The sequence below is a fragment of the Corynebacterium pygosceleis genome (assembly GCF_016595275.2).
Lineage (GTDB): Bacteria > Actinomycetota > Actinomycetes > Mycobacteriales > Mycobacteriaceae > Corynebacterium > Corynebacterium pygosceleis.
In genome coordinates, this window is record NZ_JAENIQ020000004.1 from 1 (window position 1) to 115,343 (window position 115,343).

The window sequence follows — 115,343 nt, forward strand, 5'->3', positions numbered from 1 at the left end:
CATCCGTCCTTTACGGGGTGTTCACGGACTATTGACCGAGTGGTTCAGGAGGACTCCGGAACCCGACGGACATCTGCCCCGAGGGCGTTCAGCGACTCCACGAAGTTCGGGTATCCCCGATCGATGTGGAACACCTCCCGGATCTCACTCTGCCCCTCGGCGCAGAGTGCCGCGAGGACGAGTGCCGCACCCGCACGGATGTCACTGGACCAGACGGTCGTGGACGACAACCGGGGAACGCCACGGACCGCGACGTGGTGTCCGTCCACCGACGCGGTGGCACCCAGCCGGAGCATCTCACCGACGAACTTGAACCGGGATTCAAAGACGTTCTCGGTGATCATCGACATACCGTCGGCGATGGCCGCCATGCCGATGGCCATCGGCTGGAGGTCCGTCGGGAAACCCGGGAACGGCAGTGTCTGGTAGTCGACGGCGGTGGGCCGCCGGTCCATCCGGACACGGAATCCGTTCTCGTAGGTCTCGATGTCCGCGCCCGCGAGCTTGAGTTTGGCGAGCGGCAGATGCAGCAGCTGCGGAGAGATGCCTCCGACCGTGATGTCCCCCTGAGTCATTGCCGCGGCATACGCCCAGGTGCCCGCGACGATACGGTCCGCCACGACGGTGTGTTCCGTGGGATGGAGCTTCTCGACACCGGTGATGGTCAGGGTGTTGGTTCCGGCCCCCTCGATCTTCGCCCCCATGTTGTTCAGGAGGTTGCACAGATCGACGATCTCCGGCTCACGCGCCGCGTTGTCGAGGACGGTGACGCCCTCCGCGAGGACGGCCGCCGTGAGAATGTTCTCCGTCGCACCGACCGACGGGAAATCGAACTCGACAGTCGTACCGGTGAGCTTCGGGGCGCTCGTGACGAGACAACCGTGCCGGATCTCGGTCCGCGCCCCGAGCCGTTCGAGACCACTCTGGTGCATGTCGAGCGGACGGGACCCGATCGCGTCCCCGCCGGGCAGCGCGACCACGGCTTCACCGCACCGCGCGGTCAGGGGCCCCAGCACACAGACCGAGGCACGGAACTGCCGTACCGCGTCGAAGTCCGCGCTGCTGCGCAGTTCGGCGGGGGTCGTGATGCGCACATCCGGACCGTTGATCTCCACCTCGCAGCCGAGACCCCGCAGGACATCGCCCATCAGGGGCACGTCGAGGATCTCCGGACAGTTGCGGAGGACCGTCGTCCCCTCCGCGAGCAATGCCGCAGCCATGAGTTTGAGCACACTGTTCTTCGCGCCCGTCACCTTCACGGAACCCGAGAGGCGTGTACCACCTGTCACCAAGAATCTCTCTTTCACAGTGACCCAGCCTAACGGTTCACGGGAACACATGTGCACGGACCGCTGCTCCGATACCCGCGACAGGACATTTTTGTCTAGCGTGGGCTCATGGCTGTCCACCTGACGAAGATCTACACCCGCACCGGAGACGACGGGACGACCGGACTCTCGAACTTCGAGAGAGTGCCGAAGAACGATCCCCGGCTGGTCGCGTACGCCGAATGCGACGAGACGAACTGTGCGATCGGGCAGGTTCTCGCACTCGGCGCACCGGGCGACAGCGTCGCCGGGGTACTGCGGCGGATCCAGAATGAGCTTTTCGACGCCGGAGCGGATCTGGCCACCCCCGTCGAGGAGTCCCCGAAATACCCGCCGCTCCGCGTCGCACAGTCCTACATCGACGGGCTCGAGAACGACTGCGACCGGTTCAACGCCGATCTGCCCGCGCTCGATTCATTCATCCTCCCCGGTGGAACCCCCACAGCCGCACTGCTACACACCGCCCGGGTCATCGCCAGACGGGCGGAACGTGCGGCCTGGGCTGCGGTCGAAGCGTATCCGGAGACGACGTCGGCCCTGCCCGCACGCTATCTCAACCGGCTGTCCGATCTCCTGTTCATCCTCGGTCGGGTGGCGAATGACGGCGACGATGTGCCGTGGGTCCCGGGGTCGGGACGCCATCCCGTGTGAAACGGAGAACGGTGGGACGCGGATGATCCCCGGGTGGGGCCCACCCGGGGATCATCCGGACGTCACGGATCAGGGCAGTGCACCGATCCGACGTGCCGCGTTGACGGCCTCGTAGCGGGTGTGCGCGCCGAGCTTGCGCATGACGCTGCGCAGATAGGACTTCACGGTTTCCGCACCGATCCCCATCTCCTCCGCGGCCTCGACATTCGTGTGGCCGAGGGCGACGCAGGCGAGGACGTCGAGTTCACGGGCCGAGAGCTTGGTGGTCTGCTTGACTCGGACGGGCGTGACCATCTGGTCGCACAGTTCCTCGAGTTCGAGCCGGAGCGACTCGTCCTCGACCCGGTTCGCCAGCATGCGGAGCTTCGAGTGGGTCGAGCGGATCTGCTCCCACTCTGCGCCGTTCATGATGCGCCCGGACTTTGCCCCTGCACGCCCGCCCTCGCTCCTGCGGACGGCACAGTTGATGGCCAGTTCCTGTTCCAGGGTCCGGGCGGTCATCGTGACCTCCTCGATGACCTTGTCCCCGAGACGCACCGGGGAATGGACCCCCACGTAGAGGACGCCACGGATCTCGCGGTGAACGATCACGGGAACCGCCACCAGGGAGAACAACCCCTCGTCCTGGATGACGTTGTCGTACTCGTGGGAGATGACGTTCGCCCTGGTGTAGTCACTGACACCGACGGGGCGTCGCGTGGTGACGACCCTTCCCCCGACGCCACAGCCGTGGTCGATGATGAGGTTCTGGAGGGCGGGGGTCCGGAGGCCGACCCAGGCACTGATCTGGAGCCTGTTGTCCGGGAGCACCGTCGCGAACATCGTCACCGGGATTCCGGTGGCCGTTCTCAACGACGAGAGTGCGGTACGGATCGCTTCTTCGTCGTCCTTTGTACGTTGTGAGTCCACATGTACCTCCTGCGCATCCACCCGGTCAGGTGCCCCCGTCGGGTGAGCCAACATCTTTCTAAGGTGCAGTATAACCACTCCCCAGGGGGTGCTGAACCTCCCAATACCGGTTATTTTTCGCAGAATCAGGAAAACGGGCGTCCGGCTAAGGGGTGATGTGGTCTCTTCCGCAGCCCCCTCCGCATCCCCCCGGGCTCCACGCCGCTGAAGCGGGGGCCGCACACGACCCGACACCCATCCCCGATAAGGCGTTTGACACCTCAAACGGCGACACGGACAGAGGTGCGCACACACCCGTTTACACCGCTCAGCTGGGCCACACAGATGCTGACGAACAGTGTTCGAAAATACTTTCGGAGGCCTGGGAAAATACGGAAACTTCACTGCGGGAACATTCCGACTTCACCACCCCTCGAAATTGATGGCCCCCGACCAATACCCCCGACTCCGTTCATGTTCAGACATCCGGCGTAAGAAACATCACGTTTTTCCCGCCACCTTCCGCTCCACCCGCTCCCCCACCGCAGGGGTACCGGCGGGTCAGAGAAGATCCTGTGGGGCACTGATAGGCCGGCCCAGCGCCCGACTCACGAACGGTGCCCAGGGAAGGTCCAGCCGCGCCCGCTCCATCAACGCACGATCGGTCAGTATCTCCCCGACGTCGCCCGTGACCATCCCCCCACGGATCAACACCACCGCAGTGTCCGCGAAGGCGTGGGCGAGATCGACGTCGTGGGTGGACAGCACCACCGCGGTTCCCCTCTCATTCAGTGCGTCGAGGGTACGCAGAAGCTTCCGACCCCCCGCCGGATCAAGTCCGGCTGTGGGTTCGTCGAGAAGCAGCACCGACGGGTCCATGGCGAGTGCACCGGCCAGTGCGACCCTTTTCCGCTGACCGTAGGACAGCTGGTGCGGAACCCGCTCAGCGAGATCAGTGACCTCGGCCGCCTCCATCGCCGATTCGACACGGCGTGTCACCTCCTCACGCCCGAGCCCCATGTTCACGGGGCCGTAGGCGATGTCCGCGAAAACCGAGGTGGCGAAGATCTGGTCGTCGGGTTCCTGCAGTACAAGCTGAACCCGCCGACGGACCCGGTCCCGGCCCGCACGGTTGTACTGCACCGGCTCACCGTCGAGGCGCAGTTCACCCCGGTCGGGTCTCCACGCTGCGGCGAGCAGACGGAACAGCGTGGATTTCCCGGAGCCGTTCGCACCGAGCACCACTGTCCTGTCCCCCGCGCCGATCCGCAGATCCACGGAACGGAGCACCGGCAGATCCGGACCGTGGGAGAAACTGACGTCGACGAGTTCAACGAGTGGGTGTTGCGAAGGGGACACGGATCCTCCATGGGGTAGCCCGGCACCGGGCCGGGGAACTGATTCAGTGGAACACGACACCGATCACGGTGATGGCGGCGAGGAGCACGGCGGACGCTCCCGTCGACCACCACCTGACCGGCCGACCGGCGTGGAGCGTGGAGACCGCCGAGACATCCGCGCGGAGTTCCATCCCCTCCTGGAGCGCCCGGGCCCGGGAGAAGGAGAGCACGAAGAGAGTGGCGGCCTGCGACGCGACGGAGTGCAACCACCGCCGTCGACTGCTGTGCCCGAGCCGGGCCGCCTGTGCCTCCCACATCGTCCGTGCCGTGGTGATGAGGGTGCCGATCATCCGGTAGGTCAGCATCGTGATGTGCACCAACGGAGCGGGGACGCCGATGGAACGCAGCCACACCAGCTGTTCGGACATCGGGGTGGTCAACGCGAAGAGCATCGTGGCCGACATCCCGACGACGGTACGCGCGAGCACCGTCGCGGCGTTGACGAGCCCTCCGTCGACCCATCTCAGGCCGGAGGTCGTCAGCGTGAACACGAGCGGCCCGAGTCCGAGAAGCACGAAGGTCGCCGGCGCGAGCACCAGGGTCGTGTACAGACCGAGCGGAACCTTCGCGCGAAGAGCGAGCGCACACAGGACGAGCCCGATGAGGGGAAGCGCGGGCAGCGGGGGCAGTGAGATGGTCAGGACGAGAAGACCCAGCATCAGAAGAGCCTTCTCCCCGACGTTCACCCGAGCCCACGGGGAGTCTGCCGCAGCGGTCTCCAGGGCGTTCACGGCGTCAGACCCGGATCATCTCAGGCGTCATCGTCCGGGTCCGCCCCCGCGGCCGTCGTCGTTCCGACGGCCCCCGAGGTACGCGAGGCGCGTTCCTCGGCACGGGTCCGACCACGGTAGTTCCCGATGGCGAACCCGAGGATCCCGGCGCCGAGTGCCGCCTGGAGGGCGAACAGTCCTGATTCGACCTCCCCCGGCAGTTCCCCGATCAACGGGCTCGCCCAGGGCTCGTAGTCCGGGTTCTGTTCAGCGACGATCTCCTCGGCGGCACCGTCCGATCCGCCGAACTGTTCCTCGGCGTCGGGGTCACCGAAGTTGTAGAACATCGGGAACACCGCGATCGCCGCGGCGAGAACGATCAGGGCGATCGTGACGACCACCCCGTTTCCCCTGCGGCTGATGGTGGTCGTGGTCTTCTTCTCGGTCGTGTTCCTCATGGTTGTCTCCTCACTGCTTCGATTGACCGGGGTCAGGACGCGGGTACGGGTGTGGCTGCGGTGTTCCTCCGGAATCCGGAGAAGACACCGAGGAGATCGAGTTCCCTGGCTGCGATCACACGGAGACTGCGGAAGATCAGGACCGTGACGATGCCCTCGACGATCGCGAGCGGAATCTGCGTCGTCGCGAACAGACCGAGGAAGGTGAGGAGCGAATTCGCGAAGCCACCGGCGTGATGGGCGAGAGCCAGCTGCACCGAGGTGACGGTGTAGGTAGACAGATCGGCCGCGAACGCGGCGAAGAAAACCGCGACGTCGATGCCCGCACCGAGTCGGCGGAGCAGGATCCACACGCCGTAGGCGACCCAGGGGCCGAGAACGGCCATCGAGAAGATGTTGGCCCCGAGGGTGCTGATGCCCCCGTGGGCGAGGAGAAGAGCCTGGAAGAGCAGGACCACGCCCCCCATGAACGCCATCACCGGAGGTTTGAACAGGACGGCCCCGAGCCCGGTGCCCGTCGGGTGGGAACTGGAGCCCGTGACGGACGGGATCTTGATGGCGGAGAGAACAAAGGTGAACGCCCCCGCGGCAGCGAGAAGAAGCCCGGTTTCCGGGGCTTTGGCGAGCTGTTTCTTCACCGCCCACGCACCGTGGGCGACGAACGGGGCCGCTGCCGCGGTCCAGGCCAGTGCCTGCCCCGCGGGTAGAAAGCCTTCGGCGATGTGCATGACTGTACTTCTCTTTCTGGGACGGGTCCGACACCTCGCGGACCGGCTGGTCAACTCACGGTCGCAGCCGGTCTCCTGGCTCTGACAGCCGTCACGGGGGAACAGGATCGTCCGGTTCCGCCGACAAAGCTCCGACCCCGTGCCTTCCCACCCACGTCTTCCCCGGGGAAAGTGCGCGGACAGTGGCGTCATGCGGTGTGGGCGCCCCGGTGATGAAATCCCTCCGTGACGGACCACGGATGCGGTCCGGCTCATGTCGGGTTCTGTCGTTCGTCACCGGCGACAGTCATACAGTGGCGAGGGCCGCTGCCGGATTCACACCGGCATTCCCGAGCACTGCGACGTGTGGAACGGTAACACGATCCCACCGCAGGAGGGACCCTCCACGACAACAACTACCCTCATTCAGGGTTCAGATTTCCCCTGGTGAAACTGGTTGCCACTTCCCGGCCCGCACCAGCGGCCCGAGGCCCACCCTCATACACAACATAGACAATTCTGTCTATAGTGCGGTCTATCCATGGTGTAGCGTGGCGATGAAAGGCCGGGTGGAAGCGCCACGGCCGGACAGGACCGAGCACATCTTCGAGGAGCTCCACAACGATGACGAACATCCACGACAACATCACCGACACCATCGGAAACACCCCCCTGGTACGCCTCAACAGAATGACGGGGGATCTCGACGCCGAGATCCTGGTCAAACTGGAGTCCTTCAATCCCGCCAACAGTGTCAAGGACCGCATCGGGCTGGCCATCATCAACGCCGCGGAGGCCGACGGCTCCCTGAAACCGGGAGGAACGATCGTCGAGGCGACCTCCGGCAACACCGGTATCGCGCTCACCATGGTCGCCGCCGCCCGCGGATACAACGTCATCCTCACCATGCCCGAGACCATGTCGATGGAACGCCGCGTCATGCTCCGCGCCTACGGTGCGGAGATCGTCCTCACCCCGGGCGCCGCCGGCATGCAGGGAGCGGTCGACAAGGCCAACGAGATCGTCTCCGAGAACGAGGGGGCGATCCTCGCCCGCCAGTTCGCGAACCCCGCGAACCCCGCGATCCACCGTTCCACCACCGCGGAGGAGATCTGGAACGACACCGACGGGAACATCGACATCTTCGTCACCGGCGTCGGTACCGGTGGAACGGTCACCGGTGTCGGTACCGTCCTGAAGGAGCGCAGGGAGGACATCGAGATCTACGCCGTCGAACCCGCCGAATCCGCACTCCTGTCCACCGGGAAGGCCGGCCCCCACAAGATCCAGGGCCTCGGCGCAAACTTCGTACCCGAGGTCCTCGACCGCCGCGTACTCAGCGACGTCCTCACCGTCAGCAACGCCGACGCCATCGCCACAGCCCGTGAACTCGCCCGCAGCGAGGGAATCCTGGGCGGCATCTCCACCGGCGCGAACGTCCGCGCGGCACTCGATCTCGCCGCCCGCCCCGAAAACGCCGGCAAGACCATCGTGACCACGGTCTGCGACTACGGCGAGCGCTACGTCTCGACCGTCCTGTTCGACGACATCCGGAGCTGACCCCGGCCGGGCACCCCGGAATCCCCCTCCGCTCCCCGCCGTGCCCGCATCTTCCCGGTGCGGGCACGGCGGGGAGCGCCCTGTTTCCGCTGATAGGATTGGCGTCCATGTACCGGCTGCTGAGGATGATCAGAGAAGACCTTGCCAACGCCCGCGAGCACGACCCCGCCGCGCGCGGTGATGTAGAGAACGCGATCGTCTATTCCGGTCTGCACGCCGTCTGGTCGCACCGCGTCGCCCACGCGCTCTGGACCCGGGGCTTCCGTGGCCCCGCCCGCGTGCTCGCCCAGTTCACCCGTTTCCTCACCGGTGTCGAGATCCACCCCGGCGCCACCATCGGACGCCGGTTCTTCATCGACCACGGCATGGGTATCGTCATCGGCGAAACCGCCGAGATCGGGGACGGTGTCATGCTCTACCACGGGGTCACCCTCGGCGGACAGGTCCTCACCCAGACGAAACGGCACCCGACACTCGAGGACAACGTCACGGTCGGCGCCGGGGCGAAGGTTCTGGGCCCGATCACCATCGGATGCGGAAGCGCCATCGGGGCGAATGCCGTCGTCACCAAGGATGTACCGGCGAACCACATCGCGGTCGGCATCCCCGCGGTCAACCGGCCCCGCAAAACCAACGAGTGCAAGAAACTCGTCGACCCGGACCTCTACGTCGACAAGGAACCACCGTTGTTCTGATCATGCACAACTGGTGACGGTGCCCGCCCCGCATCCACCTGGACGGACACCGTCACCGTGTCCGCTGGGCCCCCTTGACGAGCCCCTCCGCGTAGTCGGGGTTCTTCGCGATGAAATGCTCCACGGCGGAGCAGGTGGCACGGTAGGCGAGACCCGCTTCACGGGTGTCCTCCAGCGCGAACCGGATCAGTGGGGCACTCAGCCCCCGCCCCCGGAAACGCGGGTCGATGACGGTGTGGTTGAGGTCCCGCACCGTCGGTGTGCCGTGATCCGATGTCTCGACGGCGTAGGCCGCGTATCCGGCCTCCACTCCATCGACGTTGATGATGTAGCGGTTGTTTCGTTCGTCATGGCTGATCTGCCGTCCGGTACCGGTCACACGTGACTCCTCACTGGTTGATCTGTCGTGGAAACTGAAATGCCCGCCACGTGGTCCTCAGAGGACGCAGAGCGGCTGACGGTCCTCACGCCCTCCCCCAACCGGTGACGTGAGGAATGTACAGGGATCGTAGCCGGCGGCGACGACGGCAGCCCGCACCCCGGACCACTCCCGGGCACTGAGGGACGGGCCCCGGGAGAGCACGAACCCCGTGGTACGGTCCGGACTCCCGACCAGCACGACACCTCCGTCGCCCGACATCCACGCCACCCGGTAGTTCGTCGGCCCATCCGGGGACTGGAACGGAACCCCGTTGAACCAGACCCGGAGTGAGGCCCCGGTTCCCGGGTCCGTGACCCGCGCCTGCCCCTCGATGCCGGACGGGTTGCCGAACCAGTCGGTGCACGAGTTCACCACACGTACCGTCTCCGGCCCCGTCAGTGTGTACCGTGCGGTCGTGTCACGCGCGCACTGGATACTGAAGATGTGCGGCAGTGCCGCAACCTGGTGCCAGGTCCCCTGGTATCCCTCCAGATCGAGCTGCGGCACCTGCGGAAGCTCAGCCCCCTCCGCCACCGGCAGGGACGAGGAGACGGGCAGCCCCGGAAAACCCCGGACGGGCGGCCCCTCCTCCGACACGGCGGGAGCTGCCCCCAGCGTGGCAGCGAGCGCCCCTGCGGCCGTCAATGCCGCCAGCGGTACCGTGATTTTTCCGCGCGTCCAATTCATGCCTCCATTGTGCAGGAAAAGGGACTTCCCGGTTGCAGACGCAAAAACACCCCCGGGTATTAACCGGGGGTGTGATTGTGGCCAGAGCCAGGATCGAACTGGCGACCTTCCACTTTTCAGGCGGACGCTCTACCGACTGAGCTATCTGGCCTCAAGAATGTCCTTGGACAATCTTGCGACCCTGACGGGACTCGAACCCGCGACCTCCGCCGTGACAGGGCGGCGCGCTAACCAACTGCGCCACAGGGCCTTACTTTTGCGCTCCGAGCGGTACCCGTTGCACGAGAGGAAACTTTACACAGCACTCTGATTTTCGACAAATCCACAGTACAGACAGTAATTCGCGGCCAGGTGACAACGCCCCGCGACCGCGCCCCGACCGTACGCGAGAGCACACACCGGTCGAGAGCACACACCGGTCGAGAGCACACACCGGTACCGAAATGAGAAGATCCCCGGAAGCTCTCAAGCTTCCGGGGACTGTTGCGACCCTGACGGGACTCGAACCCGCGACCTCCGCCGTGACAGGGCGGCGCGCTAACCAACTGCGCCACAGGGCCTCATTCTCTTCTTGCACGCACCCCGGCAAACCGGAGGAACGTGGTACTCCCAACGGGATTCGAACCCGTGTCGCCGCCGTGAAAGGGCGGTGTCCTAGGCCCCTAGACGATGGGAGCTCACAGCTGAGATCCAGTGGCGGGCACTGTCCTCAACGGCTTGTTCAGAATATACTTGGCAAAGGCCTCACACACAAAACCAGCAGTTCAAAAGGGGTAATAGAGACGAATACCGGCCCCCGAGCAGAACTCGCCCCCCGACTCGGCGAAATCATGCCCAACCGATGACCCTGTCGCCCGACCCTCCCCGCACACGAAAACTCCCTTCCCGGTTGACGGGAAGGGAGTTGAACGTGGGCCCTGTGGGGCTCGAACCCACGACCTGCGGATTAAAAGTCCGTAGCTCTACCAACTGAGCTAAAGGCCCATCCGGTTCACGACCGGCACCCGATCAGGGAGATCGGGTCATCGCTCATTGTAGCGGCCGATCCGACAAGGGAGAAATTCGCGCCCCTCAAACACGGTATCCGGAGCGCCACAGGACACTCCCGGGACTTCACGGTGTGGTTGAGACTCTTGCGGGACCACAACCGACACGACAAAACCGGACACAGGGTTCCCGGGCATCGTCACCGGCACATCACAGGCCGTGTCCCCGACACACGAAACGGCCCCCACCACCGGGCGGGGGCCGTATTCAGGCGGAACTACTTCTTCTTCGGGGTCTTCTTCATGGAACCGGTCTCCAGGAAACGCTGGTGGAAGCTGAGCGCCTCGTCGAGGAGATGCGGGGTCTGCATCATCTTCTTCTCCTTGGCCAGGTGCAGGGCCTTGTCGTAGTACTCCTGGAGGAGCGGGCGGTAGTCCGGGTGTGCCAGTGCGATCATCTTGTCGACGCGCTGGCGCGGAGCCAGACCACGCAGGTCGGCGTAACCGTACTCGGTGATGATGACCTTGACGTCCTGCTCGGTGTGGTCGATGTGGGAGGCGAAGGGGACGATGGCGGAGATGTCGCCGCCCTTGGCCTCGGACGGGGTGATGAAGGAGGAGATGTAGCCGTTGCGGGTGAAGTCCGCGGACCCGCCGACACCGTTCATCATCCGGGAACCGGTGACGTTGGTGGAGTTGACGTTGCCGTAGATGTCGGCTTCGACAAGTCCGTTGGTGCAGATCAGACCCAGTCGGCGAACGACCTCGGGGTGGTTGGAGACGGACTGCGGACGCAGGATGATGGTGTTGCGGTAACGCTTGGCCTCATCGTTCATCTTCTCCGCGTACTCGGGGGAGAGAGAGAACGACGTCGCGGATGCGACGGTCATCTTGCCTGCGTCGATCAGGTCGACCATGCCGTCCTGGATGACCTCGGTGTAGGCCTTGATGTTCTCGAACTTCGAGTCGAGGAGACCCGCCATCACGGCGTTCGGGACGTTACCGACACCGGACTGCATGATGTAGCCGTCATACGTGAGGCGGCCCGCGCGGACCTCGCCCTCGAGGAAGTCGAGGAAGTTGCCGGCGATCTTCTGGGAGATCTCGTCAGCGGGCTTGAAGGGTGCGTTGCGGTCGGGGGCGTCGGTCTCGACCACGGCGACGACCTTGTTCGGGTCGATGTCGATGTAGGTCTTGCCGATACGCTGCCCCGCCTCGGTCAGCGGGATCGGGATGCGGTTCGGCAGGGCCGGCATACGCCAGATGTCGGCCATTCCCTCGAGGTCGGGGGACTGCCAGGAGTTGACCTCGATGATGATCTTCTCGGCGGCGTCCAGGTACTCGACGTTGTTGCCGACGGAGGATGAGGGAACGATGTGTCCTTCATCGGTGATGCGGGTCGCCTCAACGATGGCGACGTTCATCTGACCGAAGAAACCCTGCTCGACGTACATGCCCGACTCGGAGAGGTGGTAGTCGGCGTAGAAGGTGGTGCCGTCGTTGATCTTGCTGCGCAGCGTCGGATCGGACTGGTAGGGGGTGCGGAACCGGAGAGCGTCGGCCTCGGCCAGGACACCGTCGCAGTCATCGGCGGTGGAGGCGCCGGTGAACAGGTCGATCATGTAGCTGTTGCCCTTGGCGTGCTCTTCCTTGGCGCGCTCGGCGATGGCCTTCGGCAGCGCCTTGGGGTAGCCGGCACCGGTGAATCCGGAGATACCGACCTTGTCTCCGTCGTTGACGAACTGGGCGGCCTCTTCGGCCGACATGATCTTACCCTTGAGCTGGGCGTTGGCGATCCGGTCAGACATATAATTTCCTCCTGAGTGCCTGTCGGCCGACGAACGGCGTCCAGGGAATCGGTCTACCGAGGGGAACCTGAGGGGCCACGGTCCCAGGGCTCCGGATTCCGGAACTCCGGAGCTCCGGACGGTGACTCTGAGTTGTGACCCAGCTGTACCTTCGGCATACAAGTTACGTGGACCACGATACATCGCCGCCCCCCGTTCTGCCCCCATACTCCACTACTTTCCCCCGGCAACCTGGACGATTACACCCGTGCGCCCCCTCCGATCGTGCTGTATGCCGCGTCACCCACGGGTGACGGACGGACGGCCTCCCGTGCCCGGGGTTCCCTGGTTTGTCCCGGACGGCCGGTACACCGGACAATGGTCCCGTGACTGACGCAACCGCTCCCGCCCTGACCATCGGCCCACTCTCCCTCGGTTCCCCGGTGGTTCTCGCCCCGATGGCGGGGGTCACCAATGTCGCGTTCCGTACGCTGTGCCGTGAACAGGAACGGTCCAAGATGGGGAGTGTCGCCGGCCTCTACGTGTGCGAGATGGTCACGGCCAGAGCTCTCGTCGAGGGAAACGAGAAGACGCTCCACATGACGACGTTCGCCCCGGACGAGGATCCGCGTTCACTCCAGCTCTTCACCACGGACCCCGAGTACACCTACCGCGCGGCGCGGATGGTCGTGGACAATGACATGGCCGATCACATCGACCTCAACTTCGGGTGCCCGGTCCCGAAGGTGACGAGGCGTGGTGGTGGCGCCGCACTCCCCTACAAGCGCCGCCTGTTCGGCAACATCGTCTCCGCCGCGGTCCGCGCCACCGAGGAAACAGACATTCCGGTGACCGTGAAGTTCCGCGTGGGGATCGACGCGGAGCATCTCACCCATCTCGATGCCGGACGGATCGCGGTCGATTCGGGCGCCCGCGCGGTGGCCCTCCACGGACGGACCGCCGCCGAGCGGTACTCCGGGCAGGCGGACTGGTCACGTATCGCCGAACTCAAGGAGCATCTCGCGGACACCGGTGTACCGGTGCTCGGCAACGGGGACATCTTCGCCGCATCCGACGCCCGCAGAATGATGGATGAGACCGGTTGCGACGGTGTCGTCATCGGACGGGGGTGCCTGGGTCGCCCCTGGTTGTTCGCGGAACTGTCCGCGGAGCTGAACGGGCGTCCGTTACCGCCGCAGCCGACCCTCGGAGAGGTCGCGGGAATCATCCGTCGCCACGCGGAACTGCTCGTCGAACACGACGGGGAGGACAAGGGCTGCCGGGACCTGCGCAAGCACATGGGCTGGTATTTCCGCGGCTATCCCGTCGGGGGTGATGTCCGTCGGGCGCTCGCCGGTGTGGCGTCCCTCGCGGAGCTGGACGAGCATCTCGCACCACTCCGGGACTCGGATGCACTGCCCGACGACGCGGACGGTCCCCGTGGGAGGCAGGGGTCACCGGGCCGGGTGATCCTGCCTGAGGGGTGGCTCGATGATCCGGAGGACGAGACCGCACCGGTCGACGCGGATGTCGAGAACTCCGGGGGTTGATTCCCCTTCCGGGGGAGTGACGCCGTGGGGGGGACAGGGGCATCCGTGTACATCTATAGTGGCAGTTATGCGTACCTCATACCGGGAACATCTCGATGCCTTCGCCCATGATCTCATCATCATGTGCGACCAGGTCCATTCTGTCATGAGCAATGCATCTGACGCGCTGCTGAGGCAGGACCTCCAGTCCGCGGAGAAGGCCCTGTCCCTCGTGGATGAGCTCGAGATCGTCCGTCTGCGTTGTGAGGAACGCGCCGTTCAGCTGCTCGCGTTGGAGGGGCCTCTGGCGCGCGATCTCCGCCAGGTCATCTCCTCCATCTACATCGTCGAGGACATGTACCGGATGGGTGTCCTCGCGAAGCATGTCGCCAGAACCGCCAGGCGCCGGCACCCGGAACCGGCCGTACCGGGGCCGTTGACCGGTTACTTCGAGGAGATGTCCCGGGTCACACTGGAGATGAGCGCGAAGGTCCGCGAGATCCTGATTGATCCCGATGTGGATGTGGCACTGGTGTTCGGCGCGGACGATGACGCGGTCGATGATCTGCACGAGCATCTCTTCACCGTGCTGACGAAACGCGCCTGGCCGTACTCCACCACGTCCGCCGTGGATGTCACTCTGTTGAGCCGTTACTACGAACGCTACGCGGATCACGCGGTGAACGTGGCGAGCCGCATCGTCTACCTGACCACCGGCCTGATGCCGAGGGACTACATGGCGAAGCGCCGGGAGGATGAGGAGGAGGCCGACATCGAGCGTCGTTTCTCCCGGGGTGGTCACTGACCGCGTCAGCGGGATAACCGGCGAAGACCCCGGGGCCGCACCATAGACGGTGCGGCCCCGGGGTCTTCGGGTCGGAGGCGGGGTGCCCCGGTTTATCCGAAACGACCGGAGATGTAGTCCTCGGTCTCCTTCTTCTGCGGATTCTCGAAGATCCGGTTGGTCGGGCCGACCTCGACCAGTCGGCCGGGCTTTCCGGTGGCTTCGAGGGAGAAGAACGCCGTCTGGTCGGAGACGCGGGCGGCCTGCTGCATGTTGTGGGTCACGATGACGATGGTGAACTCCCGCTTGAGCTCGTCGATGAGTTCCTCGACCGCGAGGGTGGAGATGGGGTCGAGGGCCGAGCAGGGCTCGTCCATGAGCAGGACCGCGGGTTCCACGGCGATGGCGCGGGCGATGCAGAGCCGCTGCTGCTGACCACCGGAGAGACCGGAGCCGGGCTTGTCGAGCCGGTCCTTGACCTCTTCCCAGAGGTTCGCGCCACGGAGGGACCGCTCGGCGACCTCCTTGAGCTTCGTCTTGTTGCGTTCACCGGCGAGCTTGAGGCCGGCGACGACGTTCTCCTCGATGCTCATCGTCGGGAACGGGTTCGGCTTCTGGAACACCATTCCGATCGTGCTGCGGACCGCGACCGGGTCCACGTTCGGTGCGTAGATGTCCTCGCCGTCCAGGAGGATCTCGCCTTTGACGGTCGCACCCGGGGTGACTTCGTGCATCCGGTTGAGGGTGCGCAGTACGGTGGACTTTCCGCAGCCGGAGGGGCCGATGAATGCGGTCACCGCGTTCGGCGGCACTTTGAGGGAGACATCCTGTACGGCGTGGAAGTCGCCGTAGTAGATGTTGACGTCCTTGAGGTCGAGGCGCTTGGCCATGTGCTGTGTGTCCTTCTGTTTCCAGGTTGGTGCGGAGCTGGTTCGGGAGGGGACCCGGGTCACTTCTTCTTTCCGGTGACCCGGAGAGAGAGGATGCGGGCGGTGATCGTGAGGACCGCGATGAGGACGACGAGGGTCAACGCGGCACCCCACATCTTGTCGACGACCGCGGGGGAGGTACCGGCCCGGTACATGTCGAGCATCATCAGCGGCAGTGAGGACTGGGAGTTTCCGGTGGGATCCCAGTTGATGCCCTGCGTCGATCCCACGAGAATCAGGACCGGGGCGGACTCCCCCATGATGCGGGCGATGGCGAGCATGATGCCGGTGACGATGCCGGACCAGGCGGTGGGGAGGACGATCTTGACGATGGTCTTCCACCTCGGGACGCCCAGTGCGTAGGACGCTTCACGCAGATCCTGGGGAACGATGCGCAGCATTTCCTCGGTGGTCCGGACGACCACGGGCACCATGAGGAGCACGAGGGCGAGGGACACGGCGAAGCCGGAGCGGTTGAACCCGAACAGGGCGATCCAGACCGAGTAGATGAACAGGGCCGCGACGATGGACGGGACACCGGTGAGGATGTCGACCATGAACGTGGTGACCTTGGACAGTCGGTTGTTTCCGCCGTATTCAACGAGGTAGACGGCGGTGAAGACGCCGACCGGGATCGACAGGAGCGAGGCGACGCCACACTGGACGAGGGTGCCGATGATGGCGTGGACCATGCCGCCGCCGGGTTCCGTGTAGAGCACCCCGAGCTGGGACTTCGTCCACCAGTCCGCGTTGAGCGTGACCCCGATGCCCTTGATGATGACATCCGCGAGGATCCACACGAGCGGGATCAGGGCGATGACCATGCAGGTCCGGATGATCCACTTGGAGGCCAGGTTGGCGTTGCGCCTGGATGAGGAGAGCTTGGGGAAGGTCGGGGCACCGCCGATGACGTCGTGCCCGCTTCCGGTTTCCTGGGAGAGGGAGGTTGCGTTCATCAGGCCTTGCTCCTGTTCTTGATGACGGCGCGGGCACCTGCGTTGACCACGAAGGTCAGGAGGAAGAGCACCAGGCCCGCCGCGATGTAGGCACCGGCCTTGAGATTGTCGTTGAATTCCGGTGCCGCGTTCGCGATGGCGGTGGCGAAGGTCGTGCCGCCGTCGAAGAGGGAGGCGCGGAAGGCGGAGGAGGGGGAGACGACCAGGTAGAGCGCCATCGTCTCGCCGAGGGCGCGACCGAGTCCGAGCATCGAACCGGAGATGTACCCGGAGAAACCGAACGGCAGGACGGTCATCTTGACGACCTCCCAGCGGGTCGCACCGAGGGCGAGCGCCGATTCCTTGTGTCCGACGGGGGTCTGGACGAACACCTCACGCGCGGTGGCCGCGATGACCGGGAGGATCATGATGGCGAGGACGACGCCACCGGTGAGAACGTTGCGGGAGGTGGAGAACGCCGGTGAGTTGGCGTAGTGGCGGAAGAGGAAGAAGGTGTCGGCGTGTTCGTTGATCCAGGCGAACACCCCTCCGAGCGCCGGGCCGAGGACCGCGGCACCCCAGAGGCCGTAGACGATGGAGGGGACCGCAGCGAGGAGATCGACGAGGAACCCGAGCGGCTTCCTCAGGCGCTGCGGTGCGTAGGAGGAGAGGTAGATGGCGACGCCGAGGGCGATGGGCATCGCCAGGGCGAGGGCGACCAGGGAGATCGTGACGGTCACGGCGAGGAGGTTCGGGATACCGAACAGCATCGCGCTGGTGTCACTGGTGTTCCAGTCGCCACCGTAGGTGAAGAACCCGGTCAGGCCCTCGGCGTTGTTCATCAGTGCGGGGGCCGCACGCCAGAGCAGGAAGAAACCGATGGCCGCGATCAGAACGGTGATGGTGGCCGCCGATGTCGTGGCGATTCCCTTGAAGATCCGGTCGTTGCGCCGGTGTGCGGTTCCGGTGGCGTGGATACCCCCGGGGCCGGTACCGACCGGGGTGTCGGCGATGGCCGGCTGGGCCAGGTCACCCTGGGTGTCCGGTTGGCTACGCCCCGATGTGGAGAGTGGCTTCGTCATGTCTGGTGTGTGTCCTCGTGAGATGCGGAGATACGGGAGACGTGCCCCGGGACCGGGGCACGTGGGGTGTTACTGGATCGCGTCGACCGCGTCCTTGAGCTTCTGGGCGTAGTCACCGGAGACCGGGATGTAGCCCTGCTTCTCGAGGCGCTCGTTCTGGGTGCCGAGGGCGACGGTGAGGAAGTCCTTGACCATCTTGGAGGTCTCCTCGTCGTAGCCTGCGGAGCAGACGATCTCGTAGGTGGTCAGGACGAGCGGGTAGGCGCCCTCCTGCTTCATCTCGAACAGCTTGGTGGAATCGACGACCATGTTGTGGCCCTCGGTCTTGTAGCTGAGGTTGTCGAGGGCCTCGCCGACGGTCTTGTCGTTGAGCTCGACGGCCCCCTCGCCGAAGTCGATCTGGGCGATGCTGAGCCCCTGCTCGGTGGCGAAACCGGCCTCGACGTAGGTGATGCCGCCGTTGGTCTTGGAGACCTCGGAGACGACGCCGTTGGAGCCGTTGGCGCCCGCACCGGTGGCGGACGGGAAGGACTTGCCGGTGGTGGTCCACTCGTTCGGGGCGGACGCCTTCAGGAACTTCTGGAAGTTGTCGGAGGTACCCGACTCCTCGGAACGGTAGATGACGTTGATGGCGGTGTCCGGGAGATCCACGCCGTCATTCAGTGCCGCGATGGCGTCGTCGTTCCAGGAGTTGATCTTGCCCGCGAAGATCTGGGCGATGACCTCGGGGGAGAGAACGATGTCGTCGCTCAGTCCCTCCAGGTTGTAGGCCACGGCCACCGGGCCGATGACGAGGGGCAGGTGCCAGACCTCGTTGCCGCCGCAACGCTTCTCGGCGTCCGGGATCTGCTCCTCGGAGAGCGGGGAGTCCGAACCACCGAAGGCGACCTGGCCGGCGATGAACTGCTTCTGGCCGGACCCGGAACCGGACGCGGTGTAGTTGAACTGCGCACCGGAAACCTGCTGCTGGTAAACGGTACCGAAGAGGTCCATCGCCTTCTGCTGAGATGACGCACCCTCGGCGGACAGCGTTCCGGTGGTGCCGGAGAGCCCGTCGATGGAGCTTCCACCTTCACCGCCACCTGCGGTGGTGTCGGCGGACTCGGAGCAGGCGGTGGCGGCGAGAGAGACGGCGGCGATACCACCGAGAAGGGCGGCGCGACGGGAACGGTTGCGGATCACTTCGGAATTCCTCCATGGGTGTGGTTGGGCTGTACGTGGCAGCTGTTTTTCCGTGGCAACGCCGCGAAACCGGAAGAGGTTCCGCGGCGGAAAAATGAACCACACCATCCAGACGGGGCCGGGGCGTGGTCCGCTTGCCTCATCCCAGAAGCTAGAGGGCGGAGGTGTCCCGGTCGGGCCCTGTCGGTGAACAACAGGTTAATTCGGACGGAAAGGTGCGCGAACCACCCCGGGGCGCCCCCATCATTCCCAGCTCACCACCATCGTGATCACCCCTCCCCCGAGGATTTCGGGGAGCCGTAGGCGACATGCCTCTCCTTCACCCCGAAGCCCAGGCGCTCATACGCGGTCACGGCTGCGGTGTTGTCTGCCTCGACGTAGAGAATGACCTCATCCGCTCCCCTCCGGTGCAGGTGCCGGAGTCCGGCGGCGATCAGCGGCCCGCCGAGCCCCCGCCCCCGGGAATCATCGGCGAGACCGACGACGTAGACCTCCCCGACCGCCGTTCCGGACCCGTCGTCCCCGTGCCACTTCGTCCAGTGGAACCCCGCGAGCTCCGGATGCCCCGCACCGTCCTCCCGCCCCTCCCCGCAGGACCAGAGCAGCAGGACCCCACCCGGATCGAACCAGTCGGTGTCCCTCCCACGGGTGAGTGCGTCCCTGTCCCAGCCGCCCTGTTCGGGGTGCCAGTCGAAGGCCTCGTTGTTGACGCGCAACCACTCGGCGTCCACCGTGTCGGCACCGTAGCGCCGGCGTGACTCCGTCAGATCCAGAATCCGGGTGCCGGTGTGCTCGGGTACCTCCGCCGCCGTGGCGAGGTCTGCACCGGTCACCGCCATGACGAGTAGTTCGCGGACGGGTGTCAGCCCCTGCGAGCGGCAGAAGGACACGGCCGCGGGGAGATCGCCGTGGGCCCAGACGGTGTCCGTCCCGTGGCGCCCGGCCAGCTCCCGGAACAGCGCGGTTCCGACGCCCCGTCGGCGCCGCTCCGGGGCCACGAACAGTTCGGCGGTGGCCCCGTCCGAGGCCGCCGCACCGATGAGTTCCCCGCTGTCCGTCAGGGCGATGACGTGCCGGTGTCCACGGGCACCTCCGTCGTCGAGGCCGAGGAGGAACTGCTCCGAGAACGGTTCGACGCCGTCGTGGTCGGCGGCGGCCGCAGCGAGGTCACGGATCTTCCGGGCGGGTGTCGGTGCTGCCGGATCGGTGGGTGTCGTCGTACGGATCTCCATGGAATCCCAGGCTAGTGAAAACCCGGCGCGCCCACGTGCGGTAAACCTTGGAGGTGTGAAACCCTCATCTCCCCGTCGGCTGCTGCTGTCAGCGGTGGTCGTGCTCACCGCCCCCTGGATCGTCGACACCGTTGCGGCGGTGCACGCCGAGAGCCGGATCTCCGGCGAGATCCGGGACGGTGAGGGAATGGACCAGAATCCGGGGGTGACGGTCGGTGGTGTGCCCTATCTCGCGGCACTGTTCACGCACACTGTTCCGACGGTCGTGGTGGAGGCGGGTGATGTGTCTGTGGAGGGGATCGGTACCGCCAACCTCCGTGCGGAGATCCGGGATCTCCGTCTCGACGGGAGGCAGGTGCTGGACGGGGACATTCTCGGGGCACCGGCGTCGATCATCGCGAGGACGGTGCGCCTCGACGGGGTGGCCCTGGGCACGCAGATAGGGGTCACCGATCTGGACATCGCACACCCCACCGACATCTCGCCGTCGGCGCGTCCCGCCACGGAAGCCCGTCTGACGGGCACTCCCCCGGGATTCGACCGCCCCGTGACGGTCTATGTCCGTCTCCGGATCAGGGGGCCGGAGATGACGATGGTCCCGTACCGGCTCGTGGGGGTTCCCGCGGATCGGGAGGACGAGGTCCGGTCCGTCTTCACCTGGCGACTGCGGACGGAGGATCTTCCCCTGCCGACGCGGATCGACAAGGTCTTCTGTTCCGGTGGTTCGATCTACCTTGAATCCAGGCAGCGCGCCGTCGTGGTCGGCGAGACACCGATTCTGCCGGTGGGGTCGGACCCCGACGCGCTACCCGGTTCGGTACATCGGCGTGGGTGAGGAGGACACCGGCGGGACATGTCCGCGCCCGGGCCGCTAGGCTTGTACCCCATGGATGACTCGACGAACCCCATTCCGGAAAGCCCCCGTTCCGACACCCCCGCTGACGCCGCGGTGGCGGGGACGCCCGCCACCGGCGGGCCCCTGAGCGGAAATGACGCGGTGAATCTCGCCGCCGAGCAGTCGCAGACGACCGCGGGGCGGAACATCCCGGGTCTCGGTGATCTTCCGGTCCCGGATGACACCGCCAATCTGCGCCAGGGCCCGAGTCTGCATGACGGTCTGCTGGCGTTGCTCCCTTTGATCGGCGTGTGGCGCGGTGAGGGTCAGGCCGACACCGCCACCGACGGTCAGTACAACTTCGGTCAGCAGCTGGTCTTCGCGCACGACGGGGAGAACTACATCTCCTATGAATCGAGGATCTGGAAGCTCGATGACGAGGGTGAGCCCGCCGGTGCCGACCACCGGGAGACCGGATTCCTGCGGATCAGCGAGAAGGACGAGATCGAACTCATCTGCTGCCACTCGACGGGCGTCGTGGAGATCCTCTACGGTGAGCCGATCACCGAGCGTGCCTGGCAGCTGGAGAGCGCCTCGACGATGGTGACCGCGACCGGTCCGTCGACGCTGGGCCCCGGCAAGCGTCTCTACGGTCTGCTCCCCAACAACGACCTCGGGTGGGTCGACGAGCGTCTCGTCGACGGCGCGCTGCACCCCCGGATGTCAGCTCAACTCAAGCGCTTCATGGGCTGAGCCTGGTTCAGCCCAGGGCGGCCGTGAGAAGCTCCCGGATCACGACCCCGTCGGTCGTGTCCGGGAGCTTCCTGTCGTTGATGCGGACCACCCGGACCGCGAGCCGCACGGAGCTGCACAGCCACACGCTGTCGGCGGCCAGGAGGTCGGTCACGTCCATGTCCTCCTCGAGGCAGGTCCAGCCGTGGGCCGTGGCGTGGCTGAAGAGGGCGGCCTGCGTGGTTCCCGGCAGAAGGTCCCGCCCCGGCGGCGGGGTACGCAGCGTCGACCCGGTGACGGTGACCACCGTCGAGGTCGCCCCCTCGAGGACACGACCGTCGTCGGTGAAGATGACGTCGTCGAAGCCCTTGGCCACCGCGTACCGGAGCGCCGCCATGTTCGCCGCGTAGTTCAGCGTCTTCGCGCCGGTCACCAGCCACGGTGGCGGTTCCTGTCCACCCGTCGCGCCCTGCACCGGGAGCGCCGGGGTGACCGAGTACCCGCGCGGCGTCGTCAGGACGGAGATCCCCTCCTCCCGTTGCCGGAGGACCTTCTCCGGGACCGGTTTCACCGTTATCCACCCGGTGGGACGTCCCGTCGACTCGCGGCCCCGGGTGTACGTCCACACGCACGACGCCTCACCGCCGCCGGCGTCCTCCCATTCGGCGACCGCCTCCGCCGTCGCCCGCGACCACTGTCCGGTGTCCGGCACCGGCAGCCCGAGCATCCGCGCGGAACCCACGAACCGGTCGAGGTGGCGTTCCAGGTTCCGGGCGGCGCCGTCCCGGACGAGAAGGGTCTCGAAGATACCGTCCCCCCTGGTCACCCCAAGGTCATCGGCGTAGATCATCGCGAGCTCGGGGTTGTGTCTCCGGTTCGAGCCACCAGAGGGCTCCACGATGAGGATGACGGGACTGCGGCGAGTGCTGCTCATGAGCCCAGCCTATAGCTGAAACGGCGTTTTCCCGCCGCGGGCACCCGACCGGGTGCAGCGACTAGCATGCGTGGTGTGGACTCCGACAACAGCACGTACCGATCCATGCTCCTCGACCGTCCGGGGGCTCAGCCCGCACTCGGCCCCGATGCCGCGGCGGACACCGCGGGGGTCGCCTGGCACTACGGCGCTCCACTGGTCGAACAACGCGCGGTGGAGGGCCCCGGTGTCGTGATAGACCGTTCCCACCGCGCCGTGGTGTCGGTCGGTGGCCCCGACGCGGCCGACTACCTCAACAAGCTGCTGTCCCAGAAACTCGATGACGTCGTGGACGGGTACAGCGCCGCGGCACTCGACCTCGACGCGCAGGGGCGGATCCTCCATCACGCGGATCTCACGGTGACCGGAGGTGTGTTCCACCTCGATCTACCCGCCACGTCAGCCGTGACCCTGGTGGACTACCTCGAGCGGATGAAGTTCTGGTCCGAGGTCGAGATCGGGATGACCGATCTCGCGGTCCTCACTGTCCTCGGAGCCGCTCCCCCCGCACCGCCGCAGGCGGTCTATGTCCGCGACGTCGACTGGCGGGGGCCCCTTCGTCGGGATGTCGCGGTACCCCGGGCCCTGATCGGGGAGGTCGTCGACGGACTCTGTGCCCCTGACGGCGGTGGACTCCGGCTCGCCGGCCTCATGGCCTGGACGGCGGAACGTGTCCGGGCACTCGAGCCGGAGGTCGCGGCGGATCTCGATCCCCGGGCGATCCCGCACGAGATCCCCCACTGGATCGGAGCGGACGGGCGTGCCGGTGCCGTCCATCTGGTGAAGGGCTGCTACCGGGGCCAGGAGACCGTCTCCCGGGTACACAACCTCGGCCGTTCCCCCCGGTCCCTGGTTCTGCTCCATCTCGACGGTTCAGCCCCCGAGCTCCCCGAGCCCGGATCGGTGGTCACCGATCGGGGACGTACCGTCGGCAGGCTCGGCACCGTGGTCCACGACTGCGACTACGGCCCCATCGCGCTCGCACTGGTCAAGCGGAGCGCACAGCGTTCGTCCGGGCTCACCGTCGGTGGGGATGTCGCGGTCTCCGTGGATCCGGACTCCATCGAGGGCGACCGGGGCATCCAGCCGGGCAGGGCCGCCATCAACCGGCTCAAGGGGCTGAAGGACTGACGCGTCGGGCGGACGGGAGGACCCGCCCGCCCGACGCCCCCGGCGTGCCCGTCTCGAGCGGGGTCGGGGAGAATCCGAGGTCACGGGGCAAAAGCGGAAAAATCACCCGGTTCCGGCTATCCTGTCTAACAGGAATACACTGAACTAGAAACACGCCCTGGGGCGACGCATGAGCGTGCGCCCCGATCACTCCAAGGGGGTCAGACCATGGGTCGCGGCCGTGCCAAGGCAAAACAAGCCAAGGTTGCTCGTCAACTGAAGTACAACATCCCGGACATGGACCTGGACTCGCTCCAGCGTGAACTGTCCGGAAGGGATGAGGGGAGCCACCACTCCGAGGAGGACCGAACCGAAGACCCGTACGACCAGTGGTCGGACTGGTCCGAGGATGACGGCGCTGACGATGACAGCGCCTCACGATGGCGCTGAGTGAATGATGCGGGACCACCACCCCCGGTGGTCCCCCTCTTTTCTTTCCCCACCGGGCGAATCTGAATCGACTCCGCCCTCCAGAGACACCGGCAGGTGACGTGGAGGGCGGTTTTCGGCGGTCCGCGCCCTTTTCGGCTGTGTGACCGTGTCCGGGCCTTCTCCCTGGTGAACACGGAAACGGGCGCACCGCGACTCCCCTGCGTCCGGGGAGAAGAGCGGGCGCCCGTTTCCGTGTTGGGGCCTACTACTGGTAGCTGCCCCTGAGGACGACCGCTTCGGTGTCGTTCTCCGTACGGGAGCGGACGGTTCCGAGTTCCCAGCAGTCGATGTGCCGCGCGGTGAGCATGGCGAGTGCCCGGTCCCGGTCCTGGGGTGCCACGACGGCAACCATGCCGACACCCATGTTGAAGGTCTTCTCCATCTCTTCCTGCGGGACCTTGCCGAGATCCGCGATGGTACGGAAGATCTGCGGCGGTGCCCACGTTCCCCGGGACAGCTCCGCGGTGAGCCCCTCGGGTATGACCCTGGCGAGGTTGCCCGCCAGCCCGCCACCCGTGACGTGGCAGAAGGTGTGCACGTCGCATTCGGCCGCGAGGGCGAGACAGTCGCGGGCGTAGATGCGGGTGGGCTCCAGCAGCTCCTCCCCGAGGGTACGGCCCAGTTCCTCGATGTGTCCGTCGAGCGGGAGTGCGGCCTTCTCCAGCAGGACGTGGCGCGCCAGGGAGTAGCCGTTGGAGTGCAGTCCGGAGGACGCCATGGCGATGACGACGTCACCCGTACGGACCCGCTCCGGGCCGAGGACGCGATCGGCCTCGACGACACCGACGGCGGTCGCGGAGACGTCGTAGTGCCCGGGTTCCATCACACCGGGATGTTCCGCGGTCTCACCCCCGAGCAGGGCGCAGCCGGCCTGGACGCACCCCTCCGCGATACCCGACACGATCTGGGCGACATGCTCGGGGACGACCTTGCCGATGGCGATGTAGTCCTGGAGGAACAGGGGCTCGGCGCCGCAGACCACGAGATCGTCGACGCACATGGCGACGAGGTCGATGCCGATGGTGTCGTGGACGTCCATGGCCTGCGCGACGGCCAGTTTCGTCCCGACACCGTCGGATCCGGCCGCGAGGAGGGGGTTCTCGTATTTACCGAGTGCGAACAGTCCGGCGAATCCGCCGATTCCGCCGCGTACCTCGGGCCGGGTGGCACGACGGGCCAGCGGGGCGATGAGCTCCACCGCCCGATCGCCGGCGGCGATGTCGACACCGGCTGCGGCATAGGAGGTGCCTTGCTCGTCATGTGGGCTCATGGTGCTTCGTCTTCTCCTGGACTCAATGGGGCTTACTGGGATTGCTGGGCGTCGCCGGGGCTGGCCGGAGGTCACCGCCGGAACTGTCCACGGTCCGGCGACGTACGTTTTTTCCGTTCCGGAGCCGATCGTAGAGCACTCGACCCCGGACGGGTGCACGCGGCTCAGTTCAGGGCGGGTTCCCCTGCGGGGTTCTGCAACTTCCGGACGAGATCCGCGTTGGGGTTCCCCTCGGGCATACCGAGCGGATAATGACCGTCGAAACAGGCGCAGCAGAGCTGCGTGTAGTCCTGGCGCGAAGCCTCCACCATGCGTTCGACGGAGACGTAGCCGAGGGAATCCGCGCCGATGGCCGTCCGCACGGAATCGATCATCTGCGCCTCGTCGTCCCCCTCCACGCAGTTCGCGAGGAGTTCCCCCGGACTGGCGAAGTCGATTCCGTAGAAGCAGGGCCACTTGACGGGAGGGGAGGCGATCCGGACGTGGACCTCCCGGGCGCCCGCCTCCCGGAGCATCCGGATCAACGCGCGCTGGGTGTTGCCGCGCACGATGGAGTCATCGACGACGACGAGGGAACGCCCCGCGATGACCTCCCGCAGTGGATTGAGCTTCAGCCGGATACCGAGCTGACGGATCGTCTGGGACGGCTGGATGAAGGTCCGCCCGACATAGGCGTTCTTCATCAACCCCTGGGCGAAGGGAATGCCGGAGGCCTCCGCGTAACCGACGGCCGCCGGCGTACCGGATTCGGGGACCGGCATCACGATGTCCGCCCCCTCGGCCGGATGGTCGGCGGCCAGCAGTCGACCGATCTCGACACGGGTGGCGTTGACGTTGCGCCCCCGGATCGTGGAGTCGGGCCGCGCGAGGTAGACGTACTCGAAGACGCAGCCCTTGTGTTCCACCGGCGCGAATCGCTCCGTACGGACACCGGAGGCGTCGATGGTGACCATCTCCCCCGGTTCTATGTCCCGGACGAACGACGCGCCGACGATGTCGAGGGCGGCGGTCTCGCTCGCCACGACCCAGCCGTTGTCCAGACGCCCGAGCGACAGGGGACGGACACCGTTACGGTCACGCGCGGCGTAGAGGGTGTTGCCGTCGGTGAACACCAGACAGAAGGCCCCCTCGATGCGCGGAAGGAGTTCACGCGCGGAGTCGAGCATGGTGCGCCCGTGGCCGATACGGTCCGCGAGCAGCGCCGTCATCACGTCGGAATCACTCGGTGCGGTCTCGGGATTGACGAGCTTCTTCTCCGCCGCCTCGTCGAGGAGCTGGAGGTAGTTGACGATGTTGCCGTTGTGACCGAGAGCGACGTCCGTGTCATCGGGCGCCATGCGGAACATGGGCTGCGCATTCTCCCAGCAGGCCCCACCGGCGGTGGAGTAACGGGTGTGACCGATCGCCAGGTCCCCCTTGAGTGCCTCGAGGGACTGCTCGTCGAACACCTGGGACACGAGCCCGAGATCCTTGAACACCACGATCTGGTCACCGTCGCCGACGGCGATGCCCGCCGCCTCCTGGCCACGGTGCTGAAGGGCGTAGAGACCGTAGTAGGTGAGTTTCGCGACGTCCTCACCGGGTGCCCACACCCCGAACACGCCGCACTCCTCGCGGGGCGGGTTCTCCCCGTGGTCATCGAGGTCGACCCGGCGGTTGGCGTTGGGCCGCTCGTCTGTCATCTCCGGCTTTTCACTGGCTGCCACATCGCATCATGGTAGCCGCCGCGACGTGCATCCCCCAACAATCGGGGGCGGTCGCCCAGCTGGTCATTCCCCCGGTCGGGACAGGTGGAGCACAGGCAACCACCGTTCCACCTCACGGGCCCGCGTCCCGGACACCTCCACACCCGGACACGCACGCAGCTCATCGAGGGTGACCAGTCCGCAGGCGAGCCGGAGCCAGGTGTGCGCGTCACACTCCACCACATTCGGCGGGGTACCCCGCGTGTGCCGGGGCCCCTCGATGCACTGGACCGCGACGAACGGCGGGACCCGCACCTCCACGCTCCTGCCCGGCGCGTCCGCGGCCAACGCCCGCGCGGTGAGCCGCACGGCGTCGGCGAGGGCACCGCGCGACGGTTGGGTGATGCCGTCCTCCACGGGATTTCCGCTGCGGATCCAGTCCGCCACTGCGGTGACGGCGGCGTGGACCGCCGCAGGTTCGGGTGTCTTGCTCATGTCTCCCGACTCTAGCGCCCCGGGGGTGCTCTCCGGGGTGTCCGCGGGCCGGCGCCCGGGACCCGGGCGGTGGTGCGACATTCCCACCGGAGCCGTCGGGGTGATTAGAGTGCAGGTGTCGTACATGCCACCCGAACCGAGGACGAGAACAACCGATGCCGCACCCCTCCCCCGCAGTCACGCTCCGTTTCCTGGCGAGCCCCACGGACATCATCACCGCCGGTGCGCACGGCGTGGACGGTGGGCGGGTCCTCGAGTGGATCGACAAGGCGGCGTACGCGTGCGCCACCGGGTGGTCCCGGACCTACTGCGTGACCGCGTACGTCGGACACATCCACTTCTCACGGCCGATCCCCTCCGGCCACATGGTCGAGGTGCGGTCCCGGATCGCGATGACGGGGCGGAGTTCGATGCACATCATCAACGAGGTGTACTCCGCGGACCCCCGCGAGGGGGTCTACACCAGGGCGTGTGACTGCCTGGTCATCTTCGTGGCCCGTGACGTGTCGACCGGGAAATCCCAGAAGGTGCCGGAGTTCGTGCCCTCCACGGAGCACGAGAAGCAGGTTCACGCGGCCGCGTTGTCGCGGATCGAACTGCGCAAGGCCATCGAGGAGGAGATGGCGAAGCAGACCTACGACGGTCCGAGTGAGGCACCCCGCCTGGTCACCCGGTTCCTGGCGAAGCCGACGGACGTGAACTGGGGTGGGAAGGTGCACGGTGGTACGGCGATGGAGTGGATCAACGAGTCCGCGACGGCCTGCACGATGGAGTGGTCGGGTGAGTCCACCGTCGCGGTGTACGCGGGTGGCATCCGGTTCTACCGGCCGATCAACATCGGTGACCTCATCGAGGTGGACACCCGACTGATGCGCACCGACGCCCGTTCCATGCAGACGTCCGTGCACCTGCGTGCGGGATCACCGCGAGGGGGCCGGGGGAGCCTGGAGACGGCCATCCACGCGACCGTGACGTACATCGGTGTGGACATCGACGGCAATCCGTTGCCCGCACGGCAGTTCACGCCGCGCACGGTGGAGGACCTCCGGTTGGCCGATCACGCCGCGAAGCTCCGCGAACTGCGCGCACGGTACCGTCCGCTGCCGCTGGTCAAACGCTGACGAGGTCCGACGGGGGCTAGAACGACGCAGTGGCCTGGGTGACGACGATCCACACGGCGACGAGGTGCGTGACGGCCGCGACGACCGTCGCCAGGTGGAACCACTCGTGGTACCCCATCCACCGGGCCTCCCGTCCCGGCCACTGGAAGGCGTAGATCAGGGCGCCGACGGTGTAGACGATGCCGCCCGCGAACAGCAGCCACACGACCGCTGCACCGGCCGAGGTCCAGAGCTGGGGTACGAGCGGGACTATCAGCCAGCCGAGAGCGAGATAGACGAGGACCCCCAGCCAGCGTGGATGGTGGATCCAGGCGAGGTTCATGATGACGGACACGGCGGCACCGCCCCACGCGACCGCGAGAATCCACCTCGCGGTTTCCGGCGGGAGGGCGATCAGGCAGAACGGCGTGTAGGTCGCGGCGATGAACACCGCGATGGTGGAGTGGTCCGCACGCCGCCACCAGAGGACGGTGGACGCCCGCTTCCAGGGGCCCAGATGATAGGCGGCGGACACACCGAAGAGAATGATGACACCGACGGCGTACACCATCACACCGAGCGCCTGCCACCAGGGCAGGCGGATCCAGGAGTAGGTGGCCAGCACGGAGCCGGAGAACACGGCGAGGATCGCCGCGAAGAAGTGGATCCAGCCACGACTCCCCGGCCGGGGCCCACGGTCGGTGCGCCAGACGGTGCGTGAGATCATCCCGTCGGCACGGACGGAGGCGGCGTTCACCTCGATGATCTCTTCTTCCGTGGTGCTGTTCTCCGCGTGCAGTGTGGAACGGCGTCCGCCCCCGTGCATGTGAGTGCTCCTCATTTTTCCGGTCTCGTCATCGTGTCCACGGAACGGCCCCCGGATACCCGGATGGACTCCGTCCACCCGACGAGCACCGATCCGGTGACAACGCTACGCTGATCCGCCGGTGGTGTGCCAGACGTGCTTCCCCGGTCCTCACAGCACCGGGGCGTCGACGAGCAGGTCCCCGATCGAGTCAGCCGGAGCGTATCCGGCGTCCAGGGCGGCGTGCACGACCGACAGCAGACTGTCCAGGACCGCGGGTTCCGCCAGCCGACAGGCCGCGGTGGAAAGCCGGACACTGTGTCCCGTGGCTATCTGACGTGCACTGACCCTGCGGACGCTGCGTCGCCACCACCGGGCGGCACCGAACCCCTCGCCGAACGCGAGGACCGGGACGGCGCAGACCGCTCCGGTCCGCAGGTCCTGCACGCCGTTGAGATCGGAGAGGACGGTGAACCCGAATTCCGGCAGGACTTCGCGCGTCCCGTCGGACAGGATCCATTTCGGCGGGGAGAAGATGTCCGTCGTCAGGTCCATCGCCGCCATCTGCCGGCACGCGGCGGTCAACCGGAGCCTGGCCTCGTGCGCGGGGAGCTCGGCGAACTCGGACCGTCGCCCCCGGACGGACTGGTCGAGCCCCGCGAGAACGATCTCGGCACCGGCGTCCCGCTGTTCCCGGATGAACCCGAGCACGTCGGGGTGTCTGCGCAGAGCCCAGTCCCGGGAGCAGTGCGGCGCGACCCGTAGTGCGGGACGGACACCGTGGCGGGCCAGCCCGGAGATCAGCGCGCGGGCGTCACCGAGGTTCTCCGACCGGAGGGATGAGAGTGACAGGGAGAGCATCGGCCGGTTCATGCGGCCCATCCTTCCACTCCCGTGTAAATGTCCGGTGAGGGCGGAATGAACAACCGGTTTCACCGCCGGTGGCCACATCCCGGGACACCGGCGGTGGGTTATAGTCACCGCGACAGGAAAGAAGAGACACACCGACGAGGAACGGGGCCGATGAACCAGTCGATCCACGCGATGAGCCTGCTGCGTGATGCCGGAGGTCTCGGATTGTCCGGCCTCGTCCTGATGCTGCTGTTCATCGCCATGCCCGTGACCGCGCTCAGGATGGAACTCCGCCGCGACTCAGACCCGCTCCGGTTGATCCTGGTCTTTTCTCTGGTCACGCTGCTTCCGGGCATCGGTTTCCTGATCTGGTACGTCGTCCACCGGCGGGAACAGCTGCGGGACCTGAGGGACGCGGCACTCACGGAGGACGACGGCACCACCACCGGCTAGTCCCCGACGACATCCGCCCCACGTGCCCGCCGCGCACAGGCCTTCCGGGCCCTGCGGTACCGCAGCCGGATGTCCTCCAGGTCCCCGGCGTTCGTCACGGTCCGCCGGGCGTCGTCCCACACCAGATCGACGTGCCGTCTCAGATGGTCCAGACGTTTCCGCGCGGTGACGATGCCCGCGACATCCCCCAGCCGCTCCAGCAGCCGGATGTACACGGCCGTGCATCCCGTGGCATTCTGCCGCAACTGGTGGAACATCGTGTCCACGAGACCTTCGAAGGTGGTCACGTCGAACTCCACGCGGAGGGTCCCGTTCCGGGAGATCACCCCACGGGGCAGTTCACGGTTCTCCAGACGGGCGAGCGACTCCGCGAAGCGGTCTATCACGCCCATGGCGGTGAACGGATCATTCGTGCCGGGGCTCAGCGCCCGGACCCCGACCTCCAGGAGCTGATTCACCGAGAACTCGAGGTCCTGTGAGTCGTCCCTGCTGGAACCGAGAAGCAGGCAGTCCGTGATCCCCTCCGGCACGTCTCCCCCGTGGACGACGCGGGCGATCTCCGAACCGGTGAGAAGATAGTTTCCCGGACGGACGAGCAGCTGAACGACGCAATCGTGTTTCTCCGCGATGTCGGCGAGGCGGGGATAGTCGACCTGCTGGACGTAACCGCCCCGTTCGGTGAACACCGACGTCGCCGCGCCGTCGAAGAACCCGTCCCCGGCACGGGGGACGTCGCCCTGTTCCTCGGCGGCCTCCGTACCCCTCTCGAGTGCCCGGGACAGATCCCCGGTGAGGAGATTGACCACACGGGTCATGTTGATGGACTGGGCCATGTGGTTGATGTAGTAGACGAGGAACCCGACGCACAGCGCGGCGTAGATCATCGCCGCGCTGACGTTGTAGTGCGGGATGAAGATCGTGTCTCCGGTGCCCGCGGACACCGCCCGCAGGCTGAACAGCGAGAACGCGAAGGTGGCGAGGAAGATTCCCAGGGTCGCCTGGATGCCCCGGTCCGCGAGGAAACTGTGCAGCAGCCTGGGCCCCATCGTGGAGATCACCGACGACAGAGCGGCGATGGTGATGGAGAACAGCGTGCCCGCCACGCCGATGGACATTCCCGTCATCGCCGACAGCAGACTCCGGGCACCTGATTCACCCCCCGCGTACACGAACGCCAGGGACCCGGGGACACCGAGGTGACGCTCCAGGACGATCAGCGCCTGGGCCAGCGCCACCGAGAACAGCACCATGACGGCGGGCAGGAACCAGAACAGACCGAACGCACGGACGAGACGGTGCCGGAGGAAACTCATGGGGTGAGTGTATCGGCGACGGACCGATCATCCGTCGGCCTGTTCCCCGGCCCTCCTTCGACCATGGAACGGGGGTGTGGGTGCCGTGGGTGCCGCGGTATTCCGGTGCGCCGGACGACTGGCGGACACCGCCCGCAGGAATGGCATGAGGTAATCCGGACACGCCCACGGTCGCTCCCGCTCCGGGGCCCCGTGCCGGGAACGCCGCGTCACGGACGCGGATGTTCACCGTGCCGGAAGACGTCGTTCCCGTACACGCCGGAGCGGGCCGGAACCCGATGTGGTTCCGGCCCGCTCTCCCGCACCTGAAATCGAATGCCGGGGCTACTCCACCACGGAGTTCGCTCCAACGGCGTGGCCGAAGATTCCGGGCAGGGTCGCCTGCCATGCCTCGCGCAGTTCGGTGACCGAGACCTCGAGGTCCACTCCACCGCTGACGCGGATGAGTGCGGCGTCGCCGAGCTCGGTGGTGGTGCCGAGCCTGGTGAACGGAACACCCCTGACGCCGGCGCGGCGCTCGAGTTCCTCGGCGTCCTCCGGGGCGCAGGCGACGAGGACGCGGGACGCGGACTCGGAGAACAGCGCCACGAAGGGGTTGTCGTGAACGCCCGAGAGGTCGATGTCGAGGCCGATGCCGGTGTCCCGGCGGGCGGTCATCGCGAGCTCGGCCAGCCCCTGTGCGAGCCCGCCCTCGGAGAGGTCGTGCGCGGCGGTGATGACGGGTGTTTCGCCGCCGTCGACGGTCTGTGCGGAGAGGAGCGCGCATAGCGCGGCCTCGTCGGCGAGATCCACGGCCGGGGGCATGCCGGCGAGCTGGTCGTGGTTGACCTGCTGCCAGATGGAGCCGCCGAACTCGTCGCGGGTCTCGCCGAGGAGGTAGAGCACCTCGCCGCCGTCGACGGTGCCGAGCTCGTGCCCGATGCGACGTTCCACGTCGTCGATGACGCCGAGGACGCCGACGACGGGGGTCGGGAGGATCGGCTCGGTGCCGGTCTGGTTGTAGAAGCTGACGTTGCCGCCGGAGACCGGGATGCCGAGTTCGACGCAGCCGTCGGCCAGGCCGTGGACGGCCTCGCGGAACTGCCACATGACGTCGGGGTTCTCGGGGGAACCGAAGTTGAGGCAGTTCGTCACGGCGACGGGGCGGGCACCGGTGACGGCGACGTTGCGGTACGCCTCGGCGAGCGCGAGGCGGGCACCGGTCTCCGGGTCGAGCTTGGTGTAGCGTCCGGAGGCGTCCGCGGAGACCGCGACACCGCGACCGGTACTCTCGTCGATGCGCAGCACGCCGGAGTCGGCGTTGCGGGCGAGCACCGTGTTGCCGCGGACGTAGCGGTCGTACTGCTCGGTGATGAACGCGCGGGAGCACAGCGCCGGGGAGGAGATCATCCGCATCCAGGCGTCGTGGATCGCGGCGGAGTCGGTGGGCCTGTCCACCTCGACGGGCCGCTGGAGGTCGTCCTGCCAGTCGGGGCGGGCGAAGGGGCGCTCGTAGACGGGGCCCTGGTGGGCGATGGTGTGCGCGGGGGCGTCGACGACGGTCTCCCCGCGGTGGGTGATCACGAGGTGGTCGTTGTCGGTGACCTCGCCGATCTCCGCGCAGGCGACGTCCCAGTGGGCGCAGATCTCGAGGAAGCGTTCGACGTTCTCGGGTGCGACGACGGCGCACATGCGTTCCTGCGACTCGGAGGCGAGGATCTCGGCTGCGGTCATGTTCTCGGCGCGCAGGGGCACGGCGTCGAGGTTGACGAGCATGCCGCCGTCACCGGCGGCGGCGAGTTCACTGGTGGCGCAGGACAGGCCCGCGCCGCCGAGGTCCTGGATGCCGACGACGACACCGGCGCGGTAGAGGTCGAGGCAGCACTCGATGAGGACCTTCTCGGCGAAGGGGTCGCCGACCTGCACGGCGGGGAGCTTGCGCTCGGCGCCCTCCTCGAAGGTGTCGGAGGCCAGCACGCTGACGCCGCCGATGCCGTCGAGGCCGGTGCGGGAGCCGAAGAGCATGACCTTGTTGCCCAGCCCGGAGGCGAAGGCGAGTTTGAGGTCCTCGGTCTTCAGGGTTCCCACGCACAGGGCGTTGACGAGGGGGTTGCCGGCGTAGGAGGCGTCGAAGACGGTCTCGCCGCCGATGTTCGGCAGGCCGAGGCAGTTGCCGTAGAAGCTGATGCCGTCGACGACACCGGGCAGGACGCGGGCGGTGTCGGGGGCGTCGGCGGGGCCGAAGCGCAGCTGGTCCATGACGGCGATGGGGCGGGCACCCATGGCCATGATGTCGCGCACGATGCCGCCGACGCCGGTGGCCGCGCCCTGGTGGGGCTCGACGTAGGAGGGGTGGTTGTGGGATTCGACGCGGAAGGTGACGGCGTGGCCGTTCCCGATGTCGACGACGCCGGCGTTCTCACCGATGCCGGCGAGAATCTTGGAGTTCATCTCGTCGGTGGTGGTCTCCCCGAAGTAGCGGAGGTGCACCTTGGAGGATTTGTAGGAGCAGTGTTCCGACCACATGACGGAGTACATGGCGAGCTCGGCGTCGGTGGGGCGGCGGCCGAGGATCTCCTTGATCCGGGCGTACTCGTCGTCCTTGAGCCCGAGACTGGCGTAGGGCTGTTCGGCGTTCGGGTCGGCGGTGGCGGCGTCGACGGTGTCGTTGAAAGTCATGGTGTTTTTCTCCGGTGTCCTTCTCGTGGTGGCGCGGTCAGGCACCGATGTGGCTGATGGCGGACAGGAACAGTTCCAGGCCGTCGGTGGATGGTCCGGTGAGCTTCTCGACGGCGTGCTCCGGGTGCGGCATCAGGCCGACGACACGGCCGTCGGCGCTGCTGACGCCGGCGATGGCGTTGACGGAGCCGTTGAAGTTGTCGGTGTAGCGGAACACCACGCGCCCCTCGTCCTCCAGCATCTTCACGGTCTCGGCGTCGGCCTGGAACCGGCCCTCGCCGTGTTTGGCGGGGATGAGGATCTTCTGGCCCTGTGCCAGCGTGTTGGTCCAGGCGGTGTCCGCGTTGGCGACCTCGAGGTGGGTGTCCACGCAGTGGAAGTGCAGGCCCTCGTTGCGGGTCAGCGCCCCGGGGAGGAGGTGGGCCTCGGTGAGGATCTGGAAGCCGTTGCAGATACCGAGGACGGGCATGCCCTTGTGCGCGGCGTCGACGACCGCACGCATGACGGGCGCCAGCGCGGAGATGGCGCCGCTGCGCAGGTAGTCGCCGTAGGAGAATCCGCCGGGGACGACGACCGCGTCGACGCCCTTCAGGTCCTCGTCGGCGTGCCAGAGTTCGTGGACCTCGGCGCCGGCGATGCGGGCCGCGCGGGCGGCGTCCACGTCGTCGAGGGTTCCGGGGAAGGTGATGACACCGATTTTCGCAGCCACCGGGCTCACGCCTCCCCGCGGACGATGGTGAACGTCTCGATGACGGTGTTCGCGAGCAGGGTCTCCGCGAGGTGGTTCAGCTGCCCGTCGGTGACGGTGTCGTCCACCTCGAGCTCGAAGCGCTTGCCCTGTCGGACGTCCGTGACGCCGTCGATTCCGATTCGGCCCAGGGCACGGTGCACGGCCTGTCCCTGGGGATCGAGGATCTCTGCCTTCGGCATCACATTCACAACTACACGGGCCACGGTGTGTCAGCTCCCTATTTCACTGGTGTCAGGGGTGGTTCCGGCCCACGCGCCGTGGGCCGGGGATAACGGCACCAAGACTACCGGCTACCGGGGCGTTCACACAGCTGTGAGGGGGTGCTTCCGGTGGTGCCGGGCGCACCGGACGTCTTCCCCGCCCGTCACCCGAACGCCGACGACGCGGCGTCGACCGGTGCACCCACCGGATACACACCGGGACGTCCCGCCGCGGTGGCGTAGCTCTGCGCCCAGTAGGACACGGCCTGCGGGTCGAGGACGGTGGTGGTGTGGTGCCAGTCGGCCTGGGTGCGTTCGGGTGTGACATCGACGCAGAGATACCCGTGGTAACGCAGGTCGATCCACTTGAACCAGGGGCAGAGGTCGCGCAGTGCCCGCTGTGCCGGTTCCATCGCGGGGCCGGTCACGGCCTCAAGTTCCCGGTTCTTCGTGACCGTGTCGAACACCGACGCTCCGGTGATCGAGGGCGCGATGAATTCCGCGGCGACGCTGTCTCCCCCGCGCATCCGGCGGTAGGTGAAGGCGTCCCGGGGGATGTCGGCGGCCCAGGAGGTGTGGATGTCGCCGGTGAGGAACACGACGTCGGTGCGCCCGGCGGCGGTGATGGCGTCGATGAGTTTCTGCCGTTCAGCCATGTAGCCGTCCCACTGGTCGGTGTTCACCGCCAGTCCGTTCGGGGGGATGCCGAGCTGGTTGACCAGCCAGTCGTGGATGGTGGGGTCGAGGGTGTCGGGGATGGTCATGGGGGCGAACATGACCTCGTTGCCGATCATCTGCCACTGCGCGGTCGATGTGGTGACGGCGGTGGTGAGCCAGTCGAACTGGGTCTGGCCGAGCATGGATCGACCGTCGCGGCCGACCGCCCGGAGGAAGTCCGGGTCGGTGATTCCCGAGAGGCTCTGCTCCACCTGGACGTCCCGGTAACTGCGCAGGTCGGGGATGATGAGCTCCATCAGTGAACCCCACCGCAGGGTGCGGTACAGGTGCCGGTGGTCCGCGGACCCCTGGGTGCGGACGGGCATCCACTCGAAGTAGGCGCGGGTCGCGGCCGACTTGAGTGCGGCGAACTCCGCACCGGACCAGGCGTTGTCCCCCGTTGCTCCGTCGCTCCAGGTGTTGTCGGCGAATTCGTGGTCGTCCCAGATGCAGACCATCGGCTTCGCGGCGTGCAGATCGGCGAGATGCGGATCGCGGTGGTAGCAGCCCTGACGGATCCGGTAGTCCGTGAGACTCACCGTACGGTGCGGTGGCTGCACGGGCCGTATGACGCTGCCGTAGGTTCCGGTGTACCCGCCGCTCTCGTACTCGTAGGTGTAGTCACCCAGGTGCAGGACGAACTCGATGTCGTCACGCGCGGCCATGTCGCGGTAACCGAGGAAGTGTCCGGCCTCGTAGTTGGCGCAGCTTGTCACACCGAAACGGACGTTGCGCGGCCGGGTGTACGCCCCGGGGGCGGTGCGGGTTCGTCCCGTCCTGGAGACCGCACCCGCAGCGGGACCGTCGAGGACGGTGAAGCGGTAGAAGTATGTCGTGGCGGGTTCCAGTCCGGTGACGTCGACCTTGACGGTGTGGTCGAAGGCGGTCCCGGTGTGCTCGCGCCCGCTGCGCACGATGCGGGTGAACACGGGGTCGAGGGCGACGTCCCACCGCACGGCGGTGGTGTCACCGAGACCGGAGCCGGGTGTCGCCTCGGGCACGGGGGTGACACGGGTCCAGATGATGACGGCGTCCGGGAGGGGGTCACCGGAGGCGACGGAATGCAGGAAGACCGGATTCCCGGGGGATTCCGGGTCCGCGTGGGCGGTTCCGCCGGTCGCGGCGAGCCGGGCGCCCGCGAGGGCCGCACCGGCGAAGGCCGTGCCCCTGAGGAAGGCACGGCGGTCGAGACCGCGTGCGGTGTCCGGGTTGTACTGAGGTCGGGTGGCGTGCTGCATTCTCGGATCCCCTGGGCTGGTCCGTCGGGTGGCTTGTCCCGGGGACCGTGTCCATCCGGGATACCGCAGCACGGTAACAATCCCGAGGGGTCGAGAATCACGCTTTTTTGCAGGTCACCAACGTTTCCCAGGGAGCTTCACCCGGGTGGTGGCGATGTTTCACCGGACATTCACCCGGGCGTTCGTCCCGGGTAACTGTACGGGGGTGGGCGGACCCGCCGGAGGAGGCGTCACACGTCTGCCCCGCATCGACGGATCAGATCGGGAGGTTCGCCTCGATCAGTTCGATGATCTCGTCGTCCTCCGGATCGGTCCGGGGGTCGAAGCGCCCGAGGACCTCCCCCGCCTCATCGACGACGAACTTCTCGAAGTTCCAGGAGATGTCCTCCCCACCGGTCTCCTTCTTGAGGAAGGTGTACAGCGGGTGCTCGTTCTCCCCGTTCACGTCCGTCTTGGCGAGCAGCGGGAAGGACACCCCGTACGTCGAGGAGCAGAACCCTGCGATCTCCCCGGCGTCGCCCGGTTCCTGCGCGCCGAACTGGTTGCAGGGGACACCGATGACGAAGAAGCCGCGCATGCGGAATTCGTCGTAGATGTCCTGCAGTCCCTCGTACTGTCCGGTCAGACCGCACTCGCTGGCGGTGTTGACGATGAGCAGGACGTGACCGGCCCAGTCGGCCATGGTGGTGTCACGGCCGTCGAGGGTGGTCACGGGAATGTCGTGGAGGGAACTCATGTCCTCCGAGTCTAGTGGTTCCGGTAGGCGTCCAGGTCCACCTGCGGGGTGGGCTGGAGCCGTTCCGTGGCTGGGTTGACCACGGTCGGGTTCTTCAGGTCGACGGTGTCGTCCACCTCGGACTCGATGTAGGGGATCTTCCCGTCGAGCACGTCATGGACGCGCTGACTGTCGATCGTTCCGGTCCAGCGTCCGACCAGCAGGGTGGCCACGGCGTTGCCGGAGAAGTTGGTCAGGGCGCGGGCCTCGGACATGAACCGGTCGATGCCGACGATGATGCCGACCCCGTCGAGGAGCTCGGGGCGGTGGGACTGCAGGCCGGCGGCGAGGGTGGCGATACCCGCACCGGAGACGCCCGCTGCCCCCTTGGACGCGATGATCATGAAGACGAGCAGGCTGATCTGCTCGCCCATGGCGAGCGGCTTGTTCATCGCGTCGGAGATGAAGATCGAGGCCATGGTGAGGTAGATCGCGGTGCCGTCGAGGTTGAAGGAGTAACCGGTGGGGACGACGATGCCGACGGTGGGCTTCTCGACACCGATGTGCTCCATCTTGCGCATGAGGTTCGGCAGGGCGGACTCGGAGGACGACGTCGCGACGATGAGCAGGTACTCGCGGGCCAGGTACTTCGCGAGCTTGAAGATGTTGAAGCCGCCGAAGACGCGGAGGACGGCGCCGAGGACACCGAAGATGAAGATCACGCAGGTGATGTAGAAGGCGATCATGAGGATCGCGAGCTGCTTGACCGCGTCGATGCCGGTCGCGCCGACGACTCCGGCGATGGCACCGAACGCGCCGATCGGGGCGAGCCACAGGATCATCGTCAGCATCTTGAAAACGAGCTTCTGCAGGTGCGCGATGCCCGCGAGGATCGGCTCCCCGGTGCGTCCGAGGGACTGGAGGGCGAACCCGACGAGGAGGGCGATGAAGAGGGTCTGGAGGACGGAGCCTGAGGTCAGCGCGGAGAAGATCGTCTCGGGGATGATCGACTGGATGAAGCCGATGGTGCCGCCGCCGTGCTCGGCCTTGGACGCGAAGCTCTGGCCGGCGTCCCGGGTGGCCTCGATGTTCAGGCCGTCACCGGGCTGGATCAGGTTTCCGACGACCAGACCGATGCCGAGGGCGAAGGTGGACATCGTGATGAAGTAGGTGAGCGCGATGCCACCGGCCCTGCCGACGGAGGCCGCCGCGCGGACGGAACCGATGCCGAGGACGATGGTGCAGAAGATCACCGGGGAGATCATCATCTTGATCAGGGACACGAACATCGTGCCGACGACCTTGAAACCGGCTGCGGCGTCAGGGGCGACCAGACCGAAGGCGATGCCTGCGACGACGGCGACGATGACCGCGATGTAGAGCCAGTGGGTGCTGTCCTTCTTCGTCTTCGGTTCCGCGATACGCGGGCCGGAGGCGGTGGGCCCCTGCGCGACGGGCAGGGAACCGGATTGCGTCATGGGAGGTCCATTCATGAGCGGGGCCGGGGACTGACCCCGGCCCGTGGTGGGTTGGTACGTGGCCGGAGCACGTCCGGCGATGTCGTGACAGTACGCCCACGACCACCCCGGGGCAAAGCCCCCGGAACCGAATCCCCTACCCCGACGAGGGGAGAGCCGATCATCACGGTCCACGACCTGCTCAGACCCGGCAGCAAAAACGCTGTACCCAGGGGGTATGACGAAAAATACCCCCTTCCCCACAGCCCCCTCACACACCCCCATGCGGGGCCGGCACCCTCACGCCAACCGGGCACGAACGGACGCCGGCACGCGCCACTCCGGACTACTCGGTGCGGCCCGTCGCCTGGTGGATCAGCCAGGCGTACTCGAACGCGGTCTGCCGCCAGCGCTCGTAGCGGCCGGAGACCCCGCCGTGCCCGGCCGACATCTCCGTGCGGAGCAGGAAATCACCCGATGTCGCGGTGACGCGGAGCTTCGCGATCCACTTCGCCGGTTCGACGTAGAGCACCCGGGTGTCGTTCAGCGAGGTCACGGCGAGGATGTTCGGGTACGGCTTGGCGCCGATGTTCTCGTAGGGGGCGTAGGAGGCCATGTACTCGTACGCGGCCTTGTCGTGCAGCGGGTCCCCCCACTCCTCCCACTCGGTGACGGTGAGCGGCAGTTCCGGCATCAGCATGCTGGTCAGGGGGTCGACGAACGGCACGACGGCCTCGATCGCCCGGAACCGGTCACCTCCCATGTTCGCGACCGCGCCCATGAGCAGACCGCCCGCGGACCCGCCGAGGGCGACGAGCCGGTCGCGGGTGGTCACGCGTCGGTCCAGGAGGTCGTCCGCGACGTCGATGAAGTCGGTGAAGGTGTTCTTCTTCGACATCGTCTTGCCGTTGTCGTACCAGAGGCGGCCCATCTCCCCGCCGCCGCGGATGTGGGCGAAGGCGGTGATCATGCCGCGGTCGAGCATCGACAGCCAGGACACCGAGAAGCCGGGGTCCATGGAGGATTCGTAGGACCCGTACCCGTAGAGCAGCGTCGGGTTCGGGCGGGTCAGGTCGAGATCGGTGCGGTGCAGGAGTGACACGGGGATGCGGGCACCGTCGCGGGCCGTGACCCACAGGCGCGTGGCCGTGTAGTCCCGCGGGTCGTAGCCGCCGCGGACCTCCTGCTCCTTCAGCAGCACCCGTTCGCCGGTGGCGACGGTGTGGTTGTACAACTGGGCCGGGGTGACGAAGGAGGTGTAGCTGAGCCGGATGACGGGGGCATCCCACTCGGGCTGCCCGCCTGCGCCGACGCTGCTCAGTTCCTCGTCGAAGCGAATCTCCTCGAAGGTGCCGTACCCGTCGACGTCATCCAGCCGCATGACCGCGACCCGGCCGATGGCCCCGGCGCGGTAGGCCAGGACGATGAAGTCACGGTAGGTGTCCACACCCTCGATCCGGACGTCGTCACGGTGCGGCACCAGCTGGCACAGCGAGCGCAGGTCCGTGAGCTCCCCGACGGCGCACTCCCCGACGGCGAAGTTCGGGCCGTCGGCGTTGTGGGTGACCAGCCAGCGGTCCTCGCCGCCGACGACCGCGTGGTCGACGTCGTACTCGATGCCGTTCTCACGCGGCAGCAGACACCGGAACTCCCCCGTCGGGTCGTCCATGTCCAGCACCCAGGTCTCGCTCGTGGTCTTGGATCCGGTGCTGATGATCACGAACCTCTCGCTGCGGGAGGTCCCGACGCCCGTCCAGAACCGTTCGTCCGGCTCGTGGAACACCCGTACGTCGTCCTCCATCGGGGTACCGACCCGGTGCCGCCAGACGGAGTCCGGCCGCCAGGCCTCGTCGACGCGCTGGTAGAAGATGTGGTCCTCCCCCACCCAGGTCGCACCGTAGGAGATACCCTCCAGCCGGTCGTCGAGGAGCTGACCGGTCTGCAGGTCCTTGATCCGGAGGGTGAAGCGCTCGTCACCCGCGGTGTCCACCGAGTAGGCGAGGTAGCGGCCGGAGCGGGTCACGCTCGACGCCCCGAGGGCGAAGAAATCGTGCCCCTCGGCGAGTTCGTTGCAGTCGAGGATGACCTCCTCCCCGTCGAGCGTGCCGCCCTCGGGGATCGCCGGTGGCACCCAGGCGTCGGCCCCGGGTTCGGCGGGCACCCGGCAGGAGATGCCGTAGCTCGATCCCTCGACGGTCCGACCGAAGTACCACCAGCCGCCGGCACGTGTGGGGACGGACATGTCCGTCTCCTTCACCCGGGACTTTATCTCGGTGAAGATGTTTTCCCGCAGTTTCTCCAGGTCGGCGGTCATCGCGTCGGTGTAGGCGTTCTCCGCACGCAGATGGTCGAGGGTCTCCTCCGAGTCCTTGTCCCGCAGCCACTCGTAGTCGTCCACGAGGCGGTGTCCGTGGTGCTCCCGGATGACCGGGTGCCGGGCCGCCAGCGGTGGCCGCAGCGGGGCGCCTCCGGTGTTCGTCTCGTTCGATCCTCTTGCTCCGGAATCAGCGTTGTCCATTCCGTCGATGCTACCCGTGTCCACCGGGCGTACGTCACCGGAGGAAGAGTCCGGACACAGGCCCGACGGATGCCCGTTTCTCAGCTCCGGAACAGTGTCGGCTCAGAAAGCCTCCACCCCCTCACGCCACCCCCTCCCTTTCCGCTGCAATTGGGACTGACCACCACTTTCGCAGCACTTTTGAGACCTGCGCCATACTGCAACATCGACTGTTAACTGTCAAACACGCGCTCACGATACATTTATTTCGAACACCGTCTAGCAAGGACGCAGACGGAATACCCGCAGCGAAGTGACAGAACCGGACAGGGGGCGACCTGCGGAATGTCCGGTTCCGTCGGTCACCGTCCCGTCGTGGACACCGACACCGCGGGTATCCCCTGTGACACCCACAGTTGAAAGAGGCGCCATGTCCAAACAGATCGACAACATCGGTGACCACGAGTCCATCGTGTCGCACCCCTATCTTTCGGCGAAGTCGCACGGTGACGTCGACCCGTTCGAGCACCACGACATCGGACCCGGCGCACCCGAGAAATCCCCGGGACAGGAGGCCGAGGCCTCCGATCCGCGGGAACTGGTCCGGCAGCGGATCGGCCTCGTCGCCGGTGTGCTGGTCGCGGCCCTGGTCTACTGGATCATGCCGCAGGATTCCACGACCCACGAGATGCGTTCCACCGCCGCGATCGCCGCGCTCATGGGCGTGTGGTGGATGACCGAGGCCATCCCGATCCCGATCACGGCCCTCCTTCCCCTGGTCCTGTTCCCGGCGTTCAACGTCGCCAAGATCAAGGAGTTCTCCGGGGCCTACACCTCCTCGGTGATCTTCCTCTTCATGGGCGGGTTCATGCTCGCGCTGGCGATGCAGCGGTGGAACCTGCACCGGAGGATCTCCCTGCACATCGTGAAGGCGATGGGAACGTCCTCCGCCACGATCATCCTGGGATTCATGATCGCCACCGGATTCCTGTCGATGTGGGTGTCCAACACCGCGACCGCCGTGATGATGCTCCCCATCGGTGTCTCCGTCCTGACGCTGATCAACAACAGCCTCGACGCGGACAAGCGCCGCGAGCTGGGCGAGGATCCCGCGGCCCTGGACGATTCCGAGGGCGGCCCCGCGGAACCGCCGAAGACCAATTTCGGCATCGCCCTGATGCTCGGCATCGCCTACGCCGCGTCCATCGGTTCACTGGGCACCATCATCGGCACTCCGCCGAACACCCTGCTCGCCGGCTACATGGCGGACCAGGGGCACCCCATCGGGTTCGGCGAGTGGATGCTGGTCGGTGTGCCGCTCGCGGTCGTCCTCATGCTCGTCTGCTGGTTCGTGCTCGTGAAGGTCCTGTTCAAGCCCGAGGTCGACCACATTCCCGGCGGCCGGGAGATGATGGACCGTGAGCTGAAGGCCATGGGGTCGATGTCCGCCGGTGAGAAACTCGTCGGCGTCATCTTCGTCCTCGCCGCCGTCTCCTGGATCGGCATCCCCCTCCTCTTCAAGGACACGACCTTCGCCGGAAACTTCAGCGCCGCGGTGATCGCCATGGTCGTGGGCATCCTGCTGTTCATCATTCCGGCGGACCTGAAGAAGGGCACTCCGCTGCTGGACTGGCACACCGCCCTCGAACTGCCCTGGGGCGTCCTCCTGCTCTTCGGTGGTGGTCTGGCGCTGTCCAAGCAGTTCTCCGGAACCGGACTGTCGGAGTGGATCGGTACCCGTGTCGGCTCCCTGGACAACCTGCCGATCTTCCTCCTGATCCTCGTCGTCGCCGGCATCGTCCTGATCCTGACGGAGTTCACCTCCAACACGGCGACGGCGGCCACCTTCCTCCCGGTCGTCGGCGGTGTCGCCGTCGGTCTCGGGATGAACCAGATGTACCTGGCGATCCCCGTCGCCCTGGCCGCCACCTCCGCCTTCATGCTTCCCGTGGCCACGCCGCCGAACGCCATCGCCTACGGTTCCGGCTACGTGTCCATGAACAACATGGTCAAGACCGGTGTCTGGTTGAACATCATCGCGCTCGTCCTCATCACGGCTCTCGTGATGACCATCGGTGTCGCGGTGTTCGACCTGAACACCCCGCTGCCCCCGGCCCCCGCACCCGCCGGCTGACGGTGACCCGAACAGACCGCAAACGGCGCCCCTCCCCCGATGACCGGGGAGGGGCGCCGTTTTCTTCCGTCCACGTTCCGGCGGTGGAACGTGGACGGAATCAGCCCGCGACGGGGGCGACGACGGGGACACCGCCGTGGTCGAGGATCTCGGCGTCGACGCCGTACACCTCAGAGAGGAGACCGGGGGTCAGGACGGTACGGGGCGCCCCCTGCGCGATGACCCGCCCGCCCCTCATGACCAGGAGTTCGTCACAGAAGCGCGCCGCGAGGTTGATGTCGTGGATCGCGGTGAGCGCGACCGCACCGGTCTCCCGGGCACGTCTCCGGATGACGTCCAGGAGGAACAGCTGCCGATGGAGATCGAGTGCGGAGGTCGGTTCATCGAGGAGCATCACGTCCGGGTCGCTGACCATCATCTGGGCCACGGCGGTCAACTGACGTTGTCCGCCGGAGAGTTCCGAGATGTAGCGTCCCGCAAGATCCCCGATGGACAGTTCCGTCATCACACGACTCGCCAGCTCCACGGCGGGTGTCCCGGTGATCTTCACCGAACACGCCCGTCGCGCCGCCACGAGAACCGTCTCGAAGGCGGTCAACGCGGCGGTGTCCGGCAGATCCTGGGGAACGTAGCCGATGACGCGACGGAGATCCCGTCCCTCGTGGACCCTACCTTCCACGGTGGCCCGGAGACGCCCACCCGTGGTCCGGTGAACGCCGGCGATCGCCTTGATGAGGGTTGATTTCCCGGATGCGTTGGGGCCGAGCAGACCGACGACGTGGCCTCCGTGGACGGGTTCCGTGGTGAAGTTCTCGATGACACGGCGACGCCGGTAGCCGACGGTCACATCGTCGAGTTCGAGCGTGACGCGGGGGGTCGAACGGGGATTTTGTCGCGTCACCACACCGACCTCCTGCGTGACATGACGATGGCGATGAACCCGGGCACACCGACCAGTGCGGTGATGATGCCGATCGGGATCGCCACCCCCGGGACGATCAGCAGACTGACGGCGTGGGCCGCGGAGAGCATGAGCGCCCCGGAGGCCAGTGACGCGGGAACGAAGTAGCGCTGGTCCTCCCCGACCAGGGTGCGCGCGATGTGGGGTCCGACCAGACCGACGAAACCGATCACCCCGGAGAACGCCACCGTGGTCGCGGCGATCAGCGAGACGATCACCAGAACCACGACGCGGAGCCGGGCGACGTTGACACCCATCGCGCTGGCGCGGGCGTCGCCGAGACGGAGCGCGGTCAACCGCCAGGAGAGAACGGCGAAGATGGGGAGGGAGATCCCCAGAACGACGGCCATGATGAGATTTCCCGCCCAGGTCGCACGGGTCAGGGAACCCATCGTCCAGAACACGATCTGCTGGAGCGCCTCGGTCGTCGCCCGGTACTGCATGAGGGCGAGCAGCGCCTGGAACAGGAACACCAGGGCGATCCCGAGGAGGATCATGCTCTCCGCGCTGGCTCCGCGCACGACACTGGCGACGACGATCAGGCCGGTGGCGGCGATGGCGGCGACCCAGGCGGTCGCCGCGAGGTTGAACTGGGGCTGGTCGATGACGACGATGCCGAGGACGATGGCGGCGGCGCCACCGAATGCGGCCGCCGCCGACACCCCGAGGGTGAAGGGTTCCGCGAGGGGGTTACCCAGAATGGTCTGCATCTGGGCACCCGCGAGGGAGAGCCCCATACCGACGAGCAGCGCCATGACGGACATCGGGAGCCGCAGGTCCCAGAGGACGGTGCGTTGGGTGGGGGTGAGGGAGTCGGGACTGATGAGTCCGGTGACGACGTCCCGGGGTCCGAGGTCGATGGGCCCGACGACGGTGGAGACGATGAACGCCGCGAGGGCGAGGAGCGTGAGTACCGCGATGGTGAACCAGCGGATCCTGGTGACTCTGCGGTGATCGGCGATGAGGCGGGGGACGGTCGGGGACGGTTGAGGGGTTCTGGAGACCGCCGCCCCGTCGGACGCGGTCTCCGACGGGGCGGCGGTGCGGCTGCGTGAGCTCACTGTTCGGTGGTTCCTCCGGCTCAGTTGACGCCGATGAAGAAGGTGCCGTCGGCCGTGAAGGGGAGGTAGCGGCTGTTCGCGTCCCTCAGATCCGCCACCGGGTCGATGTCGCTGAACTTGTCGGGGTGGATCCACTTGCCGAACTGTTCGAGCGCGATGTAGTTGAACGGTGAGTCGTAGAACTGGTGCCACACACCGTAGAACCGGCCCTCTCCGGGGGCGTTGAGCTCGTTGAGGCCGGGTGTGTCGAGCAGGCCCTTCAGGGTGTCGCGGGAGGTGTCCGGGCTGACACCGTAGCCGAGATCCACGTGGGGGACGGCCTGGGGCTTGTCGTTCTGCTTGGCCCAGGTTCCGCCGGTGGCGATGATGATCTCGGGCTGTTCGTCGATGAGCTTCTCGGCGGTGATGTCGCCGGATTCCGTGTCGATGATGTGGTCGGCGAGGTTGTCGCCGCCGGCGAGACTGATCATCTCACCGAGGTTCGCCTTGGCGACGGTGTTGCAGCAGTCCTTCAGCCCGGCCGCGCGCCAGAGGAAGGTGGAGGGTTTCCGGTCGACGTCGGCGACCCGTTCCTTCACGCGTTCGACGACACCGTTCCATTCCTCGTTGAAGGACTCCGCGGCGTCCTTCCTTCCGAACAGTTCACCGAGTGCGGTGACCGAGACGGTGGTGTTCGTCATGGGGTGCTGGCGGAAGTCGGTGACGATGTAGGTGATTCCGGCGGCGTCGAGCTTGTCCAGCATGCCGGTGGTCTTCGCGGCGTCGTAGTGGTCGGCGGTGATGACGAGGGCATCGGGGTCGTGGGAGATGAGGTTCTCGACCGTGACGTCGCCCTTGGCGATGTTGCCGATCTCCGGGACCTCGCCCGCCTTCGGGTAGGCCGCGACGAGGTTGTCGAAGTAGGCGGGGGCGGCCGCGCGGAGGTCCGACCCCATGGCGACGACCTTGTCCAGCGGATCCTCCCTGTCGAGGATGGCGGTCGCGAAGATGCCGCGCCCCTCACCGAGGATGATGCGTTCGGGCAGGCTGTCGAAGGTGACGGTACGGCCCTCGACGTCGGTGATCGTGATCTGACCGTCCGCGGCGGCGCGGGTGGCTGACGTGGCGGCGGTCGTGCCGCTTTCCGTCGCGGCGTTCTCGGTCGTTCCGGCCGCGTCACCGTCGCCTGCTCCGCTGCATGCGGTGAGGACGAGTGCGGTGGCGAACAGTGCGGTGCCTGCGGCCGTGTGTCGGGTCTTCATTTTTCTCCTGTGCTCAAGAAAGAGGGCCACGGGTGTGTCGACCGCTGATGCGGTCGACCCCGGGGCCGGGTGCACAGCCATGCTAAGTCCGTAAGCCTCGCCTACATAAGTGCAGGCGTGCCTAATTACCCCGTTTGGGGTGCTTCACCCGTGATTCCCCCGACACGGCGAAACCCCGCCGCAGCCGCGCCCCGGACGCGACCACAACGGGGAGGGGGGAGAAACCAGGGGTCAGACGCAGCAACCGATCCAGTTGCCGAATTTCTCCCCGGACACCCGCTCGTACGCCTCGATGTAACGTTCCCGGGTGGCCTCGACCACACCCCCCGGCAACGGCGGAGGCTGGGTGTTCGACGATTTGTCCCAGCCTGATTTCGGGCCGGTCAACCAGTTGCGGACGAACTGCTTGTCGAAACTGGGCTGGACCTTGCCCTCCTCGTACTCGTCGGCGGGCCAGTAGCGGGAGGAGTCCGGGGTGAGGACCTCGTCGGCGAGCACGAGGTTGCCGTCCCCGTCGACACCGAACTCGAACTTGGTGTCCGCGAGGATCAGATCGTGCTCGAGGGCGATCTCCGCCGCACGGGTGTATATCGCGAGGGTCGCGTCACGGAGCTCCTTCGCGCGCGCCTCCCCGAGACGCTCGGCAACCTCCTCGAAGGTGACGTTCTCGTCGTGGTCACCGAGCTCGGCCTTCGTCGCCGGGGTGAAGATCGGCCGGGGGAGGCGCGAGGACTCCCGCAGCCCGTCGGGAAGTTCGATCCCGCTGACGGACCCGGTCTCCTGGTACTCCGCCAGAGCCGATCCGGTGAGGTACCCGCGGGCGACACACTCGAAGGGGATCATCTCCAGCTTCCGGCACACGAGAGCCCGACCGAGAACCTCCTCCGGGATACGTTCATCGTCGATGGGGCCCGCGAGATGGTTGGGGAAATCGATGGCGTCGAAGAACCAGACGCTCATCGCCGTCAGGATGCGGCCCTTGTCGGGGATCTCGGTGTCGAGGATGTGGTCGTACGCGGAGATGCGGTCAGACACGACCATGAGCAGGTTGTCCTCGTCGATCTCGTAGATCTCGCGGACTTTTCCCGCCGAGAGGTGGTTGTACTGGGAGAGTTCGGGGCGCATGACGACACAGTCTAGCCCTGCGCCCATACCCGCGCCACGTGAACGGCCTGGCTGACCTCCATCTGTGGCACATAGCACCGCCCGACCGCCAGACCGATCGACGGCAGAGCGAGTTCATCCCGGTAGCAGAGGTACCAGGATTCGTGTCGGGGATGGAACTTCGACTTGAACGCGGCCAGGGACTTGAAGCCGTAGAGCGGTTCCAGGAACGACCCGACACGGTCCAGCACGGCGGCGACCCCACCGGACTCCGCTCCCCCCGTATGGGCGAGAGGCGCACCCGACAGGGAGATCCACTCGAGCCCGTCCGCCTGGGCCCGCAGCATGGTTTCCGCGATGAGGAACTCCACGACCGGCCGGAACCCCTCCGTGTCCCGGCGCATGAAGTCGAGCATCCGTCCGATGATCCGCCCGTCCCGGCGCACCGGAAGCCAGCTGGTCACCCCGTGCACCCTGTTCTCCCCGTCCAGAGCGAGCATCAGGGCGACGTCCGGTGCGACGATCTCGTCGATCCCGCCGAGGGTGAACCCCATCTCCGGCAGTGCCTTGTCAGCGACCCATTCCTCGGACAACTCGATGATCTGTTCCCGGATGCCGGGGTCGAGTTCGTTCCACGAGGTCCACTGCGCCCGGATCCCCTCCTTCCCGGCGCGGTTGCGCGCGGTCCGGACGTCCTGGAACCTCTTGCCCCGGAACTCCACCTCGGTGGTGTCGCAGATGGCCTCCATGGCCACCTGCACAGACCGGTGGTCCGCCTCCGCACGGGCCGCGGCGAACTCGGAGCGGACCGAGTACCAGGCGACCCTGCGGCCGTTGCCCGCGGCGAAGTCCTCGAAACGGCGGGCGATCTCCTGCGGATCGGCGCCCCCGCACACGACGGGCTCCCCGACCGTGACCGCGACATCGGCGTGCACCCGGTAGGCGACGTAGCCTCCGTCGGTCAGGAAGTACCGGTTCCCGGGCCACAGCGTCATGGCGGAGAGATGGTCTCCCCCGCCACCCCGGAGAAGTTCCGTCGCCAGCTTCCGGTTCCGGTCGTCCTCGGGATCGGCGGTGGAGATCATCGCGGCGAACAGACAGACCGCCACACCGGCCCAGAAGATCACTCCGATCCAGACGGAGAGCAGCCAGCTCAGTTCACCGACCGGGACAAGCTGGTGGTCGATGTTGTCACCGAGGACCGGCGGTATGTAGTGCAGCAGCCAGGAACGGGAGACCGCCGCAAGGTCCGCCCGGGGGAGGAAGTCGTCCCGCAGCGCCATCGCGCCCATCATCCACAGCGCCCCGGTTCCGGCGAGCAGCATCAGGACCCTGACCGCCAGCGTCCTCAGGGCCGTGTGGTGCACGCGGACCCGGAAGAAACGTCGGTACCGGATGAGCAGCCCGAGTGTCACCACCCAGGGGGCGATGACACCGGCGAGGCTCGCCCAGGCGTACACGCCGCCTCCGAGGTCCCCGAGGAGGCTCAGCATCTCGGCGGTGAGAATCACGACGGTCACGGCCTGGGTGACGACGGCCGCCCCGAACGCGAGACGACGCCCACGGGCGATCCCCAGGGCGATGACGGCCATGAGGATGACGGGCAGCTGGTTGAGCAGGAACGGACCGAGTCCGGATTCCCGCAGTTCATTCATCGCCTCGGCGCAGACAACGGAATTCGGCTCCGCACCACAGATCTCGAGGGCGTTCCGGGGGCTGAAATCCGGATCGAAGGTCAGCACAGCGACCCCGGAGAAGGGCCCGGCCGAGTCGGGGTTCAGGCCCGCGACCAGTGGCCCGACCGCCACGACCAGCATCGCGAGGGCGAGCAGCGTCCGCACCTCCCGGAAGGAGACGGCACCCGGGCGGAGGGACCGCTCCACGAGCCACTGCCCGATGAGCAGCCCGATGACCACGGCCGCCAACCGGACGAAGTCGGCGACGATCCCCGAGTAGAGGAACAGGGTCAGGGAGAAGGCAAGGACGATCGCGCGGACACGGCGACGCCAGAGCGCCTTCATCGACGCCGAGGCGAATGCCGCGGTACCGAACACCCAGGACACGGGCGTGAGAGTGTGCTGGCCGGAGAGAATCTCCCCCCAGTGACTGCCCGTCGCGACGATCACCTGTGCCACGGTCAACCCGGTGATCACCGCGAAAGCCTGGACCACGACGGCGGCGATGGCGTACCTGTGACTGCCGAGTCTGCGTTCGGCTAGGAGTCCGAGCGTCACCAGGGCGAGGGATCCGAGGAGAACGGAGGAGAGCGTCGATCCGGTGAGCCCCGCGGTGAGGACGGCCCAGGGGTGGAGATTCGGGGCGGCGGCCCCGAGGGCGTCCTCCAGGGCGTCGCCGTCACCCCGCCAGATGAGAAACAGCAGCCAGTTCACGGCCAGCGCGGCGAGCGTGACCGGCGCACCGGCGAGTGTCGCCCCGAGACGACGGAGTCCCGCGGACGCCGTCGTGACGACGCCGCGTCCCACGGCCGGTACGGTGCTCCTCCGTTGTGCCTCCCGTTTCACTCCGGTCATCGGTTGAGACCGCCCCGTTGTGCCGCGAAGTCGAGGGTCTCTCGGAAGGCGTTGCGCCATGTCTTGTAGTCGTGGCTGCCGTCGACGGTGAGGAACTCCGTCTGCATCCCGGCGTCACTGGTGATCCTCTGCATGAACTCGAGATCCCCGATCGCCTCGTGGTCCCCCTTCCCCGCGACGAACCGGCCGGCGATACCGGTGTAGGCGGTCGAGCCCTCCCTGATCGCCTCAGCGAGCTGGTCGGCGGGATTCGCCCTGATGAAGGAGAGCTCACTGCCGCCGAAATAGTCGTCGACCGTCTCCCTGTGGTCGCCGGTCCCGAGCTCGGCCTGTCCGGAGTAGTTGAGGAACGTGCCGTAGGAGTCGGGGTGGTTCACCAGGACCTGGAGTGAACACGTCCCCCCGTAGCTCAGGCCGCCGATCGTCCAGCGGGACTGGTCGGGATCGACCCTGAGTTTCTCCCTGATCCCAGCGGGCACGTCGACGGCGAGCCAGGTCTGGACCTGCCCCCGGTCACTGTCGATGCACAAGGGGTTCGCCCCGAAGCTCCCGGTTCCGTCGACGCTGATGACGATGGGGCTGACACCGTCATGCCGTGCCTGGTAGTCGGCGAGGGTGTCACCGGCACCACCCGCGTTGAACCACTGGTCCGGGGACCCGGGGTTCCCCGCGAGAAGCACGATGACGGGCAGTTCCAGGTCCGGGTCCGAGAAGTACGCCGGCGGGATCCACGCGATCGCGTCCCGGTGTGTGAACTCCGACTCGGTCGCCTCGAGCGGGAGCGTCACCAGGGAGGCGGCATCGTGGCCGTTGATCTGCGGGGCGACGGTCCTGTCACGGAATTCCGCGTAGCTCATCTCGACGGAGACGGGTGTCGGGTCCAGGGAACGCAGAGTGGGGTAGCTCTGGTAGATCTGGTTGACCACCGCTGCGGTGGCCACCAGACCGAGGACCGAGGGCACGACCAGGAGCAGGCGCCTGCCCTTCTGCAGGACCAGGCAGCCGACGACGAAGAAGGCCACCGCTCCGGCGGCGTAGATCCGGAACGGCAGCGAGTCCGGGAACGGCCGCCAGAGGTGCTCGATGACGAGCCAGGACACGGCGGCGAGTCCCACCCCGGCGCCCACCGCCCACAGGGTCCGCCGTCTGAGCCCGGTTCTCCGTGCGCCGACGGCGGCGAGAACACCGATGGAGGTGAGCACGAGAACGGTCACCGTGACGGCGACGGGACCGGTGAGCGGTATGGCGGGTAATTCGATCATGCCGATGAATCTAGCCCGTCGACCCACCACCGTGCTTGCGGGAGCCTGTCAGCCGGCTGTGCACCGGCGTGGCGGGGACCGTCAGAGAATCTCGCCGGGACGGTAGGACGCCGCGACCGGGTGCCGGTTCACCAGGTCCTGGATCCGGGTCAGCACCCTGGAGACCTGGCTCTCCGCCGCACCGATGAACGCGTGGCGGTCAGCCAGTGCCTCGGTGAGCTGCTCCCGGTCGAGGGGGAGCCGGTCATCGGCGGCGAGGCGCTCGACCAGATCCTGCTCGCCGCCGTTCTCCCGCATGTTCAGCGCGCAGGCGACGGCGTTGTCCTTGATCACCTCGTGTGCGGTCTCCCGGCCGACGCCCGCGCGGACGGCGGCCATGAGGATCCGGGTGGTCGCCAGGAACGGCAGGTAACGCTCGAGCTCGCGGTCGATCATCGCCGGGAACGCACCGAACTCGTCGAGGACGGTGAGGAAGGTCTCGAACTGTCCGTCGAGGGCGAAGAAGGCGTCGGGCAGCGCGACCCGTCGGACGACGGAACAGAACACGTCACCCTCGTTCCACTGCTGGCCGGACAGGTCCGCGAGCATGGTGAGGTAGCCGCGCAGAATGATCTGGAGACCGCCGACGCGCTCACACGAGCGGGCGTTCATCTTGTGGGGCATGGCGGAGGAACCGACCTGCCCCTCCCTGAACCCCTCCGTGACGGTCTCGTTGCCCGCCATGAGGCGGATCGTGTGCGCCAGGGACGACGGGCCGGCTCCGAGCTGGACGAGCGCGGAGACGGCGTCGAAGTCGAGGGAACGGGGATAGACCTGTCCGACGGAGTCGAAGACCCGGGAGAAACCGAGGTGATCGGCGATACGGGTCTCCAGGGACGCGAGTTTGGTCTCGTTGCCGCCCATGAGATCGAGCATGTCCTGCGCCGTCCCCATCGGCCCCTTGATCCCGCGGAGCGGGTAGCGCGCCAGGAGTTCCTCCGTGCGTTCCACGGCGACCAGCATCTCATCCGCCGCCGACGCGAAGCGCTTGCCCAGGGTGGTGGCCTGTGCGGCGACGTTGTGCGAACGCCCGGCCATCACGACCGACCGGTATCCGGCGGCGTGCTCACCGATACGTGCGATGACGGCGACGGCCTTGTCCCGGACGAGTTCCAGGGAGCGGTGGATCTGGAGCTGTTCGACGTTCTCGGTCAGATCCCGGCTCGTCATCCCCTTGTGGATCTGCTCGTGCCCGGCGAGGGCGTTGAACTCCTCGATGCGGGCCTTGACGTCGTGGCGGGTCACCCGCTCACGTTCGGCGATCGACTCCAGATCAACGCTGTCGATGACCTGCTCATAGGCGGTGATGGCATCTGCCGGGATGTCCACCCCGAGGTCCTTCTGGGCCTTCATGACCGCGATCCAGAGCTGACGCTCCATGATGATCTTGGCTTCCGGGCTCCACAGATTGGTCAGTTCGGTGGACGCGTAGCGGGTGGACAGGACGTTGGCGATCTTCTTCTTTGCGGGCACCGGACCATTATCGCACGCCGGGGAACCCCGACTCCGGGAATCGACCGGTTTCGGGTGGATCAGCCCGCCTCGACGAACGCCTCCAGCAGCTCGGGATCACCCGCCGCGATCACGAGATCACCGGAGCGGATCGTCTCGTCGGGTCCGGCCGCGACGAACCGGGCACCGGGATGCCGGACGGCGACGATGTGGATTCCCCGGGGCACGGCGCTGATCTTCTTTCCGAGCATCGACATCGGCGGGGCGAGCTTGACGACGGCGAAATCCCGGTCGAACTCCGCGTACTCCTCGACGTTGCCGGTCATGAGGTGGGCGATACGCCGACCGGTGTCCCGTTCGGGCCGGATGACGTGGTGCACCCCGATCTGGGTGAGGATCTTCGCGTGGGCGTCACCGTCCGCCTTCGCCCACACGTTGGGTACCCCCAGTTCGATGACCGCGGACGCCGTCAGCAGGGAAGCGGCCATGTCTGATCCGATACCGACGACGACCCGCTGGCACTCGTGCACCGACAACTGACGCAGCGCCTCGATGTTCGTGGTGTTCGCGATCGTCGCATGGGTGAGGACGCCGGCGGCCGCTGAGACGACGTCCTCGCGGTCGTCGACACCGAGAACCTCGACGCCGGAGGCGACGAGTTCCTCCCCCAGCGCCAGGCCGAAACGGCCGAGACCGAGGATGACGACGGGGGGCAGGGAACGGCGTTGCAGGAAGCTAACCAATGTGGGGCCTTTCAACGGGGTGCGAGTAGAGGATGCCGTTGCGGTTGCGGACCGCGAGCGCGGCGACGAGGGTGATCGGGCCGATACGGCCCGCGTACATGAGTGGAACGAGGAGAAGCTGCCCGGCGGCGGGCAGGTCAGAGGTGATACCCGTGGACAGGCCGACGGTGGCGAAGGCGCTGACCACCTCGAAGACGATGCGGTTCGTGGTGATTCCCGGGGCGATGACCAGCATGATCCCGATGGCACCGGCCACCGACACCCCGGCGAGCACGGTCACGGTGAGTGCCTGCCTGATCGTGCGCTGCGGAATCCTGCGGCTGTACGCGGAGACGTGCTCCGCACCCCGGATCTCCGCGATGACGACGGCGACCAGGACCGCGACGGTGGTCACCTTGACCCCGCCCGCCGTGCCCCCGGAGCCGCCGCCGATGAACATGAGGACATCGGTGAGCAGCAGACTCGAGGGGTGGAACTCGCCGACATCGACGGTGTTGAAACCGGCGGTTCGGGTGGTCACCGACTGGAAGAAGGAGTTCAGCAGTTTGTCCCCGACACTGAACTCGGCGAAGACACCCCGCCATTCCAGGACCGCGTAGCCGACCCAACCGGAAAGAATGAGGACCGCGCTACCGGTGAGGGCGAATCGGGCGGTCAGGGACATCTGGGGAAGCCTGCTGATCCCCTGCGTGCGACGCCGGACCCGCAGCGCGATCTCGAGCAGCACCGGGTACCCGAGGCCCCCGATGACGATCGCCGCGGCGACCGGCAGCACGATCCCGGAGTCCCGGGCGTAGGGGACGAGGTTGTCGGAGCGGAGACCGAAACCGGCGTTGTTGAATGCGGAGACCGCGTGGAACCCGCCCTCCCAGATGCTCGCCAACCAGTCGAAACCGTAGGAGTGGAAGCGGAGGGTCAGGGCGACGGCGACGATGAACTCGGCGACGAAGGTGAACGTGACCGTCGCGACGAGGAGGGTCCGGACGTCACCCAGATGGATGCCCCGCCCCTCGGCGGCGGCGTTGAGCCTGGACTTCACCCCGATCCGACCGGCGACCACCCACGAGGTGAACGTGGCCAGGGTCATGATCCCGAGACCGCCGAGCTGGATCAGGACGACGATCACCGCCTGCCCGAAATGGGACCAGTAGGTGGCGGTGTCGACGACGATCAGGCCCGTCAGGCACACCGCCGAGGTCGCGGTGAACAGGGCCGTCACGATGTCCGCGCCCCCGTCCCCGGCGCGGGCGGCGGGGAGCAGGAGCAGGAGGGTACCGGACGTGATCAGGACGGCGAATGCCCCGGCCACGAGCCGGGCCGGGCTGAGTGGCCGACGGCGGGAACCCGACCGACGGCCCTTGGGTGTTCTACTCACGCCGTAGAACTCTAGACCCCTGAGGCCCCGAACGTGTCAGATCCGGATGCTTCCCTCCACCGCGGGACCCGCGATGTCCGACCGGTAGTGGCCGCCGTCCATCGAGATTCCCCGCAGAATGCCGTAGGCCTCGTCCCGCGCGGACTCGAGATCGGTGCCGGTTCCCACGATGGAAAGTACCCGCCCACCTGCGGAGACGAGTTCCCCGTCGGCGTTCCGGGCGGTTCCGGCGTGGAGGACACCGTCGGTGTCGGCTCCGGTGATGACGTCACCGGAGCGGGGGGAGGCGGGGTAGCCCTGCGCGGCGAGAACGACCGTGAGCGCGTATCCCTCACGCCACGTCAGCGGTGGCTGTTCCGCGAGAGTGCCCTCGGCCACGGACCGCAGCAACCCGGCGAGAGGGGTCTCGAGGAGCGCGAGGACGGCCTGTGTCTCCGGATCCCCGAAACGGCAGTTGAACTCGACGACCGCCGGGCCGTCCGCGCCCCAGGCGAGGCCCGCGTACAGCAGTCCGGAGTAGGGGCAGCCACGCCGGGCCATCTCCTCGGCCACGGGGGTGACGACCTCCCGGACGATCCGGTCGACGGCCCCCTCCGGCAGCCACGGCAGCGGGGCGTACGCGCCCATGCCACCGGTGTTCGGCCCCTCATCGTTGTCCCGCACCCGCTTGTGGTCCTGGGCGGGCAGCAGGGGGACGACGGTGGTCCCGTCGACCAGACAGAACAGGGAGACCTCGGGGCCGTCGAGGAAACTCTCGAGGAGCACCGGGTTGCCGGAGGCGTGGACGGCCCGGACGTGCGCGACCGCTTCTTCGCGGTCGGGGGTCACGACGACGCCCTTCCCACCGGCGAGACCGTCATCCTTGACCACCCAGACGGGGCCGAAGCGGTCGACGGCGGCGGCGATCTCCCCGTCGGAGACACCGGGTTCGAGAGCTTCGGCGTGGGCTGTGGCGACACCGGCCGCGGCCATGACGTCCTTGGCGAAGGCCTTGGATCCCTCGATGCGGGCGGCTTCACGCCCGGGGCCGAACACCGCGATCCCCGCGTCCCGCAGGGCGTCCGCGACGCCGGCGACGAGCGGTATCTCCGGTCCGATGACCACGAGGTCGGCGCCGATGCCACGTGCGAGGGCCGTGACCTGCGCCGGATCGTCGACCTTCAGGGGGTTTCCGTCGATCTCGGTGTGTCGGGTCGCCAGGGGGGCCATGCCGGTGTTTCCCGGGGCGACGTGAAGTTCTGGTCCGATGGGGTCCTGTGCCAGGCCACGCAGCAGTGCATGCTCGCGGGCGCCGGATCCGATGACGAGGATTCGCATGCCCACCATCCTACCGCCGCAGGTCGTCCCCCTCGGGAGGAACATCGTTACCGAGGGGCGGCGCCGATGCCCCCGGGCCGCTACCCTGGACAGGTATGAGCAGCGTATTCACGAAGATCATCAACGGCGAGATCCCCGGCAGGTTCGTCTGGCGGGATGACAGGGCGGTCGCCTTCCTGACCATCGAGCCCCTGGCGTACGGACACGTCCTGGTCGTCCCCGTCGAGGAGGTGGACCGGTGGACCGATCTCGACCAGCGCACGTGGGGTCACCTGAACGAGGTCGCCCAGATGGTGGGCTCCGCGATCCCGGAGTGTTTCGACGTGCCCCGCGCCGGGTACATCATCGCCGGTTTCGAGGTTCCGCACGCCCACATCCACGTCTTCCCCACCTCCGGAATGGCCGACTACGACTTCAAACGCGTCATTCCCGCCGATCAGACCGATCCCGCGAAGATGGATGAGGCGGCGGCGAAGCTCCGCGTCGCCCTCGGCACCGACGACGACGGCCGGCCCGCTTGAGGGATATGGCCGCACGACTCCCCCGGCTGATCCCCGAGCTCGATGTCTCGGTTCCGGTCGGTGCCCGGCTGCGGGTCCGTGGCTGGGTGGAGGATGACTGGCGCGCCCGCCCCACGCCGGAACGCCCGTGGCCGGTCGTCCTGATCCACGGGACCACGGTCACCAGCGGTGATTTCGAGGATCTGACAGCGCAGCTCCGTGCCCTGGGGTGGGCGGTGTTCGTCCCCGACTACGGGAACCGGGCGACGAATCGGATCGAGGACTCGGCGGAACAGGTCGGGGCCTACATCGACCAGGTCCTCCACGCGACCGGGGCGGACCAGGTCGTCATCGTCGGGCACTCACAGGGCGGGGTCCTGGCCCGATGGTGGATGCGGATGCTGGGTGGCGCACACCGGGTCCGGCACCTCGTGTGCCTGGCGAGCCCGAACCACGGCATCCGGGAGGCGGGCCTGCTGAAGCCGCTGGTGCACACCGAGCTGCAGGCCGAACTGACGAACCGCGCGACGACGACGGTGTTCGGCCCGGCCGGCCGTCAGCAGTTCACCGGTTCCGCACTGCTCACGGCCCTCAACGCCGACGGGGACACCGATCCCGGGGTCGGGTACACCTGCATCGCCACCAGGACCGACGCCACCGTGGTCCCGGCCGACTCCTGCTTCCTCGACGGCCCGGACGTCGAGAACATCTGGCTGCAGGATCTCCATCCCCGCGCCGTCGTCTTGCACACGGAAATGCCGCGGAGCAGAATTGTGCGCACCCTCGTCGCGGAGACACTCGAAGCTCTGCGGCCCGATCACTCCGCCTGAAGGGGACACCGTGAACCTCGCCCTGCTCATCCCCCGTCGGGGCATCCTGCCTGAGCCACTTCCCGCGACGCCCGGGGACATTCCCGTGGTGCTCCTCCACGGCACGGTGAGTTCGCCGGGCAACTTCGCGCTCATCGCGGCCAGACTCAGGGACGAGGGCCGACGGGTCATCGGTGTGGAGTTCGGCCACCGGGGGACCGACCGCCTCGAACTGTGCCTCCTGGACATCGTCACCACGCTGGAACGGGAACTCGAACCGGGGCAACGGTTCGACATCGTGGGTCATTCGCTCGGTGGACTCATGGGGCTCCGGCTCGCGCACCTGCCGCAGTTCGCCGGCCGGGTCCGGACACTGGTCGGGCTCGGGGCGTGTTTCCGGGGCCAGCCGGTCGCGTGGAATCCTCTCGTCCGCGCGCTCGTCACGGCGGTCACCGGACCGTCCCTCGTCCAGCTGATGTGTGACGCCGAGATCGACGCGCCGATTCCGGAGGGGGTCCGGGTCATCTCGATCATCTCGGACAATGACCGGATCGTCGATCCGAGTTCGTCACGGATCGGGGAGGTCCGTTGGGTCGAGGGAACCTCCCACGCGCTCCTGACCCTCCACGCCGAGGAGGTCGCCCGCGCGCTGGCGGACGGTGCCGCCGATCCGCACGGGATCTCCGACCCGGACGACATCGACCAGGATCTGGGCGCGACGGGTCACGAGACGTCCCGGCGCGTGGAGAACATCTGACCGTACCGGTCCCACGACCGCGTCTCCGGACGTGCCCCGCCGGACCGTTGCACCATTGCGTACGGCACAGACGGCCCGCCCCGGTCAGTGCCCGGGTTCCGCCACCGGCGGCCCGGACACCGCCGGAAGCGTCACGGTGAACACCGCGCCTTCGCCCGGCGCGCTGCGCACCTCGACGGTCCCACCGTGGGACTCCGTCAGTGATTTCACGATGGCGAGACCGAGTCCGGAGCCACCGGACGCCCGGGACCGGGAGGCGTCCGTCCGGTAGAACCTCCCGAAGATGTGGCGGGAGTCCTCTTCGCTCATGCCGACGCCGTCGTCGGCGACCGTCACCAGAACGGACCCCTCCTTCAGGGACAGGCCGACGGTGACACGGGCGTCGGGGCCACCGTGGATCAGTGCATTGCCCACCAGGTTCACGATGATCCGGTGCAGACGCTGCCGGTCACCGGCGACGAACGGTGTTTCCGTCGTCGTGTCGACCACCCGGATCGTCCGTTGCGGGTGGGCCGCACGCAGGGAGGTGACGACATCGAGGCAGACGGGCCGCATGTCGACGGGCACCGGGTCCATCGGCGCCTGCTCCGCACGGGTGAGTGCGAGCAGGTCCTCGACGAGGACCCCCATGCGGCCCGCCTCCTGTTCTATGCGGTCGAGCACCATGTCCGCGTCCCGTGTCGCGCCCGACCTGTAGAGCTCCGCGAAACCCCGGACACCGGTCAGCGGGGTCCGGAGTTCGTGGGAGGCGTCCCCCACGAAACGCCGCATCTGCTCCTCCTTCCGCCGGGCGGAGTCGATGGACTGCTGCAACCGGGTGAGCATGGTGTTCAGGGAGAAGGCGAGCTGTCCCACCTCCGTCGAGGTGGGCCATTCCGGCACCCGACGACTCAGATCCCCACCGGCGATGGCGACGGCGGTGGTCTCCACCTCCCGGAGCGGTCGGAGTGCCCGCCGGACGATCCACTGGGCGATTCCCCCCACTGCGACGAGAACAACCATGCCGACGATGAGCTGGAAGAAGAGCAGCGAGCGGAGCATCGACGTCTCCACGGCCAGGGAGTATCCGACGACGGTGGTGACACCGTCACGGGAATCGGCGACGACCCGCCACCTGATGTCTTCGGCGGAACCGGGCGCCGACTCCACCGTGACGGGATACTGCCCGGGGACGACCCCGTCGATGAGGGGGGCACTGTCACTGTCGTTGAAGGTCAGGGTCGTGCCGTCCGGGTAGATCTTCTCCAGGTAGTAGACGCTGGGCAGACGCGGACCGTCCACGTCGAGCCGGGGAATGTCCCGCCCCGCCCAACCGTGGAGTGCCCCGCCCAACTGGTCGTCGATCTGGACGTAGATGTAGTCCCGCATGACGCCGGTGACGAACACAGCGGACAGGCCCAGGCCGGTGGCCGTCATGAGCAGGACGATGATGATGAGACGGACCCGCAGCGGCAACCTGGCCCGCCATCCACCGGGGACCGCCGCGCTCATGACCGGGGTGTGCGCAGCACGTAGCCGACACCACGAACGGTGTGGATGAGGTGGGGTGCCTCGGTGTCGATCTTCCGCCGCAGGTAGGAGATGTAGGATTCGACGACATTCCCGTCCCCGCCGAAGTCGTAGTGCCACACGTTGTCCAGTATCTTGGCCTTGCTGAGGACCACCTCCGCATTGAGCATCAGGTACCTCAGGAGATTGAACTCCGTCGGGGACAGGTCGACGATCCGTCCCGCCTTGGTCACCTCGTGGGTGTCGTCGTTGAGGGTGAGGTCGGCGTAGCCCAGGGTGGCGTCGGAGGATCCGTCATCGAGGAGTCGACCCCGGCGGAGGATGACGCGGAGCCGTGTGATGACCTCCTCCAGGGAGAACGGTTTGGTGACGTAGTCGTCCGCACCGATGGTCAGACCGTGGATGCGGTGCTCCACGGCGTCCTTCGCCGTGAGGTAGAGGACCGGGCCGTCGAACCCCTCGGAACGGAGTTTGCCCAGCAGTTCGAAACCGTCCATTCCGGGCATCATGACATCGAGAATGAACGCGTCCGGGGTGCCGGCCCGGGCCACCCGCAACGCCTCCTGCCCGGAACCTGCGGTGAGTACCGCGAAGCCCTGGAATTTCAGGCTCACCGCCAGCAACTCGACGATGTTCGGCTCATCATCGACGACGAGGACCGTCACCGGTGTGTCCTTCGTGGACTCCAACATTCTCACCGCTCCCTCATTCTCCGCGTTCTCTGCCATCCCATGATCCCCGTGATCCCGCGATCGTGCGTTCTCTCCGTGGTCTCCGCCAACCGGCGTGCATTCCCGTCCACTACACACGCACGCCGTGTGTAATCACCGTGGTGCAGCTGTGACAGTCCTGTGAATGCGGTGCCCGCACCTCAGCCACCCCATCCACATCAGGAGCCGCCGAAAAATCAGGTCCACCCCCACCCACCCCCTTTTTCACCCATGCAGCGGGGCTGCGACCCCACAAAGATAGTATCTTTTAGCGATCACCCCCACCTGGCGATACCGTCTGCAATGGTGATTGTTTGGACCAACTTGAATCACCGCACCACCCCCGCCACCCCCGTACCACTGAACATCCACCACCCCAAAAGTACGTAACGAAAAGGTTACAAAAAGATGATCCCGGCTGAGCACGGGACGAAACTCACCGATACTCACAACAACAGGAGCGGAGCGGTCCCGTGCGGGGCCGCACCACACTCGTTTCATGTTCCGGTACGGCACCGTGCCGGAACCGAGGAAAGGTACACACTCATGCGTCCATTCATCATCCGCGTCGCGGCCACCACCGTCGCCGCCGGCATGGCCCTCGCCGGTCTCTCCGCCTGCGGCAGCGGAGGCTCCTCCGGTTCAGGCGGTGCGGACGGCTCCACCGAGATCAATCTCCTCGTGCCCTCCTACTCCGATGACACGAAGGCACTGTGGGAGAACATCATCTCGGGATTCGAGGCCGATCACCCGGATGTCACGGTCGATCTCCAGGTCGAGTCCTGGGAGAACATCAACGACGTGATGCGGAACAACGTCCAGGCCAACAAGACCCCGGACATCCTCAACATCGACTCCTTCACCGACTACGCATCCGAGGACCTGCTCTACCCGGCCGAGGATGTCGTGTCCGCCGAGACGCTCGAGAACATCCAGCCCTCGTTCCGGGAGAACGCCTCCATGGACGGCACCCAGTGGGGCCTGCCGCTCATCGCGTCGGCACGCGCACTGTTCTACAACAAGGACCTCTTCGAACAGGCCGGGATCTCCGAGCCCCCGGCGAACTGGAATGAGCTCCGCGACGACGCACTGGCCATCAAGGAACTGGGACTTCCCGGTGTCGACGGCTACGGCATGCCGCTCGGCAACGAGGAGGCCCAGGGTGAGACGGCCGTGTGGTTCTTCGGGGCCGGCGGCGGCTACGCCGAGAACGGGGAGATCACCATCGACTCCGCGAAGAACCTCGAGGGTGCCACCTTCATGAAGGAACTCATCGACGCCGGTGCCACCCAGGCCAACCCCGGGTCCTCCCAGCGCACCCCCCTCGGCAAGACCTTCTTCCAGGGCAAGGTCGGCATGGTCATCGGCCTCCCCCAGTACAAGAAGCTCATCGAGGAGCAGAATCCCGACCTCAACTACGGTGTCGCCCCGATCCCCACCAAGGACGGCAATTCCATGACCCTCGGGGTCGCCGATCACCTCATGGTGTTCAGGAACGACGAGGACGCCGCCAAGCAGGAGGCCGTCCGTGAGTTCCTCGACTACTTCTACAGCGACGACGTCTACACCGACTTCGTCGGCACCCTCGGTTTCATCCCGGTCACCGTCACCGGTGGCGAGAAGATGAAGTCCGACGAGACCATCGAGGAATTCATCCCGCTGCTGCCGGACGCCCGCTTCTACCCCTTCACCAACCCCGACTGGCAGGCCGCCCAGGGCGCGATCCAGTCCAACATCGGCCGGATCGAGTCCACGGACCCCGCTGAGGTCCTCGAGACGATCCAGACGCAGGTCGAACAGGGCTAACCGCCCGACAAGCCCTCCGTGGGGGCGACGGTCGCCCGTCGCCCCCACACCCGTCCCTACAGCGATTGGATTCTCATGGCTCGTCTCCGACAGGACAAGCGGACCTTCCGGGACACACTGCGGGCCCTCCCCTGGCTGGCACCCGTCCTGCTCCTGTTCGCCGGCATCGTGGTGTACCCGATGGGTCTCATGGTCTACAACTCGACCCGGACGATCAGCCGGATCGGCGTCGACAAGGGCAGTGCCGGATTCGACAACTTCGCCCATGTCCTGAGCGACCCCGCGCTCCCCCGGGTTCTGCTGAACACCGTGATCTGGGTCGTGTCCGTGGTGGTCCTCACGATCCTCATCTCCCTCGCCCTCGCGAACTTCCTCAACAAGGTCTTCCCCGGACGGCAACTCGTCCGCCTCGCGGTGATCATCCCGTGGGCGGCGTCGGTCGTCATGACGACCACGGTCATCTACTACGCCCTGGAACCGAAACTCGGCATCGGGCAACAGTTCCTCCACGACATAGGCCTGACGGAGAGCACCGACTACGGATTCACCAAGCAACCGGTTCCCGCGTTCACCATCGCCATCCTCGTCGCGGTGTTCGTCTCCCTGCCCTTCACCACCTACACGATCCTCGCGGGCCACGCCGCCATCGGACACGACGTCATCGAGGCCGCCCGTGTCGACGGAGCCAGCCGCACCAGGATCTACTTCTCGATCATCCTGCCCCAGCTGAAGTCGGCGATCGCCGTGGCGACCACGATCAACATCATCAACGTCTTCAACAACCTGCCGATCCTCCAGGTGCTGACGGGGTCGATCCCCGGCAACGCCGCGGACACCACGACGACGCTGCTGTTCAAGTACATCCGTAACCGGGGCCACCTCGACTGGGCCTCCGCCCTGTCGGTGATCAACCTGATCATCATGGTCGTGCTCATCGGTTTCTACCTTTACTTCACCAAACCCATGAAGGGAGTGGACGACTGATGCCCGGCGCCATCCAGAAGCCAGTGCCAGACGGAGCCGTCAGCGGCTCCACCGGATCCACGAACACGCCGAAACGGAACCGTGCGTCGTGGTTCGCCCGGCACAGCGAACAGCCCGCCCCCGGTGCGCGGCCGCACACGACACTCCGTGTCATCGGCGGACTGCTGATCCTCGCGGTGTTCATCCTCCCCTACGCGGTGATGCTCCTCGGGTCCCTGAAGTCCCGGGCGGAGGTTCTCGGGATACCCCCGACGTACATCCCGGAGAACTGGCACTTCGACAACTACATCTCGATGTGGTCCACCCCGGAGACACCCGTGGGCATGAACGTGTTCTCCACGGTGCTCATCGCCGGGGTCTCCACGTTGATCGTGCTGTGCGTGGCCATGCCCGCCGCGTACTACACCGCACGGTTCCGGTTCCCGGGGCGCGGGGCCTTCCTCTTCGTCGTGCTGCTGACCCAGATGTGCCCTCCCGCGCTCGTCGTGGCGGGACTGTTCCGTGAGTTCCAGCTGTTCGGCATCGTCGACACCTACATCGCGATGATCCTGGTGAACTCGGCGTTCAACCTCGCGTTCTCGACGTGGATCATGCACTCCTTCTTCGCCTCGGTGCCGAAGGAGATCGACGAGGCCGCGCAGATCGACGGCTGCGGCCTGTGGACGGTGCTGTTCAGGATCAACCTGCCGCTGGTGTGGCCCGGGATCGTGACCGCCGTGATCTTCACCTTCGTCGCCGCGTGGAACGAGTTCGCCGCGTCCCTGGTGATCCTCTCCTCCGCGGAGAAACAGCCGCTGTCGGTCGCGCTGACCAAGTTCGTCGGCCAGTACGAGACGTCCTGGCAGTACGTCTTCGGAGTGTCGGTGATCGCGATCATCCCGGTGCTGATCCTGTTCGGGTTGATCGAGAAGCAGCTCGTCGGCGGGCTGACCGCGGGGTCGATCAAGTGATCCGCTGAAAACCCGACGAACACGGGCGGGCCCCGGGGCGGTTCATCACCCCGGGGCCCGCCTTCTCGTGCGCGGATGTCACCCCCAGGCGACGGTGTCCGGGTCGATTCCCTCCGCGCGGGCCTTCGCCTCGACGAGCTCGACCAGGTAATCGGCGGCGTCGCCGGTGTACGCGGCGAAACGACCGTCCACGGCGTACATCCGGGCGAGGAGAATCTGCTTCGCCCGGGTGCACGGGTAGAACGTGTCCACCATCGCGGCGTGGCGCTCGATGAGCGCGTCCGCCTCGGCGTCGCCCGGGGCCACCCCACGGTCCCGGGCGTCGACCAGGGCCGCCGCGAAGGCGTCGGTCTCCGCCTTCACCCTGCGGAAGCCCTCGGCGTCCATCGTCTTCATCGCGTCCCGGGCGTGCGACCAGTCCCCGGTGTCGCCCCAACGCTCCTCCGCCTCGGCCTGCCGGGCAGGGTAATCCTCGCCGAATATCGCCTTCTTGTCCTGCATTGTCACGGTGTCCCCTTCCAGGATCGAATCCACTGCCCGGACCATCCGGTGCAGGTGACCTATCCGTCGGACGAGGAGCTCCCGCTGGGTGAGCAGCCGGTCCCGCCTGTCCCCGGGTTCCGCCAGCAGAACGGCGATGTCCCGGAGCGGGACACCGGCCCGCCGGTAGATGAGGATGTCGAGGCCGCGGTCCAGGTCGGCGTCGGTGTACAGGCGGTAGTCGCCGGTCTCCGTGCGCCAACCCGGGCTGAGCAGCCCGATCTCGTCCCAGTGCCGCAGGGTCCGGGCGGTCACGCCCAGTTCCTCCGCGGCCCGTCCAATCGTGTAGTCGGTCACGGACACCACTCTCGGGGTTGCCGCGGCGTGAAGGTCAAGACCGGCCGGTGGTCAGGGGCGCGGGATGTTCCGGAGGTTGCTCATCGCGAGGTCGTACATCCGGCCCACGCCGCCGTCGAGGACCGTGCGGGCGGCCGCCTTGGAGAAGCCCATGACCTGCTCGAGGGTGATGTCCGGCGGGATGGACAGCGCGTTCGGGTCGGTGACGATGTCGATGAGCACCGGCTCGTCGAGGGCGAGGGCCGCGCCGAGTTCGCTCCGGAGCCTGCCCGGGTCGGTGATCCGCACCGAGCGGATGCCGCAGGCTTCGGCGATGGCCGCGAAGTTGACCTCCTCGTGGTCGGTGGCGAATTCGGGGATGCCCTCGACGAGCATCTCCAGTTTCACCATGCCCAGCGAGGAGTTGTTGAACACGATGGTCTTGACCGGCAGCTGGTGCAGCTTCACGGTGAGCAGCTCGCCCATGAGCATCGCCAGCCCACCGTCACCGGACATGGAGATCACCTGGCGTTCGGGGGCCGCGGCCTGGGCTCCGATGGCCTGCGGGAGGGCGTTGGCCATCGTGCCGTGACGGAAGGAGCCGAGCATCGTGCGGTTGCCGGTGGGGTTGTTGATGTAGCGGGCGGCCCACACGTTGCACATGCCGGTGTCGACGGTGAAGATCGCGTCCTCCGCGGCGAGTTCGTCGATGATGTCGGCGGCGTACTCGGGGTGGATCGGGGTGTGGTGCTCGATGTTGCTGGTGTACGCCTCGACGACGTGCTCGATCTTCTTGGCGTGCTCCTTGAGCATCTTGTCCAGGAAGGATCGGTCGTTCTTCTCCTCGATCGAGGGGAGGATGTTCTCGATGGTGGCCTTCACGTCGCCGACGACGGGGTACTTCACCTCGGTGCGCCTGCCGATGTGGGCGCCGTTGATGTCGACCTGTGCGACGTTCCCGCCGGGCAGGAAGTCGTTGTAGGGGAAATCGGTGCCCAGCAGGATCAGCAGGTCCGCCTCGTCGCAGGCGTCGAAGCAGGCCCCGTATCCGAGGAGACCGGACATGCCGACCTCGTAGGGGTTGTCGTGCTGGATGAACATCTTGCCGCCCAGCGCGTGGCCGACGGGGGCCTTGATCTTCTCGGCGAGCGCGAACACCTGCTCCCGTGCGTCGGCACAGCCGACACCGCAGAACAGGGTCACGGTTTTCGCCTCGTTGATCGCCTGAACCAGTTTCGCGGCCTGTTCGGGGTGGGGGAAGACGATCGGGCGGTGCGCGGAGATGACGCTGTTCAGCTCCGGGGTGGGCACGGCGTCCTCGGTGGTGATGTCCCCGGGGACGACGATGACGCTGACACCCCGACCCGCCATCGTGGACTGGATCGCGTTGTGCAGCACACGGGCTCCCTGGGACGGGGAGTTGATCAGCTCGCAGTAGCCGGAGCACTCCCCGAAGATCTGCGTCGGGTGGGTCTCCTGGAAGAAATCGGAGCCGATCTGGAGGGACGGGATGTGGCTCGCGATCGCCAGCACCTTGGCTCCGTTGCGGTGCGAATCGTAGAGCCCCTGGATGAGGTGCGTGTTTCCGGGCCCGCAGGAGCCGGCGCACACGGCGAGTTCACCGGTGACGAGGGAGTGCGCGCCTGCGGCGAAGGCACCCACCTCCTCGTTGCGCACGTGGACCCACTCGATGCTGCTGCGCCGGACGGCATCGACGATGGGGTTGAGACTGTCCCCGACGAGGCCGAAGATCCGGGTGACCCCCTGCCGTTCGAGGGTGGCGACGATCTGTTCGGCGAAACTCTGTGACATGTTCTGCTGTGCTCCTTGTGTGTGCACCCGATTGATTCTCTGTCTGCCCCCATGGTGAACCTCCACGGGCGTTCTCGCCAGGTATCTGGTGTACTGCCCCTCCGGCTTCCGCGCGGGGGAGGCACCGACCCGGTCCGGACCGACGGCGGATGTCGGCGGTGCGGCCGCCACGCGGCCGATCCGGACTCCGACGGCCCGAGTTCCCGACGTGTCGGCGCTCCGGCATGGCGACAAATCAGAAACTTTACCGACCGGATGGTATAGTTACGGTTGTGCCATCCACTTTCTCACTTCCACGCCGCTGGACATTCCTCGCCGTCATCAGTGCCGGACTCCTCCTGATCGGCATCGACAACTCGATCCTCTACACCGCCCTCCCGAGTCTCCGTCAGGATCTCGGCGCCACCTCACACCAGGCCCTCTGGATCATCAACGCCTACCCCCTCGTCATGGCCGGACTCCTCCCCGGAACCGGCGCACTCGGGGACCGGTACGGCCACCGCCGACTGTTCACCGGCGGTCTGGTGGTGTTCGGCGCGGCTTCACTGCTGGCGGCCCTCGCACCGACGGTGACGGTTCTCATCATCGCCCGGACGTGCCTCGCCGTCGGCGCGGCGATGATGATGCCCGCGACGCTGGCACTGATCCGGGTGACATTCACGGATCCCCGGGAGCGCAACACGGCCGTCGGTGTCTGGGGCGCCACGGCCGTTCTCGGCACCGTCGCCGGACCACTCCTCGGGGGCCTGCTCCTGGAGTGGTTCTGGTGGGGGTCGGTGTTCCTCATCAACATCCCGATCACCCTCATCGCACTGTTCGCCCTGCCGTTCACCGCGCCACCGAACCGGGTCAACCCCGACAGACGCTGGGACGCCCTGTCCTCCCTGCTGGCACTCGTCACACTGTCCGGATCCGTGCTCGCCATCAAACTCACCATCGGAGCCCACCCTGATCCTGCGATCGCCGTCGCCGCGGCACTGACCGCGGCGGTCGGTGCCGTTGCGTTCCGACGGCGACAGCTCGCACTCTCCGAACCACTGATCGATTTCCGGATCTTCCGGCAGCGGGCCTTCAGCGGCGGCGTTCTGGCCGCCGGGTCGGCGACCTTTCTCCTGGCGGGCACGGAACTGCTGATAACCCAACGTTTCCAGCTGGTGTCCGGTTACAGTCCACTCCAGGCGGGCGGCCTCGCCGCGGCAATCTCGATTTCGGCCTTTCCCACGGCGCTGGCCGGTGGAATCCTCCTCCGCCGCCTCGGGTTCCGGACCCTGATCGTCGGCGGATTCGCCACCTGCACGACAGGGTTCACAGTGTTCCTCGCGGGCCATCAACTGGGGGTTCCCGCGGTGTTCATCGCGGGTCTGATGATCGTGGGCGCCGGCGCCGGCGCGACACTCCCGGTCGCCTCCATCGCGATTCTCGGCGGTGCGGGCCCGTCCCGGGCGGGCATGGCTTCCGCGATCGAGGAGGTGTCCTACGAATTCGGTGCGCTCCTCTCCGTCGCCGTGCTCGGCAGTCTGCAGGCCGCCTTCTACGCCGCACGTGCCCCCTCCGCGGCCGGGGAAGGCGTCGAACAGGCACTTGCGACGGGATCACAGACCGTCATCGATGCCGCGCGTGTCGCCTTCGAACACGGTTTCAACCTGATCATGGTGATTGTCACCGTCTTGAGCGCACTCGGTACCGTGGGTATGGCCCGGATCTTCACCGGGCGTACCGTCGACAGTGTGAAGGAGATCCGGCACTGATGCGTCCGAGCAGACGCGACCACATCCTGACATCGGCGATCGCACTCATCGAGGAACACGGACTCAACGCGGTGTCCCTCGAATCGGTCGCCGAACGGGCCGGGATCAGCAAGGGTGGGCTGATGTACCACTTCCCCACCCGGCAGGAACTGCTCCTCGGGATCGTCGGATCCCTCGCCGACGACTGGGAGGAGCAGCTCCGGGAACTCGCCGGTGGGACGGCCGACAGCGTCGACGCGGACACCCGGCTCCGTGCGTACGTGCTGTCCATGGCGACGTCCGTCACCCGGGCGGAACTCATGCTCACCCTGGAGACCACACAGAACCCGGACCTGGGGGACGCCTGGCAACCGGTCCTCTCCCGCTGGGCCCCCGACGTCTCCGACACCGACACCGAAGCCGGTCGTCTCCGCTATCTGAAGGTGCTCGCGGCGGAGGGGCTGTGGCTCCACGACGCCCTCGACCACCGCACCATGACCGCCCGGCAACGCACCAGCATGACGGAGGCGATTCTCAACCTCGGCACCGCCGACCCGGACTGACACGGACGGTGCCGCCCGGGAGTCTCCGGAGGGACCGGGAGACGGGAGAACCGCAGTGGCTGCGGTACGGGTGCGGCCACTGCGGTTCTCCGGGTGAGCTGGAGATGGGACTCGAACCCACAACCACCGGTTTACAAGACCGGTGCGCTACCAATTGCGCCACTCCAGCAACGCCCCGGACCGTGTGTCCGGGGCACGCGAGGATGATACCGGACGATCCCCGTCCAAGTCCAAGACCTGCACCACCCGGGGTCTGTTCCGTGCGGGGATGGACAGGGGTAAGCTGCTCCCGACGCGTGCGACCGCACGTTCTCAGCAGTCGTCTCCCGGAGGATCAGTAGCCGACGTGTCCGATATCTTGACCAGCCTGCGGCTGTTCAGGTCCCGCCAGGGTCGTTTCGCGACGATCGACGAGGCCAAGGCCGCTCCACCACCCTCACCCCTGGCGCCGATCGATCTCACCGATCCCGCCCAGGTCACCGGCGTCATGGATCTCGCCGCCCGGATCGGCGGCTATCTCCTGTACTCGGGGACCGGCAACCATGACACGCGGGTCCATGTCCACACCGTGTGCTCCGCGTACGGACTGCACTACGTGCACGTCGACATCACCTTCAACACGATCCAGCTGTTCACCCAGATCGGGACGACCAGCAAGATCCCGATCACGGTGTTCCGCGTCGTGCCCAAACTGGACCTCGACTTCTCCAAGCTCGCCGAGGTCGACCGTCTGATCCGGTCGATCCAGGCGGGTGCGACACCGCCCAACGTGGCGGAGCAGATCCTGAACGATCTGACGTCGATGCCCCCGCCGTACGGGTTCCGCACCGCGATCTTCGGGTGGGCGGGACTCGCGGCCGCCGTCGCCGTGCTGCTCGGCGGCGGGTGGCTGGTCTCCGTCATCTCGTTCCTCACCGCGCTGGTGATCATGGCCGGTCACATCTGGCTGGAACGGAAGGGACTTCCGGAGTTCTACCGGAACATGTACGGCGGTTTCGTCGCGACGCTACCTGCCGCGATGACCTACAACTGGGCTCTGGAGAACGGAATCAATCTCGCGCCGGGACAGATCATCGCGTCGGGGATCATCGTGCTGCTCGCGGGTCTGACGCTGGTTCAGGCCATCCAGGACGGGATCACCGGCGCCCCGGTGACGGCATCGGCCCGGTTCTTCCAGACCATCATGCTCACCGGCGGGATCATCGCGGGTGTCGCCATCGGCATCCAGGCGTCGACGGCGCTGGGTGTCACGTTGCCGCCGCTGGAGGCGACGGCACCGGTCAACTTCGCCTCCACCTCCGCGAAGGTCCTGGCGGGCGCCGCCGCATCGGCGGCGTTCGCGGTCGCTGCGTTCGCGGAGTGGCCGTCGGTGTGGATCTCGGGGCTGACGTCCCTGGCTGGGTCCGCGTGCTACTACTTCGTGCTCATTCCCCTCGGCATGAGTCCCGTCGTCGGACTGGGCATCACCGCCACGATCATCGGTCTCGCCGGAGGTCTGCTCGCCCGGCGTTTCCTCATTCCGCCACTGATCACGGCGGTCGCGGGCATCACCCCCCTACTGCCGGGCCTGACGATCTACCGGGGCATGTACACCCTGCTCAACGAGCAGCTGGTCCAGGGGTTCGGGAACATGGCGCTGGCCCTGGCCATCGGGTCCTCCCTGGCCGCCGGAGTGGTGCTGGGCGAGTGGGTCGCGCGGAAACTGCGCCGTCCGCCGCCGCTGAACCGGTACACCAGTTTCGCCCGGCGCCGGGCCTCCTCCTTCCGGCACTCCCGCCCGGTGGCGCGGGTCGCACGGCGTACCGGATCCGCCGTCACGCGCCACCAGAACAAGGCACGGAACGCGGTGCGAAACGCGAAGAACAGGAATCCGGGTGCCTCCGCCGGGCCGGAGGCTCCGGCGACTCCGGAGCGGCAGAGCTGAGGGAACCGGTTCCCACCGGGTCCGGCATGTTCGTGGCGGTGACGTGGCGTAGGATGATCGGTGCGCAGCCCAGCCCCAGCCGACGATTCCAGGAGGATCAGTGCCGCCCAAGGTCACAGACACCCGCACCACCAACGCCGAGTCGCTGCACACCGTGGAGGAGAACACCGCGAAGGCGGCCCGCCGGATAGTCGCGACCTACTCCACCGATTTCTTCGACTGTGTCACGCTCGCGTCGATGCTCGGAGTCGCGCCCGAGGGCCTGAACTACCGCAAGATCGCCGCTGAGCACGCGGAGGCGGCGGAGGCGGAGTCCGCCAAGGGGCGTAAGGGCACCAGAAAGACGACGAAGAAGACCACGAAGAAGACCACCGCCAAGAAGACCACGGCGAAGAAGACCACCAAGAAAACCACGAAGAAGACCACCGCCAAGAAGACCGCGGCGAAGAAGACGACCAAGAAAACCACGAAGAAGGCCTGACGGTGAGCGTCGTGCCACGGTCGGCTCAGACACCGGTGACGGGCGGCAACGACTTCGTCGTCGTGGCGAACAGGTTGCCCGTCGACGTCACCGTCAATCCGGACGGAACCCGGAGTTTCACCCCGAGTCCGGGCGGGCTCGTCACCGCGCTCAGTCCGGTCCTGGAACGGAACGCCGGTTGCTGGGTCGGCTGGCCCGGAACCGTCGACGGCGGCATGGACCCCTTCCGCACGGATTCCGGGATACTCCTGCATCCCGTGACGCTGACCGCCACGGACTACGAGGAGTTCTACGAAGGTTTCTCCAACGCCACGCTCTGGCCGCTCTACCACGATCTCATCGTTCCCCCCACCTACGACCGCTCCTGGTGGGAGACCTACCGCGAGGTCAACTACACCTTCGCCCGTGAGGTCGCCTCCGTGGCCGCCGAAGGTGCGACGGTGTGGGTGCAGGACTACCAGCTCCAGCTCGTCCCCGGCATTCTCCGGCAGCTGCGCCCGGATCTGACGATCGGTTTCTTCCTGCACATCCCGTTCCCCCCTGCGGAGCTGTTCCGCCAGCTGCCCTGGCGCGAGGAGATCGTCCGTGGACTGCTGGGGGCCGACGTCATCGGTTTCCACCTGCCCGAGAACGCAGACAATTTCCTCACCCTGGCCCGCTCCGTCGCCGGCACCACCGGTTCACACACCGGCCAGCCGGACACCCTCACGGTGGAGGGCCGTGCCTCGGTGAGGCGGGTCTCCGCGCACATCACCGCACCCGACGGGCGTCGCGTGGGTGTCGCCGCGTTCCCCATCTCGATCGACACCGCCGCCGTGGTCGACACCGCCGGTCGGGTCGACGCCGCCGACATCCGGCGGCGCCTCGGGGACCCCGTGACGATGATCCTCGGTGTGGATCGACTCGACTACACGAAGGGCATCCTGCAACGGCTGACCGCCTACGAGGAACTGCTGGAGTCCGGTGCCCTCGATCCACGTACCTCGGTGCTGTTGCAGATCGCCACCCCGTCACGGGAAAGGCTGGAACACTACCGGCGCACCCGGGCGCGCGTGGAGGAGGCCGTCGGCCGGATCAACGGACGCTTCGCGGAGGTCGGACGCCCCGTCGTCCACTACCTGCACCGTTCCCTGGACAAACGGCAGCTCTTCGGCTGCTATGTCGCGGCGGATGTCATGCTCGTGACTCCGTTCAAGGACGGGATGAACCTCGTCGCCAAGGAATACGTGGCCTGCCACGGTGACGGCACCGGTGCACTGGTGCTCAGTGAGTTCGCCGGCTCCGCCACCGAACTCAACCGGGCCTTCCTCTGCAACCCGCACGACGGGGATTCGGTGAAACGCCAGCTGATGACGGCGGTCACCATGCTGAGTGACGGTCCGGACGATGCCCGGGAGCGGATGCTCTCCATGTACCGCCAGGTCGTCGACCACGATGTCGATCTGTGGGCCCGTTCCTTCCTCGACGCACTGAGGGAGCACTGATGGGCACACGTTTCCGCGCACCGGCGGCGGCCACCGCCCTCGCGGCGATCCTCCTCACCGGGTGCACCCAGGGCCAGGCTCCGGTGGTTTCCTCGAACTGGCAGGTCACCAACGTCTACACCGATGCGGAGCACCCGAGTGTCCTGCCCGACGGTCTCGCCGGGCGCACACATCTCGCGTTCGGCGACAGCACCGTCGCCGGGGACACGGGCTGCTCCCCGTTCACCGGTGCCGTGGACTTCCTGGACGGCAACGGTGAGCGGGTCGCCGCGACGGACACCACCGCCGCCACGTTCGTGTTCCGGGATCTGACGGTCCGGGGAGACGGCGGCTGCGAAGGTGCCGAGCTGTACTTCCACGATGCCCTCCTGGAGATTCTGCGCGCCGGTGAACTCCGCGTCTCCCGGCCCCAGGACGGTGAACTCCTGCTCACCGATGCCACGGACACCGGCGTCGACAAGCGGGGGCTGCGCCTGACCACCTCGAGCTGAGCGGTCCGACGTACCATCGGAAGGCATGGACGACACCAGCCTCGACAGTATCCTCGACTCACTCTCCCGAGTTCCCCGACTTCTCGTCATCTCCGACTTCGACGGCACCATCGCAGAGCTCCAGGATGATCCGGAGACCGTGCCCGTCAACAGGGACTCCGTCACCGCGCTCGAGACTCTGGGGGGCCTCCCGGACACCGGAGCCGTGATTCTCTCCGGTCGTGATCTGGCCACTCTCCGCCGCCTGGCCGGAGCCGGCGCGGCCGTCGACCTCGTCGGCAGTCACGGAGCGGAGAGCACCGGTGACACGGTCGCCCCGACCGTCGAACAACGGCGCCGCCTCGATGCGGTGACGGAGCTGCTCGAACCACTGGTCGACGGGTGCCCCGGTGCGGCCGTGGAGGTGAAGCCCCTCCACCGCGTGCTGCACACGAGAAGGGTCCCGGACCGGGAGGCGGGCGAACGGCTGCTCCGCCGCGCCGTGGAACTGTGCCCCGAGGGGCTGCACGTGTCCACGGGCAAATGCATCGTCGAGTTCTCCGCGGTCTCCGTCGACAAGGGAACCTGGATCAGCGGCGCGAGGGAACGGGGCGGGTGGGACGCGATCGTGTTCCTCGGTGACGATGTCACCGACGAGAACGGTTTCGGGGTTCTGGGCGACGGTGATCTGGGGATCAAGGTCGGCGACGGCCCGACGGCCGCCGGGCACCGGGTCGCCGACACCGACGGGGTGTGCGCCGTACTCGGGCGCCTCGCGGAGGCCCGCTCCGCGTACCTCGACCGCTGAGCGCCTCCGCGTCAGCGACCGTCGGGGGGAGCGGTGACGGTCCCGCCCGGGCGGAGTTCCGTGTCGAGGAGCTCGCGGAGGGGTTCCACCGGAGGGGCCCCCTCGTCCGAGAGACGCTCCTCGATGAGCCGGAAGAGCATTCGTCCGGCGGCCGCCCCCTTCTCCCGGTTCGGTTGGATCACGGTGGTCAGATCCCTGGCCACGGCGGTGACGATGCCGTCGAATCCCGTGACCGACAGCTGATCCGGGACGGAGATCCCGCGCGCGGCACAGTAGTCGAGGACACCGAGTGCCATGGAGTCCGTCGTGCAGAGCACCGCGGTGAGATCCGGATGCCCCTCCAGAAGTTCCCGGGCGGCGTCGACGTTGTTGGCACGGTCGTTGATGTGACGCTCGATGACAGGGACGGTGCCCGGGTCAATTCCGGCGGAGGAGAAGACGTCGAGGGCTCCGAGCACCCGGGAACGCTGCACATGCAGACCGGCGGTCCGCAGACGTCCGGGGGACACCGGCCCGTCGTTCTTGCGGCGGTCCAGCCGGATGGACAGGATCCCCACCCTGCGGTGGCCTGCGTCGATGAGGGCGCGTGCGGCGGGGGCGATCGCCGCGCGATCGTCGATCCCGACGAACGGGAGACCCAGTTCATCGGCCGGCTGGTCGCAGATGACCAGGGGGAGACGGCGGTTCCGCGCGGCCTGGAGGTAGGGGTCGTCGGCGGCGACGGAGTAGACGACGAAGCCGTCTATCACGGGTTGATTGACCAGTTGGGCGGCGGCGGTGACGTCGACGGAACTGTCCGGACCGACCGGGACCAGGGTGAGACAGGTGTTGCCGCCGTAGGAGGCCTCCGCCATCCCGGCGAGAAAATCGACCGAGGCGAGGTCCTCGAACGCGTAGGTCAGGTGCTCGGTCAGGAGCACACCGATGGCCCCGGCGCGGCGCGTCCGCAGTGACCGGGCCGTGGGGTGCGGTCCCGGGTAGCCGCGCTGTTCCGCGGTGGCGAGGATCTTCTCCCGCAGGGCTGCGGACAACTGTTCCGGGCGGTTGTAGGCGTTGGAGACGGTTGTTCTCGACACTCCGAGTTCGGCGGCCAGAGACGCGAGCGTACCGCGCTGCCGATTACGTTTTGCCATGTAGAAAACCTAGCATTCCCGGTTCCACGGTGTCCGACGTGCGCCCCGCACCGACAACTCATTCAGACAAAGATAAACTTGACAAAGGTTATCATTTGGCTGAAACTGGGTTTCATGATCAACAGTAGTCTCCGTCCCCTCCTCCGCAATCTCCGGAACCACCCCGCCCGGACCGCGGGTGCGACACTCTTCGCCACCGGCATGGTCATGGCCACCGCCGGTTGCGCTCCGGGGAACGAGAACCCCTCCCCCGAACCGGCGGCACCGGCAGAGAAGTCCGGCGAAACCACGGCCGCAGACAGCGGCGACAAGCTCAGCATCGTGACCTCGACCCAGGTGTGGTCCGACGTCGCCGGCATGGTCGTCTCGGACCAGGACGCCGACATCCGGGCCATCATCGTCGGCGACGCCGCCGACCCCCACTCCTTCGAGCCGACCGCAGCCGACATGGCGCTGGCCAAGAAAGCCGACCTGATCGTCGTCGGTGGTGGCGGATACGACTCCTGGCTGTACCGCAACATGGACGAATCAATCATCGTCCACGCACTCCCCCTCACGGTGCACGACCACGGGCACGACCATGAGCACGGTGACGAGCACGGACACGACCACGACCACGGTGACGAGCACGATCACGACCATGAGCACGGGCACGACCACGGTGACGAGCATGATCACGGGCACGGCGAACTCGTGAACGAGCACATCTGGTACGACCCGCACGCCGTCGAGGAGGTCGGCACCGAACTCGCCGAGCGGGTCTCCGCACTGCGCCCCGATGCGAAGGTCGACACCGGCAGACTCAAGGAGAAGCTCTCCGCACTCGAGAGCGAGATGGACTCCATCCCGGCGGTTCGTGTCGCCCAGACCGAACCCATCGCGGACTACATCGTGGAGCACTCCCCCCTGACCGAGGCCACCCCCGAGGGCTACCGGACCGCCACGCTCAAGGAATCCGAGCCCTCCGCCGCCGACTACGCCGCATTCACCGAATCCCTGAAGAAGGGCGAGATCGACGTCCTGGTGTTCAACCCGCAGACCGCCACCGACGCGACCGAACGCCTCCGCGACGAGGCACTCGGCCTCGGCATCCCCGTGGTCGAGGTCTTCGAGACCCCGTCCCGCACGGAGAACTTCTTCGACTTCTTCAACGGTGCGGTCGAACGTCTCAAGGCCGGTGCCCAGCAGGTCAAGAAGAACTGATCCGGTTCCGGCACCCGCCGTTCCCCCTGTAGCCTTCCGTACGGAGCCCTCTTCCGCACGGAAGGCTCAACTGTTGTCCGGGTCCCCGTCCCGGCCTCCGACCAGAAAGAACCACGATCATGGTCCTCACGTTCACCGATGCAGCCGTCGATCCCCTTTTCACGGGGTTGGACATGACGGTCGAACCCGGCGAGTTCCTGGCGGTCCTGGGTCCCAACGGTGCCGGGAAATCGACCCTCCTGCACACCGTCACCGGAACCCGCGGGCTCACCCACGGCAGGGTCACCGTGAACGCGCGCACCGGATTCATCCCCCAGCAGAGGATGTTCTCCCCGGATCTGCCGCTCCGCGCCCGGGACCTGGTGAACCTCTCGGCGGCACACGGCGTGTTCCGGAACCGGCGGGCCCGGCGCGGCGTCGTCGATGAACTGCTCGCCGAGGTGGGGGCCACCGGTATCGCGGACCGACGTGTGGGCAGCCTGTCCGGTGGCCAGCAGCAGCTGGTGCGCCAGGCGCAGGCACTGGCCGATGATCCCGAACTGCTGCTCTGCGACGAACCCCTGCTCTCCCTCGACATGGGTGTGCAGCGTCGTACCGTGGAACTCATCGACCGTCGACGTCGGGAGGCCGGGACGGCGGTCGTTTTCGTGACCCACTCCATCAACCCTGTCCTGCGGGTCGTCGACAGGGTGCTCTATCTCGGCCCGTACGGACACGTCCTCGGTGACGTGTCCGAGGTGATGCGCTCCGAGACGCTCTCCGAACTCTACGGCACCCGTGTGGAGGTCGCGGAGGTCAACGGTCGTCTCATCGTCATCTGACCGGTCCCCGCCGATCCGCCCCACCGACCCCGAGGAACAACCATGGACATGACCCAGTTCATCACCGACACCCGCTACCTGCTCGGCGTCGACTTCGTGCGCGCCTCCCTGATCGCCGCGGGACTTCTCGGGATCCTGTCGGGCGTCATGGCTCCGCTGATCGTGCTGCGCCGGATGTCCTTCGCGGTGCACGGGACGAGTGAGCTGGCCCTGATGGGTGCCTCGGCGGCGCTCCTGCTGAGCGTGAACGTCGGGGTCGGCGCCGTCGTGGGGTCCATCGTGGCCGCGATCGTCCTCGCGCTGCTGGGTATGCGTCAGCAGGATACGGCGGTCGGTGTCGTCCTGAGCTTCGGCATGGGACTGTCGGTGCTGTTCATCCATCTGTACCCGGGGCGGTCATCCAATGCCTTCGCCCTGCTCACCGGCCAGATCGTCGGTGTCCAGTCCGGTTCCGTGTGGCTTCTCGCCGGGATCACGGCCCTGGTCGTGGGATGTGTGCTCGTGTTCTGGCGACCGATCCTGTTCGCCTCCGCCGATCCGCAGATGGCGGCGGCCGCAGGCGTCAACGTCCATCTCGTCGCGGTCGGGTTCGCGGTCCTCGTCGGACTGTCGGCCGCAGAGGGTGTCCAGATCGTCGGTGCGCTGCTGGTGATCTCCCTGTTGATCACGCCGGGGGCGGCGGCCGCGCACGTGACCTCCAGCCCGGTGCGTGCGGTCGTGCTGTCGACGGTGTTCGCCGAGGTCGCCGCACTCGGTGGTTTCGTCATCTCCCTCGCCCCCGGACTACCGGTGAGCGTGTTCGTCACCACCATCTCGTTCGTCATCTACCTCGTCTGCCGGCTCATCGGGTACCTCCGGGGGAGGACCGCACAGCGGGACGAGGACGCCCACCGCCGCCGTACCCGGAACGGTCGACCGACACCCGCCGATCACGCCGTCGATGTTCCCCCGCCGACGGAGCCGACGGCGTAGCGGTGCAGGAACACACGGACGAGGGGAGCGGCCCACCGTTCGACCGGTGAAGCCGCTCCCCTCGTCCGTGCGCCGTCGGGCGGATCAGCTCAGCTGCGCACGGCGCTGACGGGCGAACTCGCTGAGCACGACGCCCGCGGCGACGGACGCGTTGAGTGATTCCACCCAGTCCGCCATCGGGACGGACAGGGTGACGTCGCAGGTCTCGCCGACGAGTCGGGAGATGCCCTTGCCCTCACTGCCGACGACGAGGACCGTGGGGCCGGTGCCGTCGTAGGTGTCGAGGGTGTGACCGCCGCCCGCGTCGAGACCGACGACCTCGTAACCGGCCTTCTGGAACTGCTTGAGTGTCCGGGTCAGGTTGGTGGCCTTCGCGACCGGGAGCCGGGCCGCGGTACCCGCGGAGGTACGCCAGGCGACGGCCGTGACCGATGCGGAGCGACGCTCGGGGATGACGACGCCGTGGCCACCGAACGCGGCGACGGAGCGGATGACCGCACCGAGGTTGCGGGGATCGGTGACGTTGTCGAGACAGACGATCAGACCGGACTCGCCGCGCTCGTTGACCTGGTCGATGAGGTCCTCGACCGCCGAATAGCGGAACGGCGGCATCTGCAGGCCGATGCCCTGGTGCATGCCGTTTCCGGTCATCCGGTCCAGATCGGTGCGCGGTACCTCGATGATGGAGATTCCACGGTGACCGGCGAGCTGCACGGCCTCCGTCAGGCGCTCGTCGCTCTCGGTACCGAGGGCGACGTAGAGGGCGTTGGCCGGGGCCTTGGCACGCAGGCACTCGACGACGGGGTTACGCCCCACGACGAGTTCGGTGGTCTCCTCCTTGACGTGACGGCCGCGCGCGCGACGCTCCGCCTCCTTCTTCCGCTTGTGCGCGGCGTGGTAGGTGCGGTCCTCTGCCTTCGGGGTGGGACCTTTTCCGCGCAGACCGCGACGGCGCTGGCCACCGGATCCTACCTGGGCGGTTTTCTTGTCGGTTTTGCGCACCGCTCCGGTGCGTTTGGAATTTCCAGCCATGGTGCTTCAGGGGCCTTACTTGTCGTCGGTGGTGGTGCGCAACGACCACTGTGGGCCGTCGGCGGTGTCGGTGATCTCGATGCCCGCCGCCGCCAGGCGGTCGCGCACCTCATCTGCTGTAGCCCAGTCCTTCGCCGCGCGGGCGGCGGTACGACGGTCCAGTTCAGCCCGGATCAGGGTGTCCAGGGCCGCGCCCGCCGTGTCGTCGGTGCCACCGGAGCTGTTCCGGGAGGCGGTCCAGGTGTCGGACTGGGGGTCGACACCGAGGACGGCCATCATCGCACGGATCTGACCCGCGAGGCGAACCGCTTCATCCCGGTCCCCCGCGGCGAGGGCGGTGTTTCCGGCGCGGACCGCGTTGTGGACCTCGGCCAGCGCCGCCGGAACCCCGAGATCGTCGTCCATCGCGGCGGCGAAGCGATCGGTCCACGTGGTGCGTTCCACGGGGCCGACGCGGTCCAGGAACGCCTCGATGCGGCGGTACCCGGTGGCGGCGTCGGCGAGGGTCTGCTCGGAGTACTCGAGCATGGACCGGTAGTGGGCGCTGCCGAGGTAGTAACGGAGCTCGACCGGCCGTACGAGGGTGAGGACGTGCGGAACGGAGAGCACGTTGCCGAGGGACTTGCTCATCTTCTCCCCCGCCATGGTCACCCAGCCGTTGTGCATCCAGTATCGGGCGAATCCGTCCCCGGCGGCGGTGGCCTGCGCGGCCTCGTTCTCGTGGTGCGGGAACTTCAGGTCCAGCCCGCCTCCGTGGATGTCGAACTCCCCGCCGAGGTACTTGGTGGCCATCGCCGAGCACTCGAGGTGCCAGCCGGGACGGCCGTCACCCCACGGGGTCGGCCAGGACGGCTCGCCGGGTTTCGCGGCCTTCCACATGGTGAAGTCGCGCGGGTCCCGTTTGCCGGTGCCCGCCGATTCACCCTGGTCGAGTTCGTCGAGGCGCTGCCCGGAGATCCTTCCGTAGCCCTCGATGGTGGTCGGTGAGCAGTAGACGTTGCCGTCCGCGGCGTAACCGTGACCGGCGTCGATGATCCGCTGCATGTACCCGATCATCTCGGTGATGTGGCCGGTGGCCCGGGGCTCGAGGGACGGGGGCCGCACTCCGAGCTGGTCGTAGGCCCAGGTGAAGGCGCGCTCGTGGGTGGCGGCCCACTCCCACCAGGGGCGCCCCGCCTCGGCGGCCTTGGTGATGATCTTGTCGTCGATGTCGGTGACGTTGCGCAGGAACGCCACGTCGAGTCCCTTCGCCTCGAGCCAGTTGCGGAGGATGTCGAACGCGACCCCGCTGCGGACGTGGCCGATGTGCGGAACCGACTGGACCGTCGCACCACACAGGTACACCGAGGCGTGCCCGGGGCGCAGGGGCACGAAGTCGCGGAGGGTACGGGTCGCTGAGTCATAGATTCGCAGAGTCACGACACCCATCCTATCCGCCGTACCCCCGGTTCCGGGCGGCGGGAGGACCGGTCAGACCGCGGGGTACACCAGCGCGGTGGCGACGGCGGCACGCCCCTCGCCGCGTCCGGTGAAGCCCATGTGGTCGGTCGTGGTCGCGGAGATGTTGACCGGGGCCCCGAGAATCCCGGCGACGGTGTCCTGCGCCTCGACCCGGCGCGGCCCCATCTTCGGGGTGTTGCCGATCAGCTGCACGGCGGCGTTTCCGATCGCCCAGCCGTTGGCATCGAGGAGTTCACGTGCCTCACGGAGCAGACGCGCACCGGAGACCCCGTCGTATTCGGCGCGCCCCACACCGACGAAGGAACCGAGGTCACCGAGTGACGCCGCGGACAGCAGCGCGTCGACGAGCGCGTGGGCGACGACGTCACCGTCGGAGTGCCCCTCGCAACCGTCCGCCCCCTCGAAGTGCAGGCAGGCGATCCAGCACTCTTTACCTGCCTCGATCTGGTGGGCGTCGGTGCCGATGCCGACGCGCGGGATGACGGGTCTCTCAGTCACCGGGTACCTCGAAGATGGTGGGTTCGGCCTCGTCGGTGATGTGCCGGGCGAGGATCATGTCCATGGGGGTGGTCACCTTCAGCGCCATCGGGTCCCCTTTCACGCAGGTGACGGTGTGCCCGGCCCATTCCATGAGCGAGGCGTCGTCGGTGGCGGTGAAACCGGGGTCCCCGGCACTGAAGTAGGCGATGTTCGCGGCGCGCAGTGCCGCGAGATCGAAGGCCTGCGGGGTCTGGACGGCGCGGAGGTCGGAGCGGGGTGGGGTGTCGACGACACGGTCTCCGTCGACGACCTTGATGGTGTCGGTCACCGGCAGCACGGGGATCACCGCGTCCTCGCCGGACCTGACACGGCGGACGACCCGGGCGATGAGCCCGGGCGGGGTGAGCGCGCGGGCGGCATCGTGGATGACGACGACCCCGTCGTCCGCGTCGATGGACCGCAGCCCGGCCCAGACGGAGTCGGCGCGCTCCCCGCCACCGTGGACCAGCCGGACGGGCAGCATCGGGTCGTCGAGGAGTCCGGCGCGGTCGAGGATGGTTCGGGCGTAGTCCGCCATGTCCGGGCTGACGAGGACGATCACTTCATCGATGACACCGGAGGTGGCCATCGCCCGGACGCTGCGCTCGACGAGGGTCATGCCGCGCAGCGGCACGAACGCCTTCGGTACCGGGGCCCCCAGCCTGGTACCCCGGCCGGCTGCGGCGAGGAGCGCCGTCACCCGCCGGTCATCGGAGGACACTGACACTGGGGTCAGTCGTCGGAGTCGAGATCGATGTCGTCGAGGTTGACGTCCGGGACGTCTCCGCCGCCCTTCTTCGTGGCGGTGGCGTCATCATCGCCGGGGCCCGCCGCCCGGTGGCGTTCGATGGTCGCGTCCATCTGCGCCTGAAGATCATCGGCCTTGGCCTCATCGACGCCGTCCGCGAGCGCGAGCTCACCGACGAGCACCTGACGGGCCTTGGCGAGCATCCGCTTCTCCCCCGCCGACAGACCACGGTCCTGGTCACGGCGCCACAGGTCACGGACGACCTCGGCGACCTTGTTCACGTCACCGGAGGCCAGACGCTCCTGGTTCGCCTTGTACCGGCGGGACCAGTTGCCCGCCTCCTCGACATCGGTTTCACGCAGCACGCCGAAGACCTTCTGGAGGCCTTCCTCGCCGACGACGTCACGGACACCGACGAGTTCGGCGTTCTTCGTGGGGACCTTGACGGTCAGGTCCGACTGGTGGATCTGCAGGACCAGATAGTCGAGCACCTCGCCACCGATCTCCCGGCTCTCGATCGCCTCGATCACGGCCGCGCCGTGATGCGGATAGACGACGGTGTCCCCGACCTTGAAATCCATGCCCACTTGGTGCACCTTCCTGCGCCCACCGGCGCCACGGTGAATCTTCACTGTTGCGGGGCTGATTCTATCACGCCCGCAACCAGCCGTTTTGCCCCACGGTCCGGAGCGGTGACGTGCACGGACCCGCCGGGGAGATCCACACGTGGCCCGCGCGGAGGCCGCGGGGATGACAGTTGACGCAATCAAATGATTGCCCCCGCCCTCCCCCTCCACCGATCGTCGGAACTGTGTGGAGAGTCTGAACAGGAGCTAGAGTAAGGGCAACAACTGCCTTACCCGAAAGCCTTCCGATGGAGGACACTGAAAGTGATGACCACCAAGACCGTGAAAGGCGCGGCAGCGGCCCTCGTCTCCGTTGCGGCAGCCCTGACCTTGAGCGCGTGCAGCTCCGGACAGATCTCCCAGACAGCGAGCCAGGTCGCCGCGGTCGACGGTGCCCGCGCCGAGACCCCGGACGGCAAGGTGGCCGTCCGGGACGTCACGGTGGAGGTCAACGGCACATCAACCGCCTCACTCCGCTTCACCCTGGTGAACCAGGACACCGACATGACCGTCCACGCACTGAAGAGCGCGACCGTCGACGGCGAGAAGGTGACGCTGCGGGGCGAGACGGAGCTCGGCCGCGACTGCTCCATCGTCGCGGGTTCCAGGGAGCACCTGGACTCACTCCCGGAGGTCGGTGACGGTATCTGCATCAGCCATCTGGTCACCGGCGTCCGGGACAAGGGCTTCCCCCCGGGCGGCAACGCCGACATCGTGTTCACCTTCGACAACGGTGAAACCATCGACGTGAGCGCGACGATCGCCGCCCCCACCCTCGCCCCCGCCGACATCGACCGCACCGAGCAGGGCGGCGACGGACACGGTGAGAGCTCCGGACACTGACGGAAAGCCCCACCCCGAACCGGCCCCTCCCCCGTGGGAGAGGGCCGGTTTTTCGTCTCTCCCCCCGGAGACCGGGCGCAGAGGTGCCGTCACACCACCCGACGGTGATGACCGTATCCGAACACCTTTTCGCATCCGCGTCGTGTCCGCGCGTTAGGGTGTTCCCATGGCGAAGAGACAGCGCAGCGTGCACACCTGTTCAGAGTGCGGCTACAGCACACCGAAGTGGCTGGGACGCTGTCCCGACTGTGGTGGATGGGGCACACTCACGGAGTCCCGCGCCGCGACGGGCGGGGGTTCGGGTGCGGCGGCTGCCGCGGTCGGGGGGAGCCCTCCGGTCGGGCTGACCCCGACGTCCCCCGCCGTGCCGATCAGCCGGATCGATCCGGCGTCCGCGACGACGGTGTCCACGGGCATCGGTGAGCTCGACCGGGTTCTCGGCGACGGCATCGTCCCCGGTTCGGTGGTGCTCCTCGCCGGGGAACCGGGCGTGGGTAAGTCGACTCTCCTGCTCGAGGTCGCCGCCCGGTGGGCGGCGCAGCCCTCCACCACCCCGACCGGCACCCGCACGGCCCTCTACATCACGGCCGAGGAATCTGCGGGGCAGGTGCGGATGCGCGCCCAGCGCACCGGGGGACTCCAACCCACGCTCTATCTCGCGGCGGAATCCGACCTCGATGTCGTGTTCGGACACGTCGAGCAGCTGAAACCGAGTCTTCTGATCGTGGATTCCGTGCAGACCATGCACATCAGCGGGGTCGAGGGGGTGTCCGGCGGTGTGGCGCAGTCCCGGGCGACCACCGCCGCGCTCACCACGCTGGCGAAGACCTCTGGGATCCCGGTCCTGCTCGTCGGGCACGTGACCAAGGACGGGTCCGTCGCGGGCCCCCGGGTACTCGAGCACCTCGTTGACGTGGTCCTCACCTTCGAGGGGGACCGTCACTCCTCACTGCGGATGTTGCGCGGAATCAAGAACCGGTTCGGCGCGACCGACGAGGTGGGGTGTTTCGAGCAGACCGGTGACGGGATCCGGGAGGTCGCGGACCCCTCCGGGTTGTTCCTCTCCCACCGGGACTCCACACCGGACGGCACTGCGGTGACCGTGGCGATGGACGGGGTGCGCCCGATTCTCGCGGAGGTGCAGTCGCTCCTGGTCCCCACCCAGTCGAAGAATCCACGGCGGGCGGTCACGGGTCTCGACGCGACCCGGGTACCGATGGTGCTGGCGGTGTTGTCCGCGCGGGCGGGCAGGCAGTCCTTCGACAGGGAGGTCTACATCGCGACGGTCGGAGGGGTGAAGGTCGGGGAGCCCGCGGCGGATCTCGCCGTCGCGTTGGCCACCGTCTCAGCGATGGACGGCCGTCCGATAGCGCCGAAGACGGTGGTCCTCGGGGAGGTGGGGTTGGCGGGCGAGATCAGGCGGGTGCCCGATCTCCGGCGGCGTCTGCAGGAGGCGGCACGCCTGGGCTACGTGTCCGCGATCGTGCCGGCCGGCGAGCCGTTGGAGGTGCCGGGGATGCGGATCAGACGCGTCTCGACCATCGGTGAGGCGATCGCGGCCCTCGGATGAGGACGCCGGGTCACATCAGGTTGAACGGGTGCGCGTCCGAGTGGTTGCCACCGACGAGAGTGTGCAGGTAGTAGCCACCGGCGGGGACCTGTGTGCGGTCGCCGCAGCTGCCCGGAGCGGAGTTCGTCCGTGACCAGATCGCCTCGTAGTAGCGTTCCTCCCCGGCCGGGAACGTCCGCTCGGTGACATCGACGGCGGGGTTGCAGTCCACGTCGGACCAGACACGCCGGTTCGTCGCGAGGTCGTAGACCTCGAAACGGAGAACGTCCTCGCCGAGGTCGATCACGCAGTCCGCGGCGGTCGGGTTCTTCACCGTCATGTAGAAACTGGGCTGGACGTCAGGTCCGTAGGCGGCCTGGTCCGAGGTCGCGCTGACGATCAGGTCACCGAGTTCGCAGGTCTTCTTCGCCTCGGGGGCGGGCTGTTCCGTCGTCGACGACGCGGAGACTCCGGAGGTCCCGGTCTCGGCGTAGGGCTTCTCGCTCCCGGTCTCGTCGGTGGGACGCTCGCCCGTGACCCCGGTCCCCCGCCCATCGTCCGGCTCCGTGGTGGACGTCGTCGAGGTCCGTGACGTGGACGGGGTCGGTTCCACCCGGGTCGTGTCCGCGGTGCCCTCGGCCGCGGTCGGTTGCGGATCATCTCCACCCCCGACGAGGGCGGAGAGCAGCCACACGACCAGAAGACAGACGAGGAGCAGCACGACGATCGCCGCCACCCGGCGACGGATGTAGATCTCTCTGGGGAGTCGACCGTTTCTGTTGTCCACGGATCCGAGTCTAGGCGGATCCGTGGACGGACATGCGTCAACCCTGCGGCGTGTCCCCACTTGTTTTGTCAGTCGTCGTTGACCCCGATGGTGACGACGGGCTCCGCCATTCCGTCGGACAGGCGGTAGCGGACCCCGACGATGCCGCAGGTCCCCTTGGACACCCGGGCCTTGATCTCCGGCGAGCGGGACAGCACCTGGTCGACGGTCTCGGCGACATGGTGCGCCTCGAATTCCTCGATCGTACGACGGCCGGCGGCGCGGGCGTCGAGGATCGAGGGACTGACCTTCTCGATGAGCACACGCTGGAATCCACCGGGGATCTCGTGGCCGTCCAGTGCCCGCATCGTGGCCCCCACCGCGCCACAGGACTCGTGCCCGAGAACCACGACGAGCGGGACATGGAGGGACTCCACCGCATACTCCAGGGACCCGAGGACGGCGAGGTCGATGATCTCCCCCGCCGTGCGGATCACGAAGACGTCCCCCAGCCCCTGATCGAAGATGAGTTCCACGGGAACCCGGGAATCGGAGCAGGCGAGAACTACCGCCAGTGGTTCCTGCCCCTGGGTCAGCTGACTGCGGCGCAGCGCATCCTGGTTCGGGCGTTCCACCGAGAAGTTCATGAAACGACGGTTCCCCTCGATCAACGCGGCCCACACGGCCTTCGGATTTCGGGGGGTCCGGTTCGCATCCGGTGAAAGGGTGTTCGTCATGACTCAATTGTGCACCGTCGACGGCCCCGGTGAGACATCACGGACGATGTGTGACCGACGTCGGAACCCGATAGACTCCTGCCCTTGTGATGACCCGGACTCTCCTGCACTGGTACGACGCCAATCGGCGCGAGCTGGTGTGGCGGACCCCGTCGACGGGGGCATGGGGGGTGCTGCTGTCCGAGGTGATGAGCCAGCAGACCCCCGTCCGCCGTGTCGAACCGGTCTGGTGCGAATGGATGGAGCGCTGGCCGACCCCGGCGGACCTCGCCGCAGCGGGAACCGATGAGGTGCTGCGCGCCTGGGGACGGCTCGGCTATCCCCGCAGGGCGCTCCGGTTGCAGGACTGCGCTGCGGCGATCACCGCGCGTCATGACGGCCGGGTGCCGGATGACGTCGACGAGTTGCTCGCGCTTCCCGGCATCGGTGACTACACGGCCCGGGCGGTGGCGGCGTTCGCGTACGGGAAACCCGTCCCGGTGGTCGACACGAATGTGCGCCGGGTGTACCGCAGACTGGTGGATGGCCGGTTCCTGGCCGGTTCCCCCCGACGCCGGGACCTGGCCGATGTCGCGTCGATCCTGCCGTCCGACCCGGACCTGGTGCCCCGGTTCTCGGTGGCGCTGATGGAACTCGGTGCGCTGGTCTGTACCGCGGCACGTCCCGACTGCGACGGCTGCCCGGTCCGGTCGCGGTGCGCGTGGCGGCGTGCCGGGTGCCCCGCACCGACCGATGCGGAACTGGGGGCGGCGAAGAAACGGGTGCAGAAGTTCGAGGGCACGGACCGGCAGGTGCGCGGGAAGATCATGGCGGTGCTGCGCGACGCGGACGGGCCGGTGGACCGCTCCCGGGTGGACGCGGTGTGGCCCGATGCGGAACAGCGGGCCCGGGCACTGCTCGGTCTTCTGACCGACGGACTCGCGGAGGAACTCGACGACGGCCGGATCACTCTCCCCCGGCGGAATCCGGGATCGGATCGGTGAGCTGTTTGCGCAGATCGATGGCACGCCCGTAGGCCCAGTCCGGGTCGGTGAGCATCCGGGCGAGGGCCAGCCCGGCCGCGATACTGACGACGACCAGCGCCGCTGAGGCGGCCGCCGAGAGGGCGAGGTCCATGTCACCGGTGTTCAGGGCGTACATCGAGGTGTACATGGCGACCCCGGGGATCATGATGACGGAGGCCGGGACCGTGACGGTGATCCGTGGGACACGGGCCGCACGGTGGATGAACGCGGCGATGACGCCGATGACGACACCCGCGATGAACGCCGCGAGGTGCTGGGGTACATCGTGGGCGACGAGGACGAGCCGGAGCATGTTCGCCACCGTGGCGAGCGAAGCCCCGAGCAGAACCATGCGGCGGGAGCAGTTGAACAGCAACGCGAAACCGGCGACCCCCACGAAGCTGGCCGCCGCGGCCGCGGCCCACCAGACCGCGGACGGTGGACCGGGGTTGGCGGGGAGTGGGTTGAGCCCGGTCACCAGACTGACCATCCCGACGGAGATCGTCGCGGTGACGATGACGCTCAGCGCGTACGTCAGCCGGGAGATACCTGCGGTGATGTCGAAACGGGTCAGGTCCAGCAGCGCGGAGAACAGCGGGAAGCCGGGTATGAGGAACAGGACGGCGGCGACGTAGCCGGCCGCGAAGGAGGTCGTGTCGGTGTGCCCCGTCATTCCCAGCGCCACCGCGACGGCCCAGTAGACGAGACAGGCGACGGACCCCGCCGCAGCGACGGTCCCGAGCTGGTTGAAGTGTCTCTTTCCGAGACTCACACGGAGGAACTGTCCGCATGCCGCCGAGACCGCGACGACGGCGGCCTCACTCACGGGGTACCGGTTGAGGACCGCGAAGGAGGCGCAGGCCAGGCCCGCGGCGACCGAGAGCAGGAGCCGGGGCCAGCGCTTCACCACGGTTCTTTCCACGGTGTCGAGCTCGGCGTTGAGTTCCTCCACGGTGAAACGCCGGTGCATGTGGTGGCTGAGATCCTCGAGCGCCTCTATCCGGGAGGCGTCGACGGCGGGTTCGTGGTGGTTGGCGACCACCGTCCGGAACATCTCACCGCGGTGGAAGGTGCAGGTGATGGTGTTGACGGAGACGATCGCGTCGAGCCTGTCGAAACCGAGGGACCGGGCCGCACGTTTCATCGCGCGCAACACCCGGTAGCCGCCGGTGCCGGCTGCCGTCATCATCAGGCCGAGCCGGAGGACGGCGTCGGCCTCCCTCCCCATCTGCTGCTGGAGATGGATCAACCGTTGCAGATCCCGGCCCGGAAGACCGTCGCCCGCCACAACCAGTCACCTTCCTCATTCCTCGTGATTCCGTCGTCGGGTGTCGTCGGACGGCCCCCGGTGATGTCAGCGCCAGCGGCCACGCCAGTTGAGTCCCCCGGGGAGCCGGAGTGACACACGGCCACGTGAGTTCACCGTCAGAGGCCCGAAACGCTTCGACACCGAGGCGCCGGACCCGGAGAGGTTGAGCCATGTGCCCTTGCCGAGTGATTTGCGTCGACGGTAGTTCAGTCCCACTGGTGCTCCCTGATCGTCCGGTTGTCGCCTGTGCACCGGGCGTGCGGCCCGGTACCTGTCCGGTCCACCGTATGCGGCGGACACCACCCTCTGATTCTACGACCGGCGGACGCTGTGGCGCAGGACCGACCCGGGTCGGGATACGGCGCCCCGGCCCGTCGGTCGACGATGAGGGCCCGGCCGGAGTGTGAAACTCCTGCCGGGCCCTCATCAACAGTCATCGACCGTGGGCGTCGGATCCGTGACTAGACGGTACCCGTGGGTGCCTGACCGCCACCGGAACGGGTGTCTCCGTCGTCGTCCGGGGCGGAGTGCCGTCCCTTGTCCTGGTCCGGGTGGTCCGGGTTCTCGACGTGCTCGGCGGACTCGATGACGTCCTCTTCCTCGATCTCCCGGGCGGTGTCCCCCTCGGGGACGTCGCCGTCGGCGGCGTCGGAGACGTCCTTGATGGCTTCAGCGGCCTCGACGCTGATCTCGCTGAACTCCTCGTCCTCCGGCAGCGGCTTCGGCCGGGGGGTGAACGTGAAGGTGGCGTCGGCCGGCTTGGACTCGCCGTCCCAGTTCTCGACGTCGACGGTGACGATCTCACCGGCACCGAGCTCACCGAACAGGATCTTCTCGGACAGGACGTCCTCGATCTCCCGCTGGATGGTGCGGCGCAGCGGCCGGGCGCCGAGCACCGGGTCGAAGCCACGCTTGGCCAGCAGTCGCCGGGCCTTGTCGGTGAGTTCGAGATCCATGTCCTTGGCGTGCAGTGCCCTGGTGACGCGGGCGGCGATGAGGTCGACCATCTCGATGATCTGCTCCTCCGTGAGCTGGTGGAACACCACGACATCGTCGATGCGGTTGAGGAACTCGGGGCGGAAGTGCTTCTTCAGCTCGTCGTTGACCTTCTGCTTCATCCGCTCGTACTGGCCCTCGGCCCCCATCGTGCCGCTGCCGGAGAAGCCCATGCCGACGGCCTTGGAGATGTCCTGGGTACCCAGGTTGGAGGTGAAGATCAGAACGGTGTTCTTGAAGTCCACGATACGACCCTGACCGTCGGTGAGACGGCCCTCCTCCAGCACCTGGAGCAGGGTGTTGTAGATCTCCTTGTGCGCCTTCTCGATCTCGTCGAAGAGCACGACGGAGAACGGCTTGCGGCGCACCTTCTCGGTAAGCTGGCCGCCCTCCTCGTAGCCGACGTAGCCGGGGGGTGCACCGAACAGGCGCGACGCGGTGAAGCGGTCGTGGAACTCGCCCATGTCGATCTGGATGAGGGCGTCGTCCTCGCCGAAGAGGAAGTTCGCCAGTGCCTTGGACAGCTCGGTCTTACCGACACCGGACGGGCCGGCGAAGATGAACGAACCACTGGGACGCTTCGGGTCCTTCAGACCCGCACGGGTGCGACGGATCGCGCGGGAGACGGACTTGACGGCGTCATCCTGGCCGATGATCCGCTTGTGCAGTTCATCCTCCATGCGCAGCAGCCGGGAGGACTCCTCCTCGGTGAGCTTGAACACGGGGATACCGGTCCAGTTGCCCAGAACCTCGGCGATCTGCTCCTCGCCGACCTCGGCGACCTCCTCGAGGTCGCCGGAGCGCCACTGCTTCTCCTTCTCCGCGCGCTCTTCGCCGAGCTTCCGCTCCTTGTCACGCAGGCCCGCGGCCTTCTCGAAGTCCTGCGCGTCGATGGCCGCCTCCTTCTCACGACGGACGTCGTTGATGCGCTCGTCGATCTCACGCAGCCCCTCGGGCGCGGTCATCCGCTTGATGCGCATCCGCGCACCGGCCTCGTCGATGAGATCGACGGCCTTGTCCGGCAGGAAACGGTCGTTGATGTAGCGGTCCGAGAGGTTCGCCGCGGCGGCGAGCGCACCATCCGTGATCGAGACACGGTGGTGTGCCTCGTACCGGTCACGCAGTCCCTTGAGGATCTCGATGGTCATCTCGACACTCGGCTCGGGAACCTGGACCGGCTGGAAACGACGTTCGAGGGCGGCGTCCTTCTCGATGTGCTTGCGGTACTCGTCGAGCGTGGTCGCACCGATGGTCTGGAGCTCGCCACGGGCCAGCTTCGGCTTGAGCAGGCTGGCGGCGTCGATCGCGCCTTCCGCGGCACCAGCGCCGACGAGGGTGTGGATCTCGTCGATGAACAGGATGATGTCACCGCGCTGGTTGATCTCCTTGAGCACCTTCTTCAGGCGCTCCTCGAAGTCGCCCCGGTAGCGGGATCCCGCGACGAGGGACCCCAGGTCGAGGGAGTAGACCTGCTTGTCCTTCAGCGTCTCCGGGACCTTGCCGTTGACGATGTCCAGTGCCAGGCCCTCGACGACCGCGGTCTTGCCGACGCCGGGCTCACCGATGAGGACCGGATTGTTCTTCGTCCGGCGGGAGAGGACCTGCATGATCCGCTCGATCTCCTTCTCGCGGCCGACGACCGGATCGAGCTTGCCCTCCTTCGCCGCGATGGTCAGGTTGCGGCCGAACTGGTCGAGGACCAGCGAATTCGAGCGTTCACCGGCGGGACCACCCGCGCGTCCGGCCGGGTTCGCACCCGCACCGACGGCCTCGGGGCCGCCGGAACCGCCCTCGGGGGAATCCCCCTGGTTACCCTCGTAACCGGAGAGCAGCTGGATGACCTGCTGACGGACACGCGGCAGGTCGGCGCCGAGCTTGACGAGCACCTGCGCGGCGACGCCCTCGCCCTCACGGATGAGGCCGAGCAGCAGGAATTCGGTGCCGATGTACTTGTGGCCCATCTGCAGACCCTCACGGAGGGAGAGCTCGAGGACCTTCTTCGCCCGCGGGGTGAAGGGGATGTGACCGGTGTGCGGCTGAGTGCCGTGCCCGATGATCTCCTCGACCTCCTGGCGGACGGCGTCCAACGAGATCCCCATGGACTCGAGCGCCTTCGCGGCGACCCCCTCGCCCTCGTGGATCAGTCCCAGGAGGATGTGCTCGGTGCCGATGTAGTTGTGGTTCAGCATCCGCGCCTCCTCCTGAGCCAGGACGATGACGCGGCGGGCGCGGTCGGTAAACCTCTCGAACATATCTCTCCCCTGGAATCGCTGGGTGTTAGTGCCACCACTGTAACCTCCCCACCGATCCCGGTAATCCGGTAGTCCGGTGACGGTGCGCACCAGACGACAACCACCACCCCGAACCACATGACGAACCCCAGGTGAGGGCACTTTTACACACCGTTCCGACCCGCTGTACGCCGGTAGCGAACACGGTCGACGGGACCCTGTCCCCGTCACGACCGGGCACGGCGGAATCCTCCGCACCTGACCGTGTTGTAAGGTAAACCAAATGAGATCCTCAGCAGTGCCGGTGATCCGATTCCTCGGAATCGTGGCGGCCGTCCTCGGCGTGAGCGCCGCGATCGTCGGTGGATACGGTGCCGCGACGACACCGTTCACCGACTTCCCCGCTTTCGGGACCCCCGGCGAGAAGCTCGTCGCCTACTACTCCTACTTCACCCTCTGGTCGAACATTCTCGGCGCCGTCGCCGGACTCTCCTACGCGTTCCTGTTCGTCCGGGGCCGTGACGGAGGATGGCTGGGGGCGGTCCTCCGGCTGGACGCCACGATCATGCTCATGGCCACCGGACTGGTGTACCACCTGTTGATCGCCGACGGGTCACCGAACACCGGTACCCAGGCGTTCACCGCACCGGTCATCCACGGCATCATGCCGGTACTGCTCCCGGTGATCTGGCTCCTCCACATGACCCGGCGGCACCGCCCGGACGTCCGTCTATCCACACTCCTCGGATCACTGGTGATCCCCCTGGTGTGGACCGCCTGGACGTTCTGGCGGGCGCACGCCACCGGTGGTTACTACCCCTACAACTTCATGGACGCCACCGAGATCGGTCTGGCCAGGTCCGCGACCACGACCGCGATGATCTACGTGATCTTCATCGTGTTCATGCTCGTTCTCGGCCTGATCGAACGCCTCGTCATCCCCAGACTGCGCCCGGCACGGTACATCGAACTGCCGGAGAACCGGGACTGATCCCGGAAACCGGCGAACGGCCCGGCACGTTCCCCGCGGGGAGTGTGCCGGGCCGTTCACCGTGACGGGGTTACTGCCTGGGCTCGGGCTTGACCATCGGGAACAGGATCGTCTCCCGGATCCCGAGACCGGTCAGCGCCATGAGCAGCCGGTCGATGCCCATGCCGCAGCCTGCGGTCGGGGGCATGCCCTGCTCCATCGCGGTGAGGAAGTCCTCGTCGAGAACCATCGCCTCATCATCGCCGTCGGCTGCGAGCCGGGCCTGGTCGACGAAACGTTCCCGCTGGATGACGGGGTCGATGAGCTCGGAGTAGCCGGTGGCGAGCTCGAATCCGCGGACGTAGAGGTCCCACTTCTCGGTGACCCCGGGCTTGTCGCGGTGCTGGCGGGTCAGCGGGGAGGTCTCGACGGGGAAGTCCCGGACGAAGACCGGGCCGTGGAGCTGGTCCTCGCAGAGCAGCTCCCAGATCTCCTCGACCAGTTTGCCGTGGCCCCAGCCGGCGTTCTGCGGGACGGACAGGCCGATCACGTCCGCGATGGCCTTGAGCTCCTCGACGGTGCTGTCCACGGTGACCTCGGGCTGCCCGGGGAACTTCCGGGCGAGCGCCTCGTTGAGGGAGGGGTACATCTCGAGGGTCTGCCAGGTCTCGCCGCCGAGGTCGTACTCGGTGCCGTCGGCGAGGGTGACCGTGGTGGAGCCGAACACCTCGGTGGCGACGGCCTGGATGAGGTTCTTGATGGTCTCGGCGCCGTCGTCGTAGGTGCCCCACGCCTGGTAGGTCTCCAGCATGGCGAATTCGGGACTGTGGGAGGAGTCGACGCCCTCGTTGCGGAAGTTGCGGTTGACCTCGAAGACCCGGTCGATGCCGCCGACCACGCAGCGCTTGAGGTACAGCTCCGGCGCGATACGCAGGTAGAGGTCGATGTCGAGGGCGTTGGAGTGCGTCTGGAAGGGACGGGCCGCGGCCCCGCCGTGGAGGGTCTGCAGCATCGGGGTCTCGACCTCGAGGAAGCCCTCCCCCTCAAGATGGTGACGCAGTGCACGCATCACCCTGATCCGGGTCATCGCGTTCTCGCGGGCGGCGGGACGCATGATGAGGTCGGTGTAGCGGTGCCGGACGCGGGTGTCCTCGCTCAGGTCCTTGTGGGCGACGGGCAGGGGGCGCAGTGACTTGGAGGCCATCTGCCACTCCGAGGCCATCACCGACAGTTCACCGCGGCGAGAGGAGATGACCCGGCCCGTGACGGAGACGAAGTCACCGAGGTCGACGTCGCTCTTCCAGCCCGCGAGCGCCTCCTCCCCGACCTCCGCGAGGGAGAGCATCGCCTGCACCTGGGTGCCGTCGCCGTCCTGGATGCTGGCGAAGCAGAGCTTGCCGGTGTTGCGCACGAAGATCACCCGGCCGGCGACGGAGACGATGTCGGTGGTCTCCTCGCCCTTCTCCAGGTAGGTCACGCCGTCCTCGCGCACGACGGCGGCGGCCTCCTCGGCGTCCTCTGGGAGAACCCGGTAGCGGTCGCGCAGATCCGCGATGGAGGTGCTGCGCCTCACCTGTACGGGATAGGCCTCGACACCACCGTCGAGCAGCCGGCTCCGCTTCTCACGGCGGATGCGGAGCTGCTCCGGGACGTCATCGGCGTCGGGCGTGGTCACAGCTGGGTTCTTCTTCGTGTCAGTCACATCTCGCCAGCGTAGTCGATACGTCGACGCCGATCATCCTCCGGGGAGGGGACTAGCTGATGAGCCAGTCGTTCGGGGCGAACAGCTCGAAGTGGACGGACTTCGGTGCGTCGGCTGCGGGCAGTGCGGCGATCTGATCCCGCATGGCCTGGAGGAATCCGGTTCCACCGCACAGGTACACCGTCGCGTCGGCCGGCAGGTGAGCGGCGATCTCGATGCGCTCGCCCGCTTCCCGGTAGCGGACCTCCATGGTGGCGTCGGGCAGATCCGCGACGTAGCCCTCCATCTGCTCACGCTGCGCGAAGTGCGCCTCATCGGTGTCCGCGTGCAGGACGGTGACCGGCCGGGTGGCCCCCGTCTTCACCAGGTGGTGGAGCATGCCGGTCATCGGGGTGGACCCAATTCCGGAGGACACGAGGACGACCGGGTTGTCGGCGTCGTCGAGCACGAGGTCACCGGCGGGCAGGGTCGCCTGGACGGTGTCGCCGACATCGACGCGGTCGCGGAGGAAGCCGGAGACCTCCCCCTCACGGCGCACGGCGATGGTCAGTTTCGTGGCGTCGCCCCCGATGATGGAGTACTGGCGCAGCTGGCGGGCACCGTCATCGAGTTTCACGCCGACAGAGGTGTACTGGCCGGGGCGCGGTTCGGAGAGATCACCGGCGAGGGTGTAGACGGTCACGTCACCGGGCAGGTCGTATTTCTCGGTGACGGTGACGTCGCGGAACACCTCTCCGGGTTCGACACCGTCGGAGGCGTACAGCTCCTCCTCGAAGTCGATGAGGACGTCGGCCATGAGCCAGTAGACCTCGTCCCACGCCTCGGCGATCTCCGGGGTGATGGCGTCGCCGAGAACGTCGACGATCGCGGCGAAGAGGTTGTCGTGGACGATCTTGTACTGGTCACGGGTGACACCGAGGGAGACGTGCTTGTGCCCGATGCGGCCGAGCATCTCCACCGGGTCCGGGGCGTCCGGGTCGACGAGCATCGTGGCGAACGTGGCGATCGACGCGGCGAGTGCCTTGGGCTGTTCACCGGCGGCCTGGTTGCCCCGGTTGAACAGGTCACTGATCAGCTCCGGGTGGGCGGTGAACATCTTGTCGTAGAAGATCGGGGTGATCTCGTTGATGTGTGCACCGATCACGGGCAGGGTCGCGCGGACGATGTCGGCGTTCTTCTCGGACAGCGTGCGGGAGGTGTCGGGCTGGGTGGTCACGAACATGGGCTGGTTTCTCCTCGGTCGATGGTCCCACCGCGACGTGCGGGCGGACACGGTCGCGGCGGATGGGGGTCAGGGGGTGTGCGGTAGACCCAGGCTCACCGGGGTGTCCCGGGGTCTGGAGGCGTCGGCGATGAGGTCGGCGACGTGGAGATCATCCAGGCTCCGGTAGAACGCCTCCGTGGCGGCGGCGAGCCGGTGCCGCAGCAGGCAGTCCCCCTCGAGATAGGGGCAGGGGGACGGTGCGGAGCAGTCGATCACCGGGGTCTTCGGTTCCATCTCCCGGAGCAGACGTCCGACGCTGAGCGACGGGGCGGATTCCGCGAGCTGGACGCCCCCGGCCCTGCCCCGGACACTCCGGACGACGCCGATCCCGGCGAGGCGGGACACGATCTTGGCGACGTGGGTCTCCGGGGCCTCGATGGCGTCCGCGAGGTCGGCGACGGTCATGCGGGGTGAGTCGGTCGCGGACGCCTCACCGAGACGCATGAGGATCCGCAGGCCGAGATCGGAGAACCGGGTCAGTTGCACACCTAGAGCCTAGACAAAAGAGGTATCTGAGATTCGGGTTTGAGGCCGGATCGGCCCCGTGTCACTTCACGCTCCCCGCCACGACACCCGGACAACCAGGCAATTGGCGTCACCAGACAGGGTGGAGCCACACAAACATGTGATGACCAGCACAGGTGCTTCCCAACCATGGAACGACCCCGGACGGGGGTGCATTCGCCTAGTTCCCGGTTTCCCTGCCCCCGTCGGAGGGCCCATCCGCCCACAGCTCGATGTCGATGTCCCCGAACGGGGTGAGTTCCGCGGTCCGCCGCGCGAGATCACGGTAACTCCGCGCGGCGGCGCCGTCCGGGATCCCCCGATCGTGCTGCCACCGGAGAGTGTCCACGGAAGCCCGGTAGACCGGTCCGGGGACAGCGTGGTCCGGGTCCGACAGCACCACCTCCAGCATCCTCCGGGATGTCCGCCGGAGCAGCGACCGCCCCGTCCCCTCCCCGGAGCCTCCGCCACGGGCACAGGCCTCGTCGATCATCGAACAGGCGTCATCGATGACACTCATCAGGTGTTCCGTCGCGTGCTGGAGGCCGGCCGCGAACGCCGGCCGTTCGACGTCCGGTACGTGCACCGGCCACCCGCCCAGCTCCGCGACGAGCACCTCCGCCACGCCTTCCGGTGGACCGGGATCGGCGCTGACGATCCACGGCGCGCCCTCCAGCGCGTCGGCGTCACGCAGCACACCCACCGCATCCGGTGACGCGACCGGATAGACCGCGGGGTGGAGGGCCATCACCAGCGCCGCGCCCTCAGCCACCGGGGCCAGGGCACCCACCCCCGCGGAGACACAGAGATGGGCGACCATCTGCCTGCTCGAGACGTACGGGACGAGCGCCGCCACCGCCTCGGAAAGTTCCTCGTCGGTGACACAGATGAGGACGAGATCACAACCCCCCAGGGCACTGATCCCCGTCCCCACCGCATCATCGACCGGAAACCGGGTGTGGAGGTCGGCTCGGTTCGGGTCGACCACCGCCGTGATCCGGTGCCCGACACCGGCCAGTCTCTCCGCCACCCCGGCAGCGATCCCGTCGGTGCCGTAGAACCCGACCCGCAGTCGCGGCGGGGTCGGTCGGGTGGGCCGGGTCACTGACCGTCGTTTCCGTTCTCGCGGAGATTCTGGAGCAGTTCAGCCACGGAGATTCCCCCGCCACCACGCTCGTCCCGGCGACGACGTCCGTGCCGGGTGTTCTCCGCGTCCTGCGGGGTAGCGGAACGGTGGTCCGGGCCCACCGCATGCGCGGCACCCCGGGACGCGGACCGTCCCGTCGCATCCCACGGGACAGCGGCCATGGCGCCGGTGTCGAACCCGCCGCCGGAGTCACCGGCGCCCGTGGTCTCCCGCTCACCGTGTGCCGCGTGCGCGCCCGCCGGGGCGTCGGCGGCCTCGCGCTCGCCGATCCGGCCGCCGCGGCCACCCGTGATCAGGTAACTGGCGTCCGCCGGTACTCCCGCACCCGGGATGTCCTCCCCCGTGATCAACGGGTTCGGCTTCAGCGCGGAGGGGGAGGTCAACCAGGAGGGTGCACTGATGGGTGTGTGGGCCCCGGTGACGTCCTCGTCGACGTCATCGACCGGGTCCGTGTCCGTGTCGCTCTCCCCGGCCCCGACCGTGGACGGGACCTCCGGGTCCGCCACCGCAGCGGACATTCCGGCCGGATCGGGGTCGACGGCGCCGGTCCGTGCCCCGTCCCCGGCACCCACCGTGTCCCCGAGGGTGCCCGCGGTCGGGGTTTCGGGGATGTCGCGGACCTCCTCGGCGTCCTGGATGTCCTGGGCGTCCTGGATGTCACGGTCATCCTCGGCTTCAACGGACCCCGTGTCCTCCTCCTCCGGACGCGGCGTTCCCGTCCGGGCCGACGCACCGTCATCCCCTGTGGCCCCCGTGCCGTGTCCGGGCCCGGCCAACAGCTCCTGTATCCGCCGGGCCTCCGCCTGGAGCGCCGCCGGTTCGTAGCTCCAGGTCTGTCCGCTGAGTTCCTCGAGCTGTGCGCGCATGGCCTCCAGCTGCTCACGGATCTCGGCGAGCGCGGTGTCCCGGTAGTCATCCAGCGATTCGAGGTAGCTCCGTTCGAGGATCCGCTCCTGTTCACGGTGTTCGGCGACCTCACGGCGGAGATCCTCCTCGTGGAGGCGCTCCGCACGCTCCCGGTCGCGCCGTTCCGCCGCGATCTGACCCCGGTAACGGGCGGCGAGGATGATCCCGAGAACCGCCGCCCACAGAGCGGCGACCACCCCGATCTTCAACGCCACGTCACTGCCGGTGAACAGCATCACCATGACCGCGATCAACGCGAGAACCACCAGGACGACCAGGACCACCTGCCATCTGTCGTTCTGCTGTTCTCCCTGCAGCGGATCGGTACCGGAGGGTGTCGCGTTCTCGTCGGCGTCGCTCATGGGTACCAATGTACTAAAGGGGACGGTTCCGGCGGCCCAGGCACGCAGACCCGGCACACCGGGGAAAAGCCTCCTCCCCGGAGACTCGACCGCTACGCGACGGCGGCGGGTTCCGCGTCCGACGGCGGCGGAACCTCGCAGCTCCGCTCCAGAATCATCCCCGCGACAGCCATCGCCGCTCCACCGAGCAGTGACAGGACGACACCGGGAAGATCATCCGCGGCAGCCGACAACGTCCCCGCCCGGGGCACGACGTAGGCGGCGATCCCCAGATAGACGCCACCGACGACGCTTCCCGTCCACGCGGAGGCCTTCCCGATGACGAGCCACTGCGCGACGGTGATCGGATTCAGCTGGCTCCGGTCCAGGCCGATCCGGCCCTTGTCGAGATGAACGCGGACACGACGTGCGAGCACCCCGCACAACCCCGCCATCAGCCACGGTGTGACCGAGGCGGTCACCGATATCGGGATGAAACTGGCGTAGAACCGCCAGGTCAGGATCGCGGCGACCCCCGCGGCGAACAGGGTGGTGATGACGAGCAGCGGAATCGGGGTGGTCCTCACGGCTGTTCCTCCCCGGGGAGTCTCACCCCGGCGACATCTTCGGGGGGTAGCCCGTCGACGAGATCGGACACGGGCACACCGGACAATCGTGCGTCGGGATCCGCCGCGAGCCACGGAACCAGGACGAACGCGCGCTCATGCGAGTGCGGATGCGGCAGTGTCAGCCGTTCGGTGGCTCTGCGGATCTCCGATCCGTCGGCGTCGGTGCACTGCACGATGTCGACGTCGAGGGTCCGGGGCCCCCAGCGCATCTCACGGACCCGGCCCGCGGCGTCCTCGAGTGCCTGGCAGCGTCCGAGAAGTTCCTCGGGCGAGTCCCGGGTATCGATGACGACCACGGCGTTGGCGAAGTCCGGTTGATCCGTGACCCCCCACGGCGCGGTGTCGTAGACGGGTGAGACGGCGACGGTCTCCGGGCGGAAGTACCCCAGTACACCGTCGACGGCACGTGCCGCGTCGTCGAGATTGGCTCCGACCGACAGGACCGCGCGCATCAGGACGGCCCCTGCCCCCGGCCGCCGCGCGAACGCCGCGCGACGACAGCCACGTCACTGAAGTCGAGGGGAATGGGGGCGTGTGGTTTGTGCACCGTGACCTCCACCGCGTAGAGCTGGTTGAACGTACCCATCGCGGTATCCGCGATCTCGGCGGCCACCGTCTCGATGAGGTCCCTGGGACTGCCCGCGACGATCTTGTGCGCGAGGTGGGCGAGTTCGGAGTAGTCGACGGTCCGGGTCAGGTCATCCCCGGCCGCCGCCGCCGTGAAGTCCAGCCAGCAGGTCACGTCGACGATGAACTCCTGTCCGGCGGCACGTTCCGAGGACAGCACGCCGTGCCGCCCGTGGACCTTCAGGCCCTTGAGTTCGATTCTGTCAGCCATGTTCGGGGAAAACCCGTCCTTCCGGTTGTCGTTCACACATGTCCTGCACCGCCGGCCGTCCGCCAGGCTGCGGCGACGTCCACCGCATCGCGGGAGACCGCGACATCGTGGACCCGTACCGCCCACGCCCCGTGGTGCGCGGAGAGCGTGGTCACCGCCGCTGTCGCGGGGTCGGCGGACCCGGTCAGTCCCCGGTCACCGCGCACTGCCGCGAGGAACCGTTTCCGGGAGGCCCCGACGAGCACGGGGTGGGGGCCGGCGGTGAAATCGGGGAGTGCGGAGAGCAGGGCCCAGTTGTCCTCCGGTGTCTTGGCGAAGCCGAGACCGGGGTCGATGATGATGTTGTGGGCGGCGACCCCGGCCGCCCGGGCCTCTCCGGCTAGGTGGTCGAGTCGTCGTCGGACATCCGCCACGACATCACCGCCGGTGTGCGCGGCGCCGGAGGCGTCCCCGAACCGGACGGTCTCCCAGTGCATGAGGCAGACGGGAAGTCCGGACTGTGCCATGACCCCGAACATGTCGGGGTCCGCCTGGCCTCCGGAGACGTCGTTGATGAGGGAGACGCCGGCTTCCACGGCGGCGGCGGCGACACTCGCCCGCATCGTGTCCACCGAGGTGACGATCCCTTCATCGGCGAGTGCCCGGATCACCGGTGCGATCCGGCGCAGTTCGACGTCCGCGTCGACGCGGACCGCACCGGGCCGGGTGGATTCACCCCCGACATCGATGATGTCCGCGCCCCGGTGGACCAGGTCGCGGGCGTGCGTGACCGCCGCGTCGGGGTCGAGGTAGCGGCCGCCGTCGGAGAAGGAATCCTCGGTGACGTTGACGATGCCCATGACCAAGCACCGGTCGCGGACCGGGAGACCGTCCGGCAGCCGACGTACGCCGTTCACCGCCGTGCCCGGATGAGACTCAGCGCCTCGGCGCGCGAGGCGGCGTTGTGCTGGAAGCCACCCCGGACCGCTGAGGTCATGGTGGTGGCCCCGGGTTTGCGGATGCCGCGCATCGCCATGCACAGGTGCTCGCACTCGATCACGACGATGACGGCCTGCGGGTTCAGCCGCTCGACGAGGGCGTCGGCGATCTGGCGGGTGAGGCGTTCCTGCACCTGGGGCCGCTTGGCGTAGAGATCCGCCAGGCGTGCCAGTTTGGACAACCCGGTGACCTCTCCGTTCTTCCCCGGGATGTACCCGATGTGGGCGACCCCGAAGAAGGGCACGAGGTGGTGCTCGCAGGTCGAGTAGATGGGGATGTCCCGGACGAGGACGAGTTCCTGGTGGTCCTCGTTGAAGGTCTTGGCGAGAACCTCCGAGGGATCGGAGTGCAGTCCGGCGAACACCTCGGCGTATGCACGGGCCACGCGGTCGGGGGTCTCCCGCAGGCCTTCCCTGTCCGGGTCCTCCCCCACCGCGATGAGCAGTTCCCGCACCGCCGCAGCGGCACGTTCCAGATCAATCCCGTCGTTCATCGTCATCCTCCCGTGCCGGTTCGGTGGCGGTCTCCCCGAGACCGATGACGTCGGTCGGGCTCGACGACGGGGTCTCGGAGACGGTCCCGTCGTCCGGACCGTCGGCCGTGTCCTTCGCGTGTTCGGGTTGTTCGTGGTCGGGCAGGCGGAATCCGATCAGCTCGCCGTCGCCGTCCGGGGCGGCGTAGGTCTGGAGTCCCTCCACACCGGGCTCCGGTTCACCGGGACCGTAGGAGGCCATGCCGGGGTGCTCCCCCGGGGAGTGGCGACGTTCCGGGGTGTCCCGGTCCCCGCCGCTGGCGTAGGGATTGGTGCGGGAACCGTCGCGTGGCGGCCAGCCGGGGGCGGACCAACCGGGCGGCGGCGGGGTACCGCCGTAGCTGGGCGTCGTGGGAGCGGCCTCAGCGGCGGGATCCGTCGGTGCGGGACGTGCGTGTCTCCCGGTCGCTCCGGCGTCGTCCCCGACGGGACCGACCGCGTGGGAGCCGGTGGCGTCCCCGTAGCCGAAGCCGGTGTTTCCCTGCGGTCCGGGACGGTCGTCCCGGTCCTGCTGCGGTTGCCCACCGGGTGCGGGGTCCCCGTGGGGGTCCTGCACCGGGGCGGGGCCGCCGAGAGCGGCGAGCTGCCTCTCACGGCGGGCGCGTGCCGCCTTCGACGCCTCCAGGAGGGAGAACTTCTTCGGGGGTTCCTCGCCACGTTCGACGGCGAGCTCCGTGGGGGTCTTCACCGGCTCACGGCCGAACTGACGTGGGAAGGTCTCGTCCTCCCCACGGAACACCTCGAGAGGTTCGCGTGGCGTGATGTCGGTGAACAGTGCCTCGAGATCGGGGCGGCGCAGGGTCTCCTTCTCGAGGAGTTTCTCCGCGAGCCGGTCGAGGGTGTCCCGGTTGTCCCGCAGGATGGCGTACGCCTCACGGTGCGCCTTGTCCAGGAGGTGACGGGTCTGTTCATCGATCGTGGCGGCGACGGCGGGTGAGTAGTCGAGGCTGCCACCGGCACCTCGGCCGGAGAAGGGGTCGCCCTGTTCCTCGCCGTACTTCACGGTGCCGAGTTCCGGGGACATGCCGTACTCGGTGAGCATGGCCCGGGCGATCTTCGTCGCCTGCTCGATGTCGGAGGACGCACCGGTGGTGGGCTGGCCGAAGACCAGTTCCTCGGCGGCACGCCCGCCCATGGAGAACACGAGGCGCGCGAACAGTTCGGAGCGGTTGTACATGCCCTTGTCGTCCTCGGCGGCGGTCATGGCGTGGCCACCGGTGCGGCCACGGGCGAGGATTGTGACCTTGTAGACGCGCTCGATGTCCTTCATCGCCCAGGCGGCGAGGGTGTGTCCCCCCTCGTGGTAGGCGGTGACCTTCTTCTCGTGCTCGGAGATGATCTTGCTGGAACGGCGCGGGCCGCCGACGACCCGGTCGGTGGCCTCCTCCAGGGCGTCGGCGGTGATGACGTTGCCGCCGATGCGGGCGGTGAGCAGTGCCGCTTCGTTGAGTACGTTGGCGAGGTCGGCGCCGGACATGCCGGCGGTGCGCTTGGCCAGTGAGTTGAGGTCGGCGTCGGGGGCCAGGGGTTTGCCCTTGGCGTGGACCTCGAGGATCATCTCACGCCCCTTGAGGTCCGGGTTCGTCACCGGGATCTGGCGGTCGAAGCGGCCGGGGCGCAGGAGCGCGGGGTCGAGGATGTCGGGCCGGTTCGTGGCGGCGATGAGGATGACGCCCTCCCGGTCACCGAAACCGTCCATCTCGACGAGCAGCTGGTTGAGCGTCTGTTCGCGCTCGTCGTGGCCGCCGCCCATCCCGGAACCGCGCTGGCGTCCGACGGCGTCGATCTCGTCGACGAAGATGATGCAGGGACTGTTCTCCCGGGCCTGCTTGAACAGGTCACGGACGCGGGAGGCACCGACGCCGACGAACATCTCGACGAAGTCGGAGCCGGAGATCGAGTAGAACGGCACACCGGCCTCACCGGCGACGGCACGGGCGAGCAGGGTCTTACCGGTACCGGGCGGACCGTAGAGCAGGACACCACGGGGGATCTTCGCCCCGAGGGCCTCGTAGCGTGACGGGTCCTGGAGGAAGTCCTTGATCTCGTGGAGTTCATCGACCGCCTCATCCGCACCCGCGACATCCGCGAACGTGTTGGTGGGCATGTCCTTGTTGAGCTGCTTGGCCCGGGATCCACCGATGCCGAGCATGCCCATGCCTCCGCCCTGCATGCGGGAGAAGAAGAAGATGAGCAGGCCGAAGACGATCAGCATCGGCAGCATGACGCTCAGCATCGAACCGATGAAACTCTCGCGGGTGACCTTGGTGGTGTACTTCTCCGCGTCGGCGGCCTGCACCTTGTCGAAGATGACCGGGGTGGTCCGGGCCGGGTACTCGGCGATGATCTCGCTGACACCGTCGTGCTCCTCGACGGAGATCTCCTCCTTGAGCTTCAGCCGCAGCTGCTGCTCCCGGTCGTCGATCTGCACCTCGGACACGTTGTGGTCGTCCAGCTGCGCCAACGCGACGGAGGTGTCCACCTTGCGGTAACCGCGGGTGTCATCGGTGAGCACGGTCATCGCGTACAGGGCGATGAGAACGACGGCGGCGATCGCGCCGATTCTCAGCAGTTTCTTGTTATCCATTCACAAGCCAAGCCGGCGGACCCGCCCGACGACCGGACGTCGTCGGGCCGGACACCGGGCCCTTTCTTTTCAAGTCGTTGCGGGGCACGAACAGCGTGCCGGTGGACGGAGCGGCGGAGAACTGTCCCCGCCGCAGCTCACACACAGGGTACCCGGAGGTCCCCCGGCACCCGCCCGGGGTGCGGTCAGTCGGCGTAGACGCTCGGGTGCAGACTTCCGACATAGGGCAGGTCGCGGTAGCGCTCGGAGTAGTCGAGACCGTAGCCGACGACGAACTCGTTGGGGATGTCGAATCCGATGTCGGAGAACTCCACCTTCGCCTTCACGGCCTCCGGCTTGCGCAGCAGGGAGATCACCTCGAGACTCCTCGGCCCACGGCTCCGGAGATTCTTCAGCAACCACGAGAGAGTGAGACCGGAGTCGATGATGTCCTCCACGATGAGGACGTTGCGGTCGGCGATGTTGCGGTCGAGGTCCTTCAGGATCCGGACCACACCGGACGAGGAACTGGCGTTGCCGTAGGACGACACCGCCATGAACTCCATCTGGGAGGGGATCGTCAGCGCCCGGGCGAAGTCGGTCATGAAGAAGACGGCGCCCTTGAGCACACCGATGAGGATGAGGTCCTGTTCGTCGTCGGCGTGCTCGGCGGACACCTTCGCCGCCATCTCCGCCACCCGACGCTGGAGATCGGCCTCGGTGACGAGGACCTTCTCCACGTCGGTCCCGTAGGGTCCGTCGGGTACAGGATTGTTCTGCTGTTCGTGCATGGTGTGTGTCGACCCTTCGTCGTCGTTCGCCCGCGGCACGGTGAGCCCGGTCGCAGGGTGTCTTTCAGCGGGCGCTCACTGTCAGAATGCCACCACGGCGCGCCACAACCAACCTGCGGCCGTCCGTGGTTCCACCCACGGCGACCGGCCCCTGCCCGTGCCAGTCGGTCAGAAGCCTGTCGACACCGGCTGTGGCGCGGGTGCTGACGGTCGCGCCGTTGGCCCTGAGGAAGATCCCCAGGATCCTCCGACGCAGCGCCGGGTGCTCCGCCCCGACCCCCACCGGAAGATCCGTGTCGGCGGTGCAGTCGGCGTCCTCGCGGCGTCTGCGCAGGGCCTCCTCCGCGAGCGCGTCGAGGAGCGCGGAATCCTGCGTGACCTTCGCGGACGCCTCCGCGAGTGCGGGGGCCGCGTCCCCTCCGATGATTCCGCCGAGCGCCGGAAGTATCTCCCTCCGGAGGGCCACCCTGCGGAAGGCGGTGTCACTGTTGTGCGGGTCGTACCACGGCGTGATTCCCAGTTCCCGGGACGCACCGACGGTGTCGGCACGACGGACGTGCAGAAACGGGCGGGTCAGTGGAACGGGTGCACCGTGCTCCGCCGTCCCCGGGACGGTCCCGCGCTCCGCGAGACCACCGGGGAGACCCCGGAGCGCCGCCAGAAGCATGGTTTCGGCCCGGTCGTCGAGGGTGTGCCCGACCCACACCTCCGTCCCCCGTCGGGTGGCGACCGCAGCCAGAGCGGCGTAGCGGGCGGTGCGGGCCGCCGACTCGGTGCCCCCGGGATGTCCGGAGATGTCGACGGCCACGACCTCCGCACCTCCCCCCATCCGTCTGACCTGCGCGGCGGCCCGCTCAGCCTGTTCCCCACTCCCCGACTGGAGACCGTGGTCGACACAGACCGCGTGCACCGTCACCCCCTCGGCGAGGGCCGCCGCCGCGAGCATCAGGGAATCCGGGCCGCCTGAGACCCCGAGCACCGCCGTGTTCCCCACGGGCACCGACCGACGCACCGCCAACCGCAGGGTGAGGAAATGCGGACAGGTCCGGGGCACGGGGATGTCCCCGATCCGGGCGGGCATCCCCGGGTCACCTGACCCGCAGCGTGGAGGCCAGCTCGTCGAGAGCGTCCCTCGCGGGCAGGATCTCCGAGCCGTTGGAGATGAAGGCGAAGGTGTAGATCCGTCCGTTGCGCGAGGTCACCGTCCCGGCGAGGGCCGATGTCTCGGTGAGCGTCCCGGTCTTCGCCCTCACCCAACCACGCCCGGCGCGGTCGTCGAAACGGTTGGTGAGAGTCCCGGTCGCGGCGGCGACGGGGAGGGTGTCCAGTAGGGGCCGGAGCTCGGTGCCGCGCGCCGCCGCTCCGAGCACGGCGTCGAGGAGCCCCGTCGAGACGGCGTCCCCGTCGGACAGCCCGGAGGTGTCGTCGAGCCGGGCCCCGGACACGTCGAAACCGTGTTCCGTCAGGATGTCGAGCACCGCACGTCCGGCCCCCGGCGCATCGGCGGGCAGACCACGGGACAGCGCCAGTTCCCTGCCCAGCGCCTCGGCGGCGACGTTGTCGCTGTTCCGCATCATCAGGATCAACCGGTCCATCAGGGGTTGTGACGTCACCGTCGCCAGCACGCGGGAATCCGCGGGGGCGGTGGTGTACCCGAAACGCCGGGCCCCCAGCCGTTCCCCGAGTGCACGGGAAACGTCGACGGCGGGTTCCGCGCTGCGCGGACCGTGGGGCCTGGCCGCGTCGGTGAGCCCGCGGTTCATCATCACCGGTTCCATCGGGGTGATGTAGCCTGCGGCGATGTCCTCCCGGAACCAGCCCGGGGCGAAGTTGTCCGCGGACCAGCGGGTCGTGTCGACGAAGACGTCGACCGGGTCCCCGTCGGGTCGCGCCGCACGGATGTCGGCGGCGAGTCCGTCGAGTTGTGCGGCCGTCAGATCGACGTCCCCGGCCCCGAGAAGGACGGCGGTACCGGGTTCCTCCCCCTCGACGACGGTGGTGGTCACCGTCTGTTCCGGGCCGAACGTCAGCAGGGCCGCAGCGGCGGTCAGGATCTTCACCGTGGACGCCGGACGTACTTCTTCGGTGGCTTCCCTGGCCCAGATCACCTCGCCGCTCATCGCGTCGGTCACGGACCCGACCAGGTGCCCCAGCCGGGGGTCCGCCGCGAATTCGTCGAGTGCGGCCACGAGGCCGGCCGTGTCCGGGTCCTCCCCCGTGGGCGAGCCGTCGGTCGGTACCGGGACGAAGATCCGGGTGGGGTCGGCGACGGTGAGTGCGCCGTCGTGGATGAGTGACCGGTCCGCGTCGGACTTCAGTGCCGCGAACGTCGTCACCCCACCCGCGGTCGCCACCACCAGGACGGCGGAGATCACCCACCACCAGTCCCTGCGCGCCATGACTTCCCTTTCCGAGCGTCGCCCGGCGTCGCGTGTCCCGCCCACCGGTCGTTTCCGTTGCGGGCCTGATCCTAGTGCACCCCGCCGGGGCCGTGCACCGTCGAGGCTAGGATGGGAACGGTCACGGATCCGGATGAATCCGGCTCCGATTCAATCCACAGCAGTCGATCCTGCGTCACCTCCCGCGGTACCTCCCGGTTCCGCGGTGGGTGGGGTGCAGGGAAAGGAACACGGCAACAAACGCCATGAGCATCGAAGTCACGATCGAGATCCCCAAGGGCTCCCGCAACAAGTACGAGGTCGACCACGAGACGGGCAAGGTCTACCTGGACCGCTACCTGTTCACCCCGATGGCCTACCCGGCCGACTACGGCTTCATCGACCACACCCTCGGCGAGGACGGCGACCCGATGGACGCGCTGGTGATCCTGCCCGAACCGGTCTTCCCCGGTGTCATCGTCAAGGCCCGGACCGTCGGTGTGTTCAAGATGACGGACGAGGCCGGCGGCGACGACAAGCTGCTCTGCGTCCTGGACGATCCGCGCTTCGATCACCTGCAGGACATCGACGACGTCTCCTCCTTCGTCCGCGACGAGATCGAGCACTTCTTCGTCCACTACAAGGATCTGGAGCCGGGCAAGGAGGTCCAGGGCGCGGGCTGGGGCGACAAGGCCGAGGCCGAGCAGATCCTGCAGGCCTCCATCGAGCGCTACAAGGGCTAGTGCCCCGTCGGGCATGGCAGACTGTTCGTCATGCCCGATCAGTCTGAAGAGAGCCCCCCGGACCGGGAGTTGTCGTTTCCCGCCCGCGTGAAATCCGCGTACCTCTCGCTCTTCCACCCGGAGATCCCCGATGACGCACCCGCGCAGCAGCGGTGGGAGGCACGGGTCGAGGGGCCCATGATCATCGTCTCCGTCATCTTCCTGGTCCTGTTCATCTGGGCGTCCATCGGCAGAGCCGACGCCCGGTGGACGAGGATCGCCGAATACGGCATGTGGTTGACCTGGTGGGCGTTCATCGTCGACTACGTGATCCGGCTCTACCTCGCCGAACGACGGGCCCGCTGGTTCTGGCGGCACTTCCACGAGTTCCTCCTGGTCGTGCTGCCCTGGTTCCGGCCGCTGCGCCTGCTGCGGATCCTTCCCGTGATCTTCCTGGTGCAGCGGTTCTCGGCGACCAACAAGCGCGTCACCGTGGCCGCCTACACCGGTGTCGCGTCGGTGCTGCTCATCCTGATCTCCGCCCTGTCCATCTACGATGTCGAGCACGGCCGCCCCGATTCCCAGATCACCACCTTCTTCGACGCCGTCTGGTGGTCGATCGTCACGGTGACGACGGTCGGCTACGGCGACATCACTCCCTCGACCATCGGCGGCCGGTTCATCGGCATCGCCGTGATGCTGGGCGGCATCGCCGTCGCCGGTGTCGTCACCGCGACGTTCGCGTCCTGGCTGGTGCAGCAGGTCGAGGACGAGGACACCGCGGCCATACAGGACCAGCAGCAGGCGGTACGCAGGGAACTCCGGGGGCTCCACCGTGAGGTACGGGAGCTGCGCGGGCAACTGGCCAGGATGACCGAACAACAGGAACAGCTGATCCGGCATCTGGCAGGCACCGGGGAGCAGCCGCCGACAGCACCTCCGGAGCCGCCGGTGCGGGAACACAACTCCCGGGGCGGGAGGGGGCGACGCCACCGGAACAGAGGGTCCGACTAGTTGACGCAGCGGGGCCGGATCTGACGTCTGACGACGACAGAAGCAGGGGTCAGAGCAGACGCCAGACCACGAGGTACTCGGTGATCGTCAGTGCGGCGGTGGCGACCGCGAGGATCGCGATGATCACGAACAGCTGCATGATCCCGGCCTCCAGGGGCGTCGCACCGCCCAGGACCATGCCGACGAAGGCCCCGGGAATCGTGACCATGCCCACGGTCTTGGTCGTGTCGATGGTGGGCACGAGGGCGGCGCTCGCCGCACGCTCCGCCACGAGCATCCGGGCCTGTCCGTCGGTGAACCCCAGCGAGAGCGCGGCCTCGACCTCTCCCCGCCCGGCGCGGAGTTCCTCGTGTACGCGGCGCCCGGTCAGTGCGGAGACGGCCATCCCGTGCCCGATGAGAATACCGGCGACGGGGATCACCGCGAGTCCGCGCATGTCCAGGATCCCGGCGAGCAGGAGACAGGCGACGAGGATAAGGGGCATCAGACCGACGGGGACCGTGAGGGTCAGGATCTCGCGGATCCGCCGCCCCGCTGTCGGGCGGGGGCGTTCCCTGCGGGGAACGTGCTGGCCGATGCGGGCCGTGATGATCCGGCTGTGGGCGGTCTGTGCCGCCGTCAGGATGATCGCGACGAGGAAGAGGATGACCGCCCAGAGTCGACTGACCGCGAAGTCGAGGATCAGTCCGAGAATCATCAGCTGTACCGTCGCACGGACGGCCGCCCAGGGGATGACCGCCGCGTGCTCGGTGCGCCCCAGGCGGGCGAACACGGCGGCGACGACCACCAGGAGAACGAGAGCGACCACGAGTGGCCAGCCGAAGTTGAACATCGTGGACCGGGTTTCTGGCATACGTCCAGTCTATGGGCCCGGGGCGGTGGTGTGCCCGTGACCGGGGGAGCGTGACACGACCGCGGCCGGGCAGCCCCGTCCGGGTTCCCGGCGGGCTGTCCTGGGCCGGTGCGCGGGTAGACTGCTGCTGTCCCGTCCGTGCCGGAGTTTCCGTGTGTCTCTCCGTACCACCCCCGAATGAAGGTTCCCATGGATTCCGTGTTCCCCACCGATGTCCCGTCCGGTGCCCAGCTCATCGATGTCCGGGAGGCCGACGAGTTCGCCGAGGGCCACGCCTCCGGCGCGGTCAACATCCCGATGAGTGAGATCGTCGGACGCGTCGACGAGATCGACCGGGACCGTGACCTCTACGTCATCTGTCTCTCCGGTGGTCGTTCGGCCCGGGTCTGCGAGTACCTCGGGCACCGTGGCGTCGACGCGATCAACGTCGAGGGGGGTACATCGGCGTGGCGCACCGCTGACCTGCCGATGGAGATCCCGGGGGCCTGACCCCCGTCGCGGCCGGTGGGGCTGCACATGTCAGATTGATGGATGGTGACCAACGTTTTACGCTCGCCATGTTGGGCGGCTAGTATGAACGTCATGGTAGCCACACCCACTGTCCCGACAGCACTCCTCGAATCCCCCTCGTTCCAGCTCGAGCGCCTCCGACGCCGCACCCGGGACGAGGTGGAGGCGGCACTCGCCGCAGAGAAGACCGGCCTCCGCGAATACTGGGTCCTGACCTGCCTCGTCGAGAAGTCGGCCGCCAGCCAGACCGCGCTGTGCGATCTGCTCGCGGTCGACGCCTCCGACATGGTCCGCCTCATCGACGGACTGGAGAAGCACTCTTGGGTCAAACGTGAACGTGACCAGAAGGACCGCCGCCGACAGATCGTCGCCGCCACGAAGAAGGGGCGTGCGGCACAGCGGAAACTCGCCGACATCGTCAACGAGGCCGAGGACCGGGCACTCGACGAGTCCACCTCCAAACAGCTCAAGCATCTGCGCAAGCTCGCGAAGGCGATCATCGCGCTCGACGTCGACTAGCACTCACCCGCCAACCGGAAAGCGCTACAGCCCGCACCGTGTCACTGAAATCAGTACCAGCCCAGTTCCTGCGCGCCGGGGAAGCCCCACCACGGCGCACGCTCACGGAGATCCTCGCGGCCACCGCCGCCGAGCACCCGAACGCCGCCGCCATCGACGACGGAGAGGTCCTCACCTACTCCGAGCTGATGGAGGTCGTGCACGCGAAGGCGTCCGATCTCCACGCCGCCGGCATCCGACGGGGTGACCGCATCGGTGTCCGACTGCCCAGCGGCGGCAGCGAGCTCTACACCACGATCCTGGCCGTCCTGACCGCCGGCGCCGCCTACGTCCCGGTGGACGCCGACGACCCGGACGAACGCGCCGAGATGGTCTTCGCCGAGGCCCGCGTCAACGCGACCGTCACCGACTCCGGACTGACGGTGCACCGCCGGACCGCGGGCGGTGACACCCGACCGCCGCGACCGGACGATGACGCGTGGATCATCTTCACCTCCGGGTCCACCGGCCGCCCGAAGGGGGTCGCCGTCACGCACCGTTCCGCCGCCGCGTTCGTCGACGCCGAGGCACGGATGTTCCTCGTGGACTCCCCCGGCGGCCCCCTCGGCCCGGACGACCGGGTTCTCGCCGGACTGTCCGTCGCCTTCGACGCCTCCTGCGAGGAGATGTGGCTCGCCTGGGGACACGGCGCCTGTCTCGTTCCCGCCCCGCGCATGCTGGTGCGTTCCGGGATGGATCTCGGCCCCTGGCTCATCAGTCACGACATCACCGCCGTCTCGACCGTCCCCACCCTCGCGGGCCTGTGGCCCCCGGAGGCCCTCGACAACGTCCGCCTGCTCATCTTCGGCGGGGAGGCGTGCCCCGCTGAGCTCGTGCAGCGGCTGGACACCGGTGACCGCGAGATCTGGAACACCTACGGACCGACGGAGGCCACCGTCGTGGCCTGCGCCGCGAGACTCCACGCGGGACGTGACGTCTCGATCGGACTCCCCCTCGACGGCTGGGATCTCGTCGTCGTCGACGCCGACGGCAACCCGGTCGTCCCGGGGCAGGTCGGTGAACTCGTCATCGGCGGCGTCGGCCTGGCCAGATACCTCGATCCGGAGAAGGACCGGGAGAAGTACGCCCCGCTGCGCAGTGTCGGTTGGTCCCGCGCGTACCGTTCCGGGGACCACGTCCGGCTCGAGGAGGACGGACTCTACTTCGTCGGTCGGGTCGACGACCAGGTGAAGATCGGTGGCCGCCGGATCGAACTCGGCGAGGTCGAGGCCGCCGTCGCGGCACTGCCGGGCGTCCGCTCGTCCGCCGTCGTGGTGCAGACCACGGGCGCCGACTCCAAGGTCCTCGTGGCCTACCTCTCCCGAGAGGACGACGCGGTCGACTTCGACACCGAAGCCGCGTCGGCCCGCCTCGCGGAGGGCATGCCCGCGGCCCTCGTCCCCAGACTCTGCGTGCTCGATGAGCTGCCCGTCCGGACATCGGGCAAGGTGGACAAGGCCGCGCTCCCGTGGCCGCTGCCCGGCGCGGTGACGGACACCTCCGCGATGACCCCGACCGAGGCATGGCTCGCGGAGCTGTGGGTGGACGTACTCGGCGCGGCGGTGGCCGATCCGGACGCGGACTTCTTCGCACTCGGTGGTACGTCGCTCGCCGCGGCGACACTGGTCGGCCGGATCCGGGAACGGTTCCCGACCATCTCCGTGCGGGAACTCTACGACCATCCGCGGCTCGGTGCACTCGCACACCGCCTCGACGAACGTCCGGACGACGACTCCGGGGCGGCCGGGAAACAGCCCGCCCGCCCTGTTCCGTCCCGCACACGTGTCCTCCAGCACCTGATCCAGGTCCCGGTGATGACTCTCCAGGCCGCGCAGTGGGTGGCATGGCTGCTGCTGGGAAACAATCTCGCGGCCGCGGCCGGGGCCTGGTGGGCGAAGCCCGCCCCCTGGTGGCTGGTCCTGCTCCTCCTCACCGTCTTCGTGACACCGATCGGCAGGCTTCCGATGGGTGCGTTCGCCGCGCGCCTGCTCACCCGCGGCATAACGCCGGGCGACTACGCCCGCGGCGGACGCGAGCACCTGCGACTGTGGACGGCGGACCGGATCCAGGACGCGTGCGGTGCCCGGGACATCGCCGGGGCGACGTGGATCACCAGCTACGCCCGTCTGCTCGGAGCGACCGTGGGGCGGGACGTGCACCTCCACACCCTCCCCCCGGTCACGGGCCTGCTCACCCTCGGTGACCACTGCTGCATCGAACCGGAGACCGATCTCTCCGGTATGTGGGTCGACGGCGACACGGTCCACGTCGGCCGGATCACCGTGGAGGCGGACGCCCGCGTCGGTGCCCGTTCCACCCTGCTGCCCGGGGCCGTCATCGGGGCCGGCGCACACGTCGAGTCCGGATCCTGCGTGACCGGGGACAGGAAGGTCGGGGCCGGGGCCCGCTGGGCCGGTTCGCCCGCCGCGAAGGTCGGCCGCGCGAAGCAGCGTTTCCCGGAGGAACACCCGGACCGACGCCCGTGGTGGGTACCGGTCTACGGGGCGACGTCGCTGGCGCTGAGCCTCATGCCGGTGCTCTCCGTCGGAACGGGCGCCGCT

The 115,343-nt window shown here is 67.6% G+C and carries 105 protein-coding genes, 6 tRNA genes and 1 riboswitch (1 of these 112 running past the window's edge); of the genes, 37 read left to right on the forward strand and 74 right to left on the reverse strand.

Going from position 1 to position 115,343, the window contains the following annotated elements; all coding sequences use genetic code 11:
• Positions 1–44 precede the first annotated feature (44 nt).
• Complete coding sequence (gene murA / locus JIM94_RS08655; protein ID WP_200253342.1) at positions 45–1,307, reverse strand: UDP-N-acetylglucosamine 1-carboxyvinyltransferase; 1,263 nt, start codon at positions 1,305–1,307, stop codon at positions 45–47.
• 90 nt (positions 1,308–1,397) lie between these two features.
• Between murA and JIM94_RS08660 the strand changes: the two genes are divergently transcribed.
• Positions 1,398–1,979 carry a cob(I)yrinic acid a,c-diamide adenosyltransferase gene (locus tag JIM94_RS08660; protein WP_200253344.1) on the forward strand — a complete coding sequence of 194 codons (582 nt, stop codon included), beginning with the start codon at positions 1,398–1,400 and terminating at the stop codon, positions 1,977–1,979.
• A gap of 69 nt (positions 1,980–2,048) precedes the next feature.
• Here JIM94_RS08660 and ramA read toward each other — a convergent pair whose 3' ends face one another.
• The 5 genes from ramA to JIM94_RS08685 all read right to left on the reverse strand — a co-directional run bounded on the left by ramA (position 2,049) and on the right by JIM94_RS08685 (position 6,163).
• The gene (gene ramA / locus JIM94_RS08665; protein WP_200253346.1) at positions 2,049–2,888 is read right to left on the reverse strand and encodes an acetate metabolism transcriptional regulator RamA; all 840 of its coding nucleotides are present in this window, start codon (positions 2,886–2,888) and stop codon (positions 2,049–2,051) included.
• A 540-nt stretch (positions 2,889–3,428) separates the two neighbouring features.
• Positions 3,429–4,226 carry an energy-coupling factor ABC transporter ATP-binding protein gene (locus JIM94_RS08670; RefSeq protein WP_200253348.1) on the reverse strand — a complete coding sequence of 266 codons (798 nt, stop codon included), beginning with the start codon at positions 4,224–4,226 and terminating at the stop codon, positions 3,429–3,431.
• A 43-nt stretch (positions 4,227–4,269) separates the two neighbouring features.
• Positions 4,270–4,998: a cobalt ECF transporter T component CbiQ gene (gene cbiQ / locus JIM94_RS08675; RefSeq protein ID WP_200253349.1), complete on the reverse strand. Its 729-nt coding sequence runs from the start codon at positions 4,996–4,998 to the stop codon at positions 4,270–4,272.
• Positions 4,999–5,018: 20 nt separating this feature from the next.
• Entirely contained in the window at positions 5,019–5,435 is a 417-nt protein-coding gene (locus JIM94_RS08680; protein WP_200253351.1) for an energy-coupling factor ABC transporter substrate-binding protein, read from the reverse strand.
• Between the two features lie 32 nt (positions 5,436–5,467).
• Positions 5,468–6,163 carry an energy-coupling factor ABC transporter permease gene (locus tag JIM94_RS08685; protein WP_200253353.1) on the reverse strand — a complete coding sequence of 232 codons (696 nt, stop codon included), beginning with the start codon at positions 6,161–6,163 and terminating at the stop codon, positions 5,468–5,470.
• A 49-nt stretch (positions 6,164–6,212) separates the two neighbouring features.
• Positions 6,213–6,519: riboswitch (cobalamin riboswitch) on the reverse strand.
• A 247-nt stretch (positions 6,520–6,766) separates the two neighbouring features.
• On the opposite strand from JIM94_RS08685, the gene cysK reads away from it, so the two are divergent.
• Together cysK and epsC are read left to right on the forward strand one after the other, a co-directional pair.
• The gene (gene cysK, locus JIM94_RS08690; protein WP_200253355.1) at positions 6,767–7,702 is read left to right on the forward strand and encodes a cysteine synthase A; all 936 of its coding nucleotides are present in this window, start codon (positions 6,767–6,769) and stop codon (positions 7,700–7,702) included.
• Between the two features lie 107 nt (positions 7,703–7,809).
• The gene (epsC, locus tag JIM94_RS08695; RefSeq protein WP_200253357.1) at positions 7,810–8,397 is read left to right on the forward strand and encodes a serine O-acetyltransferase EpsC; all 588 of its coding nucleotides are present in this window, start codon (positions 7,810–7,812) and stop codon (positions 8,395–8,397) included.
• Between the two features lie 52 nt (positions 8,398–8,449).
• Here the strand turns inward: epsC and JIM94_RS08700 are convergent, their stop codons facing one another.
• The 8 genes from JIM94_RS08700 to JIM94_RS08735 all read right to left on the reverse strand — a co-directional run bounded on the left by JIM94_RS08700 (position 8,450) and on the right by JIM94_RS08735 (position 12,299).
• The gene (locus JIM94_RS08700) at positions 8,450–8,776 is read right to left on the reverse strand and encodes a GNAT family N-acetyltransferase (protein WP_200253359.1); all 327 of its coding nucleotides are present in this window, start codon (positions 8,774–8,776) and stop codon (positions 8,450–8,452) included.
• Positions 8,777–8,833: 57 nt separating this feature from the next.
• Complete coding sequence (locus tag JIM94_RS08705; RefSeq protein ID WP_200253361.1) at positions 8,834–9,505, reverse strand: lipocalin family protein; 672 nt, start codon at positions 9,503–9,505, stop codon at positions 8,834–8,836.
• A 78-nt stretch (positions 9,506–9,583) separates the two neighbouring features.
• A tRNA-Phe gene (locus JIM94_RS08710) sits at positions 9,584–9,656 on the reverse strand.
• Between the two features lie 25 nt (positions 9,657–9,681).
• Positions 9,682–9,755 (reverse strand) — tRNA-Asp (locus JIM94_RS08715).
• Between the two features lie 236 nt (positions 9,756–9,991).
• Positions 9,992–10,065 (reverse strand) — tRNA-Asp (locus JIM94_RS08720).
• A gap of 41 nt (positions 10,066–10,106) precedes the next feature.
• A tRNA-Glu gene (locus tag JIM94_RS08725) sits at positions 10,107–10,182 on the reverse strand.
• A gap of 234 nt (positions 10,183–10,416) precedes the next feature.
• Positions 10,417–10,489: transfer RNA gene (locus JIM94_RS08730), tRNA-Lys, on the reverse strand.
• Between the two features lie 280 nt (positions 10,490–10,769).
• On the reverse strand, positions 10,770–12,299 hold the full coding sequence (locus JIM94_RS08735) for an acetyl-CoA hydrolase/transferase family protein (RefSeq protein ID WP_200253363.1): 1,530 nt from the start codon (positions 12,297–12,299) through the stop codon (positions 10,770–10,772).
• Positions 12,300–12,664: 365 nt separating this feature from the next.
• Here JIM94_RS08735 and dusB point away from each other — a divergent pair, with 365 nt between their 5' ends.
• Positions 12,665–13,828: a tRNA dihydrouridine synthase DusB gene (gene dusB / locus JIM94_RS08740; RefSeq protein ID WP_267173057.1), complete on the forward strand. Its 1,164-nt coding sequence runs from the start codon at positions 12,665–12,667 to the stop codon at positions 13,826–13,828.
• 67 nt (positions 13,829–13,895) lie between these two features.
• Positions 13,896–14,612, forward strand: coding sequence for a phosphate signaling complex protein PhoU (gene phoU, locus JIM94_RS08745; protein WP_200253365.1), 717 nt, complete (start codon positions 13,896–13,898; stop codon positions 14,610–14,612).
• A 92-nt stretch (positions 14,613–14,704) separates the two neighbouring features.
• Here phoU and pstB read toward each other — a convergent pair whose 3' ends face one another.
• The 5 genes from pstB to mshD all read right to left on the reverse strand — a co-directional run bounded on the left by pstB (position 14,705) and on the right by mshD (position 19,945).
• Positions 14,705–15,481 carry a phosphate ABC transporter ATP-binding protein PstB gene (pstB, locus tag JIM94_RS08750; protein ID WP_200253367.1) on the reverse strand — a complete coding sequence of 259 codons (777 nt, stop codon included), beginning with the start codon at positions 15,479–15,481 and terminating at the stop codon, positions 14,705–14,707.
• A 59-nt stretch (positions 15,482–15,540) separates the two neighbouring features.
• A complete protein-coding gene (gene pstA, locus JIM94_RS08755; protein WP_200253369.1) occupies positions 15,541–16,476 on the reverse strand; it encodes a phosphate ABC transporter permease PstA in 936 nt (311 codons plus the stop codon).
• On the reverse strand, positions 16,476–17,537 hold the full coding sequence (gene pstC, locus JIM94_RS08760) for a phosphate ABC transporter permease subunit PstC (protein WP_200253371.1): 1,062 nt from the start codon (positions 17,535–17,537) through the stop codon (positions 16,476–16,478). The genes pstA and pstC overlap by 1 nt, the downstream gene beginning before the upstream one ends.
• A 69-nt stretch (positions 17,538–17,606) precedes the next feature.
• Positions 17,607–18,719 (reverse strand): phosphate ABC transporter substrate-binding protein PstS, encoded by a 1,113-nt coding sequence (pstS, locus tag JIM94_RS08765; protein ID WP_248086059.1) that lies wholly within the window; start codon positions 18,717–18,719, stop codon positions 17,607–17,609.
• A gap of 269 nt (positions 18,720–18,988) precedes the next feature.
• Positions 18,989–19,945 carry a mycothiol synthase gene (gene mshD, locus JIM94_RS08770; protein ID WP_410170857.1) on the reverse strand — a complete coding sequence of 319 codons (957 nt, stop codon included), beginning with the start codon at positions 19,943–19,945 and terminating at the stop codon, positions 18,989–18,991.
• A gap of 61 nt (positions 19,946–20,006) precedes the next feature.
• Between mshD and JIM94_RS08775 the strand changes: the two genes are divergently transcribed.
• Both JIM94_RS08775 and JIM94_RS08780 read left to right on the forward strand, forming a co-directional pair.
• Positions 20,007–20,786 (forward strand): LmeA family phospholipid-binding protein, encoded by a 780-nt coding sequence (locus JIM94_RS08775; RefSeq protein ID WP_200253377.1) that lies wholly within the window; start codon positions 20,007–20,009, stop codon positions 20,784–20,786.
• 51 nt (positions 20,787–20,837) lie between these two features.
• Complete coding sequence (locus JIM94_RS08780) at positions 20,838–21,539, forward strand: heme-binding beta-barrel domain-containing protein (RefSeq protein WP_200253379.1); 702 nt, start codon at positions 20,838–20,840, stop codon at positions 21,537–21,539.
• Positions 21,540–21,546: 7 nt separating this feature from the next.
• On the opposite strand, the gene JIM94_RS08785 is transcribed toward JIM94_RS08780, so the two are convergent.
• On the reverse strand, positions 21,547–22,452 hold the full coding sequence (locus JIM94_RS08785; RefSeq protein WP_200253381.1) for an aminodeoxychorismate lyase: 906 nt from the start codon (positions 22,450–22,452) through the stop codon (positions 21,547–21,549).
• 75 nt (positions 22,453–22,527) lie between these two features.
• Here JIM94_RS08785 and ygfZ point away from each other — a divergent pair, with 75 nt between their 5' ends.
• Both ygfZ and JIM94_RS08795 read left to right on the forward strand, forming a co-directional pair.
• Positions 22,528–23,622, forward strand: coding sequence for a CAF17-like 4Fe-4S cluster assembly/insertion protein YgfZ (ygfZ, locus tag JIM94_RS08790; RefSeq protein WP_248086058.1), 1,095 nt, complete (start codon positions 22,528–22,530; stop codon positions 23,620–23,622).
• Positions 23,623–23,829: 207 nt separating this feature from the next.
• Positions 23,830–24,051: a DUF3073 domain-containing protein gene (locus JIM94_RS08795; RefSeq protein ID WP_200253385.1), complete on the forward strand. Its 222-nt coding sequence runs from the start codon at positions 23,830–23,832 to the stop codon at positions 24,049–24,051.
• A 247-nt stretch (positions 24,052–24,298) separates the two neighbouring features.
• Here the strand turns inward: JIM94_RS08795 and purM are convergent, their stop codons facing one another.
• The 3 genes from purM to JIM94_RS08810 form a co-directional block, all read right to left on the reverse strand.
• Positions 24,299–25,363: a phosphoribosylformylglycinamidine cyclo-ligase gene (purM, locus tag JIM94_RS08800; RefSeq protein WP_200253388.1), complete on the reverse strand. Its 1,065-nt coding sequence runs from the start codon at positions 25,361–25,363 to the stop codon at positions 24,299–24,301.
• 164 nt (positions 25,364–25,527) lie between these two features.
• Positions 25,528–27,045: an amidophosphoribosyltransferase gene (gene purF, locus JIM94_RS08805; RefSeq protein WP_200253666.1), complete on the reverse strand. Its 1,518-nt coding sequence runs from the start codon at positions 27,043–27,045 to the stop codon at positions 25,528–25,530.
• Positions 27,046–27,132: 87 nt separating this feature from the next.
• Entirely contained in the window at positions 27,133–27,543 is a 411-nt protein-coding gene (locus tag JIM94_RS08810) for a sterol carrier family protein (RefSeq protein ID WP_200253390.1), read from the reverse strand.
• A 155-nt stretch (positions 27,544–27,698) separates the two neighbouring features.
• On the opposite strand from JIM94_RS08810, the gene JIM94_RS08815 reads away from it, so the two are divergent.
• A complete protein-coding gene (locus tag JIM94_RS08815; RefSeq protein WP_200253392.1) occupies positions 27,699–28,664 on the forward strand; it encodes an acyl-CoA thioesterase in 966 nt (321 codons plus the stop codon).
• 16 nt (positions 28,665–28,680) lie between these two features.
• Here the strand turns inward: JIM94_RS08815 and trhA are convergent, their stop codons facing one another.
• A complete protein-coding gene (gene trhA, locus JIM94_RS08820; RefSeq protein WP_234039634.1) occupies positions 28,681–29,370 on the reverse strand; it encodes a PAQR family membrane homeostasis protein TrhA in 690 nt (229 codons plus the stop codon).
• Positions 29,371–29,619: 249 nt separating this feature from the next.
• Complete coding sequence (locus JIM94_RS08825; protein WP_200253396.1) at positions 29,620–30,321, reverse strand: DUF2334 domain-containing protein; 702 nt, start codon at positions 30,319–30,321, stop codon at positions 29,620–29,622.
• 150 nt (positions 30,322–30,471) lie between these two features.
• On the opposite strand from JIM94_RS08825, the gene JIM94_RS08830 reads away from it, so the two are divergent.
• On the forward strand, positions 30,472–30,753 hold the full coding sequence (locus tag JIM94_RS08830; protein WP_200253399.1) for a hypothetical protein: 282 nt from the start codon (positions 30,472–30,474) through the stop codon (positions 30,751–30,753).
• Here the strand turns inward: JIM94_RS08830 and JIM94_RS08835 are convergent.
• From JIM94_RS08835 to JIM94_RS08870, 8 genes are all read right to left on the reverse strand, one after another.
• Complete coding sequence (locus JIM94_RS08835; protein WP_200253401.1) at positions 30,750–32,066, reverse strand: DUF2254 domain-containing protein; 1,317 nt, start codon at positions 32,064–32,066, stop codon at positions 30,750–30,752. The two genes, JIM94_RS08830 and JIM94_RS08835, sit on opposite strands and share 4 nt — an antisense overlap.
• A gap of 324 nt (positions 32,067–32,390) precedes the next feature.
• A complete protein-coding gene (purL, locus tag JIM94_RS08840) occupies positions 32,391–34,724 on the reverse strand; it encodes a phosphoribosylformylglycinamidine synthase subunit PurL (RefSeq protein ID WP_200253403.1) in 2,334 nt (777 codons plus the stop codon).
• A gap of 37 nt (positions 34,725–34,761) precedes the next feature.
• On the reverse strand, positions 34,762–35,433 hold the full coding sequence (gene purQ, locus JIM94_RS08845) for a phosphoribosylformylglycinamidine synthase subunit PurQ (RefSeq protein ID WP_200253405.1): 672 nt from the start codon (positions 35,431–35,433) through the stop codon (positions 34,762–34,764).
• A gap of 5 nt (positions 35,434–35,438) precedes the next feature.
• On the reverse strand, positions 35,439–35,678 hold the full coding sequence (purS, locus tag JIM94_RS08850) for a phosphoribosylformylglycinamidine synthase subunit PurS (RefSeq protein WP_200253407.1): 240 nt from the start codon (positions 35,676–35,678) through the stop codon (positions 35,439–35,441).
• 161 nt (positions 35,679–35,839) lie between these two features.
• Positions 35,840–37,630, reverse strand: a complete 1,791-nt coding sequence (locus JIM94_RS08855; RefSeq protein ID WP_200253409.1) for an alkaline phosphatase D family protein — start codon at positions 37,628–37,630, stop codon at positions 35,840–35,842.
• Between the two features lie 256 nt (positions 37,631–37,886).
• Positions 37,887–38,366, reverse strand: a complete 480-nt coding sequence (locus JIM94_RS08860; protein ID WP_200253411.1) for a glutathione peroxidase — start codon at positions 38,364–38,366, stop codon at positions 37,887–37,889.
• Between the two features lie 11 nt (positions 38,367–38,377).
• Positions 38,378–39,823 (reverse strand): cation:dicarboxylate symporter family transporter, encoded by a 1,446-nt coding sequence (locus JIM94_RS08865; protein WP_200253413.1) that lies wholly within the window; start codon positions 39,821–39,823, stop codon positions 38,378–38,380.
• 325 nt (positions 39,824–40,148) lie between these two features.
• Entirely contained in the window at positions 40,149–42,320 is a 2,172-nt protein-coding gene (locus JIM94_RS08870) for a S9 family peptidase (protein WP_200253415.1), read from the reverse strand.
• Between the two features lie 409 nt (positions 42,321–42,729).
• On the opposite strand from JIM94_RS08870, the gene JIM94_RS08875 reads away from it, so the two are divergent.
• Complete coding sequence (locus JIM94_RS08875) at positions 42,730–44,433, forward strand: SLC13 family permease (RefSeq protein WP_200253417.1); 1,704 nt, start codon at positions 42,730–42,732, stop codon at positions 44,431–44,433.
• A gap of 100 nt (positions 44,434–44,533) precedes the next feature.
• On the opposite strand, the gene JIM94_RS08880 is transcribed toward JIM94_RS08875, so the two are convergent.
• From JIM94_RS08880 to purD, 10 genes are all read right to left on the reverse strand, one after another.
• Positions 44,534–45,337: an ABC transporter ATP-binding protein gene (locus tag JIM94_RS08880; protein ID WP_410170855.1), complete on the reverse strand. Its 804-nt coding sequence runs from the start codon at positions 45,335–45,337 to the stop codon at positions 44,534–44,536.
• Positions 45,331–46,356, reverse strand: coding sequence for a FecCD family ABC transporter permease (locus JIM94_RS08885; RefSeq protein ID WP_200253668.1), 1,026 nt, complete (start codon positions 46,354–46,356; stop codon positions 45,331–45,333). Before JIM94_RS08885 ends, JIM94_RS08880 begins: the two co-directional genes overlap by 7 nt.
• 119 nt (positions 46,357–46,475) lie before the next feature.
• On the reverse strand, positions 46,476–47,696 hold the full coding sequence (locus tag JIM94_RS08890; protein WP_200253421.1) for an ABC transporter substrate-binding protein: 1,221 nt from the start codon (positions 47,694–47,696) through the stop codon (positions 46,476–46,478).
• Between the two features lie 231 nt (positions 47,697–47,927).
• Positions 47,928–48,821 carry a phosphoribosylaminoimidazolesuccinocarboxamide synthase gene (locus JIM94_RS08895; protein ID WP_200253423.1) on the reverse strand — a complete coding sequence of 298 codons (894 nt, stop codon included), beginning with the start codon at positions 48,819–48,821 and terminating at the stop codon, positions 47,928–47,930.
• Between the two features lie 11 nt (positions 48,822–48,832).
• Positions 48,833–51,283: a bifunctional lysylphosphatidylglycerol flippase/synthetase MprF gene (locus JIM94_RS11415; RefSeq protein WP_200253425.1), complete on the reverse strand. Its 2,451-nt coding sequence runs from the start codon at positions 51,281–51,283 to the stop codon at positions 48,833–48,835.
• A gap of 44 nt (positions 51,284–51,327) precedes the next feature.
• Complete coding sequence (locus tag JIM94_RS08905) at positions 51,328–52,593, reverse strand: alpha/beta hydrolase (RefSeq protein WP_200253428.1); 1,266 nt, start codon at positions 52,591–52,593, stop codon at positions 51,328–51,330.
• An 81-nt stretch (positions 52,594–52,674) separates the two neighbouring features.
• Positions 52,675–54,105 (reverse strand): adenylosuccinate lyase, encoded by a 1,431-nt coding sequence (gene purB, locus JIM94_RS08910; protein WP_200253430.1) that lies wholly within the window; start codon positions 54,103–54,105, stop codon positions 52,675–52,677.
• Between the two features lie 59 nt (positions 54,106–54,164).
• A complete protein-coding gene (locus JIM94_RS08915; protein ID WP_200253432.1) occupies positions 54,165–54,827 on the reverse strand; it encodes a potassium channel family protein in 663 nt (220 codons plus the stop codon).
• Positions 54,820–56,202 carry a TrkH family potassium uptake protein gene (locus JIM94_RS08920; RefSeq protein ID WP_200253434.1) on the reverse strand — a complete coding sequence of 461 codons (1,383 nt, stop codon included), beginning with the start codon at positions 56,200–56,202 and terminating at the stop codon, positions 54,820–54,822. Before JIM94_RS08920 ends, JIM94_RS08915 begins: the two co-directional genes overlap by 8 nt.
• A gap of 36 nt (positions 56,203–56,238) precedes the next feature.
• A complete protein-coding gene (gene purD / locus JIM94_RS08925) occupies positions 56,239–57,519 on the reverse strand; it encodes a phosphoribosylamine--glycine ligase (protein WP_200253436.1) in 1,281 nt (426 codons plus the stop codon).
• Between the two features lie 95 nt (positions 57,520–57,614).
• Between purD and JIM94_RS08930 the strand changes: the two genes are divergently transcribed.
• The 3 genes from JIM94_RS08930 to JIM94_RS08940 are packed head-to-tail and all read left to right on the forward strand — an operon-like array spanning position 57,615 to position 59,585.
• Complete coding sequence (locus JIM94_RS08930; protein WP_200253438.1) at positions 57,615–58,040, forward strand: HIT family protein; 426 nt, start codon at positions 57,615–57,617, stop codon at positions 58,038–58,040.
• Positions 58,041–58,045: 5 nt separating this feature from the next.
• Positions 58,046–58,849, forward strand: a complete 804-nt coding sequence (locus JIM94_RS08935) for an esterase/lipase family protein (protein ID WP_200253440.1) — start codon at positions 58,046–58,048, stop codon at positions 58,847–58,849.
• Positions 58,850–58,859: 10 nt separating this feature from the next.
• Positions 58,860–59,585, forward strand: coding sequence for an esterase/lipase family protein (locus tag JIM94_RS08940; RefSeq protein WP_200253442.1), 726 nt, complete (start codon positions 58,860–58,862; stop codon positions 59,583–59,585).
• An 84-nt stretch (positions 59,586–59,669) separates the two neighbouring features.
• Here the strand turns inward: JIM94_RS08940 and JIM94_RS08945 are convergent, their stop codons facing one another.
• Entirely contained in the window at positions 59,670–61,076 is a 1,407-nt protein-coding gene (locus JIM94_RS08945; protein ID WP_200253444.1) for a sensor histidine kinase, read from the reverse strand.
• Positions 61,073–61,786, reverse strand: a complete 714-nt coding sequence (locus JIM94_RS08950; protein WP_200253446.1) for a response regulator transcription factor — start codon at positions 61,784–61,786, stop codon at positions 61,073–61,075. Before JIM94_RS08950 ends, JIM94_RS08945 begins: the two co-directional genes overlap by 4 nt.
• A 564-nt stretch (positions 61,787–62,350) precedes the next feature.
• On the opposite strand from JIM94_RS08950, the gene JIM94_RS08955 reads away from it, so the two are divergent.
• From JIM94_RS08955 to JIM94_RS08965, 3 genes are all read left to right on the forward strand, one after another.
• Entirely contained in the window at positions 62,351–63,610 is a 1,260-nt protein-coding gene (locus JIM94_RS08955) for an extracellular solute-binding protein (protein ID WP_200253448.1), read from the forward strand.
• 75 nt (positions 63,611–63,685) lie between these two features.
• Positions 63,686–64,594 carry a carbohydrate ABC transporter permease gene (locus JIM94_RS08960; RefSeq protein ID WP_234039601.1) on the forward strand — a complete coding sequence of 303 codons (909 nt, stop codon included), beginning with the start codon at positions 63,686–63,688 and terminating at the stop codon, positions 64,592–64,594.
• A complete protein-coding gene (locus JIM94_RS08965) occupies positions 64,594–65,544 on the forward strand; it encodes a carbohydrate ABC transporter permease (RefSeq protein ID WP_200253451.1) in 951 nt (316 codons plus the stop codon). Before JIM94_RS08960 ends, JIM94_RS08965 begins: the two co-directional genes overlap by 1 nt.
• Before the next feature lie 78 nt (positions 65,545–65,622).
• Here JIM94_RS08965 and JIM94_RS08970 read toward each other — a convergent pair whose 3' ends face one another.
• Both JIM94_RS08970 and JIM94_RS08975 read right to left on the reverse strand, forming a co-directional pair.
• Positions 65,623–66,381 carry a MerR family transcriptional regulator gene (locus tag JIM94_RS08970; protein WP_200253453.1) on the reverse strand — a complete coding sequence of 253 codons (759 nt, stop codon included), beginning with the start codon at positions 66,379–66,381 and terminating at the stop codon, positions 65,623–65,625.
• A 51-nt stretch (positions 66,382–66,432) separates the two neighbouring features.
• The gene (locus tag JIM94_RS08975) at positions 66,433–68,172 is read right to left on the reverse strand and encodes a pyruvate dehydrogenase (RefSeq protein ID WP_200253455.1); all 1,740 of its coding nucleotides are present in this window, start codon (positions 68,170–68,172) and stop codon (positions 66,433–66,435) included.
• A gap of 224 nt (positions 68,173–68,396) precedes the next feature.
• On the opposite strand from JIM94_RS08975, the gene JIM94_RS08980 reads away from it, so the two are divergent.
• Positions 68,397–69,920, forward strand: coding sequence for an MFS transporter (locus JIM94_RS08980; protein WP_200253457.1), 1,524 nt, complete (start codon positions 68,397–68,399; stop codon positions 69,918–69,920).
• On the forward strand, positions 69,920–70,462 hold the full coding sequence (locus tag JIM94_RS08985) for a TetR/AcrR family transcriptional regulator (RefSeq protein ID WP_200253459.1): 543 nt from the start codon (positions 69,920–69,922) through the stop codon (positions 70,460–70,462). Before JIM94_RS08980 ends, JIM94_RS08985 begins: the two co-directional genes overlap by 1 nt.
• Positions 70,463–70,558: 96 nt before the next feature.
• Here JIM94_RS08985 and JIM94_RS08990 read toward each other — a convergent pair.
• Positions 70,559–70,631 (reverse strand) — tRNA-Thr (locus JIM94_RS08990).
• A gap of 177 nt (positions 70,632–70,808) precedes the next feature.
• Here JIM94_RS08990 and thrE point away from each other — a divergent pair.
• The 5 genes from thrE (at position 70,809) to otsB (ending at position 75,629) form a co-directional block, all read left to right on the forward strand.
• Positions 70,809–72,386, forward strand: coding sequence for a threonine/serine exporter ThrE (gene thrE / locus JIM94_RS08995; RefSeq protein ID WP_200253461.1), 1,578 nt, complete (start codon positions 70,809–70,811; stop codon positions 72,384–72,386).
• A gap of 100 nt (positions 72,387–72,486) precedes the next feature.
• A complete protein-coding gene (locus JIM94_RS09000) occupies positions 72,487–72,867 on the forward strand; it encodes a hypothetical protein (RefSeq protein ID WP_200253463.1) in 381 nt (126 codons plus the stop codon).
• Positions 72,868–72,902: 35 nt separating this feature from the next.
• Positions 72,903–74,351, forward strand: coding sequence for an alpha,alpha-trehalose-phosphate synthase (UDP-forming) (locus JIM94_RS09005; RefSeq protein WP_200253671.1), 1,449 nt, complete (start codon positions 72,903–72,905; stop codon positions 74,349–74,351).
• Positions 74,351–74,842 carry a hypothetical protein gene (locus JIM94_RS09010; RefSeq protein WP_200253465.1) on the forward strand — a complete coding sequence of 164 codons (492 nt, stop codon included), beginning with the start codon at positions 74,351–74,353 and terminating at the stop codon, positions 74,840–74,842. The genes JIM94_RS09005 and JIM94_RS09010 overlap by 1 nt, the downstream gene beginning before the upstream one ends.
• A 25-nt stretch (positions 74,843–74,867) precedes the next feature.
• Complete coding sequence (otsB, locus tag JIM94_RS09015; RefSeq protein ID WP_200253467.1) at positions 74,868–75,629, forward strand: trehalose-phosphatase; 762 nt, start codon at positions 74,868–74,870, stop codon at positions 75,627–75,629.
• Positions 75,630–75,640: 11 nt separating this feature from the next.
• Here otsB and JIM94_RS09020 read toward each other — a convergent pair whose 3' ends face one another.
• A complete protein-coding gene (locus JIM94_RS09020; RefSeq protein WP_200253469.1) occupies positions 75,641–76,762 on the reverse strand; it encodes a LacI family DNA-binding transcriptional regulator in 1,122 nt (373 codons plus the stop codon).
• A 114-nt stretch (positions 76,763–76,876) separates the two neighbouring features.
• On the opposite strand from JIM94_RS09020, the gene JIM94_RS09025 reads away from it, so the two are divergent.
• The 3 genes from JIM94_RS09025 to JIM94_RS09035 all read left to right on the forward strand — a co-directional run bounded on the left by JIM94_RS09025 (position 76,877) and on the right by JIM94_RS09035 (position 79,758).
• Complete coding sequence (locus JIM94_RS09025) at positions 76,877–77,965, forward strand: metal ABC transporter solute-binding protein, Zn/Mn family (RefSeq protein ID WP_200253471.1); 1,089 nt, start codon at positions 76,877–76,879, stop codon at positions 77,963–77,965.
• Positions 77,966–78,084: 119 nt separating this feature from the next.
• Positions 78,085–78,786 (forward strand): metal ABC transporter ATP-binding protein, encoded by a 702-nt coding sequence (locus JIM94_RS09030; protein WP_200253473.1) that lies wholly within the window; start codon positions 78,085–78,087, stop codon positions 78,784–78,786.
• Between the two features lie 48 nt (positions 78,787–78,834).
• Entirely contained in the window at positions 78,835–79,758 is a 924-nt protein-coding gene (locus JIM94_RS09035; RefSeq protein WP_410170854.1) for a metal ABC transporter permease, read from the forward strand.
• A gap of 84 nt (positions 79,759–79,842) precedes the next feature.
• Here the strand turns inward: JIM94_RS09035 and rlmB are convergent, their stop codons facing one another.
• From rlmB to JIM94_RS09060, 5 genes are read right to left on the reverse strand one after another with little or no spacing between them, the layout of a single operon-like run.
• Positions 79,843–80,790, reverse strand: a complete 948-nt coding sequence (gene rlmB, locus JIM94_RS09040) for a 23S rRNA (guanosine(2251)-2'-O)-methyltransferase RlmB (RefSeq protein WP_200253477.1) — start codon at positions 80,788–80,790, stop codon at positions 79,843–79,845.
• Positions 80,791–80,805: 15 nt separating this feature from the next.
• On the reverse strand, positions 80,806–82,209 hold the full coding sequence (cysS, locus tag JIM94_RS09045) for a cysteine--tRNA ligase (RefSeq protein WP_200253479.1): 1,404 nt from the start codon (positions 82,207–82,209) through the stop codon (positions 80,806–80,808).
• Between the two features lie 51 nt (positions 82,210–82,260).
• Positions 82,261–82,749: a 2-C-methyl-D-erythritol 2,4-cyclodiphosphate synthase gene (ispF, locus tag JIM94_RS09050; RefSeq protein ID WP_200253481.1), complete on the reverse strand. Its 489-nt coding sequence runs from the start codon at positions 82,747–82,749 to the stop codon at positions 82,261–82,263.
• On the reverse strand, positions 82,742–83,491 hold the full coding sequence (ispD, locus tag JIM94_RS09055) for a 2-C-methyl-D-erythritol 4-phosphate cytidylyltransferase (protein WP_248086062.1): 750 nt from the start codon (positions 83,489–83,491) through the stop codon (positions 82,742–82,744). The genes ispF and ispD overlap by 8 nt, the downstream gene beginning before the upstream one ends.
• An 11-nt stretch (positions 83,492–83,502) precedes the next feature.
• Positions 83,503–84,099, reverse strand: a complete 597-nt coding sequence (locus JIM94_RS09060) for a CarD family transcriptional regulator (protein ID WP_200253483.1) — start codon at positions 84,097–84,099, stop codon at positions 83,503–83,505.
• Positions 84,100–84,411: 312 nt separating this feature from the next.
• Here JIM94_RS09060 and JIM94_RS09065 point away from each other — a divergent pair, with 312 nt between their 5' ends.
• Positions 84,412–84,987, forward strand: coding sequence for a hypothetical protein (locus tag JIM94_RS09065; protein ID WP_200253485.1), 576 nt, complete (start codon positions 84,412–84,414; stop codon positions 84,985–84,987).
• Between the two features lie 166 nt (positions 84,988–85,153).
• Positions 85,154–86,557: a DNA repair protein RadA gene (gene radA / locus JIM94_RS09070; RefSeq protein WP_200253487.1), complete on the forward strand. Its 1,404-nt coding sequence runs from the start codon at positions 85,154–85,156 to the stop codon at positions 86,555–86,557.
• A gap of 10 nt (positions 86,558–86,567) precedes the next feature.
• On the opposite strand, the gene JIM94_RS09075 is transcribed toward radA, so the two are convergent.
• Positions 86,568–87,323, reverse strand: coding sequence for a hypothetical protein (locus tag JIM94_RS09075; RefSeq protein ID WP_200253489.1), 756 nt, complete (start codon positions 87,321–87,323; stop codon positions 86,568–86,570).
• Between the two features lie 68 nt (positions 87,324–87,391).
• Positions 87,392–88,039, reverse strand: coding sequence for a carbonic anhydrase (locus JIM94_RS09080; RefSeq protein ID WP_200253491.1), 648 nt, complete (start codon positions 88,037–88,039; stop codon positions 87,392–87,394).
• A gap of 89 nt (positions 88,040–88,128) precedes the next feature.
• Here JIM94_RS09080 and JIM94_RS09085 point away from each other — a divergent pair, with 89 nt between their 5' ends.
• On the forward strand, positions 88,129–89,022 hold the full coding sequence (locus JIM94_RS09085; protein ID WP_200253493.1) for an HhH-GPD family protein: 894 nt from the start codon (positions 88,129–88,131) through the stop codon (positions 89,020–89,022).
• Here JIM94_RS09085 and JIM94_RS09090 read toward each other — a convergent pair.
• The 3 genes from JIM94_RS09090 to JIM94_RS09100 form a co-directional block, all read right to left on the reverse strand.
• Positions 88,985–90,271 (reverse strand): threonine/serine exporter family protein, encoded by a 1,287-nt coding sequence (locus JIM94_RS09090; RefSeq protein ID WP_200253675.1) that lies wholly within the window; start codon positions 90,269–90,271, stop codon positions 88,985–88,987. The genes JIM94_RS09085 and JIM94_RS09090 overlap by 38 nt on opposite strands.
• A gap of 126 nt (positions 90,272–90,397) precedes the next feature.
• On the reverse strand, positions 90,398–90,568 hold the full coding sequence (locus tag JIM94_RS09095) for a DUF4236 domain-containing protein (protein ID WP_200253495.1): 171 nt from the start codon (positions 90,566–90,568) through the stop codon (positions 90,398–90,400).
• A 245-nt stretch (positions 90,569–90,813) separates the two neighbouring features.
• Entirely contained in the window at positions 90,814–93,600 is a 2,787-nt protein-coding gene (locus tag JIM94_RS09100; RefSeq protein ID WP_234039603.1) for an ATP-dependent Clp protease ATP-binding subunit, read from the reverse strand.
• Between the two features lie 262 nt (positions 93,601–93,862).
• Here JIM94_RS09100 and JIM94_RS09105 point away from each other — a divergent pair, with 262 nt between their 5' ends.
• Positions 93,863–94,570, forward strand: a complete 708-nt coding sequence (locus tag JIM94_RS09105; protein WP_200253496.1) for a Pr6Pr family membrane protein — start codon at positions 93,863–93,865, stop codon at positions 94,568–94,570.
• Between the two features lie 70 nt (positions 94,571–94,640).
• On the opposite strand, the gene lysS is transcribed toward JIM94_RS09105, so the two are convergent.
• From lysS to dacB, 14 genes are all read right to left on the reverse strand, one after another.
• Positions 94,641–96,251 (reverse strand): lysine--tRNA ligase, encoded by a 1,611-nt coding sequence (lysS, locus tag JIM94_RS09110; RefSeq protein ID WP_248086052.1) that lies wholly within the window; start codon positions 96,249–96,251, stop codon positions 94,641–94,643.
• Between the two features lie 52 nt (positions 96,252–96,303).
• The gene (locus JIM94_RS09115) at positions 96,304–97,473 is read right to left on the reverse strand and encodes a globin domain-containing protein (RefSeq protein ID WP_200253498.1); all 1,170 of its coding nucleotides are present in this window, start codon (positions 97,471–97,473) and stop codon (positions 96,304–96,306) included.
• Between the two features lie 69 nt (positions 97,474–97,542).
• Positions 97,543–98,001 carry an RrF2 family transcriptional regulator gene (locus JIM94_RS09120; protein WP_200253500.1) on the reverse strand — a complete coding sequence of 153 codons (459 nt, stop codon included), beginning with the start codon at positions 97,999–98,001 and terminating at the stop codon, positions 97,543–97,545.
• A gap of 199 nt (positions 98,002–98,200) precedes the next feature.
• Positions 98,201–99,124 carry a DUF2520 domain-containing protein gene (locus tag JIM94_RS11420; RefSeq protein ID WP_200253502.1) on the reverse strand — a complete coding sequence of 308 codons (924 nt, stop codon included), beginning with the start codon at positions 99,122–99,124 and terminating at the stop codon, positions 98,201–98,203.
• Positions 99,121–100,434 (reverse strand): DUF6779 domain-containing protein, encoded by a 1,314-nt coding sequence (locus JIM94_RS09130; protein ID WP_200253503.1) that lies wholly within the window; start codon positions 100,432–100,434, stop codon positions 99,121–99,123. The genes JIM94_RS11420 and JIM94_RS09130 overlap by 4 nt, the downstream gene beginning before the upstream one ends.
• A gap of 92 nt (positions 100,435–100,526) precedes the next feature.
• Positions 100,527–101,000 carry a DUF3180 domain-containing protein gene (locus JIM94_RS09135; RefSeq protein ID WP_200253505.1) on the reverse strand — a complete coding sequence of 158 codons (474 nt, stop codon included), beginning with the start codon at positions 100,998–101,000 and terminating at the stop codon, positions 100,527–100,529.
• Positions 100,997–101,494 carry a 2-amino-4-hydroxy-6-hydroxymethyldihydropteridine diphosphokinase gene (gene folK, locus JIM94_RS09140; protein WP_200253507.1) on the reverse strand — a complete coding sequence of 166 codons (498 nt, stop codon included), beginning with the start codon at positions 101,492–101,494 and terminating at the stop codon, positions 100,997–100,999. Before folK ends, JIM94_RS09135 begins: the two co-directional genes overlap by 4 nt.
• Positions 101,494–101,880, reverse strand: a complete 387-nt coding sequence (gene folB, locus JIM94_RS09145; protein WP_200253509.1) for a dihydroneopterin aldolase — start codon at positions 101,878–101,880, stop codon at positions 101,494–101,496. Before folB ends, folK begins: the two co-directional genes overlap by 1 nt.
• 32 nt (positions 101,881–101,912) lie before the next feature.
• Positions 101,913–102,719, reverse strand: coding sequence for a dihydropteroate synthase (gene folP / locus JIM94_RS09150; protein ID WP_200253511.1), 807 nt, complete (start codon positions 102,717–102,719; stop codon positions 101,913–101,915).
• A gap of 53 nt (positions 102,720–102,772) precedes the next feature.
• Positions 102,773–103,351, reverse strand: a complete 579-nt coding sequence (gene folE / locus JIM94_RS09155) for a GTP cyclohydrolase I FolE (protein WP_200253513.1) — start codon at positions 103,349–103,351, stop codon at positions 102,773–102,775.
• Positions 103,335–105,977 carry an ATP-dependent zinc metalloprotease FtsH gene (gene ftsH / locus JIM94_RS09160; protein ID WP_200253515.1) on the reverse strand — a complete coding sequence of 881 codons (2,643 nt, stop codon included), beginning with the start codon at positions 105,975–105,977 and terminating at the stop codon, positions 103,335–103,337. The genes folE and ftsH overlap by 17 nt, the downstream gene beginning before the upstream one ends.
• Before the next feature lie 185 nt (positions 105,978–106,162).
• Positions 106,163–106,747, reverse strand: coding sequence for a hypoxanthine phosphoribosyltransferase (hpt, locus tag JIM94_RS09165; protein ID WP_200253517.1), 585 nt, complete (start codon positions 106,745–106,747; stop codon positions 106,163–106,165).
• A 64-nt stretch (positions 106,748–106,811) separates the two neighbouring features.
• Entirely contained in the window at positions 106,812–107,828 is a 1,017-nt protein-coding gene (gene tilS, locus JIM94_RS09170; protein WP_200253519.1) for a tRNA lysidine(34) synthetase TilS, read from the reverse strand.
• A 7-nt stretch (positions 107,829–107,835) separates the two neighbouring features.
• On the reverse strand, positions 107,836–109,146 hold the full coding sequence (gene dacB, locus JIM94_RS09175) for a D-alanyl-D-alanine carboxypeptidase/D-alanyl-D-alanine endopeptidase (protein WP_200253521.1): 1,311 nt from the start codon (positions 109,144–109,146) through the stop codon (positions 107,836–107,838).
• A 245-nt stretch (positions 109,147–109,391) separates the two neighbouring features.
• Between dacB and JIM94_RS09180 the strand changes: the two genes are divergently transcribed.
• Both JIM94_RS09180 and JIM94_RS09185 read left to right on the forward strand, forming a co-directional pair.
• Positions 109,392–109,868, forward strand: a complete 477-nt coding sequence (locus JIM94_RS09180; RefSeq protein WP_200253523.1) for an inorganic diphosphatase — start codon at positions 109,392–109,394, stop codon at positions 109,866–109,868.
• Positions 109,869–109,898: 30 nt separating this feature from the next.
• Positions 109,899–110,861 (forward strand): potassium channel family protein, encoded by a 963-nt coding sequence (locus tag JIM94_RS09185; RefSeq protein ID WP_200253525.1) that lies wholly within the window; start codon positions 109,899–109,901, stop codon positions 110,859–110,861.
• 49 nt (positions 110,862–110,910) lie between these two features.
• Here JIM94_RS09185 and JIM94_RS09190 read toward each other — a convergent pair whose 3' ends face one another.
• The gene (locus tag JIM94_RS09190) at positions 110,911–111,714 is read right to left on the reverse strand and encodes an ABC transporter permease (protein ID WP_234039605.1); all 804 of its coding nucleotides are present in this window, start codon (positions 111,712–111,714) and stop codon (positions 110,911–110,913) included.
• Positions 111,715–111,903: 189 nt separating this feature from the next.
• Between JIM94_RS09190 and JIM94_RS09195 the strand changes: the two genes are divergently transcribed.
• The 3 genes from JIM94_RS09195 to JIM94_RS09205 form a co-directional block, all read left to right on the forward strand.
• A complete protein-coding gene (locus JIM94_RS09195) occupies positions 111,904–112,203 on the forward strand; it encodes a rhodanese-like domain-containing protein (protein ID WP_200253527.1) in 300 nt (99 codons plus the stop codon).
• 93 nt (positions 112,204–112,296) lie between these two features.
• Complete coding sequence (locus JIM94_RS09200) at positions 112,297–112,743, forward strand: MarR family winged helix-turn-helix transcriptional regulator (RefSeq protein WP_200253529.1); 447 nt, start codon at positions 112,297–112,299, stop codon at positions 112,741–112,743.
• 38 nt (positions 112,744–112,781) lie between these two features.
• Positions 112,782–115,343, forward strand: partial view of a Pls/PosA family non-ribosomal peptide synthetase gene (locus JIM94_RS09205; RefSeq protein ID WP_200253531.1) — the 5' portion only. It continues 1,323 nt past the right edge of the window; the window shows 2,562 of its 3,885 coding nt (coding positions 1–2,562); it begins with the start codon at positions 112,782–112,784; the stop codon falls past the right edge of the window.

Excerpts from the sequence above, each read along its gene's own strand:
- JIM94_RS08660 (WP_200253344.1), top strand. The coding sequence starts at position 1,398 with ATGGCTGTCCACCTGACGAAGATCTACACCCGCACCGGAGACGACGGG.
- JIM94_RS08680 (WP_200253351.1), bottom strand. The coding sequence starts at position 5,435 with ATGAGGAACACGACCGAGAAGAAGACCACGACCACCATCAGCCGCAGG.
- JIM94_RS08685 (WP_200253353.1), bottom strand. The coding sequence starts at position 6,163 with ATGCACATCGCCGAAGGCTTTCTACCCGCGGGGCAGGCACTGGCCTGG.
- cysK (WP_200253355.1), top strand. The coding sequence starts at position 6,767 with ATGACGAACATCCACGACAACATCACCGACACCATCGGAAACACCCCC.
- epsC (WP_200253357.1), top strand. The coding sequence starts at position 7,810 with ATGTACCGGCTGCTGAGGATGATCAGAGAAGACCTTGCCAACGCCCGC.
- JIM94_RS08705 (WP_200253361.1), bottom strand. The coding sequence starts at position 9,505 with ATGAATTGGACGCGCGGAAAAATCACGGTACCGCTGGCGGCATTGACG.
- JIM94_RS08735 (WP_200253363.1), bottom strand. The coding sequence starts at position 12,299 with ATGTCTGACCGGATCGCCAACGCCCAGCTCAAGGGTAAGATCATGTCG.
- phoU (WP_200253365.1), top strand. The coding sequence starts at position 13,896 with ATGCGTACCTCATACCGGGAACATCTCGATGCCTTCGCCCATGATCTC.
- pstB (WP_200253367.1), bottom strand. The coding sequence starts at position 15,481 with ATGGCCAAGCGCCTCGACCTCAAGGACGTCAACATCTACTACGGCGAC.
- pstA (WP_200253369.1), bottom strand. The coding sequence starts at position 16,476 with ATGAACGCAACCTCCCTCTCCCAGGAAACCGGAAGCGGGCACGACGTC.
- pstC (WP_200253371.1), bottom strand. The coding sequence starts at position 17,537 with ATGACGAAGCCACTCTCCACATCGGGGCGTAGCCAACCGGACACCCAG.
- JIM94_RS08780 (WP_200253379.1), top strand. The coding sequence starts at position 20,838 with ATGGATGACTCGACGAACCCCATTCCGGAAAGCCCCCGTTCCGACACC.
- JIM94_RS08785 (WP_200253381.1), bottom strand. The coding sequence starts at position 22,452 with ATGAGCAGCACTCGCCGCAGTCCCGTCATCCTCATCGTGGAGCCCTCT.
- JIM94_RS08795 (WP_200253385.1), top strand. The coding sequence starts at position 23,830 with ATGGGTCGCGGCCGTGCCAAGGCAAAACAAGCCAAGGTTGCTCGTCAA.
- purM (WP_200253388.1), bottom strand. The coding sequence starts at position 25,363 with ATGAGCCCACATGACGAGCAAGGCACCTCCTATGCCGCAGCCGGTGTC.
- purF (WP_200253666.1), bottom strand. The coding sequence starts at position 27,045 with ATGACAGACGAGCGGCCCAACGCCAACCGCCGGGTCGACCTCGATGAC.
- JIM94_RS08810 (WP_200253390.1), bottom strand. The coding sequence starts at position 27,543 with ATGAGCAAGACACCCGAACCTGCGGCGGTCCACGCCGCCGTCACCGCA.
- JIM94_RS08815 (WP_200253392.1), top strand. The coding sequence starts at position 27,699 with ATGCCGCACCCCTCCCCCGCAGTCACGCTCCGTTTCCTGGCGAGCCCC.
- trhA (WP_234039634.1), bottom strand. The coding sequence starts at position 29,370 with ATGATCTCACGCACCGTCTGGCGCACCGACCGTGGGCCCCGGCCGGGG.
- JIM94_RS08825 (WP_200253396.1), bottom strand. The coding sequence starts at position 30,321 with ATGAACCGGCCGATGCTCTCCCTGTCACTCTCATCCCTCCGGTCGGAG.
- JIM94_RS08830 (WP_200253399.1), top strand. The coding sequence starts at position 30,472 with ATGAACCAGTCGATCCACGCGATGAGCCTGCTGCGTGATGCCGGAGGT.
- JIM94_RS08835 (WP_200253401.1), bottom strand. The coding sequence starts at position 32,066 with ATGAGTTTCCTCCGGCACCGTCTCGTCCGTGCGTTCGGTCTGTTCTGG.
- purL (WP_200253403.1), bottom strand. The coding sequence starts at position 34,724 with ATGACTTTCAACGACACCGTCGACGCCGCCACCGCCGACCCGAACGCC.
- JIM94_RS08855 (WP_200253409.1), bottom strand. The coding sequence starts at position 37,630 with ATGCAGCACGCCACCCGACCTCAGTACAACCCGGACACCGCACGCGGT.
- JIM94_RS08860 (WP_200253411.1), bottom strand. The coding sequence starts at position 38,366 with ATGAGTTCCCTCCACGACATTCCCGTGACCACCCTCGACGGCCGTGAC.
- JIM94_RS08865 (WP_200253413.1), bottom strand. The coding sequence starts at position 39,823 with ATGACGCAATCCGGTTCCCTGCCCGTCGCGCAGGGGCCCACCGCCTCC.
- JIM94_RS08870 (WP_200253415.1), bottom strand. The coding sequence starts at position 42,320 with ATGGACAACGCTGATTCCGGAGCAAGAGGATCGAACGAGACGAACACC.
- JIM94_RS08875 (WP_200253417.1), top strand. The coding sequence starts at position 42,730 with ATGTCCAAACAGATCGACAACATCGGTGACCACGAGTCCATCGTGTCG.
- JIM94_RS08890 (WP_200253421.1), bottom strand. The coding sequence starts at position 47,696 with ATGAAGACCCGACACACGGCCGCAGGCACCGCACTGTTCGCCACCGCA.
- JIM94_RS08895 (WP_200253423.1), bottom strand. The coding sequence starts at position 48,821 with ATGCGCCCCGAACTCTCCCAGTACAACCACCTCTCGGCGGGAAAAGTC.
- JIM94_RS08905 (WP_200253428.1), bottom strand. The coding sequence starts at position 52,593 with ATGATCGAATTACCCGCCATACCGCTCACCGGTCCCGTCGCCGTCACG.
- purD (WP_200253436.1), bottom strand. The coding sequence starts at position 57,519 with ATGCGAATCCTCGTCATCGGATCCGGCGCCCGCGAGCATGCACTGCTG.
- JIM94_RS08930 (WP_200253438.1), top strand. The coding sequence starts at position 57,615 with ATGAGCAGCGTATTCACGAAGATCATCAACGGCGAGATCCCCGGCAGG.
- JIM94_RS08935 (WP_200253440.1), top strand. The coding sequence starts at position 58,046 with ATGGCCGCACGACTCCCCCGGCTGATCCCCGAGCTCGATGTCTCGGTT.
- JIM94_RS08945 (WP_200253444.1), bottom strand. The coding sequence starts at position 61,076 with ATGAGCGCGGCGGTCCCCGGTGGATGGCGGGCCAGGTTGCCGCTGCGG.
- JIM94_RS08950 (WP_200253446.1), bottom strand. The coding sequence starts at position 61,786 with ATGTTGGAGTCCACGAAGGACACACCGGTGACGGTCCTCGTCGTCGAT.
- JIM94_RS08955 (WP_200253448.1), top strand. The coding sequence starts at position 62,351 with ATGCGTCCATTCATCATCCGCGTCGCGGCCACCACCGTCGCCGCCGGC.
- JIM94_RS08960 (WP_234039601.1), top strand. The coding sequence starts at position 63,686 with ATGGCTCGTCTCCGACAGGACAAGCGGACCTTCCGGGACACACTGCGG.
- JIM94_RS08965 (WP_200253451.1), top strand. The coding sequence starts at position 64,594 with ATGCCCGGCGCCATCCAGAAGCCAGTGCCAGACGGAGCCGTCAGCGGC.
- JIM94_RS08975 (WP_200253455.1), bottom strand. The coding sequence starts at position 68,172 with ATGTCACAGAGTTTCGCCGAACAGATCGTCGCCACCCTCGAACGGCAG.
- JIM94_RS08980 (WP_200253457.1), top strand. The coding sequence starts at position 68,397 with ATGGCGACAAATCAGAAACTTTACCGACCGGATGGTATAGTTACGGTT.
- JIM94_RS08985 (WP_200253459.1), top strand. The coding sequence starts at position 69,920 with ATGCGTCCGAGCAGACGCGACCACATCCTGACATCGGCGATCGCACTC.
- JIM94_RS09010 (WP_200253465.1), top strand. The coding sequence starts at position 74,351 with ATGGGCACACGTTTCCGCGCACCGGCGGCGGCCACCGCCCTCGCGGCG.
- otsB (WP_200253467.1), top strand. The coding sequence starts at position 74,868 with ATGGACGACACCAGCCTCGACAGTATCCTCGACTCACTCTCCCGAGTT.
- JIM94_RS09020 (WP_200253469.1), bottom strand. The coding sequence starts at position 76,762 with ATGGCAAAACGTAATCGGCAGCGCGGTACGCTCGCGTCTCTGGCCGCC.
- JIM94_RS09025 (WP_200253471.1), top strand. The coding sequence starts at position 76,877 with ATGATCAACAGTAGTCTCCGTCCCCTCCTCCGCAATCTCCGGAACCAC.
- JIM94_RS09030 (WP_200253473.1), top strand. The coding sequence starts at position 78,085 with ATGGTCCTCACGTTCACCGATGCAGCCGTCGATCCCCTTTTCACGGGG.
- JIM94_RS09035 (WP_410170854.1), top strand. The coding sequence starts at position 78,835 with ATGACCCAGTTCATCACCGACACCCGCTACCTGCTCGGCGTCGACTTC.
- rlmB (WP_200253477.1), bottom strand. The coding sequence starts at position 80,790 with ATGGCTGGAAATTCCAAACGCACCGGAGCGGTGCGCAAAACCGACAAG.
- JIM94_RS09060 (WP_200253483.1), bottom strand. The coding sequence starts at position 84,099 with ATGGATTTCAAGGTCGGGGACACCGTCGTCTATCCGCATCACGGCGCG.
- JIM94_RS09065 (WP_200253485.1), top strand. The coding sequence starts at position 84,412 with ATGACCACCAAGACCGTGAAAGGCGCGGCAGCGGCCCTCGTCTCCGTT.
- radA (WP_200253487.1), top strand. The coding sequence starts at position 85,154 with ATGGCGAAGAGACAGCGCAGCGTGCACACCTGTTCAGAGTGCGGCTAC.
- JIM94_RS09080 (WP_200253491.1), bottom strand. The coding sequence starts at position 88,039 with ATGACGAACACCCTTTCACCGGATGCGAACCGGACCCCCCGAAATCCG.
- JIM94_RS09085 (WP_200253493.1), top strand. The coding sequence starts at position 88,129 with ATGACCCGGACTCTCCTGCACTGGTACGACGCCAATCGGCGCGAGCTG.
- JIM94_RS09090 (WP_200253675.1), bottom strand. The coding sequence starts at position 90,271 with ATGGGGAGGGAGGCCGACGCCGTCCTCCGGCTCGGCCTGATGATGACG.
- JIM94_RS09100 (WP_234039603.1), bottom strand. The coding sequence starts at position 93,600 with ATGTTCGAGAGGTTTACCGACCGCGCCCGCCGCGTCATCGTCCTGGCT.
- JIM94_RS09105 (WP_200253496.1), top strand. The coding sequence starts at position 93,863 with ATGAGATCCTCAGCAGTGCCGGTGATCCGATTCCTCGGAATCGTGGCG.
- JIM94_RS09115 (WP_200253498.1), bottom strand. The coding sequence starts at position 97,473 with ATGTTCGTGACCACCCAGCCCGACACCTCCCGCACGCTGTCCGAGAAG.
- JIM94_RS09130 (WP_200253503.1), bottom strand. The coding sequence starts at position 100,434 with ATGAGCGACGCCGACGAGAACGCGACACCCTCCGGTACCGATCCGCTG.
- folK (WP_200253507.1), bottom strand. The coding sequence starts at position 101,494 with ATGCGCGCGGTCCTGTCGGTCGGAGCCAATCTCGACGACGCGGCACGT.
- folB (WP_200253509.1), bottom strand. The coding sequence starts at position 101,880 with ATGGCTGACAGAATCGAACTCAAGGGCCTGAAGGTCCACGGGCGGCAC.
- folP (WP_200253511.1), bottom strand. The coding sequence starts at position 102,719 with ATGGGCATCGTCAACGTCACCGAGGATTCCTTCTCCGACGGCGGCCGC.
- folE (WP_200253513.1), bottom strand. The coding sequence starts at position 103,351 with ATGAACGACGGGATTGATCTGGAACGTGCCGCTGCGGCGGTGCGGGAA.
- ftsH (WP_200253515.1), bottom strand. The coding sequence starts at position 105,977 with ATGGATAACAAGAAACTGCTGAGAATCGGCGCGATCGCCGCCGTCGTT.
- hpt (WP_200253517.1), bottom strand. The coding sequence starts at position 106,747 with ATGCACGAACAGCAGAACAATCCTGTACCCGACGGACCCTACGGGACC.
- tilS (WP_200253519.1), bottom strand. The coding sequence starts at position 107,828 with ATGCCCGCCCGGATCGGGGACATCCCCGTGCCCCGGACCTGTCCGCAT.
- dacB (WP_200253521.1), bottom strand. The coding sequence starts at position 109,146 with ATGGCGCGCAGGGACTGGTGGTGGGTGATCTCCGCCGTCCTGGTGGTG.
- JIM94_RS09180 (WP_200253523.1), top strand. The coding sequence starts at position 109,392 with ATGAGCATCGAAGTCACGATCGAGATCCCCAAGGGCTCCCGCAACAAG.
- JIM94_RS09185 (WP_200253525.1), top strand. The coding sequence starts at position 109,899 with ATGCCCGATCAGTCTGAAGAGAGCCCCCCGGACCGGGAGTTGTCGTTT.
- JIM94_RS09190 (WP_234039605.1), bottom strand. The coding sequence starts at position 111,714 with ATGCCAGAAACCCGGTCCACGATGTTCAACTTCGGCTGGCCACTCGTG.
- JIM94_RS09195 (WP_200253527.1), top strand. The coding sequence starts at position 111,904 with ATGGATTCCGTGTTCCCCACCGATGTCCCGTCCGGTGCCCAGCTCATC.
- JIM94_RS09200 (WP_200253529.1), top strand. The coding sequence starts at position 112,297 with ATGGTAGCCACACCCACTGTCCCGACAGCACTCCTCGAATCCCCCTCG.